This window comes from Actinomadura sp. 9N215 (assembly GCF_044326345.1).
GTDB lineage: Bacteria > Actinomycetota > Actinomycetes > Streptosporangiales > Streptosporangiaceae > Spirillospora.
This window is the reverse complement of the sequence record NZ_JBIRBA010000002.1, coordinates 399,248-514,590: the sequence shown is the minus strand read 5'-3', so window position 1 is coordinate 514,590 and position 115,343 is coordinate 399,248. Positions and strand designations below refer to the sequence as shown.

The window sequence follows — 115,343 nt, the reverse complement described above, 5'->3', positions numbered from 1 at the left end:
CAGCCGTAGACGCGGCCGTCGCCCGGCGGCAGCAGATGGCCGATCTTGCGGTCGGCGTTGTTGACGACCGCGTCGAACACCGCCATGCGGCGGACGGCGTCGTCGTCGGAGCGGGACAGCGCGACGAGGTCGACGTCCGGGTCGGGCTCGACCCACAGCTGCACCATGCCGGGTCCGTAGGGGCCGTCGCGGTGCACGGTGGGCGGGACGGTGCCCCAGCCCATCGTCTTGGACACCTCGTAGGCGGCGACCTCGCGCTCGGCGAGGGTGCCGTCCGGGAAGTCCCACAGGGGGCGCTCCCCCGCGACCGGCTTGTAGACGCAGCTCGCGGCCTGGCCGTCGTGCTCGACGGAGCAGTAGAGCGTCGCGTTGGACGCCTGGACGAGCCGCCCCTCCACGCTGAGCCGCCCGGCGCACAGCAGCCGCTCGGCGGCGGCGACGTCGCGGGGGGAGACCGGCTGTCCGGGCGCGCCGCCCCCGGCGGCGTCGCCCGCGGGCGCCCGGTCCCGGGAGGACTGCGTCATGCGTTCATTCTTCCGGCCACGCCGTCCATGATCCAGCACAACGGGCCCATTTCGTCCCCGGCGGGCCGGGACGTTCCAGAAACGGCGCGCATGCGGACGAGGCGGGCTCGGGGCGTCATCTCAGCCGAGGTATCCGTTCTGGCGCGGGCACACGTGCCCCTCGGTGTCGAGGGGCAGCCCGCACAGGGGGCACGGCGGGCGCCCGGCGGCGACGACCTTCAGGGCCCGCTCGGCGAACGCGCGGGCCTGCGCCGCACTGATCCGCACCCGCAGCACCGCGATGGCGGGGTCGTCCTCGCCGACCTCGGTGTCCTCCTCGGTCTCGGTGACCTCCTGCGCCTCGATGACGACCTGCTCGTCGTCGGGGTCCCACGCGAGCGCCATCGTGCCGACCTTGAACTCCTCCTCGACCGGCTGGTCGAGCGGCCCGTCGTCGACCAGCTCCGACGGGGTGACGGCGGGCACCGGGGCCTCCCCGCCGCTGCGCCGCAGCACCTCGTCCAGCAGCTCCTCCAGCCGTTCGGCCAGCAGCGTCACCTGGAACTTCTCCAGGCCGACGCTGGTGACGCGGCGACCGGAGCGGGCCTGCAGGAAGAACGCGCGGTCGCCTGGCCGTCCGACGGCGCCGGCGACGAAACGCTCCGGCAGGTCGTAGGAGATGACGGGCATGACAAAGACCCTACGCGCCGCCGCCGGGGACCGCGTCACCCGGCCCGAGTCCCTCTCCGCCGCCGTCTTCACCGGACGATTCGGGCACGAGACCGGAGATGTCGCCGCCGGTGTCGTTGACGCGGACGACGAACGGACGCGTTTCGGTGTACCGGATGACGGTGAGCGACGCCGGGTCCGCCTGGATCCGCTGGAACTGGTCGAGATGGAGCCCAAGCGCGTCGGCGACGACCGCCTTGATGATGTCGCCGTGGCTGCACACGGCGTAGAGGGCGTCGGGGCCGTGGCCGGCGGCGATCCGCTCGTTCCAGTCGCGGACGGCGGCGACGGCGCGGTGCTGCGCGGCCGCGAGGGACTCGCCGTCCTCGCCGGGGAACCGGACGGCGCTCGGGTGGGCCTGCACGACGCGCCAGAGGGGCTCTTCGGCGAGTTCCTTGAGGGGGCGGCCCGTCCAGTCGCCGTAGCGGACCTCGCCGAACCGCTCGTCCGTCTCGATCTTCTCCGCGGGCGCGGCGTCCGGTCCGGCCGCCCGCGCCGCGGCGAGGGCCTCGGCGGTCTCGACGCAGCGTTCGAGGGGGCTGGCCACGATCGCGGCGAGCGGCAGCGGCACCAGCCGGGCGGCGAGCGCGGCGGCCTGCGCGCGGCCCCGCTCGTCGAGGGGGACCCCGGGCGTCCACCCGGCCAGGACGGGGCCGGTCATCGCGGTCAGGCCATGCCGTACCAGGAGAAGCGTCGTCACAGCGGCCACTCTAGGAGATGACCGGCGGTCCGGGACGCGGTGCCGTCCGCGCCGCGAATGCGGGACAATGCGGCGTGTGATCGTGGACAAGGCCATTTACGCCGACGGGACCCGTCGCGACATCGACGGCGACATCAGCGACGCCTTCGACCTCGCCCGGGAGGAGGGCGACTGCTTCGTCTGGATCGGCCTGTTCGAACCCGACGAGGAGGAGTTCGAGCTCGTCAGGGACGAGCTGAAACTGCATCCCCTCGCCGCCGAGGACGCCGTCACCGCGCACCAGCGGCCGAAGATGGAGCGCTACGACGACACGCTCCTCATCGTGCTGAAGACCCTCGCCTACGTCGACGAGACGTCCGACATCGAGGTCGGCGAGATCATGGTGTTCCTCGGCCCGGACTTCGTCATCACCGTCCGGCACGGCGCGGGCAACCCGCTCGGGCCGGTCCGCAAGCGGCTGGAGGACGCGCCCGAGCTGCTCAAGCACGGCGCCACCGCCGTCCTGTACTCGGTGTGCGACGAGGTCGTCGACCGGTACGGCGTCGTCGCCCACGAGGTGGAGATCGACATCATCGGCCTGGAGAAGGCCGTGTTCAACCCGGGCGCGCGGGACGTCACCGAGGCCGTCCACTCCCTCAAGCGGGAGGTGCTGGAGTTCCGCGGCGCGGAGGACCCGCTCGTCCCGGTGCTGGAGGAGATCGTGCGGGGACGGGTCGCCGAGTGCGGCTCCACCCGCGAGTACTTCCGCGACGTCCTGGACCACCTGCTCCGCGTCGACGAGCAGGTCGACGCGCACAATGAACTGCTCAACAGCGTCCTGACCGCGCATCTGGCGCTGCTCGGCAAGCAGCAGAACGAGGACATGCGGAAGATCTCCGCGTGGGCCGCGATCATCGCGGTGCCGACCGCGATCGCCGGGATCTACGGCATGAACTTCGACCACATGCCCGAGCTGAAGTGGACGTGGTCGTACCCGGTCGTGCTCGCTGTGATCGCCGTGATCTGCGTGCTGCTGTTCCGCCGCCTGCGCAGGAGCGGCTGGCTGTAGCCCGGCGGCGGACCAGGAGCGGCGGACCAGGAGCGGCCGACTCCGGCCCGGCGGCGGACCGCTACATTGACCGCCTATGAAGGAGCGTCACCTCGGGCGGAGCGGGCTGCTGGTGTCCCGGCTGGGCCTCGGCACCATGACCTGGGGGCGGGACACCGGCCCGGAGGAGGCCGCGGCGCAGCTCGTCGCGTTCGTCGAGGCCGGGGGCACCCTGGTCGACACCGCCGACGTGTACAACGACGGCGACAGCGAGCGGATCCTCGGGCACCTGCTGCGCGAGCTCGTCGACCGGGACGGCGTCGTCGTCGCGACCAAGGCGGCGATCAGGCCGAACGGCCGCTACGACGGCTCGCGGCGGCATCTGCTGCGCGCCCTGGACGCCTCCCTCGACCGCATGGACCTCGACCACGTCGACCTGTGGCAGCTGCACGTGTACGACCCGGCGACGCCGCTGGAGGAGACGCTGTCGGCGCTGGACGAGGCCGTCGCGTCCGGCCGGGCCCGGTACGTCGGCGTGTCCAACTACGCGGGCTGGCAGGTGTCCAAGGCCGCCGCGTGGCAGCGCGCCTGGCCGGGCCGCGCGCCCGTGGTGTCCGCGCAGCTGGAGTACTCGCTGCTGAGCCGCGACATCGAGCGCGAGGTCGTGCCCGCCGCGGTGGACGCGGGCGCGGGGCTGCTGCCGTCGTCGCCGCTCGGCCGGGGCGTCCTGACCGGCAAGTACCGGACCGGCATCCCCGCCGGGTCGCGCGCCGCCGCCTCGCACTACGCCGACTTCGTCCAGCCCTACCTGGACGACGAGTGCGCCCGCATCGTCGAGTCGGTGGTGACCGCCGCCGAGGGCCTCGGGCGCTCCCCGCTCGCCGTCGCGCTCGCCTGGGTCCGCGACCGGCCCGGGGTCGCCGCGCCGGTCGCCGGCGCCCGGACGGTGGCGCAGCTGAGCGCGATACTGGAGAGCGAGGACCTCACGCTGCCGAACGAGATCCGGGCGGCGCTGGACGACGTCTCCGACACCGCGACGGGAAGCCCGTGACCGACACCCCTGAGCACCCCTCTGAGCACCTCTCCGAAGGCGACGGCGCACCGTCGGCGGCCGAGCGGGCCGCGCGGGCCGCGGAGGCGATGCGCGCCGCCGAGGCCGCCGCCGCCGCTGTCTCGGCCGCCGCGCCCGCCGCGCCCGGCCCGGCCGCGCAGGACTCGCCGCACCGGCCGGAGCCGTCCGCGCAGGAGGGGTTGCGGGCCCTCGGCGAGCTGTTCGCCGAGACCGGCGTCCCCGCGCCGCTCGCCGCCCGCGCCGCCGCCCGGCTCGGGCCGTCCGCCGCCGGCGGGCTGCGCGCCGACCCGTGGCGGCTGCTGCGCGTCCCCGGCGTCCGGCCCCCGCAGGCCGACCACTTCGCCCGCGCGCTCCTCGGCCCGGACGCGCGCCCCGACGACCCGCGGCGCGGCCGGGCGCTCGTCCTGCACCTGCTCACGGAGGCGGCGCGCGGCGGCCACACGGTCACGCCCGCCGCCGACGTGGTGTCCGCGCTGGAACGCGTCCAGGTCGCCGACCCGCGCGGCGCCGTGGAGGCCGCGCTGGACGAGGCGGAGGTGCTCGCCCTCACCGAGGAGCCCGGGTTCGGCGCGGAGGATTTCGACGAGAACGACGGGGACGCCGAGCCGCCCGAGCCGGAGGAGACGCTCGGCCCGGCGCGGTGGGCGCTCGCCGAGGAGGCCGCGGCCGAGGGTTTCCAGCGGCTGACGCTCACCGCCGTGCCGCTGCTGGACGACGCGGCCGTCAAGGGCCTGCGCGACGGCCTGCCCGAGGACCGCTCCCTCGCGCTCACCGCCGCGCTGCGCACCGGCGTCAGCATCCTGCGCGGGACGCCGGGCGACCTCGCGCGCACGGCCCTCGCCGTCGCGTCCGCCGCCGCGGGCGAGGGCGTCCGCACGGCCGTCGCCGCCCCCACCGACCGCGCCGCCGCCGGCCTCGGAGGCGCGGACGGCATCGCGGCGACGAGCCTGCACCGGCTGCTGGAGCCGCGGGACGACCCGTCCGCCGCGCCGGGAGCCGTCGTCTACGGCCGCGGCGAGCAGCACCCCCTCGACCTCGACCTCATCGTCGTGACGGACGCGTCCGCGCTGGACGTCGAGCTGTGCGCCGTGCTCGTCGAGGCGTGCCCCGACGGCGCGCACCTGGTGCTGTGCGCCGAGCCCGGCGCCCCGCCGCCCGCCGGTCCCGGCCGTCCGCTGGACGATCTGGAGGCGTCCGAGACGGTGCCCGTCGTCGTGCTGGACGCCGCGCCGCCGTCCGACCCGATCGGAACGCTGACCGAGGCGGTGCGCGGCGGCGAGCTGACCGCCGTGGACGCGCCCGGACGCGAGGTCGTCATCGTGCCCGCCGAGGGCCCGGGTGAGGCGGTGCACAGGGCCGTCCAGCTCGTCACCGACTCGATCCCGCGCGCGCTCGGGATACCGGTCGAGGACGTCCAGGTCGTCGCTCCCGCCACGGGCGGCGAGGCGGGCGCCACCGCCCTGAACGCGGCGCTGAAGGCGCGCCTGAACCCCGGCCCCGGCAAGTTCGGCGGGATGGACCCGGGCGACCGCGTGGTCGTCGCCGCGCCGCTGCCGCACGCCCCGCTCGGCGAGACGGGGACGGTCACCGGCGGCGGCCCGCACGGCCTGGACGTCGAGTTCCCCGGCGGCGCCGCCGTCGTCTCCCCGTCGGACGCGTCCCGGCTGCGGCACGGCTGGGCCCTGACGGTCGCGCAGGCCCGCGGGACGCGCCGTCCCGCCGTGGTCGCGGTGATGTCGCCCGAGGGCCTGACCCGACCGCTGGCGGCCGCCGCGTTCGGGCTGGCCGGACGGCACCTGTCGGTCGTGCAGGCGGCCGGGCCCGCGCTGGCGAGGGCCGTCCGCGAGGGCGGAACGCCCGTACGGCGCACCAGGCTCGCGAGGCTGGTGCGCCAGTGAAGGTCGTGACGGGGTAAAGAGACCCCCGTGCCGCGGTTTAGGAACCCACCCGTATGGGACACGATGTCAACAAGGGTGAGGGACCGGCATCGGGTGGAGGAGCGACATGCCCCATCGGCTCAGGCGGCTCGGTTCGGCGTCGGCGGCGGTCACGGCGGGGGCGCTCGTCCTGCTCCCGCCTGCGCCCGCCGCGAACGCCGCCACCGCGGACACCTGCAAGAAGGGCACCGACCTCGCGAGCACCATCGACAACTTGGCGTGCAATCTCGGCAACCTCCGCGACGCTCTCCTCCCGGCGAGCCCCGCACCCCCGCCGAAGCCCACGCCGCCGAAGAAGCCTCAGAAGCCCGCGCCTGGGAACAACGGCGCCGAGGCGCCGGAGAAGGCGCCTCGCAAGCCCCCTCCGGCCGCTTCGGCTCCGCGCGGACGGGCGCCGTCCACGATGACCAATGCCGACGGGCTCGCACCGTACACGGACGGCCCGCCGCACGACGCGCCCCTGCCGCCAGGTGCCCTGCCCGTTCCCGAAGTAGCCAAGGTCCCGGACACCGACCGTCCGCCGGGGACGGTCGCCGCGCCGCGGACGCACCTCATCTCGCCCGTCGCGGCATCGGGGAACGACAGCGGCCAGACGCCGTGGGTCGCCGCCGCGGCCGGAGCAGCGGGCGCCGTGGCGGCCCTGAACCTCAGCGTCGCCGGACGCGCCCTCCGCCGCCGCGCCGCCGGACGCTGACCCGCCCGCCGGACACTGACCCGCTCGGCGGACGCCGACCGGCCTTCCGGAGCGAGAGGCCCCTCCCGCGCGGTGGGAGGGGCCTCTTCTACGTCCGGTGTCTGGAGGAGGCGAAGGTCAGCCCGCGGCGCCGATGGAGTGCAGGCCGCCGTCGACGTGGACGATCTCGCCCGTGGTCGCCGGGAACCAGTCCGACAGGAGTGCCGCGCAAGCGCGCGCGGTCGGCTCGCTGTCCTTGATGTCCCAGCCGAGCGGCGCGGCCTTCGGCCACAGCTCCGTCATGCCCTCGAACCCGGGGATGCTCTTGGCCGCCATCGTGGAGAGCGGGCCCGCGGCGACGAGATTCACCCGGATGCCCTGCGGGCCCAGGTACTTGGCCAGGTAGCGGGAGCACGACTCCAGGCCCGCCTTGGCCACGCCCATCCAGTCGTACACCGGCCACGCCTTGGTGGCGTCGAAGGTCAGGCCGACGACGGAGCCGCCCTCCTTCATCAGCGGCATGGCCGCCATCGTCAGCGACTTCAGAGAGTACGTCGAGGCGTGCACGGCGGTCGCGACGTCCTCCCACGGCGTCTCCAGGAAGGTGCCGCCGAGCGCGGTCTGCGGCGCGAACGCGATCGCGTGGACGACGCCGTCCAGGTGGTCGAAGCCGTGGTCGCGCAGGTTCCCGGCGAGGGCGCCGAGCTGCGCGGCGTCCGTCACGTCCAGCTCGATCACCGGGGGCGGCGAGTCGGGCCCGGACGGGAGCCGCTTCGCGGTCCGCGCCGTGAGCGTCGGGCGCGGGTAGGCGGTCAGCGCCACCTCGGCGCCCTGCTCCTGCGCGATCCGCGCGATGTGGAAGCCGATCGACGCGTCGGTGAGGACGCCGGTGACCAGGATCCGCTTGCCTTCGAGAATGCCCATGACCGTCAGTGCCCCATTCCCAGGCCGCCGTCCACCGGGATCACGGCCCCGGTGATGTAGGCGGCGTCCTCGCTCGCCACGAACCGCACGGCCTTCGCGACCTCCTCCGGCCTGGCGATCCGGCCGAGCGGGATCGCGGCCGTGATGGCCTTCTGCTGGTCCTCGGTCAGCACCGCCGTCATGTCGGTGTCGACGAACCCAGGCGCGATGACGTTCACGGTGACGCCGCGGGAGCCGATCTCGCGGGCGAGGGACCGGGCGAAGCCGACCATGCCCGCCTTGGACGCGGCGTAGTTCGTCTGCCCCGCCGAGCCCGCCAGGCCCACCACCGAGGAGACCAGCACGATCCGTCCGGTGCGCTTGCGCATCATGCTCTTCACCGCGCGCTTGGCGACGCGGAACGAGCCCGTCAGGTTCGTGTCGATCACGGACGTGAACGACTCCTCGCTCATGATCGCCAGCAGGGTGTCCTTGGTGATCCCGGCGTTGGCGACGACCACCTCGACCGGGCCCTGCTCCGCCTCGACCTTGCCGAAGGCGGCGTCGACGTCCTCGCTGCTCGTCACGTCGCACCGGACGCCGAACAGGCCGTCCGGCGGCTCGCCGGACCGGTAGGTGACCGCGACGGCGTCGCCCGCCGCGGCGAGCTCGCGGGCGATGGCCAGGCCGATGCCCCGGTTACCCCCGGTCACGAGGACAGAGCGACTCATCAGGACCCTCTCGTTCAGGCTGCGCGTTGGCTGCGGCACGACACTAGCGGCCGGGCGCCGCCCCGCGGATGTGCCGAACCGACAAGATCCGCCGACCCCGCTTTGTTCGGGGCGTGGGACGCGTGGGGCGCGGGGGTAGGTTGCGGAGGGTGCATGACATTGATCCCGCCTTCACCGCGCTGCCGCTCCGCGCGCTGGCCGACGCGGCCCTCACCCGGGCCCGGGAGCTGGGCGCCGAGCACGCCGACTTCCGACTGGAACGCATCCGCAGCCAGACGCTGCGCCTCCACGACGCCGCCGTGGAGACCGCGCTGGACGCCGACGACGTCGGGCTGTCCGTCCGCGTCGTCAAGGACGGCACCTGGGGCTTCGCCGCCGGCATCGACCTGACCCCGGACGGCGCCGCCCGCGTCGCCGCGCAGGCCGTGGACCTCGCGGCCGTCGCCAGGGCCGTGAACCGCGAACCCATCGAGCTCGCCCCCGAACCCGTCCACGGAGAGCGCACCTGGATCTCCGCCTACGAGATCGACCCGTTCGACGTCCCGACCGGCGACAAGATCGCGCTGCTGGCCGGGTGGAGCCGCCGCCTCCTCGCCGACGACCGCGTCGACCACGTCGACGCGACGATCATGCAGGTCAAGGAGAACAAGTTCTACGCCGACCTCGCCGGGACGGTCACCACCCAGCAGCGCGTCCGGCTGTATCCGGCGGTGGACGCCGTCGGCATCTCCGGCTCGCTGTTCGACACGATGCGGACGCTCGCGCCGCCCGCCGGGTACGGGTGGGAGTGGCTGTCCGGCGACCACTGGGACTGGGACGGCGAGCTGGCCCGAATCCCCGAGCTGCTCGCCGAGAAGCTCGCGGCGCCGTCGGTCGACCCGGGCGTGTACGACGTCGTCGTCGACCCGTCCAACCTGTGGCTGACGATCCACGAGTCCATCGGGCACGCCACGGAGCTGGACCGGGCGCTCGGCTACGAGGCCGCCTACGCGGGCACCTCTTTCGCCACGCCCGACAAGCTCGGGAACCTCCAGTACGGCTCCAAGGTCATGAACGTCACCGGGGACCGCACCGCCGAGCACGGCCTCGCCACCATCGGCTACGACGACGAAGGCGTGGAGGGCCAGGCGTTCGACATCATCTCCGGGGGCCTGTTCACCGGGTACCAGACCGACCGGCGCATCGCCCGCCTCACCGGCGCCGACCGCTCCAACGGCTGCGCGTTCGCGGACGCGGCGTCCAGCATGCCGATCCAGCGGATGGCGAACGTGTCGCTCCAGCCCGCCGAGGACGGCCCGTCCACCGAGGAGCTCATCTCGGGCGTCGACCGCGGCGTCTTCATCGTCGGCAACAAGAGCTGGTCGATCGACATGCAGCGCTACAACTTCCAGTTCACCGGGCAGCGGTTCTACCGCATCGAGGACGGGCGGCTCGCCGGGCAGCTCCGCGACGTCGCCTACCAGGCCACCACCACCGACTTCTGGAACTCGATGGAGGCCGTCGGCGGCCCGCAGACGTACGTGCTCGGCGGCGCGTTCAACTGCGGGAAGGGCCAGCCGGGGCAGATCGCGCCGGTCAGCCACGGCTGCCCCACGGCGCTGTTCCGCGGCGTCAATATCCTCAACACCCTGAAGGAGGCCGGGCAGTGACCAGGATCAGGCCGACCGAGGCCGTCGAGCGGGCCCTGGCGCTGTCCCGCGCCGACGACTGCGTCGTCATCGCCGACGAGATCAGCACCGCGAACCTGCGGTGGGCGGGCAACACCCTCACCACCAACGGCGTGACCCGGTCCAGCCGCCTCACCGTCGTCGCGCTGCGGAACACGGCGGACGGCGTCGCCGCGGGCGTCGTGTCCCGGTCGGCCGTCGACACCGGCGGCATCGAGGACCTGGTCCGCGCCGCCGAGGCCGACGCCGCCGGGAACGAGCCCGCCGAGGACGCGCGGCCGCTGGTCGCGGAGGGGCCCGCCGACGCGTCGGCGGGCTGGGGGGACGACCCGCCCGGGACCGGCGTCGGCGTGTTCGAGGGGTTCGCGCCCGCGCTCGGCGAGGCGTTCGCCGCGGCCGAGGCCGCCGACCGGCGCCTGTACGGGTTCGCCAACCACGTCGTGACCTCGACGTTCGTCGGGAACTCGGCCGGGCTGCGGGTACGGCACGTCCAGCCGACGGGGCTGGTGGAGCTCAACGCCAAGGGCGCGGGCGGCTCGGCGTGGGCGGGCGTCGCCACCCGCGACTTCGCCGACGTGGACGTCCCCGCGCTGACCGCCGACCTCGACCGCCGCCTGACGTGGGGCGAGCGGCGCGTGGACCTGCCCGCCGGGCGGTACGAGACGATCCTGCCGCCGTCCGCCGTCGCCGACCTGATGATCTACCTGTACTGGTCGGCGGGCGCGCAGGACGCCGCCGACGGCCGCACCGTGTTCAGCGGCCCCGACGGCGGCAACCGCGTCGGCGAGCGGCTCGCGGGCCTGCCCGTCACGCTGTCGAGCGACCCGGCCGCCGCGGGCCTGGAGTGCGCGCCGTTCGTCATCGCGCACGCGTCGAGCCGCGAGTCGTCGGTGTTCGACAACGGCCTGGCGCTCGGCGCCACCGACTGGATCCGCGACGGCGTCCTCACCTCGCTCATCCAGACGCGGCACTCGGCGGAGCGGACCGGGCTGCCGCTCACCCCGGCCGTCGACAACCTCGCGATGGCCGGCCCGGACGGCGGCGCGTCCCTTGAGGAGATGGTCGCCCGCACAGAGCGGGGCCTGCTGCTGACGTGCCTCTGGTACATCCGCGAGGTCGACCCGCAGAGCCTGCTGCTGACGGGGCTCACCCGCGACGGCGTCTACCTCGTCGAGGACGGCGAGGTCGTCGGGGCCGTGAACAACTTCCGGTTCAACGAGAGCCCCGTCGACCTGCTGTCCCGGCTCACCGAGGTCGGCGAGACCGGCCCGAGCCTGCCGCGCGAGTGGTCGGACTACTTCACCCGCGCCGCCATGCCCGCCCTGCGCGTCCCCGACTTCCACATGTCGACGGTGAGCAAGGCGACGTGAGGATGCGTGATCGGCCGCTCAGGCGTCTTCCAGGCGGAAGCCGACCTTCATGGTGACCTGAATGTGGGCGACCTCGCCGTCCTCGATCTGGCCGCGGACCTCGGTCACCTCGAACCAGTCGAGGTGGCGCAGGGTCTGCGCGGCGCGCCTGACGCCGTTACGGACGGCGGCCTCGACCGACTCCGGCGAGGTCCCCACGATCTCCGTCACCCGGTACGTGCGATCGGTCATCTCGTTCCTCCGATGCCTTTTTGACCAGTACTGCCGTCGTTTGACCCGTACTGCTGTCGCCAGCCGGACCCCATGGGCTTACCGTGGAAACGTGAAGCCCAATCACCATCGGGAGAAGGCGGTCTACACCGTCACCGACGCGCCCCTCCCCATGTCGGAGGACATCGGGCACCGGCAGCGGCGCTACCTGGTGTCCATGGGCGTCCGGACGGTGTGCTTCGTCGGCGCGGTGCTGGCCGCGGTCGCCGGCGCGCCGGTGTGGCTGGTGATCCTTCTGGTGGTCGGGGCGCTGTTCCTGCCCTACGTCGCGGTCATCTTCGCCAACGGCGGACGGGAGCCGACGGCCTCCGCGAGCTTCGGCGACCCGGTACGGCGCGAACAGAAGCCGGTTTCCGGACAGCGACCAGAAATCGGGTCGTGACATTCTCTTGACTAACCGCGGGGGGTTTCGGTGTACGATTTGTACCGGCGCTCTGGTCCCCCGTCGGAGCGCCCGTGCCGGTGTTCCGGGCCCCCGTCGGAACACCGATGATGCGGCGCCGGGTGGATTGCCCCCGTATCCACCCGGCGCCGCTTTTCAATGTCCTGGATCTTCCCTGGCGCTTCGCCGGGTCGTCGATGACCCTTCTGTGACCCGTCCTTGACGGTCCGTCCCGGGTGAACCGCGTCCGCGAGAAAACGCAAGCCCCGGCGGTGGCCTGCTCCGGCCACGGTCCGAAATCCGGCCCGCGTGAACTTCTCGGCCCCGGATCCGTGGGTGCCCTGCGGCGTCCCCGGCGCTGCGCCGTCCGTCAGAGCGAGATGGTCATGGACCGACCCGATCGGGTCCGCGATGCGTACTGCTGAGCGCCGACATTCGCGTCCCCGCGCCCGAGGGGAGGTCCCGTGGACCCAGGATTCCGGCTGGACGGCCGCTACCGCCTGGAGCGCCGCGTCGAGCGGCGCGGCCCGGCGCAGGTGTGGGCCGCCCGCGACGATCTGCTCGCCCGCCGCGTCGCGGTGACGCTCGTCGGCGTCCCGCGATCCAGGCGGGACCTGCGCCGGCGGCTGCGGAACGCCGCCCGCGCCGCCGCCGCGCTCGCCCACCCCAACGTCGTGACCACCTACGACTACGGCGAGGCGGAGGGCGCCGACGGGGACGCGCTGACGTACGCGGTGACGGAGTACCTCGGCGGCGAGTCGCTGGCGGCGCGCCTCACACGGGGCCTGCCCGCCGCTCAGGAGGCCGTGGGCGTCTGCGCGCAGCTCGCCGACGCACTGGCCGCCGTCCACGCCTGCGGGATCGCGCACGGCGATCTGAGGCCCCGGCAGGTGTTCCTCACCGCGGACGGCGTGAAGCTCCTCGGCCTCGGCGTCACCGGCGCGCTCGCCGCCTCCGCAGGCGGCCCGGACGACACCCCGGACGACGCCGGGACGACGGGCGCGGACGGGCGGGCCGAGGACGTGCTGGCGTTCGGCCGGATCCTCGCCGAATGCCTCACCGGCGACCCGGACGCGGATCCGCGCCCGGGCGACCCGGAGGCTGGGCCGGGCCCGCGCGACGCGGAGGCGGGGCCGGGCCCAGGCGACGCGGACGAAGTGCTCGCCGACCTGGCCGACCTGGCGGCGCGCTGCCGCGCGGACGACCCCGGCGAGCGGCCCGCCGCGGCCGACGTCGCCCGGATCCTGGCGGCCCAGGCGACGGAGACGGCGTTCCTGCCCGTCGTGGAGGAGCCCGGCTCCCCCGCCGCGGATCGCGGCGGGTCGCGGTGGAGCGGGCTGGGACGGGCCAGGCGGGCTGCGGTGCTCGGCGGCGCGGCCGCGGCGGTGCTGGCGCTGGCCCTCACCCCGCTCGGGGTGATCGCGTCGTCGCTGTCGGACGCTCCGCGCGGCGTGGCGCTGCCGCCGCTGCCGCCGCCGAGCCGCTCCGCCGCGGCGCCGCCGTCCCGTCCGGTGGCGGAGCCGGGCGGTCCCTCCAGGGCGCCGTCCGCCAGGGCGCCGTCCGCCACGGCGGAGCCGCCCCGCGCGGCCGTCCCGGCGGCCGAGACGCGCGCCGTGACGGTCAGCGCGCTCGCCCGGATGCGGCGCTCGATCGACGTGGGCATCGCGGCCGGCGAGGTCGGGCCGCGGTTCGGCGGCGAGCTCGCCCGCGAGGTCAGCACGCTGCTGAACCAGGTGGACGGCGGCGAGCCGGTGGACCTCGGCGGCCGCGTGGAGCGGATCCGCGCGGCGATCGCCGGCCGGGGCCCGGACGAGGTGTCGCCCGGGCGCGCCGCCGGCCTCACCGCGCTGCTCGCCGAGGTGCCCGTCCGCTTCTGAGCGGCCGGGGCCTTTTGCCGGGAAGACCACAATGAGACGAACATCACATCTGCACGACCGAGACAGGTCATCAATACGTCTCATGGAGATCGGCGATGAGCGGACCGCCCGCCCGTGTCCCGCGCCGCGCGATTGGTTCTAGAATGCGATTCGAGTCAGGTTGGCGTTCCGCCAGCCGGGGAGCGAGAGGGGACCCGCGTGCGCCGCACCCTGTTCGGCGAGGACCATGAGGCGTTCCGGGCCATGATCCGGGCGTTCGTCGAGGCCGAGGTCGTGCCCGTCTTCGGCGACTGGGAGGACGCGGGCCACCCGCCGCGCGACTTCTACCGCAGGCTCGGCGAGCTCGGCGTGCTCGGCGTCCAGGTCCCCGAGGAGTACGGCGGCGCAGGCGAGACCAGCTTCAAGTTCCAGGCGGTGGTCTCCGAGGAGTGCGCCCGCGCCGCGGTGAGCTTCGGCGGCTACTCGGTGCACGTCAACCTCGTCCTGCCCTACCTGCTGAAGTACGGGTCGGCGGAGCAGAAGAAGCGGTGGCTGCCGGCGTTCGCGTCCGGCGAGATGATGACGGCCATCGCGATGACCGAGCCCGGCACCGGATCCGACCTCGCCGGCATGCGGACGACCGCGCGGCGCGACGGCGACCACTACGTCCTGAACGGCGCCAAGACGTTCATCACCGGCGGCGTCCTCGCCGACCGGGTGCTCGTCGTCGCCCGCACCTCCCCCGCCGCGCCGGACGACCGCCGCACGGGCCTGTCGATCCTCGCGGTCGACACCCGGAGCGAGGGCTACTCCGTCGGCCGCAAGCTGGAGAAGATCGGCCTCCGCAGCTCCGACACCGCCGAGCTGTCGTTCAGCGACGTGCTGGTCCCGGCGGACGACCTGCTCGGCGAGGAGGGCCGCGGGTTCGAGTACCTGACGCACAACCTGGCCGAGGAGCGCCTCGGCATCGCCACCAGCTCCTACGCCTCCGCGGCGGCCGCCGTGGAGTTCGCCCGCCGGTACGTGCGGGAGCGGACGGTGTTCGGCCAGTCCGTCGCGTCGTTCCAGAACACCAAGTTCGTCCTCGCCGAGTGCGCCACCGAGGTCGAGGCGGCCCGCTCGCTCGTGGACCGCTGCATCGAGGCCCTCGACGCCGGGGAGCTGACGCCCGCCGACGCCGCCGTCGCCAAGCTGTTCTGCACCGAGGTGCAGGGCCGCGTCGTCGACAAGTGCCTCCAGCTGCACGGCGGCTACGGCTACATCCTGGAGTACCCGATCGCGCGGCTGTACGCGGACGCCCGCGTCACCCGCATCTACGGCGGCACCAGCGAGGTGCTCAAGACCATCATCGCCAAGGACCTCCAGGTCTGACGGCCCTCGCGCGCGCGGCGGCGTGATCCGGCGGTGTGATCAGTAGGTGCGGGCGGCGGCGAGCTCGCGGGCGAGAACGGCCGGGGCGTCAACGAGGGACGGGCCGTACCAGGTCAGGTACCGGCCGTTCACCAGCGCCACGTCGACGCCCGGGAACGACTCGGGGCCGTCGTCCTCGGAGAACCGGTAGGGCTCGTCCGGCAGGACGACCAGGTCGGCGCCGGACGCGTTCAGCTCGCCGAGCGGGATCTTCGGGTAGCGGTCGGCGTGGCCCGCGTAGACGTTGCCGACGCCCAGGCGGGACAGGACGTCGCCGGTGAAGGTGTCGCGTCCGACGACCATCCACGGCCGCCGCCAGATCGGGACGACGGCCGTCCGCGGCTTGCCCGGCTTGCCCGGTGTATCTGGCGTGCCCGGCTTGCCCCGTGTGACGTCCGACCAGGTGCGGGACGCCTCGTCCAGCCAGCCGGGCACGGGGACGCGGCACGCCTCGGCCAGGACGCGGCGCAGGGACGCCAGCGCCTCGTCCACGGTGCGGATCTCCGTCATCCAGACCGGGACACCGGCGGCGCGCAGCGCGTCGACGTCGGCGGGACGGTTCTCCTCGGTGTTGCCGAGGACGACGTCCGGCCGCAGCTCGGCGATCCTGTCCAGGTCGGGGTTCTTGGTGCCCCGCACGCGCGGCACGTCCAGGCCGGCGGGGTGGGTGCACCAGTCGGTGGCGCCCACCAGCAGGCCGGTGGCGGTCGCCGCGACCGTCTCCGTCAGCGACGGGACGATCGACACGACCCGGCGCACCCGCTCCGGCACGGGAACCGGGGCGCCGGTGTCGTCCACGACCGTCATACGTGCTCCTTGTGGGGGGCCGGCCTCCGCACCCCCCGGTTCGCCGCGCTCATACGTTGCGGCGGTACTGGCCGCCGACCTCGAAGAACGCGTCGGTGATCTGCTGGAGGCTGCACACGCGGGCCGCGTCCATCAGCACCGCGAACACGTTCTCCCCGGCGCGGGCCGCGTCCTGGAGGGCGGCGAGCGCCGCCTGCGCCTCGTCGCGGTGCGCGTCCTGGTAGCCGCGGACCCGGTCGAGCTGGGACCGCTTCTCGTCCTCGGTGGCGCGGGCCAGCTCGATCGTGTCGGGCGTCCCGTCGCCGGAGCCGGGGCCGCGGAACGTGTTGACGCCGACGATCGGCAGCGAGCCGTCGTGCTTGCGCTGCTCGTACAGCATCGACTCGTCCTGGATGCGGCCGCGCTGGTAACCGGTCTCCATCGCGCCGAGGACGCCGCCGCGCTCGCTGATGCGATCGAACTCCACCAGCACGGCCTCCTCGACGAGGTCGGTCAGCTCGTCGATGATGAACGACCCCTGCAGCGGGTTCTCGTTCATCGCCAGGCCCCACTCGCGGTTGATGATGAGCTGGATCGCCAGCGCGCGCCGCACCGACTCGGCCGTCGGGGTCGTGACGGCCTCGTCGTAGGCGTTGGTGTGGAGGCTGTTGCAGTTGTCGTAGATGGCGATGAGGGCCTGCAGCGTCGTGCGGATGTCGTTGAAGTCCATCTCCTGCGCGTGCAGGGAGCGGCCGGACGTCTGCACGTGGTACTTCAGTTTCTGGCTGCGCTCGTTGGCGCCGTACCGGTCGCGCATGGCGACGGCCCAGATGCGGCGGGCGACGCGTCCGAGGACGCTGTACTCCGGGTCCATGCCGTTGGAGAAGAAGAACGACAGGTTGGGCGCGAAGTCGTCCACGTCCATGCCGCGCGCCAGATACGACTCGACGTAGGTGAACCCGTTGGCGAGGGTGAACGCGAGCTGGCTGATGGGGTTCGCCCCGGCCTCGGCGATGTGGTAGCCGGAGATGGACACCGAGTAGAAGTTGCGGACCTTGTTGGCGATGAACCATTCCTGGATGTCGCCCATCATCCGCAGCGAGAACTCGGTGGAGAAGATGCAGGTGTTCTGCCCCTGGTCCTCTTTCAGGATGTCGGCCTGGACCGTGCCGCGCACGGTGGACAGCACGCGCGCGCGTATCTCGGCCGTCTCCTCCTCGGACGGCCCGCGCCCGTGCTCCTCGTAGAAGGCGTCCAGGCCCTGGTCGATGGCGGTGTTGAGGAAGAACGCCAGGATCGTCGGCGCCGGGCCGTTGATGGTCATCGACACCGACGTCGTCGGCGACGACAGGTCGAACCCGTCGTAGAGGGCCTTCATGTCGTCCAGCGTCGCGATCGACACGCCGGACGTGCCGACCTTGCCGTACACGTCGGGACGTTCGTCCGGGTCGCGCCCGTACAGGGTGACCGAGTCGAACGCCGTGGAGAGGCGGGTCGCGGGCTGCCCTTCGGACAGCAGCTTGAAGCGGCGGTTGGTGCGGAACGGGTCGCCCTCCCCCGCGAACATGCGCGCCGGGTCCTCGTTGTCGCGCTTGAACGGGAACACTCCGGCGGTGAACGGGAACCGTCCGGGCAGGTTCTCGTTGCGGAGGAACCGCAGCAGCTCACCGTGGTCGGTGTAGCGCGGCAGCGCGACGCGCGGGATCCGGCTGCCCGACAGCGACTCCCGGGTCAGCCTGGTGTGCAGCTCCCTGTCGCGGATCTTCACGACCTGCTCGTCGCCGGAGTACGACTCCACGACCGCGGGCCAGCCCTCGATCAGGCCGGCGTTCTCCGGCGCGACGTCCCGGCGCGCCTTGGCCAGGAGCGCTTCGACCTCGGACGCGTCCGTCAGCTCGGCGCGGACCTCGTCCAGCCGCTGGACGCGCCGCACCGCCCCGATCTGCCTCACCGTGTCGGCGTGGTAGCCGCGCACGGTCTCGGAGATGTCCGACAGGTACCGCACCCGGCCCGGCGGGATGACGGTCGCCGCGCCCGTCGACACCTTCGTCGTGATCTCCGGGAGGACGCCGTCCTCCAGCCGCAGGCCGTGCTCGCCGAGCAGCCCGCCCAGGTGCTGGTAGAGCGCGGTGACGCCGTCGTCGTTGAAGGTGGCGGCGCTGGTGCCGAACACGGGCATGTCCTCGGGGCGCTGCCCGAACGCCTCCCGGTTGCGGACGAGCTGCCGCGACACGTCCCGCAGCGCGTCGGCCGCGCCGCGCCGCTCGAACTTGTTGATCGCGACGACGTCCGCGAAGTCGAGCATGTCGATCTTCTCCAGCTGCGTCGCGGCGCCGAACTCGGGCGTCATCACGTACAGCGACACGTCGACGAGCGGGACGATCGCGGCGTCGCCCTGCCCGATGCCGGGCGTCTCCAGGACGACCAGGTCGTATCCGGCGGCCTTGCAGGCGGCGACGATGTCCTCGATGTTCTCGGGCAGCTCCCGCGCGCCCCGCGTGGCCAGGGAGCGGAAGAAGACGTGGTCGCCGTCCAGGGCGTTCATCCGGATGCGGTCGCCGAGCAGCGCGCCGCCGCCGCGCCGCCGCGTCGGGTCGACGGCCAGGACCGCGACGCGCAGCTTGTCCTGCTGGTCGACGCGCAGCCGCCGCACCAGCTCGTCGGTGAGGGACGACTTGCCTGAACCGCCCGTCCCGGTGATCCCCAGCACGGGGACACTCCGCTTGCCCGCCGCCTCGGCGAGCAGCGCCCGGTCGCCGTCGGGCAGCTTCCCGGCCTGGAGGCAGGTGATGGCCCGGGCCAGCGCGTGCCGCTCCCCCGCCACCACGGCCTCGGCCGGGACGGGCTCGGCGGCGAGGTCGACGTCGCAGTCGCGCACCAGCTCGTTGATCATCCCGGGCAGGCCGAGCCGCTGGCCGTCCTCCGGCGAGAAGATCCGCACCCCGGCGCCGGACAGCCGCGCGATCTCCTCGTGCACGATCACGCCGCCGCCCCCGCCGAACACCTTCACGTGCTCGGCCCCGGCCTCCTTCAGGCTGCGCGACAGGAACTCGAAGTACTCGACGTGCCCGCCCTGGTACGAGCTGATCGCGACGCCCTGCGCGTCCTCCTCGAGGACGGCGTCGACCACCTCGCGGACCGACCGGTCGTGCCCCAGGTGCACCACCTCGGCGCCCTGCGACTGCAGGATGCGCCGCATGATGTTGATCGCCGCGTCGTGGCCGTCGAACAGGGCCGCCGCCGTCACGAACCGCACCGGGTGCACCGGCGCGTGCAGTTCCCCCGCCACCGTCCTCACCTCAACCCTTGGACATCCAATATTTGGAAGTTAAAATAGTTTCCATGCGCGAGCCAGTCAAGACCACGCACGGCACGACCGCGTACGGTGGGCCGGTGCCCGACATGCCCGATCCGATCGCCGAGGCCCGCCGCCAGTGGAGCCTGCGGTGGCCCGAGCACGCCGACCACATGGCGGCCGTGACCTCGGTGATGCGGGCCCAGCAGCTCCTGCTGAGCCGGATCGAGGCCGTCCTCAAACCGTACGCGCTGACGTTCGCCGCCTACGAGGCCCTCCGGCTCCTCGCCTTCACGCGCACGGGCACGCTCCCCATGGGCAAGATGGGCGTCCGGCTCATGGTCCACCCCGCCTCGGTCACCAACGTGATCGGACGCCTGGAGGCGCGCGGCCTCGTCGGGCGCGCCCCCTCCCCCGACGACCGCCGCGTCGTCCTCGCCACCATCACGCCCGCCGGGCGCGAACTCGCCGAGGAGGCCACCCTGGCCCTCAACGAGTCCGGCTTCGGCATCGCGGGCCTGCCCGCCGCGCAGGCCGCCGAGATCACCACCGCCCTGCACCCCGTCCGCCTCGCCGCGGGCGACCTCGACTGACCCCGGACCCGGCGTCCAGCGGGCGTCTCCGGTTCGGCGGGCGTCTCCGGTTCAGCGGGCGCGGAGCCAGGCGTCGATCAGGTCGGCGGCCTGGGGACGGGAGCGCGGCAGGTAGTGGGTGTCCTCGACGAGTTCGAGGGTCTTGTCGGACGCGGCGAGCGCGCCGAAGATCGCGCGGGCGTCGCTCTCGTACACGCCTTCGTCGGCGGTCGCGTGCACGACCAGGGACGGGACGGTGACGCGCGCCAGATGCGGACCGGCCCCGCACTTCGACGTGCGCAGGCTCCACATCGACAGCCAGGTCCGCAGCGTGCAGAGCGAGCCGATGCCGTACACGCCGTAGTTCGCCCTGAGCGGGTCGCCGAGGTAGCAGCGGTTCGGCTCTCGGTCGGACGGCTCGATGGACGGATCGATCATCCGCAGGTCGGCCCAGGTGCGGTGCAGGGTGAACAGGGTGTCGCGGGCGCGGGCGGCTTTCAGGGCGTCCAGGCGAGCCAGGGCCCAGTCGGTGATGCGTTCGTTGCGGGCGCGCTGGGCGGCGCGGTACCGGGCCTGGAATTCGGGTGTGTAGGGCGGGCCGTTGCCGGGGTCGAACGGGTCGAGGGCGGGGTCGGCGGACAGCGGGTCGGTCTCGTCGGTCACGGACGCGTCCATCCAGGCGGTGAGCACCTCGGGACGGCCGGAGTGCGCGGCGAGCGCGACGAACAGGTCGCCGGGCGGCAGGTCCTCGATGGCGGCGACGGGACGCATCCCGGCGACAGGCGTGACGTTGGGCTCGGCGGCCTGCGACTGGTAGGCGGCCATCAGCGAGCCGCCTCCCGAGTTGCCGAGCAGGACGATCCGCTCCGCCCCGGCCCGGTCGCGGAGCCAGCGGACGCCGACGCCGATCTCCGCGAGGGCGTGGTCGAGGAGGAAGTGGGCCTCGTCGCCGCGGAAGCGGGTGTTCCAGCCGAGGAAGCCGTGCCCGCGGGCCGCGAGGTGTTCGGCGAGGTAGTGCTCGGAGAAGTCGACGTTGTAGTGGGCCGCGATGAACGCGGTCTTCGGCGGCTCCCCCGCCGGACGGTGGTAGACGCCCTGGCAGGGGTGCCCGCCCGCGCCCGCGCGCCCGGCCAGGGGCGACGGCAGCCCCACGAACTCCCTGACGATCTCGCCCATCCGGCGCCTCCGGTCGATACCGAATCGCGTTCTGATCGTAGGGGGCGGGCGGTGCCGGGTATGGGCCTTCGACGGGTCCTCGGCGCCTGGATGCGCAGAACGATCCCATATGCTGCGGTTCTACATCAGGTGAGTCGCGAGGAGGCGTGATGGCGGATTCGCCGACGATGACGTACGGCGGCTATCTGCGGCTCGATGATCTCCTGTCCTGCCAGGAGCCCAGGACGAGCGCCCACGACGAACTGCTGTTCGTGATCATCCATCAGGTGTACGAGCTGTGGTTCAAGCAGATCCTCCACGAGGCGGCACTGCTGCAGCGCAGGCTGGAGGAGGGCAACAGCGCCGGATCGCTGCACACCGCCCGCCGCATCGCCAAGATCCTCAAGACGGTCGTCGGGCAGCTGGACGTGCTGGAGACGATGACGCCCCGCCAGTTCGCCGCGTTCCGCGACGCCCTCGGCAGCTCCAGCGGGTTCCAGAGCGAGCAGTTCCGCGAGCTTGAGGCGGTCCTCGGACGGCGCTCGTACCCCGCCTCCGACCTGCGCGGCGACGACCGGCTCCAGGCCGCGGTTGCCCGGCCGTCGATGTTCGACTCGCTGCTGCGCTACCTGGCGGGCCTCGGGTTCGCCGTGCCGCGCGAGGCGCTCGACCGCGACACGTCCCGTCCGTGGGAGCCGGACGCCGGGGTGCAGAAGGCGCTGCTCGCCGTCTACGCGGACGAGTCGGGACCCGGCGCGGAGGTCTGCGAGGCGCTCGTCGACGTCGACGAGGGCATCCAGGAATGGCGGTACCGGCACCTGAAGATGGTCGAGCGGACGATCGGCGCGAAGATCGGCACCGGCGGCTCGGCCGGGGCCGACTACCTCCGCAGCACGCTGTTCGCCCCGGCGTTCCCCGACCTCTGGGAGGTCAGATCCCAGACGGAGCCGACGACCGCCGAGCCGACAAATGCAGGGTCGGCGAGTGCAGGGGAGGTCCCCGTCGATGGCGCGTGACGGAGGCGGTGAGCAGCGGGTCGCGATCGTCGGCGCGGGCCTGGCGGGATGCCTGCTGGCCGTGCTGCTCGGCCGCAGGGGCATCCCGGTGACGGTGTACGAGCGGCGTCCCGACCCGCGGGTCGCGGGCGCGGAACGCGGACGCTCGATCAACCTGGCGATCTCCGCGCGCGGCCTGGCGGCGCTGGAGCAGGTGGGGCTGCGGGACCAGTCCCTCAAGCAGGCCCTGCCCATGCACGGCCGGATGGTGCATCCGCTGCCCGGCGGGCAGAACTTCCAGCCGTACAGCGCGGACGGCGAGCGCGCCATCAACTCCGTCAGCCGCGCCGAGCTGAACCGGTCGCTGCTGGACACGGCCGAGGGCACGCCGGGCGTCACGCTCCGGTTCTCCCAGCGCGTCACCGGCGTGAACGCCGACGCCGGGACGATCCTGCTGGACGGCGCCGACTCCGAGCCCGCCGACGTCGTCCTGGCGGGGGACGGCGCCTACAGCGCGGTCCGCAAATCCCTGGCGCTGGACGGCGACACCGACTTCCTGGAGCACGGCTACAAGGAGCTGACCGTCCCGCCGAAGGACGGCGAGTTCGCGCTCGACCCGGACGCCCTGCACATCTGGCCGCGCGGCACCTCGATGATGATCGCGCTGCCGAACCTGGACCGGTCGTTCACGTGCACGCTGTTCTGGCCGCGCGGCGACTTCGACGCCCTCGACACGCCGGAGAAGGTGACCGCCTACTTCGAGCGCCACTATCCCGACGTCGCGGGCCTCATGCCCGACCTGGCCGACGACTACGAGCACAACCCGATCGGGTCGCTGGTGACCGTCCGGTGCTGGCCGTGGACACGGTACGGCGACGGCGCGCTCGTCGCGCTGCTCGGCGACGCCGCGCACGCGATCGTCCCGTTCTTCGGTCAGGGCGCCAACTGCGCGTTCGAGGACTGCATCGAGATCGACCGGTGCCTGACCGAGACGGACGGCGACTGGGCCCGCGCCCTGTCGCTCTACCAGGAGCGGCGCAAGGCCAACACCGACGCGATCGCCGAGATGGCGCTCGACAACTTCATCGAGATGCGCGACCGCGTGTCGTCGCCGGTCTACCGGGCGAAGCAGGCGGCGACGCACGCGCTGGAGCGGCGGCTGGCCGGACGCTACGTGTCCCGGTACGAGCTGGTGTCGTTCTCGACGCTGCCGTACGCGGAGATCCCGGCCCGGATCAGGCGGCAGAACCGCGTGCTCGCGGCGTCCGTCCTCGGGGGCGGGGCCGTCCTCGCCCTGGCCGCCCGCATCCTCCGCCGGAGGCGTGCCTGAGGGCCTGAGGGGTTGGTTTGACGGTCACTCTCCTAACCGGACACGTCATCACGCGCGGTCACGCGCGGGGGCTACGCCAGATCCTTCGTCATGAACACACGGCTCGTCCCCGGGGGATCGCAGGGGACCTCGCCGAAGACGCGCCAACCGTGCCTGCTGTAGAAGTCCGGAGCCTGGAAGCTGATGGTGTAGAGCACACCCGCGCGGCATCCGCGCCTGCGGCCCTCCTCCTCCGCCCGCCTCAGGATCTCGCTGCCCATCCCGGCACCCCGCAGCGCGGGCGGGAGATAGAACAAGTCCACGAACAGCAGACCCAACGAGGTACGACCCGTCAGCCCGCCGACCACCCGCCCGGTCTCGGGATCCCTGACGAGTACCGCAAGGGTGTGGCGATCATCAGTGCCCGTCTCCTGCACGTTGAACTCATCGAGCGCGTCTGAGATGAGCGCGACATCCTCAGCGTCGGGCAGGTCGGTAACGAAAACCAATGGTGCAGGCGCACAGGGCGCCGCGGACTCACCCACCGCCGAAGCCGCGGGCTCACCCACCGCCGAGAAGGGGGGCACAGCCTCATGCGTCGTTGGGTCAGGCGTGATCGGGTCAGTCATGGGCCGACCGTAGCGACAGGGTCTGACATCGGCCCCGCGCACCACGACGCCATGCCTTCGCCGGGCGGGTCCTCAAGGGCTCAGGCGGCGCGGCGGCGTCCCGCGACCAGGTCGGCGACGGCCGCCGCCAGCGCCGCCAGCACGAACGCCAGGATGACGATCAGCCCGTGCCGGAACGCGGCGGCCCAGTCCCCGCCCGTCCCGGCGACGGCGGCGAAGAACACCGACCCGACCGCGGCGATGCCCGTCGCGGTGCCGACGCGCTGGCCCGTCTGCAGGACGCCCGCGGCGCTGCCGCCCTCGGTGTAGTGCACCTCCGACAGGGTGATCGTCTGGTTGGGCGCGATGACCAGGCCGCTGCCGAGGCCCGCGACCAGCAGCGGTACCGCCGTCACCCACGCCACCCCGCCGCCGGGATGCAGCTCGACCGCCACCCACGCCGCGCCGAGGCCGACGAGCACCACGCCCAGCCCCACGGCGACGAGCGGGCGCCCGTACCGCGCCACGACCTGGCCCCCGGCGGCGGACGCGATGCCCGACCCGACCGCGAACGGCGTGATCGCCAGGCCCGCGCCGAGCGCGCTGTAGCCGAGGCCGTTCTGCAGGTAGAGCGTGAAGATGAAGAAGATCGCGGTGAATCCGGCGAAGTACAGCAGCGCGATCGCCGAGCCCAGCGCGTACGAGCGGAGCCGGAACAGGCCGAGGTGCACCATCGGCGTCGCCGCGCGGCGCTCCCAGGCCGCGAACAGGGCGATCAGGGCCGCGCCCGCGAGCACCAGCAGCCACTTCAGGTCGCTCTTCCACTGCTGCTCCTGGACGAGCGGCAGCAGCACGCACACCACGCCCGCGCCGAGGAGCAGGACGCCGAGCGGGTCCAGGCCCTGCCGCTCCCCGTAGATCGGCGCGGGCAGGAGCCGCCACGCCAGCACCAGCGCCACCAGCCCGACCGGGACGTTGACGTAGAACACCCACCGCCAGCCCTCGTCGGGCCCGGCGAGGGCGATCAGCCCGCCGCCGAGCAGCGGCCCGACGGCCGTGGCGATCCCGATGACGGCGCCGAGCGCGCCGAACGCCCGCCCGCGCTCCGCGCCCTGGAACAGCTGCTGGATCAGCCCGGCGACCTGCGGGTTCAGGATCCCGCCCGCGACGCCCTGCACGAGCCTCGCCAGGACGAGGAACAGGATCGTCGGCGCGATCCCGGCGGCGGCGCTCGCCAGCGTGAACAGCGCGAGCCCGGACAGGAACACGGCGCGGCGGCTGCGGGCGTCGCCGAGCCGCCCGGACGGGACCAGGACGAGCCCGAACGTCAGCGCGTACCCCGACAGGATCCACTGAAGTTGCGCGGCGGACGCGTCCAGGCCCTCCCGGATCGACGGGAGCGCCACGTTGACGATGCTGACGTCCAGCAGCGTCATGAACGCCGCGACCAGGCAGACCGAGAGGGCCTGCCAGCGGCGCCGCCGCTCCGCCGCCCGGTCCTCGGCGTCCGTGGGCTCCGTCCGCACGGGACGGTTCTCTCCCGAGATCACCCGGACGAAACGCCGACCACCGGGCAAAACACCGACCACCGAGCGAAGACGGGCCGCTGGACGAAGGCGGGGCGGGCGCGTCGCGTGCGGCTGGCTGTGCCAGAGTTTCCGCATGACCGATTCCGCTCCGGATACCGGCCCCGACGACCTGCAGTGCTCCGCCAGGGGCTGCCGCGCGGACGCCGTGTGGGCGCTGCGGTGGAACAACCCGAAGATCCACACTCCGGACCGGCGGAAGATCTGGTTCGCGTGCGACGAGCACCGCGAGAGCCTGTCGGCGTTCCTCGACCGCCGCGACTTCCTCAAGGACGTGGTGCCCGTCGCCGACCGCGACACGCCCGCGAAGGACGAGGGCTAGGCGTCGTCGAGGACGCCCGCGCCCGCCTGCTCCGGCACGTCGACCGCAGTCTCGGAGACCCCGGCCACGGGCCCGTCCACCGGCCCGGCCGCTGGCCCGGCCGCTGGGTCGGCCACCGGCTCGGGGGCCCCGGCGGCGTTCCAGCCCTCCGCCATCTCGGTCAGCCGGGCGGCGGCGTCCCGCGCGGGCGCGCCGCGTCCGACCGCGAGGCCGAGCAGGTACGCGGTGAGCGGCGCGCCGGGCCGCGCGACGCCGTGGGCGACGTCGCGGGCGAGGTCCAGCACCAGGCCCTGGTCGATGTCGCCGCGTTCCAGGCCCAGCTCTCGGCAGGCCGCGGTGATCCAGTCCTCCAGCACCGACATGGGTCCCCCTTTCTGGCGTCGTCCAGCGGACTCTGCCCACTCTCGCACGATCAAAGCAGGCGCTCGGCGGCGGCCAGATCCTCGGGGGTGTCGCAGTCGTACCAGGCGGGACGCGTGCCCGCCGGCAGCGCGACGGCGACGGGATCGAGCGGCCCGAGGAGCCCGCGCAGCGACGCGCCCGCGTAGCCGTCGAGGGCGTCCCGGAGCGCCGCGGCCCGCCAGCATCCGGCCAGCCACTGCTCGCGGCCTTCGCCGTCCACGAGCACGGCTCCGGCCCGCTCCCCGGCCGCGTCCAGCAGCCGGGCGACGTGCGCCGGACGCAGGAACGGCAGGTCGGCGGCCAGCAGCACCAGCCACGGCGAGCGCACCTCGGCCAGCCCGGCCCGCAGCGCCGGGACCGGCCCGGCGCCCGGCGGGTCCTCCCGGACGACGACGACCCCCGGCAGGACGTCCCGCGGCGGCCCCACCACGATCAGCCGGGACGCCCCGGACGCGGCGGCCGCCGCCCATTCGAGCAGCGTCCGGCCGCCGATCGGGGCGGCGGGCTTGTCGGCGCCGAACCGCCGGGCCCGCCCGCCAGCCAGCAGCACCGCGTCGAAGGGCGCCGGGGCGGAAGGCACGGAGGGTCAGCCGCCGATCGCCGACATCGGCCGGGACGGCTGCAGGAAGGACGGGTCGTCGATGCCGTGCCCGGCGCGCTTGGCCCGCACCGCCGCGCGCCACCGCTCGGCCAGCTCGGGGTCGCCGGCGCCGGCGCGCAGCGCGTCCCGCAGGTTGGACTCCTCGGTGGCGAACAGGCAGTTGCGGACCTGTCCGTCGGCGGTGAGCCGCACCCGGTCGCAGGCGCCGCAGAACGGCCTGGTCACCGAGCCGATCACGCCGACGGTGTGCGGGCCGCCGTCGATCGTGAACGACTCGGCGGGCGCGCTGCCGCGGTCGTGCGCCTCGTCCGGGGCCAGCGCGAACCCCGCGGACAGCCGGTCGAGGATCTCGTCGGCGGTGATCATGTCGTGGCGGGTCCAGCCGTGCTGGGCGTCCAGCGGCATCTGCTCGATGAACCGGAGCCGGTAGCCGTGGTCGAGGCAGAACCGCAGCAGCGGGACGGCCTCGTGGTCGTTGATCCCCCGCATCAGCACCGCGTTGATCTTGACGGGCTCCAGCCCCGCCGCCCGCGCCGCCTCGAGCCCGGCCAGGACGTCGTCCAGCCGGTCTCGGTGCGAGAGCCGCTTGAACGTCTCGGGGTCGAGGGTGTCGAGGGACACGTTCACCCGGTCGAGGCCGGCCTCGGCCAGCGGCCCCGCCAGCCGGTCGAGCCCGATGCCGTTCGTGGTCAGCGAGATCTGGGGGCGCGGCGCCAGTTCCGCCGTACGCCGCACGATGGCGGCCAGGCCGCGCCGCAGCAGCGGTTCCCCGCCGGTGTAGCGGACCTCCGTGACGCCCAGGTCCCGGACGGCCAGCCCGACCAGCCGCACGACCTCGTCGTCGGTGAGCAGCTCGGGTTTGGGCAGCCAGTCCAGGCCTTCCGGCGGCATGCAGTACGAACAGCGCAGATTGCAGCGGTCGGTGAGGGAGACCCGCAGGTCCGTCGCGGTTCGGCCGAAGGTGTCGACCAGCACGGGCGCCCCTTTCCTGCTGACCGGCCGCCCGGGGTCACGGGCCGCCGGAGATTACGGTCGATCACTCCACCCTATTGCGGTGGTTGACGATCCGACCCACACGAGAGACGGTAACCATCCGTCCGGCGACTGGGAGGCTGCGTGACGACGGTAAGGGAGTGGGAGTTCGCGGGGACGCGGGGCGCCGTCACCGCCAGGATCTGGACGGACGGCGACCCCTGGTACGTCGCCGTCCTCGTGCACGGATACGGCGAGCACCTCGGCCGCTACGACCACGTCGCGGCCCTCCTCGCCCGGCACGGCGCCGTCGTCTGCGGCCCCGACCACATGGGCCACGGCCGCTCCGCCGGCGACCGCGCGCTGGTCGAGGACTACGACGACGTCGTCGCCGACCTGCACACGGTCGTGGAGTCGGCGCGCGGCGAGCATCCAGGCCTGCCCGTCGTCATGATCGGGCACTCGGTGGGCGGGCTGATCGCGTCCCGGTACGCCCAGCTGCACGGCGGCGTCCTCGCCGCGCTGGTGCTGTCGGGGCCGGTGCTCGGCCGCTGGCACGTCGTGGACGAACTGCTCCCCCTAGACGAGATGCCCGACGAGCCGATCGACACGTCCACGCTGTCGCGCGACCCGGCCGTCGGGAAGGCGTACGCCGAGGACCCGCTCGTCTGGCACGGCCCGTTCAGGAAGACCACCGTCAGGGCCCTCGACACCGCGCTCCGGCGCGTCAACGAGCACGGCTCCGTCGGCGACCTGCCGACCTTCTACATGCACGGCGCCGCGGACGAGCTCGTCCGCCCGCGCGACACGCGCGCCGGCATCGACGCCGTCCGCGGCCCCGACTTCACCGAGCGCCTCTACCCCGGCGCCCGCCACGAGGTCTTCAACGAGACCAACCGCGAGGAGGTCCTCGCCGACGTGACCGCCTTCATCGACGGCGTCCTCACCTGACCCCCCGCCCCATGGACGGCGTCCTCGCCTGACCGCCCGGCCCCGGAATATTCAGTTGTGACCGGGCCGCGGAAATGGTGTGCTGAATGCAGGCATGGCCCAGAAGCAAGGGCGCCCGGTGCGAAGGCAAGGGCTACTTCCACTACTAATGGAGAGGATGCGGGTTCGAGTCCCGCCATCGGCTTTGGGCCGATGTAGCTCAAAGGCAGAGCGCTGACGAATCCCTCGCCGCCATGACCTCGGGCGCCCCCTTCTGTGCTCGGCTGGACACGCACCTCCCGGTGCGAAGGTGAACGGCTACTTCGAGGTTCGATTCCTTGCAGGCCCCTCATGGGCCTGTCGCCCGATCGGCGGGCAATTCCGTGCACCGCTTTGATCTCGGGAGGGAGCAACCCCTTTGGAATGCCCGGCGCCCACGCCGGGCATTTCCATGAATTCACTGGGGCGGCCCCTCCCGTCGACGGAAGGAGGACCCACCCCATGGCGAAGTTCAATCGCGGCAAGGTCCGCCCGGCCGTGTCGAGTCCGATCCGCACCGAGGCGCTTCCGTCCGGCCGCACCCACGAGGGCGCGCCCGGCTACGCGCGCGACACCAAGAGCGAGCTTTTCCTCCTGTCGGTGTCGAACATGGTCGGCGAGGACACCTTCTACGAGATGGCCGGAGACCGCGACGCCCGTTTCCGCGGCCTCGTGCACCAGGTGGCCGTCGACGACCTGCCCTGGCTGGCGGGGTTCCTGCCGTGGCTGCGCGACGAGGCCAACCTGCGGTCCGCGCCGCTCGTCGCCGCGCTCGAAGCGGTCCGGGCCCGGCTCGCCGCCGGGCTGAACGGCGGCAACCGGCAGCTGGTCTCCAGCGTGATCCGGCGCGCCGACGAGCCCGGCGAGGCCCTGGCGTACTGGCTCGCCGCGTACGGTCGGGCCGTCCCCAAGCCGGTCAAGCGCGGCATCGGCGACGCGGTCCTGCGGCTCGGAACCGAGTTCAACTACGTCAAGTGGGGCTCGGAGTCCAGGGGCGTGGCGTTCGCCGACGTCCTCAACCTGACCCACCCGGGCGACCGGAAGGGCAGCGCGCAGCGGCTCCAGGGCCCGTGGCAGCACGACCTGTTCGGCTACGCGGTCAAGCACCGCCACCAGCCCGACGCACCCATCCCCGCGTCCCTGGAGACCCTCTCCCGGCGGGACGCGCTGCTGTCCATGCCGGTGGACGAGCGCCGCCGCGTCCTGGAGGACCCCGACCTCCTGCGCCGCGCGGGCTTCACCTGGGAGGCGCTCGCCGGCTGGCTGCAGGGCCCGATGGACGCCGCCGCCTGGCACGCCGTGATCCCGTCGATGGGCTACATGGCCCTGCTTCGCAACCTACGCAACTTCGATGAGGCAGGCGTCTCGGACGAGGTGGCCACCCGTGTCGCGGCACGCCTCGCCGACCCCGCGCAGGTGACGCGATCACGTCAGTTCCCGTACCGGTTCTTCTCGGCGTACCTGGCGGCGCCGTCGCTCCGCTGGGCCGACGCCCTGGACAAGGCGCTCACGGCGTCGACGTCCAACGTCCCGGAGTTCCGGGGCCGCACCCTCGTACTGGTCGACACGTCCGCGTCGATGTCGTCCGGCGGCGTCTCGGCGCGCTCGAAGATGACCTACGCGCAGATCGCCGCCCTGTTCGGCGTGGCCCTCGCGGCACGCGGGAACCGCGTCGACCTGCACGGGTTCGCCGACGGCACGTTCCGGCACTGGTTCCGCCGCGGCGCGTCGGTCCTGCGCGAGGTGGAGCGGTTCACCCGCCGGATCGGCGAGGTCGGACACGGCACCCGCATCGCCGAGGCCGTCCACGCGACCTACCGCGGCCACGACCGCGTCGTCATCGTCTCGGACATGCAGACGTTCGGCGGCGGCTGGGCCGGCGACGTCACGAACTCCGCGCCGCCGGACGTCCCGATGTACGGCTTCAACCTCGCCGGTTACAAGCACGCGGCGATGCCCACCGGCACCGGAACCCGCCACGAGTTCGGCGGCATGACCGACCGCACCTTCCCGCTGATCCCGCTCCTGGAATCCGGCCGAAACGCCGCCTACCCCTGGCTGTAGCCCAAAGAAAAGGCCCGCCATGAATCTCCGTTCATGGCGGGCCTTTTGCAATCTCAGCCCTTGACGCAGATCAGCTGGCGGAGGTGGGCAACCACTTCGACCAGGTCGGACTGGGACTCGATGACCGCTTCCAGGTCCTTGTAGGCGCCGGGGATCTCGTCGATGACGCCGGTGTCCTTGCGGCATTCGACGCCCTTCGTCTGCTCGATGAGGTCGTCCACGGTGAAGTTCTTGCGGGCCTTGTTGCGGCTCATCTTGCGGCCCGCGCCGTGGGAGGCGGAATTGTACGCGGTCTCGTTGCCGAGGCCGCGGACGATGTAGGTGCCCGTCGCCATCGAGCCCGGGATGATGCCGAGGTCGCCTGCGCCCGCGCGGATCGCGCCCTTGCGGGTGACGAGCAGTTCGACGCCGCCGTACTCCTCCTCGGCGACGTAGTTGTGGTGGCAGGAGATGATCTGGTCCCACATGCAGCGGTTCTCGCCGAAACGCTTGGTCACGACGTTCTGCGCGAGCGCCATCATGACGGCGCGGTTGCGGCGCGCGTACTCCTGCGCCCAGAACAGGTCGTGGCGGTAGGCGTCCATCTTGGCGGTGCCGGTGAGGAACACGGCGAGGTCGTTGTCCGGAAGGTCCTGGTTGTGCGGGAGCTTGCGGGCGGCCTCGATGTGCTGCTCGGCCAGCTCGTTGCCGATGTTGCGGGACCCCGAGTGCAGGACGAGCCAGATCGCGCCGTCGTCGTCCGCGCACAGTTCCAGGAAGTGGTTGCCGCCGCCGAGCGTGCCCATCTGGGCGCGGGCGCGGCCGAGGCGGGACCGCACCGCCGGGTGCAGCTCGTCGAACGCCTTCCAGAAGTCGTACCAGCCGCGCTCCCTCAGGTTCGGGAGTCCGGACGGGTCGACGGCCTGCCGGTGCGAGCCGCGGCCGACCGGGATCGCCTTCTCCAGCTTCGAGCGCAGCCCGGACAGGTCGTCGGGCATGTCCTCGACCGTGAGGGACGACTTCGCGGCGGTCATCCCGCAGCCGATGTCGACGCCGACGGCCGCCGGGGACACCGCGTCCTTCATCGCGATGACCGAGCCGACGGTGGCGCCCTTGCCGTAGTGGACGTCGGGCATCACCGCGAGGCCCTCCACCCACGGCAGCGCGGACACGTTGCGGAGCTGGTCGAGGGCGGCGTCCTCGACGGTGGCCGGGTCGGTCCACATCCGGATGGGAACGCGGCCGCCCTTGATGGTCTGGTACGGCATGCCTTCTCCTCGCTCGACGGGAACCGAACCGTGATCTATGACGCCAGAGCCGCGGGCCCCGGTTCAACAGGTTTTCCCGGTGTGGAGCGTCAGGAACGGCGGCGTTCGGTGAGGCCGAGGCCGTCCAGGTGGCGGAGCAGGGCGACGGCCACGCGGCGGCTGGTGGCGAGCGCGTCGGCCGCGTGTCCCGGGGTGAACGGCTGCGGCAGGGCCGACAGGACGCGCAGGGCTTCCTGGTCGGCGCCCGGCAGCAGGACGATCTCGTCGCCGTCTCCGGCGATCCGCAGGACGGCGCCCGCCTGTTCCGCGGCGGTGAGCGCTTCGCCGGTGAGGCCCAGCTCGGCCAGGCGATCCGCGGTGGGGGCGTCGAACGGGGCGGCGGCCAGGTCGGTCTTGAGGCGCTCCACGGCGGCGGCCCAGATCGGGGGCGCGCCGGCGGGGCCGAAGACGCGTCCGGTCTCCACGCGCAGCGGCGGGCGGACGAGGGCCGCGACGAGCTGCCGGGCGGGCAGGCCGAGCCGCAGCCGGACGGTCTCCAGAGGTATCCCGGGCGCGTGCGGGTTCTCGGCCGCGTGCCGGGTCGTCTCGTCGGCGAGGCGCGTGAACAGCGACTCCCAGTGCGCGGGGTCGGCGACCCATTCGCCGTTCAGCGCGACGGCGTCCGGCGGCGGCGCGCAGCCCATCAGCGACAGCTCGGAGCGGCGGAGCACGCCGTGGCGGCGCAGGACGACCGTGCCGTCGGGGCGGTCGGGCCAGGACGCCAGCTCCCGCGCGCGGGCCGCACCGGCGCCGCGCCGCACGAGGGTCGGCGGACGGACGTCCAGCACGCTCACCCCGGCGATCGAGCGGCGCTCCGGGTCGCGCAGGATCCCGGTGTCGCCGAGATGGAGGGCGAGGCGGCTGTTCAGGGTGAGGCGGGCCGTGTCGGGGCCGAGCGGGCGCAGCCGCACCGCGACCGCCGCGGACCCGACGTGCAGGGTCATCCGCCGCGCGAGCCGTCCGGACGCCTCTCCGAAGCGGGTGCGGACGTCGACGCAGGTCGTGTGGGTCCAGGCGCCGGCGGCGACGAGCGCCATGCCGACGTCGACGCGGCCCGCCTCGCGCAGGGTCAGCACGACGCGGGAGACGCCGCCGACGGTCGCGTGCGGTTCGCCGGCGCAGCCGATCGTCCGGACGCGGACGCGCTCCCCGGCGGGCATGAGCAGCAGCTCGTCGCCGACGGAGATCGTCCCGGCGGTGAGGGTGCCGGTGACGACGGTCTGGCGTCCCGCGGTGAAGGCGTGGTCGATCCAGAGCCGCACCGGCGCGTCCGGGTCGGGGACGGGGAGGCGGCCGGCGAGCCGGTCGAGCGCGGCGGCGAGGTCGTCCATCCCGGCGCCGGTGGCGGCGCTGACGGCGACGGCCTCGACGCCGCGCAGCGCGGTGCCCGCGAGGCGCTCGCGGGCCTGCCGCAGCACGAGCTTGGGGTCGGCGACGTCGCAGCGGGTGACGGCGAGGACGCCGGACCGGACGCCGAGCGCGCCGAGGACGTCCAGGTGCTCCTGCGACTGCGGCATCCAGCCCTCGTCGGCGGCGACGGCCAGCAGCACGGTGGACGCGGGCGCGGCGCCGGCGAGCATGGCGGGGACGTCGCGTTCGCCGCCGGGGACGTCCACGAACGCGACGCGCCGTCCCGAGGGCAGCTCCGTCCAGGCGCCGGGCTCTTCGGGTTTCTTGCCGGTCCTCGCGTTCTTTCCGCCGCTGGCGTTCTTGCCGGTGCCAGCGTCCTTGCCGGTGAGGGCGGTCTTCCCGATGCTGGCGGTTTTGCCGGTGAGGGCGCGTACGAGCGCGGACTTGCCGTGCCCACCGTGGCCGGCGGTGGTGACGACCTGCATCAGCGTCCTCTCCGGCCCTGGACGGAGCAGGGGACGCGGCGGAGAACGCGGCGGGCCGTGCGGGGGAAGTCATCGCGGGGGTAGCGCAGACGAAGGTCCACGGAAGGCAACCTTATGGACGCCGGAGGCGCACGCAAAACCAGATCCTGCACACAGGGGTGCCTGGAATTTCACACCGGTCACATGTGAACCACCGGCCACGGAAGTTCGGCCGCTGTTCAGTTTCGCGCGGATTCGGCGTGGCCGGAATGGGCCTCGAAATCGTCCACCATGCGGTGGACGAGCCCGGCGAGCCGCTCGCGGTCGCCGGGCGACCAGCCGGCGAGGGCCTCGGAGATCCAGCGCCGCCCGGACGCGCGGATGGACTCGACCGCCTGCAGACCGGACGCGCTGAGCCCGACCCGCCTGCACCGCCCGTCGTCGGGGTCGGGCAGCAGGTCGACGTATCCGGCCCCTTCGAGCCGCTGCACCTGCCGGGTGACGTGCGGGGCCTCCACGGCGAGCCGCGCGGCGAGCTCGCCCGGGCGCATCGGGCCGTGCTCGGCGAGGGCGCGCAGCAGCGGGACGGCGGCGCGATCGACCGGGACGCCCGCGGCGATCACCGTGCGGTCGTGCTGCCGGAACCGCGTCAGCATGTGCGCGACCCGGCTGAGCGCCCGCTCGATCTCCGCGACGTCCGGTGGCGCGGCCGCATCCGATGACGCGGCGGTGTGCGATGGCGCACCGACGACCGACGGCGCGGCGGCGTCCGATGGCCTGGCGGCGTCCGATGGGTCCGCGACGCCCGGAGGCACCCGTGACGACATGCGGTTCAGCCTACCCCTCTACAATCCTTAACTTAGGTAAGCAAAGTAGTGGAGGTGTGGGCATGACGGGCGTCCCGGCCACGGCGCGCGAGACGGCGGGGCGACCCGCCGCCGATCCGCCGCGGACCGGCCGCACACTGCTCGCGCTGGCGGCCGCCGGGATGGTCGTGTCGGTGCAGCAGACCCTGGTGCTCCCGCTCCTGCCCCAGCTGGGCCGCACCTTCGACGCGCCGATCACCGACGTGACGTGGGTGTTCACCGCGTCCCTGCTGGCCGGGGCGGTCGCCACCCCGCTGCTGACGCGGTTCGGCGACATGTACGGCAAGAAGCGGATGATCCTGCTCGCGCTGTGCCTGCTGCTGACGGGCTCGGTGATCTGCGCGCTGTCCGGGTCGCTGGCCGTGCTCATCGCGGGGCGCGCCGTGCAGGGCGTGTCGTCGTCGCTGATCCCGCTGGCCATCGGCATGATCAGGGACACCTTCCCGCGCGACCGGATCATCACGGCGATCGGGATCGTCAGCGCCACGATGGGCGTCGGCGGCAGCGCCGGCATGATCGTGACGGGGCTGATCGCCGACCGCACCGCCAGCCACCACCCGGTGTTCTGGATCGCCGCCGCGATCGCCGCCGCCGCGCTGGTGCTGGTCGCGACGGCGGCCAGGGACGTCGGCGGACGCGCGGGCGGCCGGCCCGACTACGCGGGCGCGGCGCTGCTCGCCGGGACGCTGTTCGCCCTGCTGCTCGCCATCAGCGAGGGCAACGCGTGGGGCTGGACGTCCGGCGGCGTGCTCGGCCTGTTCGCGGCGGCGGCGCTGCTGTGCGGCGCGTGGGTGGCGACCGAGCTGCGGGTCCGCGAGCCGCTGGTGCGGCTGGCGCTGCTGGTCGGGCCCCGGTCGCTGTCGGCGAACCTCGTCTCCGCGCTGCTCGGCTTCTCCATGTTCGCCGCGTTCACGCTGATCTCGGGGTTCGTGCAGGCGCGGCAGGGCGTTACCGGGTACGGCATGGACGGTTCGGTCCTGGACGTCGGCCTCTACATGCTCCCCAACACGGTCACGATGCTGGTGTTCTCCACGATGGCCGGACGGATCGCCGCCCGGATCGGCCCCCCCTTCACGCTCGCGCTCGGGACGACGTTCGTCGCGCTGTGCTACGTGTGGCTGGCGCTGTCGAACTCGCACGTGTACGACGTCCTCGCGTTCTCCTCCCTCCAGGGGACCGGGTTCGGGATCGCGTACGCGGCGCTCGGGACGCTCGCCGTCCAGCACGTCCCGATGGACCAGAGCGGCATCGCCAGCGGGATCAACTCCCTCGTCCGCGTCGCCGGGGGCAGCATCGCGGGCGCCATCACCGCGTCGATCCTGGCCGGACGGGTCGTCCCCGGCACCGGGGAGCCCACGCTCGGCGCCTACGAGCTGTGCTTCTGGGTCGTCGCCGCGGGCGCCGCGCTGGCCGCCGCCGTCGCCGTCGTGCACGGCCTGCGGCACCCGGATTAGGCCGCCCGGGACCCCTTGCGCCGCCGGGCCTCCCGCGGGCGCGGGGCGGCGCGGGGCCTTGACGAACGGGCCCCGCGCCATGCCCTATAGGTGGTGCGGCCCGAATCGGAGAACGGGGCCGATAGCCGGACAGGGCCGAATCGCGAAGTGGGGCCAGGGAGCCGCACCGGGAGGACGACATGGGCGCCTACGCGGCCGCGTACGAACGCAGCATCGCCGATCCGACCCGCTTCTGGGGCCTGGCGGCGCGGGACGTCCGCTGGCTCGTCCCGCCGGACCGGGTGCTGGACGACGGCGCGCCCCCCTTCTACCGCTGGTTCACCGGCGGCGAGCTGAACACCTGCGACAACGCGCTCGACCGGCACGTCGAGGAGGGCCGCGGCGACCAGCCGGCGCTGATCTACGACAGCCCGGTCACCGGCACCGTGCGGACCTACACCTACCGGGAGCTGACCGACCTCGTCGCCCGGTTCGCCGGGGCGCTGCGCGCGCAGGGCGTCGACCGCAGCGACCGCGTGGTGATCTACCTGCCGATGGTGCCGGAGGCGGTGATCGCGATGCTGGCGTGCGCGCGGCTCGGCGCGGTGCACTCGGTCGTGTTCGGCGGGTTCGCGGCGCGGGAGCTGGCCGTCCGCATCGACGACGCCCGGCCGAAGGCGGTCGTGTCGGCGTCCTGCGGCATCGAGGCGGGCCGGATCGTCCCCTACAAGCCGCTCCTGGACCGGGCGCTCGACCTCGCCAAGCACAAGGTGGAGCGGTGCGTGATCCGGCAGCGCGAGCAGCTGCACGCCGACCTCGTCCGGCCGCGGGACGTGGAGTGGGACGAGGCCGTCGCCGCCGCCGAGCCCGCCGAGTGCGTGCCCGTCGCCGCGACCGACCCGCTCTACATCCTGTACACGTCGGGGACGACGGGACGGCCGAAGGGCGTCGTCCGCGACAACGGCGGGCACGCGGTGGCGCTGCGCTGGTCGATGGAGAACGTGTTCGGCGTCGGGCCCGGCGACGTGTTCTGGGCGGCGTCCGACGTCGGCTGGGTCGTCGGGCACTCCTACATCGTGTACGCGCCGCTGCTCACCGGGTGCACGACCGTCCTGTACGAGGGCAAGCCGGTCGGGACGCCGGACGCGGGCGCGTTCTGGCGTGTCGCGGCTCAGCACCGGGTCAAGACGCTGTTCACCGCGCCGACCGCGATCCGCGCCGTCAAGAAGGAGGACCCGGAGGGCGCGCTGCTCGCCGGGCACGACCTGTCCGCCCTCGACACCCTCTTCCTCGCCGGGGAGCGCCTGGACCCCGACACCTACCGGTGGGCGTCGCGCGTCCTGGACCGCCCGGTCATCGACCACTGGTGGCAGACCGAGACGGGCTGGCCGATCGTGGCTAACCCGCGCGGGCTGGAGCCGATGCCGGTCAAGCCCGGCTCCCCGTCCGTGCCGGTGCCGGGCTACGACGTGCGCGTCCTCGGCCCGGACGGCGGGTCCGTCCCGCCGGGCGAGGACGGCGACATCGCCATCCGCCTCCCCCTGCCGCCCGGGACGCTCCCCACCCTCTGGCAGGACGACGAGCGCTTCGTGGAGTCATACCTGACGACGTACCCGGGCCACTACCTCACCGGCGACGGCGGCCACATCGACGAGGACGGCTACGTCTGGGTGATGGGCCGCACCGACGACGTGATCAACGTGGCCGGGCACCGGCTGTCCACCGGGACGATGGAGGAGGTCATCGCCTCCCACCCGGCCGTCGCCGAGTGCGCGGTCATCGGCGTCGAGGACTCCCTCAAGGGGCAGGTCCCGCGCGGCCTGATCGTGCTGAAGAGCGGCGTCCTGGCCGAGCCGGGCGAGGTGTGCGCGGAACTGGTCGCCATGGTCCGCGACCAGGTCGGGCCGGTCGCCGCGCTCAAGGAGATCACCGTCGTCGCCGCCCTCCCCAAGACCCGCTCGGGCAAGATCCTGCGGGGCGTGATGCGCGGCATCGCCGACGGGCGGGAGGTCTCCGTCCCGTCCACCATCGAGGACCCCGACGTCCTGGACGACCTGCGCCCCGTCCTGCGCACGGCCACCTAAGACGACCGCGGCGGCCTCGAACCGGGCGGCCTGGAACCGGGCGGGCTCGAACCGGGCGGCCTCGGGGCGTGGACGATCCGCTTGGGCCAGCACAGCGCCACCAGGAACACGCCGACCGCGGCGAGCGCGATCTGGAAGATCGTCTCCCAGAGGCTCCAGCCGCCGGACGTGACGCCGAACAGGTGGGCGAGGCCCGTCCCGGCGAACGCCGCGACGATGCCGACCGCGATCGTGAGCCAGATCGGCATGCTCTCCCGGCCCGGCACGATCAGCCGCCCCAGCACGCCGACGGCGGCGCCCAGGACGACGGCCGCGGCGAGCCCCCCGATGGTCATGCGCTCTCCCCCGTCCTCCAGCCCCCACCCGCCGCCAGCCAAACGACGAGCTCCGCTCGGCCCCCGTTTGCCAGGCCACGGCGAAGGCCCGGTCATGGGAGGCCCTACCCGCGTAAACGACGCCGACACGAACCGCCCAAACCGCCACACCGCCCCCGTCCCGCGAGGGTCAGCGGACGACCAGCGTGCGGCGGCCGCGGGCGACCAGCTCGCCGATGACCGGGGCGCCGGGGATCTCCCCCGCGATCAGCAGTCCGCCGGAGATCTGCGCGTCGGCCAGCAGCAGCCGCTCCTCCTCGGCGATCCGGCGGAACTCGGTGTGCGGCGACACCCACGACAGGTTGCGCCGCGTCCCGCCGGGGACGAACCCGTGCCGGACGGCGGTCCGGGCGCCGTCCAGGTAGCGGACAGCGGACGCGTCCACGACGGCCGTGACGCCGCTCGCCCGCGCCAGCTTGTAGAGGTGACCCAGCAGCCCGAACCCGGTGACGTCGGTGGCGCAGACGATGCCGCGTTCCAACGCGGCCAGGCCCGCGTCCGCGTTGAGCGCCGTCATCGTCTCCACGGCCTGCGGGAACACCTGCCCGGTCGCCTTGTGGCGGGCGTTGAGGACGCCGACGCCGAGCGGCTTGGTCAGCGACAGCGGGACGCCGGGGCGGCCGGCGTCCAGGCGCAGCAGCCGGTCCGGGTCGGCGACGCCGGTGACGGCCATGCCGTACTTCGGCTCGGGGTCGTCGACGCTGTGGCCGCCGGCGATGGCGCAGCCCGCGAGCGCGGCCACGTCCCGTCCGCCGCGCAGCACCTCGCGGGCCAGCTCGGCGGGCAGCAGGTCGCGAGGCCAGCCGAGCAGGTTGAGCGCCATGAGCGGCTCGCCGCCGATGGCGTAGACGTCCGAGAGCGCGTTGGCGGCGGCGACGCGGCCCCAGTCGTAGGCGTCGTCGACGACGGGGGTGGAGAAGTCGGCGGTGGACACCACGGCCCGGCCGCCCTCGATCCGCAGCACGGCCGCGTCGTCGCCGTCCGCTCCCCCGGCGACGAGATCGTCCCCGCCGCCGGTGAGGCCCGCCACGACCCGCTCCAGCTCAGCGGGCGGGATCTTGCTCGCGCAGCCGGCGCCGTGCGCGTACTGCGTCAGGCGGGCGACGGGGGCGAGGCGTGTCACCGGAAGATTTAACGCACAACCAGTGCATACGAGCAACAAACGGACGGTACGGATGCGGTCACCGAGGGCCGGGATACCCGCCCGACCAGCACGGACCCGCTCGACCGGCGCGGAAATGCGCGAAGCCCTTGTCCGGACACGGCCCCGCGTGATGCGATTCCCCTCTGCAAGTCATCACTTACATCAAGGGGCGACATGGGGATCCAGGCACAGCGGGCGGCGGACCTCGACCGGGCAGTCGCCGGGCAGACGGTCTGCACCGCGCTCGCCGCGACCGCCGGACGGCACGGCGCCAAACCCGCCTATTCCGACCGGGTCGGCGGCGCATGGACCACCCTCACCTGGGCCGACACCCGCACCCGGGCCCTGGAGACGGCCGCCGGGCTCGCCGCCCTCGGCCTGGAGCCCGGCGACGTCGTCGCGCTGATGATGCCGAACCGCTCCGAGCACGTCCTCGCCGACCTCGGCGCCGTCCACGCCGGCGGCACCCCCACGACCGTGTACGCGACGCTCACGCCCGACCAGGTCGCGTTCGTCGCCGGGCACTGCTCCGCGAAGTACGCCGTCCTCGACGGCCGGGACCAGCTGAACCGCTGGCTGCCCGTCCTCGACCGCCTCCCCGCCCTCCGCACGATCATCGTCGTGGACGCCGCCGCCTGCCCGCCCGGCGACCGCTACCTCACTTGGGACGCCCTCACCGAGCTCGGCCGCGCGGAGCTCGCCGCCGACCCCGACGCGATCGACCGCCGCTGGAGGGCCGTCGAACCGGACGACACCGCCACGCTGCTGTACACGTCCGGGACCACCGGCGACCCGAAGGGCGTCCTGATCACGCACTCGATGGTGCTGCACGAGGCGGAGATGCTGCACCGCACGTCGATCCTGCCCGAGCATCCGTCCGGCGTGTCCTACCTGCCGTTCGCGCACATCGCCGACCGCGTCCTCAGCTACTACATGCCCGTGCGGCTCGCCGCCCACGTCCACTTCTGCCCGGACCCGGCGCAGCTCGCGGGCGTCCTCGGCGAGGTGCGGCCGCACTCGTTCTTCGGCGTCCCGCGCGTCTGGGAGAAGATCATGGCGGGGATCCAGGCGCTGCTGTCCGCCGAGCCGGACGAGGCCAGGAGGCGGGCCGTCCACGCCGCCCTCGACGCCGGCCGCGCGTACGTGGCGAGCCAGGAGCACGGCGGCACGGCCACGCCCCAGATCACCGCCGCGTTCGAGACGGCCGACGCGGCCGTCCTCACCCCCATGCGCGCGCTGCTCGGCCTGGACCGCGTCCGCCAGGCGTCCAGCGCCGCCGCGCCGCTGCCCGTCGAGGTCGCCCGTTTCTTCGCCGGGCTCGGCATGACGATCTTCGACGCCTACGGGATGACCGAGACCACCGGCGCCGTCACCGCCAACCGCTCCGACTCCTTCAAGCTCGGCACCGTCGGCCGCCCCTTCGACGGCGTCGAGCTGCGCCTCGCCGGCGACGGCGAGATCCTCGTCCGCGGCGCGACGTGCACCCCCGGCTACCTGGACCGCCCGGACGCCACCGCCGACCTCATCGACCCAGACGGCTGGATCCGCACCGGCGACGTCGGGCGCCTCGACGCCGACGGCTTCCTCACCGTCGTCGACCGCAAGAAGGAGCTCATCATCACCGCCGGCGGCGAGAACATCGCCCCGTCGCTCGTCGAGAACCACCTCAAGGAGCACCCCCTCGTCGGCCAGGCCCTCGCCTACGGCGACGGACGCCCCCACGTCGTCGCCCTCATCACCCTCGACGGCGAGGTCGCGCCCGTCTGGGCCGCCGCCCACGGCATCGAGACCGCCGACCTCGCCGCGCTGGCCGGGCACCCGGCCGTCCTGGACGAGATCGCCAAGGCCGTCGAGGACGCCAACGCCCGCCTCGCCCGCGTCCAGCGCGTCAAGCGGTGGCGCCTGCTGCCCGCCGAGTGGACCGCCGAGACCGAGGAGCTCACCCCGACCCTCAAGCTGAAACGCCGCGTCGTCCACGCCAAGTACGCCGCCGCCATCGCCGACCTGTACGCCCACTAAGATCATCAGCGGAGGCGTCTGAGCGCCTGGTGGCCTCCCCGGCCTTCAAAGCCGACGGTCCCGAGGACCTCGGGACGGCGGGTTCGATTCCCGCACGCCTCCGCACCAAGCCCGACCCCCTGCCCGCCGAGGGCGGCGGCGACGTGCTCTCGAAGGGATCACCACGCATGAGCCGACCCGACCCCGAGGCGGCGTCCGAGGCGGTGCCGGACGATCTGGCCGGCCTCGCCGCCGTGCTCGCCGGGCACATCCGGCGGCACTTCCCGGCCGAGGACGAGGGGCACCGCCAGGTCCTCGCGCTCGCCGAGGAGGTCGGGGAGTTCGTCGGCGCGTACCGCCGCTGGGCCGGGATGGCCCGCCGGACCGGCGGCTTCGACGACGTCCGGGACGAGCTGGCCGACGTGGTCCTGACCGCCTACGTCACCGCGCACGTTCTGGAGATCGACCTCGACGCCGCGTGGCGCGCGAAGGCCCGGCAGGTCATGACCCGCGGCTGGCGCGACGCCCCGGACGGGGACCGGCCGTGAAGATTCCCCTCAACGGACAGACCGGAACCTAGACCGCGGTAGGGCCGCCTGCGGGTTTCCCGGGGTACGGTGACCGGTATGGGGCGGATCACCGTGCGCAGGCCCGTGCTGCGGCTGAGCACGTCCGGGGTGCGGGGGCGCAGGCCCGACACGCTCGCCGTGGAGGAGCCGCTGGAGATCCGCGTCGCGGGCAAGCCGCTGACGATCACGATGCGGACGCCCGGGCACGACTTCGACCTCGTCGCGGGGTTCCTCGCCGCCGAGGGCGTCATCGCGGGCGCGGGCGACCTGGCGACGATGCGGTACTGCGCGGACACCGCGGAGCAGAACACGCTGGACGTCGTGCTCGCCCCCGGGGTGACGCCGCCGGACGACTCGATGACCAGGGCGTTCACGACGACGAGCGCATGCGGGGTGTGCGGGAAGTCGAGCATCGAGGCGCTGCGCGCCGACCGTCCGTACGAGGTGGCGGACGACCCGCTGCGCCTCACGCCCGGCATGCTGGCGGAGCTGCCGGGACGGCTCCGGGAACGGCAGCGGGTCTTCGACCGGACGGGCGGCCTGCACGCCGCCGGGCTGTTCGGCTCGGACGGCGCCCTGCTCGCGCTGCGCGAGGACGTAGGCCGCCACAACGCGGTCGACAAGGTGATCGGCTGGGCGCTGCGCGAGGGGCGGCTGCCGCTCACCGGGACGGTGCTGATGGTGAGCGGCCGCGCGTCGTTCGAGCTGACGCAGAAGGCGATGACGGCGGGCGTCCCGGTGCTGGCGGCGGTGTCGGCGCCGTCGTCGCTGGCGGTGGAGCTGGCCGAGGACGCGGGCATGACGCTCGTCGGATTCCTCCGCGGCGAGACCATGAACGTCTACACGGGCGCGGAGCGCATCACGCTGTGAGCACACTCGCCCTGTGAGCGGGCCGGACGGACGGGCCCGTGGTGAGCCTCACGTCACCGCCTCTTGACCCGACGGCCGTCCGGGCGATTTATTAACTCTGTGTCCAATAAAGTGGCGCTCGCCCGCGTGCACGACGAAGCGGAGCTGGAGCGATTCCGTGACGTCCAGCGGCTGTGCTACCGGTGCGCCGACGAGGTCGCCGCCACGCTCGAACCCGGCGTGACCGAGCGGGACGCGTGCCGGCGGATGCGGCGGTGGCTGCGCGAGCGCGGCGTGGACGACTGGCTGCACACGCCGTTCGCGTGGTTCGGCGACCGGTCGGCGTTCCGCGGCTTCAAGGTCCCGACGCAGTTCCTCCCCAGCGCGACGCGGCTGGAGGAGGGGATGCCCTACATCCTCGACATGGCGCCGGTGCGCAACGGCTACTCCGCCGACATCGGGTACGGCGGCGTCCTCGGCGAGAACCGGATCTGGGAGCGCCTGGACGCCGACCTCGCCGCCTACCGCGCGCTGATCCTCGACCTCGTCCGCGAGCGCCGCACGTTCGCCGACGTCTACGCGGAGGTGGACGCCCTCATCGACCGGCAGGGGTACCAGAACCGGCACCGCAAGTACCCCGGACGGGTCATCGGCCACCAGGTCGGGATCATCGGCGGGATCCTGCCCAAGCGCGTCGGGTTCCCGTTCGGCGTCCGGTTCCTCCAGACCATCGGCCGGGAGCTGGTCAAGGAGCGCCTCGAAGGCCGCTCGCCGCTCTGGAACGGGGCTGCGCAGTCGCGGCACGCGCCGACGCCCGGCCTGTGGGCGGTGGAGCCGCACATCGGGTTCCGCGGCGTCGGCGTGAAGTTCGAGGAGATCCTCGTGGTCACCGAGGACGACGCGTACTGGCTCGACGACGACCTCCCCCACGTGCACCGGTGGGCCCGGCGCCACGGGGGTCTCGGGGCCGCCCCGCAGAAAGGCGAGGCGACCCGATGACGTCCGTCAGCACGCGGCGTGTCCAGGGCGACGGGGTCGATCTGGCCGTCTACGAGCAGGGCGACCGGTCGCGGCCCACCGTGCTGCTCGTCCACGGGTACCCCGACACGCACGCCGTCTGGGACGAGGTGGCCGGACGGCTCGCGGACCGGTTCCACGTCGTCCGCTACGACGTGCGCGGTGCGGGGGCGTCGTCGAGGCCGTTCGGACGCAGGCACTACGCGTTCGAGCATCTGATGGCCGACATGCGGGCCGTGCTGGACGCCACCGCGCCCGGCCGTCCGGTGCATCTGGCCGGGCACGACTGGGGTTCGATCCAGGCGTGGGAGGCGGTCTGCACGATGCCGGACCGCTTCGCGTCCTTCACCTCGATCTCCGGGCCGTGCCTGGACCACGTCGCGCACTGGACGCGGCGCGCACTGGCCCGTCCGACGCCGTCCAACCTGAGGCGGGCGGCGGGGCAGGCCGTCCGGTCCTGGTACATCTACTTCTTCCAGACGCCGCTGCTGCCGGAGCTGCTGTGGCGCGCCGGAATGTCCCGGCCGTTCGCGCGGGCGCTGGAGCTGGGCGAGGGCGTCCCGGCACGCGACGGCCACCCGGCGCGGACGATCGGGCGCGACGGCGCGTCCGGCGTCGGGCTGTACCGGGCGAACATGGTGCGGCGGCTGTCCCGTCCGCGCGAGCGGCGCACGGACGTGCCGACGCAGGTCATCGTCCCCACCAGGGACCTGTTCGTCTCGCCGCACCTGGTCGGCGGGCTGGCGGGGCGCGTCCCGAACCTGTCGCTGCGGCCGATCGCCGCCGGGCACTGGGTGCCGCGCAGCCACCCGGACGTCGTCGCCCGCTGGATCGCCGAGCACGTCACGGGCGTCGCAGGCGGCCCGCTCACCGCCGCCGAGTCGCGCGCGCTGCGGCGCGCCAAAGTCGGGCCGGGCAGGCGACCGTTCGACGGTTCGCTCGTGGTCGTGACCGGCGCGGGCAGCGGCATCGGCCGCGCGACCGCGCTGGCGTTCGCCGAACAGGGCGCCGAGGTCGTCGCCGCCGACCTCGACCCGGCCACCGCCCAGCGGACGGCGGAACTCGCCGGTCTGCTAGGCCCGGAGGGTCACGCGTTCAAGGTGGACGTGTCCGACCCCGCCGCGATGGAGGACTTCGCCAAGTCCTTCCTGCACGACCACGGGGTGCCGGACGTCGTCGTCAACAACGCCGGGATCGGCATGGCCGGTTCGTTCTTCGACCACACCGCCGACGACTGGCGGAAGGTCCTGGACGTCAACCTCTGGGGCGTCATCCACGGCTCGCGGCTCTTCGCCGCGCAGATGGTGGAACGCGGGCAGGGCGGGCACATCGTCAACACGTCGTCGGCCGCGGCGTACACGCCGTCCCGCGCCCTGCCCGCCTACGCGACGAGCAAGGCGGCCGTGCTGATGCTGTCGGAGTGCCTGCGCGCCGAGCTGAAGGGCAAGGGCATCGGTGTCAGCGCCATCTGCCCGGGCATCGTCAACACCAACATCACCAGGACGTCCCGGTTCGTCGGCCGGGACGGGGACGAGCAGGCGCGCAGCCGGGAGCGGGCCGCGCGGGCCTACGCGCGGCGCGGGTACGGCCCGGACGGCGTGGCGCGGCAGATCGTCGCGGCCGTCCGGCGGGACAGGGCCGTCGTCCCCGTCACGCCCGAGGCGCGGCTGGGCTATGTGGCGTCCCGTGCGGCGCCGCGCGTCATGCGCCTCCTGGCCCGGCTCGACGCCGGCCGGTGAACGCCCGGCTCGACGCCGGCCGGTGAACGCCGACGGTTTACGCGCCCGGGGTTTCCCCAGGGGCCGGAACATGCGACCTTTGCAGGACAGGCCCTGCGACCGGCCCCGCCAACCTCTGACCGGGCCGCCGGACGGGCCCGGAACGGCACCGGAGCGTGATGCATGCGGATTCGCGACATCCTGCGGAGGAAGGGAGGCGCGGTGGCCACGGTACGGCCCGAGGCCACCGTGCGGCAGCTGCTCGCCGTCCTGGCCGAGCACAACATCGGGGCGGTGGTGGTCTCGCCGGACGGCGCGTCCATCGCCGGAATCGTGTCCGAGCGAGACGTGGTACGGCGGATGCACGAGCGCGGCGCGGCGCTGCTCGACCGTCCCGTCTCCGACATCATGACCGCGGAGGTCCGCAGCTGCGGCCCCGCCGACAAGGTCGAGGACCTGCGCCGCACCATGACCGAGCACCGGATCCGGCACGTGCCCGTCCTCGAGGACGGCCGGCTCACCGGGATCGTCAGCATCGGCGACGTCGTCAAGAGCGCCATCGACGAGCTGCAGAGCGAGCGCGAGCACCTCGTCGACTACATCCAGAACGTCCCCTGACGTCCGGCAGGACGTCCCTGACAGGCAGACGCGGCCCCTGCCGCCCGGCCCCTCCCCGCCTCAGACGTAGGCGGGCAGCGGGCGGGCGGCGGGGGCCGCCTCGACCTGGCGGTAGGCCAGGGCCAGGCGTTCGACGGCCGGGCGCAGCGTGTCCGGCGGCAGGACGTACGGCAGCCGGACGTAGTCCTCCAGGACGCCGTCGACGCCGAACACCGGCCCGGCGACGACCCGGACGCCGAGCCGCTCGGACGCCTCGGCGAGCAGCGAGGCGACGGGCGCGCCGATCCGCGCCCACAGCGACATACCGCCGGCGGGGAGCCGGAACTCCCACCCGGGCAGCAGCTCGCGCAGCGCCGCGGCGAGCGCGTCACGGCCGCGCAGCAGGCTCTCGGCGCGCTCGGCCCTGACCTCGTCCACGCGCAGCAGCAGCTCCTGGACGATCAGCTGTTCGAGCACGGGGCTCGCCATGTCGGACGGCTCGCGGGCGATGGTCAGGCGGCGGGCCAGCGGCGCCGTCGTGCGGATCCAGCCGATGCGCAGCCCGCCCCACAGCAGCTTCGACGCCGACCCGATCGTGACGACCCGGCCGCCGGAGTCGTGGGCGGCGAGCGGCGCCTCGCGCGGCGCGCGAAGGTCGAGGGCGAGGTCGGCGAACGTCTCGTCGGCGATGAGGAACGCGTCGGCGCGGCGGGCAGCGTCGACGAGCGCGGCCCGCTCGGCGGCGGGCATGAGATGCCCGGTCGGGTTCTGGAAGTCGGGGATCACGTAGGCGGTCCGGACGGCGGCCTGCCGCATGGCGCCCGCGGCGAGCTCGACGTCCCAGCCCTCGTTGACGCCGACCGGGACGAGCCGGGCGCCGCGGCCGCGCAGCGCGCCGAGCGCGTGCGGGTAGGTCGGGCGCTCCACCATGACGGCGTCGCCCGGCTCGACGAGGACCTGCGTCAGCAGGGTGAACGCGTGCTGCGCGCCGGTGGTGACGACGATCTGGTCGGGCCGTGTCGGGACGCCGCGCGCCGCGTAGCCGTCCGCGATGACCTGCCGCAGGCCGGCGAGCCCCGCGGGCTCGTATCCGGGGCCCGAGCTGTAGCGGGGCAGCTCGTCGACGGCGGCGGCGACGGCCTCGCCGAAGATCGCCGGGGCGCCGGGGGTGGCGCAGCCGAGGTCGATGAACGACGGGTCGTCGGGCGTGGGGTGCGCCTTGCCGAAGCGGCCGCCGTGCGCCGCCGCCATCTGCGGCTCGGCCGACGACATCCGCACCGGGGGCAGCGCCGTCCAGCTCCCCGCGCCCTGCCGGCTCTCGACGTAGCCCTCGTCGCGGAGCCGGTCGTAGGCGGCGGTGACGGTGGTGCGGCTGACCTTGAGCGCGGCGGCGAGGTCCCGTTCGGCGGGCAGGCGGGTGCGCAGGGCGAGCCGTCCGTCCAGGACGAGGCCGCGCACCGCCTGGGCGAGCGCCGCGTACACGGGACGCTCCCGCGCGACGTCGCCCAGCAGCCGGGCCAGGTGGGAACCGCTCACATACCGTGTACTCACACAAGCCACTTTCCCATATTGGCACTGTAATCACCAGTCCACTCGCGGCCAGGATGGCTTCATTGACGCCGCTATTGGATCTGGAGCGCTGCAATGGCCTTGAAAGTGCGCCGGGTGGCGCAGCTGTACGTCGGATTGGCCTTCTACGGGCTGGGGATCGCCCTGCAGGTGTCGTCGGGCCTCGGGAACGACCCGTGGGACGTCTTCCACCAGGGCCTGTCCCGGCGTCTCGGTCTGTCGATCGGCGTCTGGATCATCATCGTGGGCGCGCTGGTCATGCTCGCGTGGATCCCGCTCCGGCAGCGGCCCGGCGTCGGGACGATCAGCAACGTCGTCTTCATCGGCCTCTTCGCGGACCTGTTCCTCTGGCTGCTGCCCGGCCCGGACGCGCTCGCGGCGCGCTGGGCGTACCTCGTCACCGCCGTGGTGATGGGCGGGTTCGCGACCGCCTGCTACATCGGCGCCGGCCTCGGTCCAGGCCCGCGCGACGGGCTGATGACGGGCCTGGCCGCACGCGGCTGGTCCCTCCGCGGGGTGCGCACGGGGATCGAACTGAGCGTGCTGGCCGCGGGCTGGCTGCTGGGCGGCACCCTCGGCGTCGGGACGATCCTCTACGCGGTGGCGATCGGCCCGCTGACGCAGGCCTTCCTGCCCGCCTTGACGATCAAGGCGCCCGTCCCCGAACCCGCGCCTGAGGCCGACCCGGAGCCCGCTCCCGCGTAGCACGCGGACCCGCCCGCGCTGAGCGCGCGAACCGCTCGCGCTCAGCGGGCGAAGAGGCGGACGGCCTGGTCGGCGAGCGCGGTGAGCAGGGGCGCGGCCTCCGCCTTCAGCTCGTCCAGGGTGCGGGGGCCGTCGGCGAGGCTGAAGGCGGCGGTGAGGCCGAGCGCGTGCAGGCCGTCCAGCGGCCCCGCGACGCTCCCCGCGAGGGCGATGCAGGGGATGCCGTGCTCCTTGGCGAGGGCGGCGACGGCGGAGACGACCTTGCCGGCCGCGCTCTGCCCGTCCACCCGGCCCTCGCCGGTGATCACCAGGTCGGCGCCGGCGAGGGCGGCGGGGAGCCCGACGGCCTCCGCAACCAGCGGGGCGCCGCCGGACGGCTCCGCGCCGAGCACGCCGGCGAGGCCGCCGCAGGCGCCGCCCGCCGCGCCCGCGCCCGGCAGGTCGTGGACGCGGACGCCGGAACGCGCGGCGACGACGTCGGCGAACCTGGTCAGCGCGGCGTCCAGTTCCCGGACCTGGGCCGGGGACGCGCCCTTCTGCGGGCCGAACACGGCGGCGGCGCCGTCCGGCCCGACGAGCGGGTTGGCGACGTCGCAGGCCACGCGGAACCGGGCGGCGCGCACCGCGTCCGGGACGCCGGAGTCGTCGATCCGCGCGAGCCGGGCGAGGGCCGCCCCGCCCGGGGGCAGGTCGCGGCCGGCGGCGTCCAGGAACCGGACGCCGAGCGCGCGGAGCAGGCCGGTGCCGCCGTCGGTGCTGGCGCTGCCGCCGACGCAGACGAGCACGTCCCGGGCGCCGCGCCGGACCGCGTCCGCGATCAGCTCGCCGGTGCCGGTGGTGGCGGCGTTGAGCGGGTCGGGCGGGACGTCCTCGACCAGCGGCAGCCCGGACGCCGCGGCCAGTTCCACCACGGCGGACCGCCCGTCGCCGGACAGGGCGTAGCGCGCCCGGACCGGGCGGCCGAGCGGGTCCGTGGCGGCGACCTCGACCGCGTCGCCCCCGCGGGCGCCGAGGAAGCAGTCCAGGGTCCCCTCGCCGCCGTCGGCCATCGGGATCGCGACGACCTCGGCGGCGGGCACGGCGCGGCGGACACCGGCCTCGACGGCCGCGCACACGGCGGCGGCGGGCAGGCCGCCCTTGAACGAGTCGGGGGCGACGACGACCCGCAGTCCGGTCACCGCTCGGCGGCGAGCGTGGCCAGGACGGTGGAGAACTCGCGGGGCAGCACCAGCGTGTCGCCGTCGTAGCGGGTTTCGAGGTAGGTCATCTCACCGGCGCGCCACCAGTACAGGTGGGGGCTGAGTGAGCCCGGCCCCTCCTCGTAGGCCCGGTGGGCCTGGGCCTGGAGCTCCGTGGCGGCGGCTACGGCGGTGCGGTAGCGCGCCCTCGGATGGCTTTCGGCGAGGCGCAGCGGGTGGGTGACGATGAGGCTGCGGTTGGGGGCGATGACCAGCGCGCCGTGCGGGCCGATCGGCAGGTACTCCTCCATCCACGCCAGGTGGGTCGCGACGTAGAACGTCCAGCCGTGCAGGACGGACACGCGGACGCCGCCGAGATCCTGCTCGTCCACCTGGAGCGGCCCGTCGCCGCGGACGTTCGCGCGGCCGAGCATGAACAGCGCGTCGCCGGAGACCGGCCAGCCGTTCATCTCCTCCTTGCTGAGCGTCCGCACGGACGTCGGCGTGTCGACGACCACCACCTCGATCAGGCCGGGCGCGAACGGGCGCGCGGCCAGCCCGCCGTTGTCGGCCTCGTCGGGGTAGATGCGGGTGCGCAGCAGGTGCTGGGCGAGGTCGAAGTCGCTGAGGTCGAGCGGCTCCTCCATCGAGGTGACGATGGTGGTGACGTAGTCGGACACGACGGCGGGCCAGTCCGTGCGGGGCACGAGCCGGGCGAGCTGCCGGATGTCCCGCATGTTGACGGGCAGGCGCCGCGGCCCCTCCAGCATGACGATCTCGCCGGGCGCGCGGCGGCAGGCGTAGCCGAGGCTCTCGGCGACGAGTACGAGCAGCGATTCGAGGGTGCCGTCGTCCCACGATCGGGAACGTGCGTGGCGGCCGCTCATCGCGCACCTCCTGGGGGCGCTTCAAGGGTGAGCGCGCCGGCGAACGGCACGGCGGGGTCCGGGCCTGAATCAAGAACTGGTGTGTCGGGCAGCGGGTTGCCCGGCTGAGCGGTGTCTGGCTGGGCGGGGTGCGGCTGGGCGGTGTCGAGGACGGCGGGCGCGCCGAGCTCCAGCGTCCGCTGGCGCGGGCCGTGACCCACCGGAAGCCCGGCGAGGATCGGCACGCCGAGCGGCCCGAGCCGCGCGGCGAACACCGAGTCGAGTTCGGCGGGGTCGCCGCAGTCGCGCCAGGAGCCGAGCGCGATCCCGGCGGCCCCGTCGAACCAGCCCGCCTGGAGGAGCTGGACGAGCATCCGGTCGATCCGGTAGGGCGCCTCCGTTACGTCCTCCAGGAAGACGATGCGGCCGGCGGCGGGCGGCGGCGCGTAGGGGGTGCCGAGCAGGGCGGTGAGGAGCGACAGGGTGCCGCCGGTGAGGGGGCCTTCCGCGCGTCCCGGCCGCAGCGCGTGCGTGCCGGGCAGAGTCACGGGGCCTCCGAACAGGGCGGCGCGGAGGCCGTCGAGTCTTTCGTCGGGCATGCCCTGCGATACGGCCGGGGCGAGATCAGCGATCACTCCTGCGGGCATCGGGCCGAACGACGTGGTGACGCCGAGCCGCGTCCCGAAGGCGGCGTGCAGGGCGGTGACGTCGCTGGAGCCGTGCAGGATCTTCGGCCCGCGGCCGGACGCGGCGGACGCCTCCGCCGCCGCGGCGAGGGCGTCCCAGTCGAGCCGGTCGAGGACGCGGGTGGCGCCGTAGCCGCCCCGCGCGCAGATCACCGCGCGGACCCGCGGGTCGCACCAGGCGGCCTGGAGGTCGGCGGCCCGGTCGGCGTCGCCGCCCGCCAGCCGGTGCCAGTCGTCGCGGACCGGTCCATCAACACCGAGGTTGACACGGTTGAGGGCATGCTTTCCGACGACCGCGTCAAGGCCGAGATCGCGGAGAACGGCGCAGCCCGCCTCAAGCCGGGCGGGCTCGGCGGGTCCGCTGGGCGCGACGACGACGACCCGGTCGCCGGGCCGCAATCGCCCGTACCTGCGGGCCTCCGGGACCGGCCCCGGACCTCCCGGCGGCCCGGCGGCGGGCGCGTCGGACGGCTCCTCGGCCGCCTCCGCGCGGGCGCCCCCGCTGTTCAACCCGATCCCTCCTCGCACCACGACGGATAGAGCTTGTCAGGATCCGGACGCCAGCGGAAGAGGCGACCGGTCACGACCCTCCAACAGATCATCTCCCGGTCCAGCTCCCCGTACCGAGTGCGATTCGGGCGAGGCGCGGGAGCGTCTCGCCGATCGGCCGCCGCAGCACCGCGTCGGCCAGCCCATCGTACGGCGTCTCCGCCGCGTTGATGATCACCAGGCGGGCGCCGTGGTCGACGGCCTCCAGGCACAGCCCGGCGGCCGGCTGGACGGTCAGCGACGTCCCGACGGCCAGGAACAGGTCGCAGGACCGGGCCGCGGTGATCGCCGCGTCGAGGACGTCCTGGTCGAGGGCCTGCCCGAAGGAGATCGTCGCGGACTTCTGGATGCCGCCGCAGGCCGCGCAGGGCGGGTCGTCCTCGCCGGCGTCGACGCGCGCGAGGATCTCGGGCATCGGGGTGCGCAGGCCGCAGGACAGGCAGACCGCCTCGCGCATGGTGCCGTGGATCTCGATGACCTTGGCGGCGGCGGACCCGGCGCGCTGGTGCAGCCCGTCGATGTTCTGGGTGATCAGGGCGCGCAGCCGCCCGGCCCGCTCCAGCTCGACGAGCGCGGCGTGGGCGGCGTTGGGCTCGGCGTCCCAGACCGGGCTGTCGCGCCGGGACCGCCAGGCGCGGCGGCGCACGTCCCGGACGGCGACGTAGGCGTCGATCGTGGACATCGCCTCCGCGGCCGGGTCCTTCGTCCAGACGCCCTGGGGGCCGCGGAAGTCGGGGATGCCGCTGTCGGTGGAGACGCCGGCGCCGGTGAGGACGGTGATCGCCTCTGCGCCGGGCAGAAACGCGGCGAGCGTCTGGGGAGCGTCCACCCGCAACATGTTAGGCCCCGAACGGTACGTCGGTGGACCCATCACGGAGCGTCACCGGCCGACTCAGCCCTCAAAAGGTGACAAACTTGGCCCGGTATGAGGTCGACGCCGCACATCCTGGTGGTCAACGGCACCAAGGTCCGCCGCCCGGTGTTCATCCTGGGCGCTCCGCACTCCGGCGCGGAGCGGCTGGCGCGCGCGGTGAAACGCTCCCCCGGCTTCCATCTGACCACCGGGCGTCACGGCGTCCTGCGCGTCACGTACGCGTTCGCGCGGCAGCCGGCGATCGCGACGGAGCGCGGGAAGGGCGCGGCGCGGGTGCTGCGCGACGCCTACGCCGAGGCGTGGCTGGTGTCGGCCCGGTCCTGCGCCCAGTGCCCGGGCGAGTGCCGCGACCTGGCCGGACTCCCGCCGCGGCCGTCCGAGCGCCCCGGGCGGCCGGGCGGTGGCCCCGCCGACGGGCCCGGCGGCGAGGCCGCGGAGCCGTGCGTGGAGCCGGGCGGGATCGTCCGGTTCGCCGACGCGTCCCCCGACCTGATCTACAGCGCCGACGTGCTGCTGGACGCGTTCCCCGACGCGCAGCTCGTGCAGGTCATCCGGGACGGCCGCGACGCGGTCGCCGACATGCTGGCCGACGAGCGCTGCCTGGCCTGGTTCAAGCCGGGCCTCGCCAACCTCGACACGGTGTTCCCGAACCCGTTCCTCGGCGTCGAGGACCACACCGAGCGGAGCCGGTGGCCGCGCGCCGCGCCCGCCGTCAAGTGCGCGCTGCGCTGGCGCGGCTCGGTGCGGCTCAGCGCGCGGCTGCGGCGGCAGGTCCCGGACGAGCAGCTGTTCACCGTCCGGTACGAGGACCTGGTGAGCGGGCCGCGCCGCGTCGGCGCCGACCTGTCGGAGTACCTGGACGCGCCGATCTCCAAGGCGGCGCTGTCGGGCCTGGTCCGCGCGGCCGGGGAGCACGGCGACGCCGGGGTCGGGTCCTGGCGGGAGCGGCTGACGCCCCGGCAGCTCGCCCAGGTCGAGAAGATCGCCGGGACCGAGCTGCGGCGCCTCGGCTACCGCCTCTGCACCGATCTCTGACCGGCCGCCTCTCTCAGCGGGTGCTTCTCTCGGCGGGCGCTTCTCTCGGCGGGCGCTTCTCTCCGCTGTCACTCCGCGCCGAGCGGCTCGGTCTGCCGCTCCTCGTCGCGCTGGTGCGCGAACTGCGTGCGGTACAGCTCGGCGTACAGGCCGCCTTCGAGCAGCAGTTCCTCGTGCCGCCCGCGCTCGGCGACGCGGCCGCCGTCGATCACCAGGATCTGGTCGGCCTCCCGGATCGTCGACAACCGGTGCGCGATCACCAGCGACGTCCGCCCGGCGAGGGCCGTCCGCAGGGCCCGCTGGACGGCCGCCTCGGACTCGGAGTCCAGGTGCGCGGTCGCCTCGTCCAGGACGACCACCGACGGCGCCTTGAGCAGCAGCCGCGCGATCGCGAGGCGCTGCTTCTCCCCGCCCGACAGCCGGTAGCCGCGGTCGCCGACGACGGTGTCGAGGCCCTCGGGCATGTCGGTGACGAGGTCGCCGATCTGCGCGGCGTCCAGCGCGGCGAGGATCTCCGCGTCGGACGCCTCGGGACGGGCGTAGCGCATGTTCTCGCGGATGGTGTCGTGGAACAGGTGCGCGTCCTGGCTGACCACGCCGATCTCGGCGCGCAGCGATTCGAGGGCGACGCCGCGGACGTCCGCGCCGCCGATCCGGACCGCGCCGTCGGACACGTCGTACAGCCGCGACACCAGGTGCGTGATCGTCGACTTCCCGGCGCCGGACGGCCCGACGAGCGCGACGAGCTGCCCGGGCGCGGCGGTGAAGTCGACGTCGTGCAGCACCTCGCGTCCCGGCGCGGTGTCGGTGCGCGCGATCGACTCCAGCGAGGCCAGCGACACCTCCTCCGCCGACGGGTAGGCGAACCGGACGTGGTCGAACTCGATCGACGGCGCCTTCGACGGCGACGCGGCGTCCCCGTCGAGGGGGCGGGCGTCCTTGCGGTCGCGGATCAGCGGCTTGAGGTCGAGGACCTCGAACACGCGGTCGAAGCTGACGAGCGCGGTCATGACGTCCACGTGGACGTTGGACAGCGCGGTGAGCGGCCCGTACATGCGGGTCAGCAGGGTGGCGAGCGCGACGAGCGTGCCGAGCTGGAAGGCGCCGTCCGCGGCGAGGAAGCCGCCGACGCCGAAGACCATCGCGGTGGCGAGGGCGGCGACGAGCGTGAGCGCGGTGAAGAACACCCGCCCGTACATGGCCGCGACGATGCCGACGTCGCGGACGCGCGCGGCCCGCCGGGAGAAGTTCTCCTCCTCCTCGGCGGGACGTCCGTAGAGCTTGGCCAGCATCGCGCCCGCGACGTTGAACCGCTCGGTCATCAGCGAGCCCATCTCGGCGTCCAGGACCATCTGCTCGCGGCTGACGCGCTGCAGGCGCTTGCCGACCCACTTGGCCGGCAGGATGAAGATCGGGAGCAGCAGCAGCGCGATCAGCGTGACCTGCCAGGACAGGATCATCATGGTGACCAGCACCATGGCCAGGCTGAGCACGTTGGACACCACCGACGACAGCGTGGTGGTGATCGCGCGCTGCGCGCCGATGACGTCGTTGTTGAGGCGGCTGACGAGCGAGCCCGTCTGGGCGCGCATGAAGAACGCGACGGGCTGCCGCTGGACGTGCGCGAACACCTGGCTGCGCAGGTCGTAGATGAGGCCCTCGCCGATGCGCGCCGAGTACCAGCGCTGCGCCAGGCCGAGCACGGCCTCCACCAGCGCGAGCCCCGCGACGGCGACGGCGAGCCAGACGACGAGGTCCTGCCGTCCGGGCACGATGCCGCGGTCGATGATCGCCTTCAGCAGCAGCGGGTTGGCGACGACGATCAGCGCGGCGAACGAGTTCAGGGTGAGGAACAGCACCAGCTCGCGGACGTAGGGCCGCGCGTAGCCCGCGATCCGCCCGACGGTGCCGGGCTTGAGCTTCTGCTGGGTGACGGCGCCGTCCTTGCGGAACGAGGCCATCACCTGCCAGCCGTTGCCCGGCATTCCCGGCATTCCCACAAGTGCCTCCGAGGGGTCCAGCCCATGTGCGATCAAACCAGCACGCGATCAAACCAGCACGCCATCGAACCTGCACACGATCAGGGCCCGCGTGCGATCAAACTCGCGTGATCAAGCTTATGTAATCAAGTAAGCATGTCGATGTCCGGTGATCACAACGCCCGCGCGCCGGGCCGCCTTCCCGCGTCCGCTCACGGCGTAACCGCCGGCCGCCCCGGACGGCGCGGCCCCCGTCCAGGCGACGCCCGCCGGTGACGCGCTGGCGGCGGCCGGACGCGGGCCGCTTATGGACTTCACCGCCTGGCTACGGGTTAATGATGTCCACAACTTCAGGCTCACACCCCCCAGGAGCCCCTGTGAAACAACGCCTCCCGCGCGGCGGCACCGGTGTGATCACCTTCACGGCCGTGCTGCTCGCCCTCACCGCGCTCCCAGCGGGGGCGGCCGGACCCACGAGGTCCGCGCCGCCCGAAACGGCGCCCTCGGCGAAGGCGCTGGTTCAGAACGGCGAGACGCAGCCGATCTACTCCCGCGCCGACGCCGTCACCCAGACGGTGGACATCGAGACCACCGCCGACAGCGACCGCGACGGCGTCCGCGACCGCGTCCGGATGCGGATCATGCGGCCGAAGGAGACCGACACCGCCGGGCTCAAGGTCCCGACGATCCTGGAGGCCAGCCCGTACTGGGCCGGCACCCACGACATCCCGCTGTATCCGGTCGACATCGACGGCGCGCAGGGCCGGTCCCTCGCGCCCCCGCAGCGCAGTCTCGCCGAGATCTTCCCCGGCTACTACGACAACTACTTCCTGCCGCGCGGGTACGCCATCGCCAACCTGGACAGCATCGGGACGGGCGGCTCGACCGGCTGCCCGACGTCCGGCGACCGCGACGAGCAGGCCGGCGCCAAGGCCGCGGTGGACTGGCTGAACGGCCGCGCCCGCGGCTGGGCGCCGGACGGCTCGCCGGCGAAGGCGTCCTGGTCCACCGGCAACGTCGGCATGATCGGCCAGTCCTACAACGGGACGCTGCCGAACATGGCCGCCGCCACCGGCGTCGAGGGCCTGAAGGCCATCGTCCCGATCGCCGGGATCTCCAGCTGGTACGACTACTACCGCGCGAGCGGCGGCGTCGTCGCGCCCGGCGGGTTCCAGGGCGAGGACCTGGACATCCTGGCCAAGGTCGTGCTGACCCGCCAGAACCCCGAGGTCTGCGCGAAGGTCATCGACGACATCACGGCGACCCAGGACCGCGAGACCGGCGACTACGGCAAGGTCTGGGCGCAGCGCGACTACGTCGGCCAGGCGCGGAAGGTGCGCGCCGCCGTCATGGTCGTGCACGGGCTCAACGACTGGAACGTCAAGGTCAAGAACTCCGTCCAGTGGTGGAACGCCCTGAGGAAGGCGGGCGTGCCGCGCAAGCTGTGGCTGCACCAGGCCAACCACGCGACGCCGTTCCGCTGGCGCGTCGAGGAGTGGCTGCGGCAGACGCACCACTGGTTCGACCGCTACCTGTACGGCATCCGCAACGGCATCGAGCGCGAGCCGCGGGTGGACGTCGAGCACCCGGACGGGACGTGGGAGACGGCCCGCGACTGGCCCGTGCCCGGCACCCGCACCGTCCCGCTCAGCCTGAACGCCGCGCCGTCCGGGCCGTCCGGGCAGCCGGGCACCCTCGGGCTGCGGCCGCGGCCCGGCCGGACGCAGACGTTCCTCGACGCGGGCAGGACCCGCACCGCCGAACAGCTCCTCGCCAACGAGGACCAGGCGGACCCGAACCGGCTCGCCTACCTGACGGGGCCGCTGCCCAAGCCGGTCCGCGTGGACGGCATCCCGTCGCTTTCCGTGCGGGCGTCGCTCGACGGGCGGTCGCCGTACCTGACGGCGGTGCTGGTCGACTACGGCACCGACACGCGTCCGACGGGCGCGCGGGTCAACACGAGCGAGCAGGTCTGCTTCGGGCAGAGCGTGGAAGGCGACGTCGGCTGCACGATCCGGCAGACGCTGCGGACGGAGACCGCCCCGTTCAAGGTCATCACGCGCGGATGGCTGGACGTGCGGAACCGGCACAGCTTCAGCCGCACCGAGCCGATCAAGCCCGGCAAGGACTACACGTTCCGGTGGGACCTCGAACCCACCGACTACGTCGTCAAGGCCGGCCACCGGCTCGGCGTGATCCTGCTGTCGACCGACTACGACTACACGCTGCGCTACCCGGCGGGCACCGAGGTCGCCGTGCGGCCCGGCGTCAGCAGGATCCTGCTTCCGCTGGCGCGCGGCGGACGCGAGTCGCTCCAGTAGGAGAAGTCGCAACGGTCGCCGCGGACGCGGCGTCGGCGGGCCGGGGGCACCATGCTCCCGGCCCGCCGGTCTTCCACGAAGCCGCCGGTCAGGTGCCGAAGAGGCCGGTCAGGTGCCGAAGAGCGCGCGGAGGCGGCCGATCTGCTCGCGGCGCTCGGCGGCGGACTGCTGTTCGAGGGTGTTCCCGGCGGCCTGCCACAGCAGCCGCTTCGTCGCGGCGGCGGCGCCGGCGTCGACGGCGAGCAGCGCGCCCACCAGATCGCGGACGGCGTCGTCGAGCCCGGCTCGCGGGACGAGGATCTCGGCGAGCCCGATCCGGGCGGCCTCGTCGGCGTGCACGGTCCGGGCGGTCAGGCACAGCTCCAGCGCCCGCCCGACGCCGGCGATCTCCACCAGCGGCTTGGTGCCGGTCAGGTCGGGGACGAGCCCCAGCGCGGGCTCCTTCATGCAGAACTTCGCGTCGTCGGCGACCACGCGGACGTCGCAGGACAGCGCCAGCTGGAACCCGGCGCCGATGGCGTGGCCGTGCACGGCCGCGACCGAGACGATGTCAGGGCGCCGCAGCCACGTGTAGCCGTCCTGCAGCTCGGCGATGAAGCGGTCGGCGGCCTCGGGGTCGGAGCCGTCGGGCAGCCCTCCACTCTCTCCGGAGAACATGCCGAGGTCGATGCCCGCGGAGAACGACGGGCCCGCGCCCCGCAGGACGACGACGCGCACGGCGGCGGGCAGGGAGCGTCCGATCGCGGCGAGCCCGCGCCAGGTCGCGAACGTCATGGCGTTGCGCCGCTCGGGCCGGTTCAGGGTGACGGTGGCGACGGCTCCGTCGATCTCCAGAAGAAGCCCCGCCTCGTCGAGACCTGGCACGGCACCGCCGGTTTCGGGCGGCTCCGTGGCCGTTTCCGGTCGGCCGTCCGCCGTCGCGTCCCCCATGCGCCTTCCTCTCGGTGAGCGTGCCGGTCCCGCCCCGCCGTCCACGGGGCGGGACCCGGAACCCGTCCGCCGCCGCGACCGAACCTTACTCGGTCGGTCGCGGCGGCGGCCCGGGCCGTGCGCTCATCCGGGGGCGGTGTCCGGTCAGGACTTCTTGCCCCGGGTCGCGCCACCGCGACCGCGCAGGTTGACGCCGGACTCGGTCAGAATCCGGTGGATGAAACCGTAGGAGCGGCCGGTGGCGGCTGCCAGGGCGCGGATGCTCTCGCCGGAGTCGTACCTCTTCTTCAGGTCCGACGCCAGCTTGTCGCGCTCGGCACCGGTCACGCGGGTGCCCTTCTTAAGGGTCTCGGCCACGAGTACCTCCCGTAGTGATGTGGTGACCGCTGCGTTATCCCCCGCCATGATCAGTCATTCCCGGCTGTTCGGCTACCCACTCGGCCAGAAAAGATCTGTGGAAGTCACCGTGCAGGTCACGCGAGCGCCACCAGATCGGCAAACTCGTCACTCCAGATGTCTTCCACCCCATCCGGCAGCAAAATCACTCTTTCCGGCGCCAGCGCGTCCACCGCGCCCTCGTCGTGGGTGACCAGGACGATGGCGCCGGCGAACGTCCGGAGGGCCCCGAGGATCTCCGCGCGGCTGGCCGGGTCGAGGTTGTTGGTGGGCTCGTCGAGCAGCAGGACGTTCGCGCTGGACACCACCAGCATCGCCAGCGCCAGCCGGGTCTTCTCGCCGCCGGACAGGACGCCCGCGGGCTTGTCGACGTCGTCGCCGGAGAACAGGAACGAGCCGAGGATCTTGCGGACCTCGACGGGCGCCATGCCGGGCGCCGCGGACTGCATGTTCTCCAGGACGGACCGCTCGACGTCCAGGGTCTCGTGCTCCTGGGCGTAGTAGCCGACCCGCAGCCCGTGGCCGGGGACGACCGACCCGGTGTCGGGCTCGTCGACCCCTGCCAGCAGGCGCAGCAGGGTCGTCTTGCCCGCGCCGTTCAGGCCGAGGACGACGACGCGGCTGCCCCGGTCGACGGCCAGGTCCACGTCGGTGAATATCTCCAAAGATCCGTACGATTTCGACAAACCCTCCGCGGTGAGCGGAGTCTTGCCGCACGGGGCCGGTTCCGGGAAGCGGATCTTGGCGACCTTGTCGGCCTGCCGCTCGCCCTCCACGCCCGCGAGCAGCTGCCTGGCGCGCCGGTCCATCTGCTGGGCGGCCTTGGCCTTGGTGGCCTTGGCGCGCATCTTGTCGGCCTGCGACAGCAGCGCGGACGCCTGCCGCTGCGCGTTGGCCGACTCGCGCTTGCGGCGCCGCTCGTCGGTCTCCCGCTGGTCGAGGTACTTCTTCCAGCCGACGTTGTAGATGTCGATCACGCAGCGGTTGGCGTCGAGGTGGAAGACGCGGTTGACGACGGCGCCCAGCAGCTCCACGTCGTGGCTGATCACGACGAGGCCGCCCTGGTGGGACTTCAGGAAGTCGCGGAGCCAGACGATCGAGTCGGCGTCCAGGTGGTTGGTGGGCTCGTCCAGCAGGAGGGTGTCGGCGCCGGAGAACAGGATGCGCGCCAGCTCGACCCGGCGGCGCTGCCCGCCCGACAGCGTCCCGAGCGGCTGCGTCATCACCCGGTCGGGCAGCCCGAGGCTGGACGCGATCGACGCCGCCTCCGCCTCCGCCGAGTAGCCGCCGAGGACGTGCAGCCGCTCCTCAAGCCGCCCGTAGCGGCGGACGGCCTTGTCGCGGTCGGCGCCCGTCGCCTCGGCCATCGCGTCCTCGGCGGCGCGCAGCTTGCGGATGACCTCGTCGAGGCCGCGGGCGGACAGGATGCGGTCGCGGGCCAGCTCGGCGAGGTCGACGTCGCGGGGGTCCTGCGGCAGGTAGCCGACGGTGCCGGACGACGTCACCGCGCCCTGCGCGGGCAGCGCGTCCCCGGCCAGCACCTTGGTGAGGGTGGTCTTGCCGGCGCCGTTGCGCCCGACGAACCCGACCCGGTCGCCGGGGTTGACCCGGAACGTGGCGGCCTCGATCAGCAGCCGCGACCCGGCGCGCAGCTCGATGTCTTTCGCGATGATCACTGTGACAGGGCTCCCCTGACGGACGGCTCGGTGGACAGGCACGAAGAAGCGCGCCTCTCGGTCGACGGAGGAGACCGGGGCGCGCTCGGCGCGGGCCTGTCAGTTCGGGAGCGGAACCATCGTTCCAGTGTACGTGAACGCACGCCCCGCCCCGGCCACGCCCATCCCCTGCGCGCTACGCCGATCCGGTGCGGGCCATGCCGATCCGGTGCGGGTGATGTGTGAACGCACGGGAAGGGGCCAGGATGAGGGCACGGGCGTGCGACGGGAGAGCACAGGGACCCTGGGGTCCCCGGCGCAGAAGGAGTGTGAGTCGAATGACCCATGTCACGAGCAATCCGCCTGAGGGCACGCCCACCTGGCTCGACATCGGCGTCCCCGACCTCGACCGGGCCAAGACGTTCTACGGGACGCTCCTCGGCTGGCAGTTCCAGGACGCGGGCCCCGAGGCGGGCCACTACAACACGTGCATGCTGCGCGGCGAGCCCGTCGCGGGGATGATGCAGAACCCCGAGGACCAGCCCGACGTGTACTGGTGGAACGTCTACTTCGCCACCGACGACTGCGACGGCTCGGTGAAGCGCGCCACGGACGCGGGCGGGGAGGTCGTCGTCCCGGCCATGGACGTGATGGACCTCGGCCGCATGGCGATCGTCAGGGACCCGCAGGGCGGCCAGTTCGGCCTCTGGCAGGGCAGCAGCCTCCCGGGTTCCCGGATCGTCAACGATCCAGGGTCGTTCACGTGGAACGACCTCTTCGTCCCGGGCGACGCGTCTCCCGCGCGCGAGTTCTACAGGGCGCTGTTCGGCTACCAGATCGAGCCGATGGCGGACGCCGAGGGCCTCGACTACACCACCGCGGCCCGTCCGGACGGGCGCTACATCGGCGGCGTCCTCGGCGGGGAGGGCCTCGTCCTCGGCGGCGGGACGGATCAGGTCGCGTCCTGGCTCACCTACTTCGCGGTCGACGACGCCGACGAGGCCGTCCGGCGGGTCCGCGCCGGCGGCGGCACGGTCGACGAGGAGCCGGTCGACACCCCGTACGGGCGCATCGCCACCGTCCGCGACCCGTTCGGCGTGCCGTTCCGCGTGATGAAGCCCGCGCCCGCCCCGGAGTCGTGACCCGCCCGTGAGCGGCCGCGGGGCCCGGACGGGCCCCTCGGCCGCTCCCGCCCAGGTCAGCCCTGGCGTTCGGCGGACAGCCGCTGGGTGATGGTGCGCTGGAGCCGCTGCAGCCCGGACGTGCCGACCAGCCCGATCTGTCCTTCGAGGTCGCGCAGCAGGACGTCCTCGTTCATCACGACCTCCGACGACTGCATCATCACCGTGCCCTGCCCGGTGAAGTCGAACTGGTGCTCCTCGCCGGACTGCCCGCCGATCCCGAACACCATCCGGGCGGCGCCGAACGCCCCGCGCATGTACGAGTGGTCGTAGTGGTGGCACGGGGACGGGCAGTCGGCCCAGCCGAGCAGCGCCTGCGGGTCGACCCTGATCGGCGGCTCGACGAAGTGGACGGGCCCGTTGGAGGCGGCCACGAACCGTCCGGTGCCGATCAGCGTCAGGAACCCGGGGATGATCGACTGCTTGAGCTCCAGGCCCGGCTCGAACGCCAGGAGGTTCCCGGCCCGGACGGTGAGGTTCCCGTTGTCCAGGTCGAAGGAGTTGACGTCGAAGCCGCGGTCGGCGAGGACGAGCTTCCCCTGCCCCTGCGCGACGATCCAGTCCTGCGCGTACAGCGGGGAGTTGAAGGTGTGCGCGACGAGGGAGTCCAGCGGCCCCGCCGACAGCGCCTCGAATCTGATCTGCCCGTAGTAGGCGATCATCTTGCCCTTCTGCGCGAACCACTGCCCGTTGAGGTCGACGCTGAAGGCGTACGGGTTGACGTTGTCGTTGGACGGGAGCGTCACCGGGTTCCAGGTCTGCGTCTGCGTGCCGTACGTGCTCACGATCAGATCTTCCTCTCGCTGGCCTGGACGTAGACGACGCCGAGGCCGCTCAGTTCGAGCTGGAACGCCTCGCCGGAGCCGCGTCCGACCAGGTCGCGCAGCCCCACCGCCGTGGTGAGCTTGTTCTGCACCTGGCCGCGGTGCGCCACGTACGCCTGCGGGTCGACGTGCACGGGACGCCCCTGGCTGATCGGCAGCTCCATCACCCCGCCGTGCGACAGCACCGCGCACGAGCCGTGCCCGGCGAGCGTCGAGGTGAACAGGCCCTGCCCGGTGACCGCGCCGCGGACGATGCCGCGCACGCCGCCCTGCTCGCCCATGAACATGGTTCCGACCTGGAGGGACGCGTCGTGCACCAGCAGCCGGTCGGCCTCGACGTAGAGGTTGTCGGCGCCGTCCAGGTCGATGACGGTGACGTAGAGCCCGCCGTGCCCGAACAGGACGCTGCCCTGCCCGGTGACGTGCATCATCGCGCTGCGCTCGCCGGCGACGGCGCGTCCGATGGTGCCGCCGAGGCCCTGCCCGGCGGTCGCGGTCGGCGCGAACGAGACCGGCCCGGTGTAGGCGAGCATCGCGCCGCGCTTGCTGAAGACCTCCTGCCCGGGACCGATCGGCACCTGGAGCATCTTGGAGTTGATCGACTGGTATCCGGCCATCAGATCTCCAAGATCCCGCCGCGCTCGGACGGCTGGACGTACACCAGCCCGTGCCCCTGGTACCGGAACTGCACGCTCTCCCCCGATCCCTGGCCGATCACCGTCCGCCAGTTGACGTCGGTGACCACGTCCTGCTGGAGCTGCCCGTGGTGGCAGACGTAGGCGTGCGGGTCGACGCACAGCGGCGTCTGCGGCGTCACCTCCAGCACGATCGCCGGTCCCTCGGACAGGATCGCGACCGTGCCGTGCCCCTCCACCTTGGTGGTGGCGAGGCCCTGCCCGGTGCCCATGCCCCGCAGCCCGACGAAGTGGACGCCGGTCTGCAGGTTCCCGTCGAGCGCGAGGAGGCTCTCGGACTCGACGAACAGGGTGTCGCCGGTCAGGTGCACGAGGGTCACCTCCGTCGCCTCGCTCGCCAGGTAGACCGTCCCCTGCCCGTTGATCTCCATGAGGGTCATGCCCTCGCCGGCGATCCTGCGCTTCAGCGCGCCCCGCAGCCCCTCGCCGCCCGTCATGCCCTGGCGTTTGAACGACATCTGGCCCTCGTAGGCGACCATGGAGCCGTTCAGCGCCCTGATGGTCTCGCCGCCGAGGTCGACGGCGAGCATCTTGGAGCCGTTCATTCGAAATTGCGCCACGAAGCGAGAACATACAGCTGTTCGCGGGGGGCGTGGGGCGTCGTCCCCCACTGAAGACACAGCCGTCGGCCTGGGGGGCGTCCCCCACTATCGACCAGCCCGGCCACTATCGACCGGCCCGGCGCGTTGACGGTCCGCCTCGCGGGCGGATCGGGAAGGATGAGCACCATGTGGATCGCTCCCGAACGCCGCAGCCTCAGCAGGTGGGCCGTGCCCGGCCTCGTCCTGGGCGCCGGTGTGGTGGTGGGGGCCGTGCTGGCCGCCGACGGGCGGTCCGGGACGGCCCTGGCCGCGCTCGCCGCGCTGGCCGGCTACGCGGCGTACCTCGCGTACCGGCGCAACGAGCCGGCGCTGCCGATCAGTGAGGGCTTCGGCTCCGGCACCCGCGCCCGCGCGCACCTGCGGGCCGCGGCGATGACCGGCGACGTGCTGACCGTCGCGGTGGTCGGCGGGCTGACCGTCCAGGCCCTGCGCGGCGCCGACATCACCGCCTTCGTGTGGCTCGCCGCCGTCGCCGGGGTGACCTATCTGGTGTCGGCCTTCGCTGGCGGTAGGGGACTTTGAACCGCGCGTGGCCGCCAGGACGTGAATGCCCCGTGAACTGCGAATATTGGGTTAACTTCGGCTGACACATCTAGTTTCGCGGCGGAGTAGGGCGACATGATGCGGCTGTGTCAGCAGTCGATGCACTTGACGCCCTCCTACCGGCCCGGGCGGTGTTCCATCCGGTCGTCGACCTCGGCACCGGAACCGTCGTCGCGGTGGAGGCGCACGCGCCCCCGGCCGGCCCCGCCGGCCCGATGCGGTCCGATCCGGCGGCCGAGGACGTGCGCCGCGCGGTCGAGGCCGCCCGCGCCGCCACCGGACTCGGCACGCCCCTGCCGCTGCAGATCGGCCTGCGCACCGAGACCCTCGCCCGCGGCGACGACCTCCTCGCCGAGCTGCACCGCGGGCTCTCCGACACCGGACGCCGCCCGCAAGAGATCATCATCTGCGTGTCGGGCGGGTTCCCGCCGGCGGCGCGCCCGCCCGTCACCGCCGCGCTGTCCGGGCTGCGCCGGACCGGCTACCTCGTCGGCCTCGCCGGCCTCGGCGCCGCGCACGCGCCGCTGGATCTGCTCGTGGACGGCGCGTCCTACCTGCTGAAACTCGATCCCGAGCTGGCGCGCAGGTCGGTGTCGGAGCCGCGCCGCGCGGCGCTGGTGGGGAGCCTCGTCGAGCTGGCGCACCGCCTGGAGACGCATGTCCTGGCGCCGCAGATGGCGACCCGGGAGCAGGTGCTGCGCATGCGCGACGCGGGGGTGCGGCTCGTCCAGGGGCCCGCGCTGGCGCCGCCGGAGTGGCGGCCCGGGATGCCGATCCACATCCCGGTCGCCGCCGCGGACGAGCCCGCGCGGCCGGATCCGGGACTCGGGCTCGGGCCGCGGGTCTCGGAGTTCACCCTCCCGGCGGTGACGCTGCCGCACACGGCGACCGCGGGCGAGGTGCTGAACGCGCTGAACGCCGAGACCGGCATCACCAGCGTCGTGCTGGTCGACGACCGGCAGCGGCCCCGCTGCACCGTGGACCGGACGCGTTTCCTGCTGCGCCTGTCCGGCGCGTACGGGCACGCGCTGCACGCCCGCCGTCCCGCCGCGCGGCTGGCCGACGCGCCGCGTCCCGTGCCGCGCACCGTCCCGGCCGTCGCGGCGCTGCGGGCCGCGGGGCGGGAGGACGAGCGCGTCTACGACGACCTGGTCGTGGTGGACGAGGTCGGGCGCTGCCTCGGCATCGTCCGCGTCGCCGACCTCATCCGCAGCCTGTCGCGCTGAGACCGGCCGCCGCGAGCCCGGCCCCGTCCGGCCCGGACGGGATCGTCCGGCGCGATCGTCCGGCGCGCTGAGATCGTCTCTGCCGGGTCAGCCCGGTCCGAGTGATCTCTTGTGTGGATCAGTCCCGGAAGACCCCGAGGCGGCCGTTTCCTGGGCCAGGATGGCCGCCTGGACGCGGCTGGCCAGCCCCAGCTTCCCGAGGATGCGGCTGACGTGCGTCTTGGTGGTCGTCTCCGCCATGTCGAGCCGGGCCGCGATCTGCCCGTTCGACAGGCCCTCCCCCAGGCACGCGAACACCTCCCGCTCCCGCGGCGTCAGCTCCGCGAGCCCCGGTGCGGCCTTCTCCATCGCGGGACGGGCCGAGAAGGCGTCGATCAGCCGCCGGGTGACCTTCGGCGCGATGATCCCCTCGCCGGCCGCGACGGTCCGCACCGCGTCGACCAGCTTGTCGGCGTCGACGTCCTTGAGCAGGAACCCGGACGCGCCCGCCCGCAGCGCGCCGAACACGTACTCGTCCATGTCGAACGTGGTCAGCACCAGCACGTCCGTGATGCCCGCGATCTCCCTGGTGGCCGCGATGCCGTCCAGGCGGGGCATGCGGACGTCCATCAGCACCACGTCGGGGCGCAGCTCCCGGGCCAGCTCCACGGCCCGCGCCCCGTCGGCCGCCTCGCCGACGACCCGGACGCCGGGCGCCGCGCCCAGGATCAGCACCAGCCCCGCCCGCACCGCCGCCTGATCGTCCGCGACCAGCACCTCGATCATGACGCTGATCCTCGCTTCGCTCCGGTCATCGGGCCCTGCCCTCCGGTCATCGGGCCTCCGTGAACGGCTGGTCGAGAGGCAGCTCGGCGTGCACGCGCCACCGGCCGCCGTCCGGTCCCGCGTCGAACTCCCCGGCCAGCATCACCGCGCGCTCGCGCATGCCCACCAGCCCGCTGCCCGTGCCCGGCAGCCTTGCACCGTCCGCCCCGAGGGGGCTGAGCACGTCGATCACCACGCTCCGCCGCGTGTACTCGACGCGGACGTCGGCGCTGCCGGGACCGGCGTGCTTCAGCGCGTTCGTCAGCGCCTCCTGCACGATCCGGTACGCGGCCAGCTCCACCGCGGCGGGCAGTTCCGGCGGCTCCCCGGCGACCTCCAGCCGCGCCGACAGGTCGGACCGCGCCGAGTGCCGGACGAGCCGTCCCAGCTCCGCCAGCCGCGGCCGCGCCGCCGGGTCCTCTCCGGCGCCGTCGCCGTCGCCGTCCCGCAGGAGCCCGATCATCCGGCGCATCTCCGCGAGCCCCTGGACGCTGTTCTCCCGGATGACCTCCATGGCCCGCTCGACCCCGTCCCGGTCGAGGGAGGGCACCTTCAGCACGGCCGACGAGTGCAGCGCCACGGCGCTCAGATGGTTGGCGATCACGTCGTGCAGCTCGCGCGCCATCCGGGCCCGCTCGGCGGTCACGGCGGCGCGCCGGTCCAGCTCCGCCAGCCGCGCCACCTGCTCGGCGCGCTGCCGCTCCGCCTCCGCCCGGAACCGGTGCTCCCGGACGGCCATCGCCGTCAGCACCGGCGCCACCCACACCACCCCGGCGACCGACCCCGCGATCACGCCGACGGCGAGGCCGCGCAGCCCGACCCCGGCGCCGGCCGCGACGCACACCGTCGCGACCACGGTCGTGCCGAGCAGCCACTCCGCCGTCCGGCGGCGGCCGTACAGGCTCGCCGCGTACAGCGCGTCCCCGTAGATCATCGCGGTGGCGATGCTCGGGCCCATCGCCACGTCGGCGAAGTTGAACGGCGTCGCCACCGCCAGCGCGGTCAGCGGCGCCGTCCGGCGCATCAGCAGCGCCGAGGACAGCCCGAGCAGCGGGACGAGCCGCGCCCACGCCGACGGGTCCCAGTCCTCCGACCACGTCGAGTAGCCGTGCACCGAGAGCAGCAGCAGCCCGCCCGCCAGCGCCGCCGCGGCGACGAGCGCGTCCTTGCGGGTGGTGAGCCTGTGCACGCATCCATCACAGCATCCCCGCGCGGGTGTCTCGTCCACCGGGCCGACGAGGCCGCGTACATCCTTCGGACGACCCGCGAAACCCCACAGCGGACGACGATCCGCGGCCCTCCCCGGGCGCACGATGGAACCGTCGAGAAAGGACGTTCACGTGCTCATCGCGATCATCGGCGCCTGCGAGGTCGGCTTCTGGGTCGTCCTCGCCGCCGGACTCGTCGCCCGCTACCCGCTGCGCCTCCGCCGCACCGGCGCGGCGCTGCTGATCTGCGTCCCGCTGGTCGACGTGGTCCTGCTGGCGGCCACGGCCATCGACCTGCGGGGCGGCGGGACCGCCGGCTTCGCGCACGGCCTGGCCGCCGCCTACATCGGCTATTCGGTCGCGTTCGGGCACAGCATGGTCCGCTGGGCCGACGAGCGCTTCGCGCACCGGTTCGCCGGCGGCCCGCCGCCCCGCCGGAAGCCGAAGTACGGCGGGGCGCGCGTCCGCTACGAGTGGCGCGAGTTCGGGAAGGCGGTCGCCGCCACCGCCGTCGGCTGCGGCATCCTGCTCGCGCTGATCGCCTGGGTCGGCGACGCCGGCCGCACGGAGGCGCTCAACGGCTGGCTCGCCCGCCTCGGCATGGTCCTGGCGGTCTGGTCGCTCTGGCCGATCACGCACACCCTCTGGCCCGCCAAGCCCAAGGACGCTAACCCGCCCGCCGGGCACGCACGGCCAAGGTGACGATCGGAAGCTCGAACTCCCCCTCGGCCGTCTCCGGCCTGGCCCGCAGGAACGTCAGCAGCCGGCCCATGGCGGCCTCGCGCTCGGCGTCGTCCAGCACCAGCATGTGCGAGTGCGTGCCGATGGTCGCCGCCAGCGACTCCGCCGTCCGGCGCTGGGCGTGCGGGAAGTCGCCCCGCTCGAACTCGGGGAACCACGCCGTCCCTGGCGGCGTCTGCGGGCGCAGGTCCGAGAGCGACACCTTGGTCCGCGACACCCGGTTCAGCTCCGCGACCCACGGCACGCGGTCGTCGTCGCTGTTCCACAGCCCGGCCAGGACGCCGCCGTCCGCGAGGACGCGGTGGATCTCCGGCAGGGCCCGGTCGAGATCGAACCAGTGCATGGCCTGCCCGGCGACGACGGCGTCGACCGTCCCGTCGCGCAGCGGGATCTCCTCGGCGTTCCCCCGGACCGCCCGGACGCCCGGGACCCGGTGGCGCAGCTCGTCCAGCATCGCCGCGTCCGGCTCCACCGCGACGACGTCCGCCGCGTCCACCCCGACCCGCAGCAGGACCTCGGTCAGCTTGCCGGTCCCGGCGGCGAGGTCGAGCACCCGGAGCGGCGCCCGCCCGGCGACCGGCTCCAGCGCCCATCGCACCGCCGCGTCCGGATAGTCCGGCCGCTGCTCCGCGTACGCCGCCGCGCTCCCCCCGAACGACGCCGCCCGCCGCGCCCTCAACCCGGCGTCACTCTCAGAAAAGGCATCCGTCACGGTCGAGGTTCCTCCGGTGCGCGTCAGCCCGCGCCCCACACGGGACGCGGGCTCTTCGGGATGTGGGTCGGACGATGGGGTCAGGCGATTGGGGCCAGACGATTGGGGGTCAGACGTTGAAGCCGAGGGCGCGGAGCTGGTCGCGGCCCTCGTCGGTGATCTTGTCGGGGCCCCACGGCGGGAGCCACACCCAGTTGATCTTCACGTCCTTGACGAGGCCCTCCAGGGCGCTGTGCGCCTGGTCCTCGATCACGTCGGTGAGGGGGCAGGCGGCGCTGGTGAGGGTCATGTCCAGGGTGGCGACCTCGTCGGCGAGGTTGACGCCGTACACCAGGCCGAGGTCGACGACGTTGATGCCGAGTTCGGGGTCGACGACGTCCTTGAGGGCCTCGAGGATGTCCTCTTCGGGGACGGCTGTTTCGGTCATGATGCCTCTCCGAGTGCGCGTGCTGTCGCGTCCTTCCACGCCATCCAGGCGAGCAGGGCGCATTTGATGCGGGCGGGGTACTTGGACACGCCGGCGAAGGCGATCGCGTCCTCCAGGACGTCCTCGTCGAGCTCGACATCCTGGCCGCGCGACTGCATCAGCGCCCGGAACTCCTCGCCGACCGCCATCGCCTCCTTGACGGACTTCCCGATGACCAGGTCGGACATCACCGAGGCGCTGGCCTGGCTGATCGAGCAGCCCATCGCGTCGTAGGACACGTCGGCGACCGTGGCGTCCTGGCCCGCGCCGTCCAGGTGGACGCGCAGCGTCACCTCGTCGCCGCACGTCGGGTTGACGTGGTGCGCCTCGCCCTCGAACGGCTCACGCAGCCCCTTGTGGTGGGGGTTGCGGTAATGGTCCAGGATGACCTCCTGGTACATCGCCTCCAGCTGCATGTCGTCCTTTCCACGACTCTTTCGCTACAACAGGGCGGGTCTCGGGGCTGTTCCTCAGGCGGTGCCGAAGAACTTCTGGGCCTGCCTGACCCCGTCGGTGAGCGTGTCCACGTCGCCGAGGGTGTTGTAGAGGTAGAACGTCGCGCGGGTGACGGCCGGGAGGTCGAAGCGGCGGCAGATCGGCCACGCGCAGTGGTGGCCGACGCGGACCGCGACGCCCAGGTCGTCGAGGACCTGGCCGACGTCGTGCGGGTGGATGTCCTCGACGGTGAACGACACGGCGCCGCCGCGGGCCTCGGTCGTGCCGGGGCCGATGATCCGGACGCCGGGGATCTCCGTCAGCCGTTCGAGGGAGTAGGCGACGAGGGCCTCCTCGTGGGCGTGGACGCGGTCCATGCCGATCTCGGCGAGGTACTCGCAGGCGGCGCCGAGCCCGACCGCCTGCGCGGTCATCGGGACGCCCGCCTCGAACCGCTGCGGCGGCGGCATGAACGTGGTCCGCTCCATGTGGACGACCTCGATCATGGATCCGCCGGTGATGAACGGCGGCATCGCCTCCAGCAGCTCGCTCCGCCCCCACAGCACGCCGATGCCGGTCGGGCCGAGCATCTTGTGGCCGGAGAAGACGAGGAAGTCGACACCGAGCCGGCCGACGTCCACGGGCTGGTGCGGCACCGCCTGCGCGGAGTCCAGCAGGACGAGCGCGCCGACGGCGTGCGCGCGCGCCGCGATCCGCTCGATCGGCGGGACGGTGCCGAGCACGTTCGACTGGTGCGTCACCGCGACGATCTTCGTGCGCTCGTTGACGAGGTCGTCGAGGCGCTCCAGGTCGAGGCGGCCCTCGTCGGTGATGCCGAACCAGCGGAGGGTGGCCCCGGTCCGCCGGCAGAGCTCCTGCCAAGGGACGAGGTTCGCGTGGTGCTCCATCTCCGACACGACGACCTCGTCGCCGGGGCCGACGACGAACCGCTCCGCCTCGGGGCCCGCGGTGGCGGCGTTGCTCATCGCGTACGCGACCAGGTTGATGGCCTCGGTGGCGTTCTTGGTGAACACGACCTCGGCGGGCGGCGCGCCGATGAACCGGGCGATGGACGCGCGGGCGCTCTCGTACGCCTCCGTCGCCTCCTCGGAGAGCTGGTGCGCCCCGCGGTGCGGCGCCCCGTTGTGCCGCTCGTAGAACTCGCGCTCGGCGTCCAGCACCTGGACGGGCTTCTGCGACGTCGCGCCCGAGTCGAGGTACACCAGCGGGCGCCCGCCGCGGACGGTGCGCTGCAGGAGCGGGAAGTCCTTCTTCAGCTCCTCCGGCAGCAGGCTCCCCGTCGCCTGCGGGTGGGCGAGGCCCCACGCCTCCCGGCTCGCTTCGCTCAGACTCATAGGGATGCGCCTGCCTTCGCGTACTTCTCGTAGCCCTTTTCTTCGAGCTCGTCGGCCAGTTCGGGGCCGCCTTCGGCGACGACGCGTCCGCCGGAGAACACGTGCACGAAGTCGGGCTTCACGTAGCGGAGGATGCGGGTGTAGTGGGTGATGAGCAGGACGCCGGTGTCGCCGGACGCGAACCGGTTCACGCCCTCCGCGACGACCTTGAGGGCGTCGACGTCGAGGCCGGAGTCGGTCTCGTCCAGGACGGCGACCTTCGGCTTGAGCATCTCCAGCTGCAGGATCTCGTGCCGCTTCTTCTCGCCGCCGGAGAAGCCCTCGTTCAGGCTGCGCTGCGCGAACGCGGGGTCGATGGACAGGTTCTCCATCGCCTGCTTCATGTCCTTGGCGAACTCGCGGAGCTTCGGGGCCTCGCCGCGGACGGCGGTGACCGCCGAGCGCAGGAAGTTGGAGACGGACACGCCTGGCACCTCGACCGGGTACTGCATCGCCAGGAACAGCCCGGCGCGGGCGCGCTCGTCGACCGTCATGCCGAGGACGTCCTCGCCGTCGAGCGTGACGGCGCCGGACGTCACCTCGTACTTGGGGTGCCCGGCGACCGCGTAGGCGAGGGTGGACTTGCCGGAGCCGTTCGGCCCCATGATCGCGTGGGTCTCGCCGGCCGTCACGGTCAGGTCGACCCCGCGCAGGATCTCCTTCGACCCGTCGGAGCCGTCGCCGACGGAGACGTGGAGGTCGCGGATCTCTAGCGTGGCCATGGTGCGTGTAGTCCCTTTGTGTTAAAGATTCGTGGGTCAGCCGTCGGCGGCGAGCGAGACGTAGACGTCGCCGTCCTCGACCTTGACCTTGTAGGTGGCGACCGGCTGCGTGGCCGGCGGGTTGGTGGGCTTGCCGGTGCGCAGGTCGAAGCAGGACCCGTGCAGCCAGCACTCGATGGTGCCGTCGTAGACCTCGCCTTCGGACAGCGAGACCTCGGCGTGGGAGCAGATGTCGCTGACGGCGTAGACGTCGCCGTCGCTGCGCGCGACGGCGACGGGCGTGTCGTCGACCTCGACGGCGAGCGCCCCGTCCGCGGGGACGTCGTCCAGCGCGCACACCTTCACGTACGTCACTTCGCGGCCCCCCGGTACTTCGCGGCCCCCCGATCGAGCTCCGCCTCGATGGCGTCCCGGACCTTCTCCCGCACCTCGGGGACCTCGATGCGCTCGATCAGCTGGCCCAGGTAGCCGCGCACGACCATGCGGCGCGCCTCGTCGAACGTGATGCCGCGGGCGCGGAGGTAGAACAGGTGCTCGTCGTCGAGTCGTCCGGACGCCGAGGCGTGCCCGGCGCCGGCGACCTCGCCGGTGAGGATCTCCAGGTTCGGGACGGAGTCGACCCGCGTCCCGTCGGTGAGGACGAGGTTGCGGTTCAGCTCGTAGGTGTCGGTGCCCTCCGCCTCCGCGCGGATGATCACGTCGCCGATCCAGACGGCGTGGGCGTCCTGGTCCTGGAGGGCGCCGCGGTAGTCGACGCGGCTGCGGCAGTTCGGGACGGCGTGGTCGACGAGGAGGCGATGCTCCAGGTGCTGGCCGCCGTCCACGAAGTACACGCCGTACAGCTCGGCGTCGCCGCCGGGCCCCTCGTAGGCGACGGACGGCGAGATCCGCACGACGTCGCCGCCGAGCGAGACGTTGTGCGAGACGAACCGGGCGTCGCGGCCGAGGCGGGCGTGCTGGTGGGAGACGTGGACGCTGTCGTCCGCCCAGTCCTGCAGGCTGATGACGGACAGGCGGGCACCGTCGCCGACGACGAACTCGACGTTGTCGGCGTACGTCGCGTGGCCGCGGTGCGTGAGCACGACGGTGGCCTGCGCGAACGGCTCCACGATCACGGTGATGTGGCCGTAGGCGGCGGCCGAGGCGTCCTCGCCGCGCAGCCGCAGCACGGTCGGCGCCGACGCGACGGCCTCCTTCGGCACGGTCACGACGGTGGCCTGCGCGAACGAGTTCCACGCCTGCGCGCTGACCCGGTCGGACGGGACGTACGCCGTGCCGAGCCTGGCGTCGTCGCGCCCGACGGTCTCGACCGTCACCTCCGGCGCCGCCTCCGCCTCGACGAGGACCTTGCCGTCCGCGTCGGCGGTGCCGTTGTGCAGGCCGCGGAGGCGGCGCAGCGGCGTGAACCGCCACTCCTCCTCGCGGCCCGTCGGAACGTCGAAGTCGCCGACGTCGAACGACGCCTTGTCGTGCAGCGTCGAAAGAGGCTTGACGTCGAGCCCCATCAGCCGACGGCTCCTTCCATCTGCAGCTCGATGAGCCGGTTCAGCTCAAGGGCGTACTCCATCGGCAGCTCGCGCGCGATCGGCTCGACGAACCCGCGCACGATCATCGCCATCGCCTCGTCCTCGGTGAGGCCGCGGCTCATCAGGTAGAACAGCTGCTGCTCGGACACCTTGGAGACGGTGGCCTCGTGGCCCATCTCGACGTCGTCCTCGCGGACGTCGACGTACGGGTAGGTGTCGGACCGGCTGATCTGGTCGACGAGCAGCGCGTCGCACTTCACGGTGGACTTGCTGTGCTCGGCGCCCTCCTGGATCTGCACCAGCCCCCGGTAGGACGTGCGGCCGCCGCCGCGCGCCACCGACTTGGAGATGATGCTGGAGGACGTGTTCGGCGCGGCGTGCACCATCTTGGCGCCGGCGTCCTGGTGCTGGTCCGCGCCCGCGAACGCGATGGACAGGGTCTCGCCCTTGGCGTGCTCGCCGAGCAGGTACACCGCCGGGTACTTCATGGTGACCTTGGAGCCGATGTTGCCGTCGACCCACTCCATGGTGGCGCCCTCGTAGGCGACGGCGCGCTTGGTCACCAGGTTGTAGACGTTGTTGGACCAGTTCTGGATGGTCGTGTAGCGGACGCGGGCGTCCTTCTTCACGACGATCTCGACGACGGCGGAGTGCAGCGAGTCCGACTTGTAGATCGGGGCGGTACAGCCCTCGACGTAGTGGACGTACGAGCCCTCGTCGGCGATGATCAGCGTCCGCTCGAACTGCCCCATGTTCTCGGTGTTGATCCGGAAGTACGCCTGGAGCGGGATCTCCACGTGCACGCCCGGCGGGACGTAGATGAACGAGCCGCCCGACCACACGGACGTGTTGAGCGCGGCGAACTTGTTGTCGCCGACGGGGATCACCGAGCCGAAGTACTCCTGGAAGATCTCGGGGTGCTCGCGCAGGCCGGTGTCGGTGTCGAGGAAGAGGACGCCCTTCTCCTCAAGGTCCTCGCGGATCTTGTGGTAGACGACCTCGGACTCGTACTGCGCGGCGACGCCGGCGATGAGGCGCTGCTTCTCCGCCTCGGGGATGCCGAGCTTGTCGTAGGTGTTCTTGATGTCCTCGGGGAGCTCCTCCCAGGACGCGGCCTGCTGCTCGGTGGAGCGGACGAAGTACTTGATGTTGTCGAAGTCGATCTCCGACAGGTCGGAGCCCCAGGTGGGCATCGGCTTCTTGCTGAACAGCCGCAGCCCCTTGAGGCGCAGGTCGAGCATCCAGTCGGGCTCGTCCTTCTTGCCGGAGATGTCGCGGACGACATCCTCGTTCAGGCCGCGCCGCGCCGAGGCCCCGGCCTCGTCGGAGTCGGCCCAGCCGAACTTGTACCTGTCGAGCCCCTCCAGTTCGGGGTGGGCTGCCGTAGTCATAGGGAGGTCCCTCCGGACTCCTCGTCATGTGTGTGTGATCGTTCATCGTCGCCGCCGCAGAGCGAGCGGGAGCTGACGTGGGTGGTGCAGATCCCGTCGCCGTGGGCGATCGTGGCCAGCCGCTGGACCGGCAGGCCCAGCAGGCGGCTGAACGCCTCGGTCTCGGCCTCGCACAGCTGCGGGAACTCCGCCGCGACGTGCGCGACGGGGCAGTGGTGCTGGCACAGCTGCTCGCCGCCGCCGGGCTGGGGCGCCTTGGCCGCTGCGGCCGCGTATCCGTCGCCGGACAGCGCCTCGGCGAGCGTGCGGACCCGCTGGTGGGGCGGGGCGTCCTGCACGACGGGCCGGTAGCGCCGCTCCAGGTCGGCGATCTGGCGCCGGGCGAACTCGGCGACCGCGTGGGCGCCGGCCGTCTCGGCGAGGAACCGCAGCGCGCTGGTCGCAAGGTCGTCGTAGGCGTGCACGAAGGCGTTGCGGCCGGCGTCGGTGATGGCGAACCATTTGGCGGGACGTCCCCGGCCGCGCCGGGCCTGCGGCGTCCGCGCCTTGCGGACCTCGATCATGCCGTCGGCCAGCAGCGCGTCCAGGTGCCGGCGGATCGCGGCGGGCGTGAGGCCGACGCGCTCCCCCAGCGTGGACGCCGTGACCGGGCCGTGTTCGAGGATGAGCCGGGCCACCCGCGCGCGCGTGTCGCGCTCGGCGTGACCGGGCACTGACGGCGTGCCGAGGAACCGCGCCGTGGCGGCCTCAGCACTCGTCCGATCCTCGCTCACGTTTTTCACAACATCAGTGTGCCGTAATTCCTTCCCGACAAACACCGGTTTCGCGATGTCGTGCCTCACGCAGGTAAGCCTTACCTAACCTGCGCGGACACGGCGCCGCCGCGCGGGAGGAGGAGCACCGGGCACGGCGCGGCGCGGACGATCTTGCCTGAGCTCTCCCCGAGGAAGACCTTGCGCAGCGGCCCGTCGTGGCTGGACTGGCAGGCCAGCACCTCGCCCGGCAGCATATCGACGGCGCCGAGCGTCTTGGCGATGCCCGTCCCGACGGCCGCCAGCCGCTCGACGGGCGTCCCGCCGCCGAGCCGTCCGGCGGCGTCGCGGAGGTCCTCGTCGGCCTGGGCGGCCTGGCGGTCGAGGACGCCGCCCGCGTCCTTGAACTTCGCGGCGATTCCGGGCGGGCGCAGCACGAGGGTCAGGAGGCGGGTCGGGACGTCCAGCGCGGCGGCGATCCCGGCGGCGGCGGACAGCGGGCCGTCCACGTCGCGGCGGCGCCAGTACGCGACGGTCATCCGCTCGAACCGGTCCGGCGGGTCGCCGGCGTAGCCGCGCGGCGCGAGCAGGACCGGGACGGGCGAGCCGTGCAGGAGCTGGTCGGCGGTGCTGCCGATGGCGATGCGGCCGCGCCGCCCGCGCGGGGCCGAGCCGATCACGATCAGGTCGGCGGCGACGTCCCTGGCGACCTCGATGAGGCCGCGGCCGCTGCCCCGGTGGGAGTGGACGCGCAGCGTCACGTCCGATTCCGGCACGCCCGACTCGGCGAGCTTCCCGGCGGCCTCGGCGAGGGTCGCCTGCGACTCGCCCTTGAGGTAGGCGACCCACTCGGCGTCGACCGAGCCGGGGCCGCGCGCGGGCCACGGCGGCGGATGGACGTTCGCGACGATCAGCGGCGTGCCCGTCGTCCGGACGACCAGGGCCGCCAGGGCGAGGGCGTCGGCGCCGCGGTCGTCGGACGAGTAGCCGGCCAGCACCCTCATGGCGTCCCGCCGTTCTGGGGCGCGACCCCCAGCCGGGAGTGGCGGCGGCCGTACAGGAAGTACGCGGCCAGGCCGGCGAGGCTCCACAGCAGGAACACCAGCCACGTCACCCCGCCCAGGCCGGCCATGAGGTACACGCAGAACCCGACGCCGAGCAGCGGCGTCACCGGGTAGAGCGGGGTCCGGAAGCTGCGCGGCAGGTCGGGACGGGTCCGGCGCAGGACGATCACGCCCACGCTGACCAGCGCGAACGCGAACAGCGTGCCGATGCTGGTGGCGTCCACCAGCCGTCCGAGCGGGATCGCGGCGGCGAGGATCGAGATGAACGCCGCGACGATGACCGTGTTGGCGACCGGGACGCGGCGTCCTAGGCTGACCTTCTGGAACACGGGCGGGACGAGCCCGTCCCGCGACATCGCGAACAGGATGCGGGTCTGCCCGTACATGACGGTGAGGACGACGCTGGCGATGGCGATCACCGCGCCGAGCGACAGGACCATCGACGGCCACGACCGGCCGGTCGCCTCGTCCAGCACCTGCGCCAGCGACGCCTCGGAGCCGCTCAGCTCGAACCGCTCCCAGTGCATGGCGCCGACCGCGGCGAGCCCGACCAGCACGTAGATCACGGTCACGATGACCAGCGACAGGATGATCGCGAGCGGCAGGTCGCGGCGCGGGTTCTTGGCCTCCTCACCGGCCGTGGACGCCGCGTCGAACCCGATGTAGGAGAAGAACACCTTGGACCCGGCCGCGCTGATCCCCGCCCAGCCCATCGGCGCGAACGGGCTCAGGTTCCCCGAGTCGAACGCCGTGAACGCGACCGCGCAGAAGAACAGCAGCACGCCGATCTTCAGGAACACCATGACCGTGTTGGCGGTGGCGCTCTCGGACGTCCCGCGCAGCAGCAGGAACGTCGCGAACATCACCACGACCACGGCCGGGACGTTGACGATCCCGCCCTCGCCCGGCGGCCCGCTCAGCTCCGCCGGGATCGTGAACCCGGCCGCGTCGTCGAAGAACGCGCTGAGGTAGGACCCCCAGCCGACCGCGACGGCCGACACGGACACGGCGTACTCCAGCAGCAGGCACCACCCGCACACCCACGCGACCAGCTCCCCGAGCGTGGCGTAGGCGTAGGAGTAGGACGACCCGGAGACGGGGATCGTCCCGGCCAGCTCCGCGTACGACAGCGCCGAGAACAGCGCGGTGACGGCGGCCAGCGCGAACGACAGCACCACCGCCGGACCGGCCTTCGGCACCGCCTCGCCCAGGACGACGAAGATCCCGGTGCCGAGGGTCGCGCCGACGCTGAACAGGGTGAGCTGGAGCAGGCTCATCGTCCGCTTCAGCTCGCCGCCCTCGCCCTTCCCGCCCTCGGCGACGATCCGGTCGACCGGCTTCGTCCGCAGCAGGCTCCGCGCGAACGACACGGGCGCGGCCTCCGTGCGGGAGGTCACAGCGTGCTCGCCAGCGGCCAGGTCGCGTTGGGGGTGACGATCGTGCCCGCGGTCCCGTCGAGGATCTCCACGCACTGGTCGAGCAGCCCGATCGCGGCCATGTCGCCGGTGCGCTCCACGAAGCTCGCCGCCGCCTCCGCCTTCGGGCCCATCGACCCGGCGGGGAAGTCCTCGGCCCGCAGCTCGTGCGGGGTCGTGTGGGTGATCTCCTCCTGGCCGGGGCGGCCGTAGTTCCGCATGACGCGCGGGACGTCGGTGAGGATCAGCAGCGCGTCCGCGTCCATGCTCTCGGCCAGGACCGACGCGGTCAGATCCTTGTCGATCACCGCCTCGACGCCCTCAAGCCGCCCGACGTCGTTGCGGAACACCGGGACGCCGCCGCCGCCCGCGCAGACCACGACCGTCCCGAGCCGGACCAGCTCCCTGATCAGCCGGGTCTCGATCACCCGCTGCGGGCGCGGGGACGGCACCACCCGGCGCCAGCTCTCGCCGTCCTGGCGGACCGTCCAGCCGTACTCGTCGGCGAGCTTCTCCGCCTCCTCCCGGTCGTAGACCTGGCCGACGAACTTGGTCGGGTTCTCGAACGCCGGGTCCACCGCCGACACCAGCGTCTGGTTGATCATCGCCATGACCTGGCGTCCCGGCAGCGCGTTCTGCAGCGACTGCAGCATCCAGTAGCCGATCATGCCCTGGGTCTCGGCGCCGATCGTGTCGAGCGGGTACGGGCGGGTCAGGTTCGGGTCGTTGACGCTCTCCAGCGACAGCACCCCGACCTGCGGCCCGTTCCCGTGCGTGACGATCAGCTCGTGCCGCTCGGCGAGCGGCGCCAGCGCCCGCACGGCCCGGTCGACGTTGCGGCGCTGCAGCTCGGCGTCCGGCGTCTCACCGCGCTTGACCAGCGCGTTCCCACCGAGCGCGACGACCACGCGCATCGTGCCCCCCTTCGTCCGGCGCGGCGCCCGGCCGTCAGCCGAGCGTCGCCCGCGTATTCGCGTCCCGCTCGATCGGGCAGGTCATGCAGCGCGGGCCGCCGCGCCCGCGGCCCAGCTCGCTGCCCCGGATCGTGATGACCTCGATCCCGTTCCGGCCCAGGTGGTTGTTGCTCGTCGCGTTGCGCTCGTAGGCGACGACGACGCCCGGCGACACGGCGAGGACGTTCGAGCCGTCGTCCCACTGCTCGCGCTCGGCGGCGAACACGTCCTGCCTGGGGGTGAGGACCTTGATCCCGTCCAGGCCGAGGGCCGCCGCGATCACCCGGTGCATGTCCTCCGGCGGATGGTCGGTGATCTTCAGCTCCTTCTCGGTGTCGCCCGGCTCGACGGTGTGCGACGGCAGCATCCCCATCCCCGCGTACGTGGTGAACACGCCGTGGTCGACCATCGTCAGGACGGTGTCCAGATGCATGAACGCCCGCTTCTGCGGCATCCGCAGCGCGACGATGCGGCCGCAGGACCCGGCGGCGAACAGCGACTGGGCGAGCATCTCCACGGCCTGCGGCTGCGTCCGCTCGCTCATCCCGACCAGGACGGCGCCGTTCCCGATGACCAGGACGTCGCCACCCTCCAGCGTCGCCGGGGCCATCTCCATGCCCTTGTTCCAGACGTGGAAGCCGTCCGGGCCCGGCCGGTCGTAGCCGTCGGCGAACAGCGGATGCCAGCGGTAGATCGCCTCCATGTTCACCGTCTCGCGCATCCGCGCCTTCTTGCGCATCGTGTTGATCGACACGCCGTCGTAGATCCAGCAGGACGTGTCGCGCGTGAACAGGTGGTTGGGCAGCGGCGGCAGGACGAACCCGTCCAGCGGGATGGAGTGGAACGCGATCGACGCGGGCTCCGGCATCCGCTCCAGCATCTCCCGCTTGGTGATCCCGCCGACGAGGAACGCGCTCAGCTCGGCGGCGTCCATGGCGTCGAAGCAGTTGCGGATCGCGTCGACGGCGAGCGGGCCGAACCAGTGCGGGTCGACGACGGCGTCGAGGATGTGCACGCGGGCCTCGGGGTTCTCGACCGTCTCGCGCAGCAGGTCGAGGACCAGGTACGTCCGGACGCCCTGCGCGTGCAGCACGTCCTCGAACTCCTCGTGCTCCTCCACCGCCCGCCTGACCCACAGCACGTCGTCGAAGAGCAGCCCCGCGGCGTTGGACGGCGTCAGCCGCTTCAGCGACAGCTCGGGACGGTGCAGCAGGACCCCTCGCAGCCGTCCGACCTCCGAGCCGACATGGAACGCCATCCCCCACCTCCTCGGGGCCCGGCGACGGTGACGGGCCCCCGTCCGCCGGGGGCGGCCCGGCGACAGGCGGTGAATTCCCCCGGCTCACGCGGGCGAAACTAGATCCACTTCCGTCCGGGCCCGCGCCGCGCCTTCACCGGCACCGGCGGCGTGGCCGCCGGTCCGCGGACCTAAACTCGTCTGCATGACGCCCCCCGGAGACGCCGCCGTCGAGCTGGACGCGCTCGTCAAGCGCTATGGCGCGGACGGCGGCGAGCGGTGGGCGGTGGACGGCCTGTCCCTCACCGCGGCCCGGGGCGCGGTCACCGCGCTGCTCGGCCCGAACGGCGCGGGCAAGACCACGACGATCGAGATCTGCGAGGGGTTCCGGCGGGCCGACTCGGGAACGGTCCGCGTCCTCGGCCTCGACCCCGTCGCCGACGGGCGGGCGCTGAAACCGAGGGTCGGCGTGATGCCGCAGTCGGGCGGCGTGCCCGGCACGGCCCGCGCGGGCGAGTTCCTGCGGCTCGTCGCCTCGTTCCACGCGACGCCGCTCGACACGTCCGCGCTGCTGGAGCGGCTCGGCCTCGCCGGGCACGCCCGCACCCAGTTCCGCCGCATGTCGGGCGGGCAGCAGCAGCGGCTGTCGCTGGCCGTCGCCGTCGTCGGACGCCCCGAGCTGGTCTTCCTCGACGAGCCCACCACCGGCCTCGACCCGCAGGCCAGGCACGCCACCTGGGAGCTCGTCGGGGAGCTCCGCGCCGCCGGGGTCTCGGTCGTGCTCACCACCCACAACATGGACGAGGCCGAACGCCTCTCCGACCACGTCGTCATCGTCGACCACGGCAAGGTCGTCGCCCAGGGCGCCCCGGAGGAGCTCACCGGCGCCGAGCGGCAGCTGCGGTTCCGCGCCCGTCCCGGCCTCGGCCTGGACGAGCTGCTCTCCGCGCTGCCCGCCGGGAGCGCCGCCAAGGAGTCGCCCGCCGGGCACTACCTGATCGAGGCGGACGTGAACCCGGAGCTGCTCGCCACCGTCACCGCCTGGTGCGCCTCGCACGGCGTCCTCACCGAGGACCTGCGGATCGAGCGCCGCACCCTGGAGGACGTCTTCCTCGAACTGACCGGACGGGAGCTCCGCTCGTGACCGCCCCCGCACCCGCCCGCATGGACCTGTCCCCGGCGCCCGGGGCCGTGCCGCTGCCGCGGATGATCCTGTCCCAGGCGGCCTACGAGGTCCGGGCCGTGCTGCGCAACGGCGAGCAGCTGCTGCTGACGCTGATCATCCCGGTGGCGCTGCTCGTGCTGTTCAGCGCCACGTCCCTGCTCGACCTCGGCCCAGGCCGCCGCGTCGACTTCCTCGCGCCGGGCGTCCTCGCGCTCGCGGTGATGTCCACGGCGTTCACCGGGCAGGCGATCGGGACGGGCTTCGAGCGGCGCTACGGCGTCCTCAAGCGGCTCGGCGCGACGCCGCTGCCGCGCGGCGGCCTCATCGCCGCCAAGACCCTCGCCGTGCTCGCCGTCGAGGCCGTGCAGGCCGCCGTGATCTGCGCGGTGGCGCTGGCGCTCGGCTGGCAGCCGCACGGCGACCCCTTCTCGGTGATCGTCCTGCTGCTGCTCGGGACGGCCGCGTTCAGCGGGTTCGGGCTGCTCATGGCGGGGACGCTGCGCGCCGAGGCCACCCTCGCCGCCGCCAACCTCGTCTACGTCCTGCTGCTGGCCGCCGGCGGCGTCGTCTTCCCGCTGGACGAGTTCCCGGGCGGCGTCCAGGACGCCTTGGAACTGCTGCCGATCTCCGCGCTGGCGGAGGGCCTGCGGGACGTCCTCCAGGACGGCGCGGCCCTGCCCGGCACGGCCCTCGCCGTCCTCGCGGTGTGGGCGGCGGCGGGCCTCGTCCTGGCCGGGAGGTTCTTCAGGTGGGAGTAGCGGATGGCGCTCGCTGAGGCGCCCGGGTCGTTCGGGGGCGCGTCCCCGGCCGCCGGGGCCCGCCGGACGCTCTCGCTCGGGTCGGTGCCGCCGCCCGCGCTGATCCTGCTCGGCATCATCTCGCTGCAGGTCGGGGCCGGGATGGCCAAGCACCTGTTCGACCGGCTGCCGCCGAGCGCCGTCGTGACCATCCGGCTGATCGCGTCCGCGATCGTGCTGGGGTTCCTGACCCGCAGGGCGCTGCGGACGATCCTGCGCGACCACTCCCGCTCCAGCCTCGCCATCGCCGCCGGCTTCGGGCTGGCGCTGGCGCTGATGAACTTCTCGATCTACCAGTCGTTCGCGCGGATCCCGCTGGGCGTGGCGGTGACGATCGAGTTCCTCGGCCCGCTGACGGTGTCGATCATCGCGTCCCGGCGCCCGCGGGACCTGCTGTGGGTCCTCCTGGCCGGCGCGGGCGTCGTCATGCTGGCCAGGGGCGGCGCCGCCGACCTCGACCCGGTCGGGATCGCGTTCGCGCTGCTCGCCGGGGCGTGCTGGGCCGGGTACATCCTGCTGACCGCCAAGGTAGGCCAGCGGTTCCCCGGCTCCACCGGCCTGGCCTTCGCGAGCATCGTCGGGTCGGTCGCGATCCTGCCGCTCGGCGTCGCGTCCGCCGGCTCGGCCCTGCTGGACCCGCTGCTCCTGCTGATCGGCCTCGGCGTCGGGCTGCTGTCGTCGGTGATCCCGTACTCGCTGGAGCTGGAGGCGCTGCGGCGGATGCCCGCCCGCGTCTTCGGGATCCTGATGAGCCTGGAGCCCGCCGTCGCCGCGCTGGTCGGGGTGGCGCTGCTCGGCGAGATCCTCACCGGACGCCAGTGGGCCGCGATCTGCTGCGTCATCATCGCCTGCGCGGGCGCCACGCGAAGCCAGAAGGACCCGCCCGAGGCGCCCGAAGCCTGAGCGAAGCGAACCGGGGGGCGTGGGGGGTCGCCCCCACCGGGCAAGGGCGTGAGTGGCGGGCGGCTGTGGCAGCGTGGAAGGATCGGATCAAGGATCGTCTCAGCGAGAAGGAGCCGCCGTGATCGGCCGGACCGACGACCAGGGGATGCCGCCCGAGTTCTTCGAGGCGGGGTCGGCGTCGTTCGTCGACCTCCTGCGCGTCCACTCCCCCGACCTGCTGCCCGTCAACCGGGTGCCGGACGGAGACGTCCCGGAGCTGCCGCACGGCACCACCGTCCTCGCGCTGAAGTTCCCCGGCGGGGTCATGATGGCGGGCGACCGGCGCGCCACCCAGGGCAACCGCATCGCCTACCGCCACCTGGACAAGGTGCAGCGCGGCGACGAGTATTCCGCCGTCGCGTTCGCGGGGACGGTCGGGCTGGCCCTGGAGATGGTCCGGCTGTTCCAGGTGGAGCTGGAGCACTACGAGAAGATGGAGACCGTCCCGCTGTCGCTGCCGGGCAAGGCACGCCGCCTCGGCGCCGTCATCCAGGCCAACCTCGCCCAGGCGCTGCAGGGCCTCGCGGTCGTCCCGCTGTTCACCGGCTACGACCCCGACTCCGGCGAGGGACGGATCTACACCTACGACATCACCGGCGCCCCGCAGGAGGCCCGCGAGTTCCACGCGGACGGCTCCGGCTCCCCGTACGCGCTCGGCGCGCTGAAGAAGCTGTACCGGAGCGACCTGTCGCTGGAGGACGCGGCGACGGTCTGCGTCCAGGCCCTGTACGACGCGGCCGACGACGACAGCGCCACCGGCGGCCCCGACCCGGCGCGGCGCATCTACCCGACGATCGCGGTCGTCACCGAGGACGGCTACCGGCGGCTGCCGGAGGAGCAGGTCGCCGCGATCGCCGACGACGTCATGCGGGCCCGGATGGACGCCCCGAACGGCCCCGTCGCGCCGCTGCGCTGACGCCCGTCCCAGCGGGGAGAACGTCGGACCCGGCTTCTAGACTCGGAAGCATGGCACGGGCGAACGACGAGGCTGCGGCCCTCATCCAGGAACTGGCCGACCTGCTGTCCATCACCGGCGGCGACGCGTTCAAGATCAGGGCGTACGAGAAGGCGGCGCGGGCGATCGCCGGCCATCCCGACGACGTCTCCGGCCTCGACCTGGCCGGGCTCCGCAAGATCCCCGCCGTGGGCGAGGCGATCGCGAAGAAGGTCGTCGACTACAACACGACCGGCACGATCCGGCAGGTCGAGGAGCTGCGCACGCAGATCCCCGCCGGGGTCAGGGCGCTGACCGCCATTCCCACGCTCGGCCCGAAGAAGGCCCTCGCCGTGTACGAGGAGCTCGGCATCTCCTCGGTGGACGACCTGGCCGCCGCCATCAAGGAGGGCCGCCTCCAGGGCCTGAAGGGGTTCGGCGCCAAGACGGAGGAGAACATCCTCCGGGGCATCGAGCTGATGCAGAGCGCCGGGGAGCGCGTCCTGGTCGACGCCGCCGCGAGCGTCGCCGACGAGATCGTCGCGGCGCTGTCCGAGCTGCCGCAGGTGGAGCGCTGCGCCCACGCGGGCTCGCTGCGCCGGATGCGGGAGACGATCGGCGACGTGGACGTCCTGGCCGCGTCCCGCGACCCGCACCCGATCATGGAGGCGTTCGCGGCGCTGCCGTTCGTCGCGGAGGTCATCGCGGGCGGCGACAAGAAGACCTCGATCCGCACCGCGAAGGGGCTGCAGGTCGATCTGCGGGTCGTCCCGCCGGAGTCGTGGGGCGCCGCGCTGCAGTACTTCACCGGGTCGCAGGCGCACAACATCCGCACGCGTGAGATCGCCGTGAAGGCGGGCCTCAAGCTGTCCGAGTACGGGCTGTTCGACGCGGAGTCCGACGAGCTGATCGTGTCGGAGACGGAGGAGGAGGTCTACGAGCGGCTCGGCCTCCCCTGGGTGCATCCGGCCCTCCGCGAGGACACCGGCGAGATCGAGGCCGCCGTCGCCGGGCGGCTGCCCCGGCTGGTCACCGTCGAAGACCTGCGCGGCGACCTGCACAGCCACACCGACCTGACCGACGGCGTCGCGTCCCTGGAGGACATGGTCGCCGCCGCGCACGCCCGCGGCCTGGAGTACTACGCGATCACCGACCACGCGCCCAACCTGGTGATGCAGCGGATGACGGACGAGAAGATGCTCGCCCAGCGCGACCAGGTCGCCGAGCTGCAGAAGCAGTACCGCGACCTGACGCTCCTGCACGGCACCGAGCTCAACATCGACCCGGACGGCGGCGTCGACTGGGAAGCCGACTTCCTGTCCGGTTTCGACGTGTGCGTGGCGTCCGTCCACTCCCATTTCACGCAGGACCAGGCGGCGATGACGCGCCGCTTCGTCCGCGCGTGCGAGAACCCGCACGTCCACGTCATCGGGCATCCCACGGCCCGCAGCATCGGCCGCCGCCCGCCGGTCGACGCCGACTGGGACGAGGTGTTCCGCGCGGCGGCCCGCACCGGCACCGCCATGGAGATCGACTCGTTCCCCGACCGGCTCGACCTGCCCGCCGACCTGATCCGCCGCGCGAAGCGGTTCGGCGTGAAGTTCTCCGTCGACACCGACGCGCACTCCCTCGGGCACCACCGCAACATCCGCTACGGCGTCGGCACCGCGCAGCGCGGCTGGCTGACGCCCGACGACGTCATCAACACCTGGCCGCTGGAGCGGCTCCGCGAGTTCCTGCGGAAGCGCTGAGGTCAGGCGGGCTGGGGCGTCTCGGCCGCCGCGGGAGCCGGCACCGGCTTCACGTCCGCCGGGACGGGCCCGCGGTCGCGGAGGGCGAAGTAGAGCCGGAACGCCGCGAGCCACATCAGCACGGCCCCGAGCATGTGCAGGAGCACCAGGCCCTCCGGCACGCCCAGGAAGTACTGAACGTACCCGACGACGCCCTGGGCGACGATGATCACCGCGAGTTCGTGCCCGCGCCGCCTGGCGGCGGGCGGGGCGCCCGTCCGGTGCAGGACGACGACCGCGAGCACCGTCAGGAAGGTGGTGGCCCAGGCCAGCAGGCTGTGGATGCGCGCCACGTCGGTGATGTCGAAGCCGTAGCGGCGGGACTCGGCGTCGCCCGCGTGCGGGCCGGTGCCGGTGACGACGGTGCCCGCGACCATGACGGCCGCGCACGCCACGAGCAGCGCGGCGGCGAGACGGCGCGTCCACGGCCCGGCGAGCCGCCGTGGCGGCGCGTCGCCCTCACCGGCGCGGACCCACAGCGCCACGCAGAACACCAGCAACGCGGGCGACACCAGGAAATGCAGGGACACCGCCGCCGGGTGCAGCTCCGTCAGGACGACGATCCCGCCGATCACCGCCTGCGCGACCACGCTCATCGGCTGCGCCAGCGCCCACCGCACGAGGCTCCTGCGGCGGGGGCGCAGCCGCAGCGCCGCGACGAACACCAGCGCGCCGACGGCCAGCACCACGAAGGTGATCAGCCGGTTGCCGAACTCGATCGACATGTTGAGCACGTGGTGCTCGGGGTTGTGCGTGGGGACGAGGCTGTCGCCGGAGCAGCGCGGCCAGTCGGGGCAGCCGAGCCCGGACTTGGTGACCCGGACGGCGCCGCCGCTGACGACGATGACGACGTTCCCGACGACGCCGAGGAGCGCGAGCAGCCGCAGCGACCGGGGCGTCGGACGCCACACGGCGTTCCAAGCCCGGTTCAGGAGGGTGGAGGACGGTCGCACTGACACGGCAACAATCGTATGGGCGGGTGCCCGTGCCCCCGATCCGCCCCCCGGTTACGTCCCGTACGGGCGCCCTGGAGGCTCGCGCGGGTCGGGCGGCGGCGTGAAACCGGACGGCCCCTGCCCCGCCCACGGCGGCCTGGGCGCTCCCGCCCACGGCGGGCCGGCGGCGCCCGCGCGCGGCGGCGTCCGCAGGAAGGCCTGCCTGGCCAGCGACATCAGGCCGAGCAGGGCGTCGCGGCGGGTGACGAACCAGCCCTGGTCGGCGACGCCCCGGTCGGCGCGCTTGTGCAGCAGCGCCAGCTCGGTCGCGGCGAGCTGGTAGTCGGTCATGGCGCGGGCCGCGGGCTTGCCGCCGACGGAGCGGGCCCAGCGGCGGGCGACGCGGCGGGACGGCATGGAGCGCAGCATCCGCACGTCCTGCGGCGTGACCAGGCCCGTCCCCGCGTACATCGGCAGGTACGCCTCGATGCGCCGGACGATGCCCCGGCGCTCCACGAACACGATGACGATCAGGGCGACGAGGATGCAGAAGTCCAGGACGTACACGACGGCGAGGCCGCCCAGGCCCAGCGAGGCGCCGCCGTTCCACAGCCCGTGCAGGACCATCGCGCCGAGCAGCCCCGCGACCGGCGCGGCGAACTGGCCCCGCCGGTGGGTGGCGGCGTAGGCGACGCCGAGCCCCGTCATCGAGGTGAACAGCGGATGGCTGAGCGGCGCGATGAGTCCGCGCAGGACGAACACCGCCGTGAGCTGCTGCGCGCCGCCCTCGTCGTAGGCGCGCATGTAGTAGGTGATGTTCTCCATCATCGCGAAGCCGAGGCCGACCATGGCGGCGTAGATGATGCCGTCCGCGAAGCCGTCGATCTCGTTGCGGCGGTACCACAGCAGGCCGAACAGGGCGGCGCCCTTCAGCGTCTCCTCGATGAGCGGCGCGCCGAACGCGGCGCTGACGAAGTGCCCCTCCGTCTCCCCGAAGATCGGCACGGTCACGTACAGCAGCCCGGCCGTGTTGAGGACGAGCGCGCCGAGCACCGCGATGCCCGCCCCCCACATGAAGGAGAAGACGAGGGCGCGCGGCGGCTCGGGCTCCAGCCGGTCGAGCGTCAGCGCGAGCGCGATCAGCACCGGGATCGGGACGATGGCGAGGAGGACGCCCACCCAGAAGCCCGCCCCGCCGAGCACGGCGGACAGGCCGAGCGCGATCAGGACGCACACGCCCGAGACCGTCATGCCGAGGATCATGCCGACCGGCGGCCGGCCGGGAACCCGTCCTTCGAGCACCGCCTTCGGGTCCACGTGCGTCATGACGCGAAGCGTAACGGCAGGCCCCCGAGAAGGGGGAAACGCTTAATACAGGATCGGGTCAACGGCCACTGCGGTGAACAGCAGCGCCAGGTAGACGTTCGACAGGTGGAAGAACCGCATCGGCCGCAGGTGGACACCGGTCACCCCGGCGCGCACCGCCCGCAGCAGCCGGTGGCCCTCGGCGAGGAACACCAGCCCGAGGACGACGGCGACGGCCCCGTACACCGGGCCCATCCCGGCGACCGGCCACAGCACCAGCGAGCAGGCGACGGTGGCGTAGGTGTAGGCGAGGCTCTCGGTGACGACGCGCCGCTCGGTCGCGACGACGGGCAGCATCGGGACCTTGGCGACCGCGTAGTCGTCGCGGTAGCGCATGGCGAGCGTCCACGTGTGCGGCGGCGTCCAGAGGAACACGACGCCGAACAGGACGAACGGCGTCCAGGCGAGGCCGCCGGTGACGGACGCCCACCCGATGAGGACGGGCATGCACCCGGCGATGCCGCCCCACACGACGTTCTGCGACGTCCGCCGCTTGAGCAGCAGCGAGTACACGAAGACGTAGAACAGGATCGCGAACAGCGACCCGCCGGCAGCGACCGGGTTGACGGCGAGCAGGAACCCCACCGTGGACAGCACCGCGAGCCCGACCCCGAAGATCAGCGCGCGGGCCGGGGTGACCTGGTGGCGGGCCAGCGGGCGGCGCCGGGTGCGGCGCATCTTGGCGTCGATGTCGCGGTCGATGTAGCAGTTGATCGCGTTGGCGGCCCCGGCGGACATGGTGCCGAACGCCAGCGTCAGCAGCACGGTGGACAGCTCGGGGACGCCGCCGTCCGCGAGGAACATCACCGGGATGGTGGTGATCAGGAGCAGCTCGATCACGCGCGGCTTCGTCAGCGCCACGTAGGCGCGCAGGCTCGCCCCGAACGTCCGGCGGGCGGCCGGGGCCAGGTCGAGAGCCGGCTCTGCGGCCACCGGCACGAGCGGGGCCACGGACGCACCGTCCTCCAGCCCCCACCCACCACCAGTCAACGGACTATCGTCGAGTTCACCGTCGACCTCGACTCCACGCTTGTTACTGAGCACCGTCACAATCGGGTCCACGTCCAACTAGGGATGAGAAAGTCGCGTACCACCTCGGCGGCGCCCCCGCGATCCGGGCCGGCCTCGGCTGGATGCAACTTCGGCTTCGTTGCTGCCGCGGCCGCTGTCGTCAACCGCGCAATCACTGTAGTGCGCCCCCTCCGGGGGTCACGCACCGGGTCACCGGATCACCGGTGCGGAGGGGTTAGCCCGCGGGACGTCCGGGCAGGGGTGCTTGGGGCGACGGCCCATCCCCCCGGGCCCCTGTCGCGGGGCGCGGCGGCTCGTGTCGCGTCCGGCCCCGCCTGCGGCGGACACCCCGCGCGATAGGCTCGCGAAGGGCGAGTCGTGATCTTCGCCGGCCGCGGACGGGGCGTCGCACGGGGCCGGCGGGGAGGGCGGGAAGACGCGCCGCGCCGCCGGACGTTACCGCCAGGGGCGGGCGCGCGGGCGGCGCACATCTGTACACCGGTTCGAGAGGAGCCTGGCGTTCCGTGAGCAGGGACAACAGCACGTTTGAGTGGTCCGACCAGGACCGGCGGGCGGTGGACGTGATCCGCGCCCTCGCCATGGACGCGGTCGAGGAGGCGGGGTCCGGCCACCCGGGGACGGCGATGAGCCTCGCGCCCGCCGCCTACCTCCTCTTCCAGCGGTTCCTGCGGCACGACCCGACGGACCCGCACTGGCCCGGACGCGACAGGTTCGTGCTGTCCTGCGGCCACTCCAGCCTGACCCTCTACATCCAGCTGTACCTGTCGGGCTACCCGATGACGCTGGAAGACCTGAAGGCCCTGCGCAAGTGGGGCAGCCTCACCCCCGGCCACCCCGAGTTCGGGCACACCGCCGGCGTGGAGACGACGACGGGCCCGCTGGGGCAGGGCGTCGCGAACGCCGTCGGGATGGCGATGGCGGCGCGCCGCGAGCGCGGCCTGTTCGACCCGGAGGCGCCGCAGGGCGACTCGCCGTTCGACCACACGGTCTGGGCGATCGCGTCCGACGGCGACGTCGAAGAGGGCATCAGCCACGAGGCGAGCGCCCTCGCCGCCCACCAGCGGCTCGGGAACCTGATCCTGCTGTACGACGACAACCACATCTCCATCGAGGACGACACCGCGATCGCGCTGTCGGAGGACGTCCGGGCCCGGTACGCGGCGTACGGGTGGGACGTCCACCACGTCGACTGGACGGAGAACGGCGACTACGAGGAGAACGTCTCAGCGCTGGCCGCCGCGTTCGAGGCGGCGAAGGCGGAGACGGCCCGGCCGTCGTTCATCGCGCTGCGGACGATCATCGGCTGGCCCGCGCCGAACAAGAAGAACACCGGCAAGATCCACGGTTCGGCGCTCGGCGCGGACGAGGTCGCGGCGACCAAGCGGCTCCTCGGCCTGGACCCAGCGGAGTCGTTCCACGTCCCCGAGGACGTCCTGGCGCACGCCCGGGAGGTGTGCGAGCGGGGCCGCGCCGACCACGCCGAGTGGGCCAAGGCGTTCGACGGGTGGCGGACGGCGAACCCGGAGCGGGCGGCCGAGTACGACCGGATCTCGTCGCGGACGCTGCCGTCCGGCTGGGACGGCGCGCTGCCGGAGTTCGAGCCCGGCAAGGACATCGCGACCCGCGCCGCGTCCGGGCAGATCCTCGCGGCGCTGGCGCCGGTGCTGCCCGAGCTGTGGGGCGGCTCGGCCGACCTGGCCGAGAGCAACAACACGACGATGAAGGGCGAGCCGTCGTTCATCCCGGAGGAGTTCCAGACGAAGGAGTTCCCCGGGCACCGGTACGGCCGCACGCTGCACTTCGGCGTCCGCGAGCACGCGATGGCGGCGATCTGCAACGGCATCGCGCTGCACGGCGGCACCCGCCCGTACGGCGGCACGTTCCTGATCTTCAGCGACTACATGCGCCCGGCGGTGCGGCTGGCCGCGCTGATGAAGCTGCCGGTCACGTTCGTGTGGACGCACGACTCGATCGGGCTCGGCGAGGACGGCCCGACGCACCAGCCCGTCGAGCACCTGTGGGCGCTGCGGGCGATCCCGGGCCTGGACGTCGTCCGTCCGGCGGACGCCAACGAGACCGCGGTGGCGTGGCGGACGATCCTCCAGCACACCGACCGTCCGGCCGGGCTCGCGCTGACGCGGCAGAAGCTGCCGACGCTCGACCGCGACGGCGCGCTGGCGTCCGCGGAGGGCGCCGCGAAGGGCGGCTACGTGCTGGCCGACGCGGACGGTGGGCAACCCGACGTGATCATCATCGCGACCGGCAGCGAGGTGCAGCTCGCGCTGGAGGCCCGCGCGGCGCTCCAGTCGGAGGGCACCCCGGCCCGGGTCGTGTCGATGCCGTGCGTGGAGTGGTTCGAGGCGCAGACCGACGCGTACCGGCAGGAGGTCCTGCCGCCGGGCGTGCGCGCCCGCGTGTCGGTCGAGGCCGGGATCGCGCTCGGCTGGCGCGCCTTCATCGGCGACGCGGGCGAGGCGGTGAGCCTGGAGCACTTCGGCGCGTCCGCCGACTACAAGACGCTGTTCCTGCAGTTCGGCATCACCTCCGAGCGGGTCGTCGCGGCGGCGAAGGCCAGCCTGATCAAGGCGAGCGTCAAGCACGCCGGGCGCGGCGAGACCACCGGCAACTGAAGGGGAGACTCAACGATGAGCGACATTCTGAAGGAGCTCTCGGACGAGGGCGTGTCGATCTGGCTGGACGACATCAGCCGCGACCGGCTGCGCACCGGCGACCTGGCGGAGCTGGTCAAGGACAGGAACGTCGTCGGGGTCACGTCCAACCCGACGATCTTCGCGAAGGCGCTGAGCAAGGGCACGGCCTACGACGACCAGGTCCGCGACCTGGCAGTGCGCGGCGTGGACGTCGAGGAGGCGTCCCGCGCGATCACCACCTACGACATCCGCTGGGGCTGCGACGTGCTCCGCCCGGTGTACGACCGGACGGACGGGCTCGACGGCCGCGTGTCGATCGAGGTCGACCCGCGCCTCGCCCGCGACACCCGCAGGACGGTCGCCGAGGCGCGGGCGCTGTGGTGGCTCGTGGACCGGCCCAACCTGTTCATCAAGATCCCCGCGACGCGGGAGGGCCTGCCGGCGATCACGGCGGCGCTGGCGGAGGGCATCAGCGTGAACGTGACGCTGATCTTCTCGCTGGAGCGCTACGGCGCGGTCATCGACGCGTTCTTCGCGGGCCTTGAGCAGGCGAGGGAGAACGGCCACGACCTGTCGAAGATCGCGTCGGTGGCGTCGTTCTTCGTCAGCCGGGTCGACACCGAGATCGACAAGCGGCTCAAGAAGATCGGCACGGACGCGGCGAAGGCGCTGGAGTCCAAGGCGGCCGTCGCCAACGCGCGGCTCGCGTACGCGCTGTACGAGGAGAAATTCGGCACCGGCCGGTGGAAGGCGCTGAAGGACGCGGGCGCCCGCCCGCAGCGTCCGCTGTGGGCGTCGACCGGCGTGAAGGACCCCGACCTCGCCGACACGCTGTACGTGGACGAGCTCGTCGCGCCCGGCACGGTCAACACGATGCCGGAGGCGACGCTGAACGCCGTGGCCGACCACGCGCGGCTGCGGGGCGACACCGTCCGCGGCGCCTACGACGACGCCCGCGCGCACATGGCCGCGCTGAAGGACGCCGGCGTCGACTACGACGACGTCGTGAAGGTGCTGGAGGACGAGGGCGTCGAGAAGTTCGCGGCCTCGTGGAAGGAACTGCTCGACTCGATCAGCGGCGAGCTGGAAGCCAAGAGGGCCGGCGCGTGACCTCGGTGGTGACCGCCGGGGGGATCTCGGTCACCATCCGCGGCGCCGTCGTCGACGAGAGCGAGACGGTCCTGGACCGGCTCGTCTCCGACGGCGTGCCGGGCTCGCTGACGTCCGGGAACGCCAACCTGTGGGGGCCCGACGCGGCCCCGCTGGCCGCCCGCCGCCTCGGCTGGCTCGGCCTGCCGGAGGCCTCGCGGTCGCTGGTGGGGCGGCTGGCCGATCCGGCAGGCGAGGCCAGGGACGCCGGTCTCGACCGGGTCGTGCTGGCGGGCGCGGGCGGTTCCGCGCTCGCCGCCGACGCCATGTTCCGCACGGCGGGCGGTTCCGCGGGGACGGAACTGATCGTCCTGGACACGTCCGACCCGCACGAGGTGTCGGGCGTGCTGGCGGGCGACCTCGACCGGACGCTCGTCGTCGTGGCCGGCGAGAGCGTCGAGGCGGAGTCGCTGCGGCGCGTCTTCGGGCGCGCGTTCTCCGAGGCCGGGCTGGGCGGCGCCGAGCTGGCCCGCCGGTTCGTCGTCGTGGCGGAGGAGGGCTCCGCGCTGGAACGCGCGGCCCTGGAGGTGGGGCACCATCTCGTCCACGCCGAAGCCGGCGTCGACGCGCGGTTCGGTGCACTCGGCGCGCGGGGCGTCGTCGCGGCCGTGCTCGCCGGGGTGGACGTGACCGTCCTGCTGGACGAGGCGTCCCGGCTGGCGCAGGCGCTGCGGCAGCCGTACGACAACCCGGCGCTGGCGCTGGGCGCGGCGCTCGGCTCGTCGGCGCTCGGCGCCCGCGACAAGCTCGTCATCGCCGACCACGGCTCGGGCCTCGGCGGCTTCGCCGCGTGGGCGGAGCAGCTGGTCGGCGGCGCGACGGGCAAGGACGGCAAGGGCCTGCTGCCGGTCGTCGTGGAGAGCGTCGACGCGCCCGGCTTCGAGCTGACCGACGACCTGCGCCGCGTCATCCTGGGCCGCCGCCCGGACGAGCCGGGACCGGGACGCGAGGCGGGCGTGAGCGTCGCCGGCCCGCTCGGCGCACAGTTCCTGCTGTGGGAGTACGCGGTCGCGGTGGCGTCCCGGGTGATCGGCGTGGACCCGTTCGACGAGCCGGACGTCCGCCAGTCGGCGGAGAGCACGGCGGCGCTGCTGCGCTCCGAGGAGGGCGCGGCGCCCACGGTCGTGCGGCGGCCGCCGGAGCTGGTGTCGGGCGCGGTGGAGGTGCACGCGCCCGAGGGCGCGCTGCGCGGTGCGCAGACCCTGACCGAGGCGCTCGACGTGGTCCTGGAGGACGTCCCGGACGGCGGCTACCTCGCCGCGATCGCCTACCTGGACCGGGTCGGGGACGCGGCGGCGACCGGGCTCCGCCCGCTGCTGGCGGCGCGGGGCGCGAAGGTCAGGCGGCGTCCGGCGCCCGTCACGTTCGGGTGGGGGCCGCGCGCCCTGCACGCCGTCGGCCAGTACCACAAGGGCGGCCCGCGCAACGGTGCGTTCTTGCAGGTCACCGGGGCCGTCACGGACGACGTCCCGGTCCCGGGCCGGCCGTACAGCCTCGGGGAGCTGCAGCTCGCGCAGGCGTTCGGCGACCTGCGGGTGGTGCGGTCGCTGGGCCGTCCCGCCGTCCGCCTCCATCTGCGCGACCGCGCGGAGGGCCTCGCCCAGCTCGCCGAGGCGCTCGCCTGACCGGTGCGCGGGAGCCGCTCAGCCGGGCCCAAAAGATCGATGGAGATGGTCGCGTATGCCCTTTCTCTCCTGAAACGATGGGGGCAGGGAGGGTGCAGTGTCCGGATTCGACGTACTGACGCGCGGCGACGTGCTGGACTCGGCGCTGCGCGCGAGGGACTACCTCGTGAGCTGCGGCGTCCCCGGCGCGCTCGCCGCGAAGGACCCGCGGCTGTGGGGCCGGCGCGCGGTCGACCACAGCCGGCTCGGCTGGCTCGACCTGCCGTTCGCCTCCCGCGGGCTGCTGAACCAGGTGGACGGCCTGGTGTCGGAGGCGCGCTATTCGGGGCTCGACCACATCGTGCTGATCGGCGTCGGCGCGGAGAGCCTCGCCGCACAGGCGATCATGGAGGCGCACGCGCCGCCGCCGTCCAACGGAGCCGCCGCGCGGGAGCCCGCCGGGCCCGGCCGGCCGGCGGGCGAGCTGACCGTCCTGGACGGCGGCGACACCGCAGCGCTCGCGTTCGCGCTGGAGCGGCTCGACCGGACGCTGGTCGTGCTGGCCAGCAAGGCGGGCGTGTCGCTCGAAGGCGACGCCTACCGCCGGATCTTCGCGGCCGCGTTCCGCGAGCGGGGCCTGTCGGAGCGGGAGATCGCGAGCCGGTTCCTCGTCGTCACCGACCACGGGAGCCCGCTGCACGACTTCGCCCGGCAGTGCGGCTACCGGATCGGGCTGACCGACCCGTACCTGCCCGGGCATTTCGGGGCGCTGTCGGCGTACGGGCTGGTCCCGGCGGTGCTGGCGGGCGCGGACGCGGAGCGGCTGCTGGAGGAGGCGGCGTCGCTGGCGCCGTCGCTCGGCAAGGACGAGGACAACCCGGGCCTGCTGCTCGGCGCGGTCCTCGGCGGCTGCGCGCAGCAGGGCCAGGGCGGGCTGTCCCGCGACAAGGTGCTGCTGCGCGAGCCCGGCGGGTCCGGCGCGCTGAGCGCCTGGATCTCCCAGCTCCTCGCCGTCGGCACCGGCAAGCGCGGCAAGGGCGTGCTGGCGTTCGAGCCGCCCGGCGGGCGCGGCGCGTTCCCCGACGTGCACGGCGTGTCGATCAACCCGGCGTCGGCGGCCGACGACGAGTCCGACACCTCGGTGTGGGCGCCGCTCGGCGCGCAGTTCCTGCTGTGGGAGTACGCGACGGCGGTCGCCGGGTGGCTGCTCGGGGTGAACCCGTTCGAGGCGGGCGGCACGGCCGTCCAGGAGGCGGAGGACGACGCGGCGACGCTGCTGCGCACGGCGGGCGACGGTCCGCCGGGCGCGGAGCGGCCGGTCTACGTCGAGGACGGCATCGAGGTGCACGCCGACTTCCCGTGGCCGCCGGGCGCGGAGCTGCAGACCGTCCTCGGGGGGCTGGTCGCGTCCGTGCCGTCCGACGGGTACCTGTCGGTCATGACGTATCTGTCGGGCGACTTCTCCGGGCGGTATCTCGCGCCGTCGCTCGCGCGCGCGTCCGAGCGTCCCGTGGCCTACGGGCCGGGGCCCGCCTACCCGCACGCGACGGGGCCGGTGCACAAGGACGGCCCGGGCAACGGCGCGTTCCTGATCGTCACCGGCGATCCGGCTCCCGGCGACGCGCTCGCCGGGCATCCCGTCCCCGGCCGCCCCTACAGCCTGGCGAAGCTGCAGGAGGCGCGGGCGGTCGGCGAGCTGCGGGCGCTGCGCAGGCGGCGGCTCCCGGTGATCCGGCTGCACCTGCGCGACCCGGTGGACGGCGCGGGCAGGCTCACCGAGGCGGTGCGGGCGGTGGCGGGGGCGCGCAGGCCGTGACCTTCACCGCCGTCGTCTCGGGGGAGACGGCCATCACCGCCCGAGGGCCGCTGAAGGAGGCCGCCGAGCGGGTGCTCGGCCGCCTCTGGATCGACGAGGTGCCCGTCCGGCTCGCCTCCGAGGACCCGTCGCTGTGGCCGTCCGCCGCGGCCGCGGGGGCGGAGGGCCGCGCGCTGTGCTGGCCCGGCCAGCCCGGCCCGGGGCGCGCCGCCCTGGACCGCGCCGAGGAGCTGCGCCGGCGGGCCCGCGCGGACGGGCTGACCGAGGTCGCGCTGCTCGGCCGCGGCGCCCCGGCCCGCGCCGCCGAACTGATCGTCGCCGCGCACCGCCACGCCGCGGACGACGCCCACGACGACGCGGACGAAGACGCGGACGACCCCCGCTCCCCCGTGGTGCCGCTCACGGTGTTCGACGGCCCGGAGCCGGGCCCGCTGCTGCGCCTCGCCGACGACCCCGAGCGCCTCGGCCGGACGCTGATCGTCGTGACGGGCGACGACCCCGGCACCGACGCGCTCCGCCAGGTCCTCGACGGGCTGCTCCGGGACGGCCTCGGCCTGTCGCCCGCCGAGATCGCGCGGCGGTTCGTCACGGTCGCCGAGCCGCGCGCCGCCGCGGCCAAGCTCGCGACGGAGGCGGGCCATCCGCTGATCGAGGCGCCCGCACCGACCGCGTTCGGCGCCCTGTCCCCCTACACGCTGGTGCCCGCGGCCCTCGCCGGCGCCGACGTCCCCGCGCTCCTCGACGACGCCACCGCCGTCCTGCCGTCGCTGACCCGGCCTGAGCAGAACCCGGGGCTCGTCCTCGGCGCGATCCTCGGCGGCGCGGTCCGCGCCGGGCGCCGCACGGCCGTGCTCGGCGGCTACCCGGCGGCGCTGCCGGGCATCGCGCGCTGGGTCGCGCTCCTGCTGGTGGAGACGGCGTGCGGACGGCTGACGCCGGTCGTCCAGGACGGCGGCCTCCCGCTGCGCCCCGCCGCCGACCTGTTCCTCGTGACGTTCGACGGCCGCCCCCGCCAGGACGACGCCACCGTCACCGGCCCGCTCGCCGCGCAGCTCGTCGTGTGGGAGTACGCCGCGGCCGTCGCGTCCTACCTGCTGGAGCTCGACCCGCTCGCGCCGCGGCACGGCGCGGCCCCGATGACGCTCGACGACGGCACCGGCGAGCCGCTGTTCGCCGACGGCGCCCCGGGCCGGGCCGTCGAGGTGCACACGACCGTCCCGGAGCTGATGGCGGCGCCCGGCCTGCCCGCGCTCATGGACGCGCTCGCCGCCCGGATCGGCGCCGACGAGCACCTCGCGATCGTCGCCTACCTCGACCCGGACGAGGCGCGCGGGCAGGGCGGGCAGGTCCGCCGGCTGGCCGCGCTGCTCGCCGCCCGCTCGGGCCGCCCGGTCACGGTCGACTGGGGCGCGGGTCACCCCGCGATCTGGAATGATCACCGGGACGGAGGCGTATACCTGATGATGACCGGGAACGTCGTCCGCGACGTGCCCGTCCCGGGCCGCCACCACCGGCTCGGCATGCTGCAGCTCGCCCGGGCGCTCGGGGACGCCCGCGACGCGCGCGCGGCCGGCCGCCCGGTGGTGCGGCTGCACCTGCAGGACCGCTGGGCGGGACTCGCCCGGCTGCTCGACTCCGCCAGAGAAGGGGAATGAGCACGCAGTGCGATCTCAAACTGCGCGACCAGAAGCAGTGCGATCACAAGCAGGGCGACCAAGAGCAGGGCGACCTCAGGCAGTGCGACCAAAGGCAGGGCGACCTGAAGCAGTGCGATCAGAGCGAGCGTCGACGAAGGGGACCACGTGACCGACCCACTGATCAGCCCGGCCAACCCGCTCCGCGACCCGCGTGACAAGCGCCTCCCGCGCGTGGCCGGACCGTGCGTGCTCGTGCTGTTCGGCGTCACCGGGGACCTGTCGCGCAAGAAGCTGCTCCCGGCGATCTACGACCTGGCGAACCGAGGGCTGCTGCCGCCTGGCTTCTCCCTGGTCGGCTTCGCCCGCCGCGACTGGGAGCACGAAGACTTCCGGCAGATCGCGTACGAGTCCGTCAAGGCGCACGCCCGCACCCCGTTCCGCGAGGACGTGTGGACGCACCTGTCGGAGGGCATGCACTTCGTCCCCGGAACGTTCGACGACCCGGGCGCGTTCGACGCGCTGTCGATGGCCGTCAAGGAGCTGGACGACACCCGCGGCACGGGCGGCAACTACGCCTTCTACCTGTCGATCCCGCCGAAGTTCTTCCCGAAGGTCGTCGAACAGCTGCGGCGCAGCGGCCTCGCCGACCGCGAGGACGGGTCGTGGCGGCGGGTCGTCATCGAGAAGCCGTTCGGCCGCGACCTCAAGACCGCGCAGGAGCTGAACGACACCGTCCATCGCGTCTTCCCCGAGGAGTCGATCTTCCGGATCGACCACTACCTCGGCAAGGAGACCGTGCAGAACATCCTGGCGCTGCGGTTCGCCAACACGATGTTCGAGCCGATCTGGAACCGCTCGTTCGTCGACCACGTGCAGATCACGATGGCCGAGGACATCGGCATCGGCGGCCGCGCCGGGTACTACGACGGCATCGGCGCGGCCCGCGACGTCATCCAGAACCACCTGCTGCAGCTGCTGGCGCTGACGGCGATGGAGGAGCCGACGTCGTTCAGCGCGGAGGCCGTCCGCGCCGAGAAGGCCAAGATCCTGTCGTCGGTGCGGGTGCCGGGCGACCTGGACGGGTCCACGGCGCGCGGGCAGTACGCGGCGGGCTGGCAGGGCGGCGTGAACGTCCGCGGCTACCTGGAGGAGGACGGCATCCCCGCCGACTCCCGCACCGAGACCTACGCCGCGGTCAAGCTGGAGATCGACAACCGGCGCTGGGCGGGCGTCCCGTTCTACCTGCGCACCGGCAAGCGGCTCAGCCGCCGGGTGACGGAGGTCGCGATGGTGTTCCAGCAGGCGCCGCACCTGCCGTTCTCGGAGACCGACACCGAGGAGCTCGGGCAGAACGCCCTGGTCATGCGGGTGCAGCCGGACGAGGGCATCACGGTCAGGTTCGGCTCGAAGGTGCCGGGCACCTCGATGGAGATCCGCGACGTCAACATGGACTTCGCGTACGGCGAGTCGTTCACCGAGACGTCGCCCGAGGCGTACGAGCGGCTGCTGCTGGACGTGCTGATCGGCGACCCGCCGCTGTTCCCGCGCCAGGAGGAGGTCGAGCTGTCCTGGCGGATCCTCGATCCGATCGAGGAGTTCTGGGCGAGCCGGGGCGGTCTCGACCAGTACAAGTCCGGCGGCTACGGGCCCGACAGCGCCGACGACCTGATGGCGCGGGACGGGCGCACTTGGAGGCGGCTCTAGATGAACATCGACCTCACCGGCACCACCACCCGGCAGATCCAGGACGCGCTGACGCAGTCCCGGCATCTGATGGGCGGCCCCGCCGTCGGCATGGTGCTGACCCTGATCATCGTGACGGACGAGTCGGCGCAGTACGACGCGGTGCGCGCGGCGACGGAGGCGGCGCGCGAGCATCCGTGCAGGGTGCTGACCGTGATCTCCCGCGATCCGCGCGGCAGCTCGTCCCGGCTGGACGCCGAGATCCGCATGGGCGAGACCGGCCCGGGCGAGACGGTGCTGCTGCGCATGTACGGGCCGCTCGCCGAGCACGCCGACTCGGTCGTCGTGCCGCTGCTGATGCCCGACACGCCGGTGGTGACGTGGTGGCCGGGCGGCAAGGTGCCGAAGGCGCCGGCCAAGGACCCGCTCGGCCGGCTGGCGCAGCGGCGGGTGACCGACTCCTACGCGGCCCGCGACCGGCTCGGCACCCTGGCGCAGCTCGCCGGCGGCTACCGGCCGGGCGACACCGACTTCACCTGGACGCGGCTGACCTCGTGGCGGTCGCTGCTGGCGGCGGCGCTCGACCAGGACCACGACGAGATCACGTCCGGCGAGGTGATGGCGGAGCCGGACAGCCCGAGCGCGGAACTGCTGGCGGCGTGGCTGTCGATCCGGCTCGGCGTGCCAATGGACCGGACGGTCTCGGAGGGCCCCGGCATCACGGGCGTCCGGCTGCGCACGACCGGCGGCGACATCGTGATCCACCGTCCGGACGGGCGGGTCGCGACGCTGTGCCGTCCGGGGCAGCCCGACCGGCAGGTGGCGCTGATGCGCCGCCCGATGTCGGAGCTGCTGGCCGAGGAGCTGCGCCGCCTCGACCCCGACGAGGTGTACCGCGACGCCGCGGCCCGGTTCGCCAAGGACCTCGCGGGCGGGACGACACGCGAAGGCACGGCGAGCGAGCCGCTGTCGGCGACGGCGGAGGCCGCGCAGACCGAGCAGGCCAAAGAGGAGGCCGAGGAGCGGGGGCGCGGCGAGGCGGAGGAGCAGCAGCGCGACCGTGCGGAGGACGCGTGATCCCCCTGTCGGTCCTGCTGCACCGCGACCAGGACGTCCTCGCCGAGGCGGCGGCCGCGCGGCTGGTGACGCGGATCGTGGACGCGCAGGCGGCCCGCGGCTCGGCGTCGGTCGTGCTGACGGGCGGCGGCGTCGGCACGGCGGTGCTCTCCGCGCTGTACGCGTCCGGGGCCCGCGACGCGATCGACTGGGGCCGCGTCGACGTGTGGTGGGGCGACGAGCGGTTCCTGCCCACCGGGGACCCGGAGCGCAACGAGACCGGCGCCCGCGCGGCGCTGCTGGACCACGTCCCGGTCGACCCGGCGCGGGTGCATCCGATGCCCGCGCCGGACGGCCCGGACGGCGACGACCCGGACGCCGCCGCCGAACGCTACGCCGCCGAGCTGCGGGCCGAGGCGCGTCCTGAAGACGGCGAGCAGGTCCCGGCGTTCGACGTGCTGATGCTCGGCGTGGGCCCGGACGCGCACGTCGCGTCGCTGTTCCCCGGGACGCCGGCGCTGCGCGACGAGCGTCCCGTGGTGGCGGTGCGGGACGCGCCGAAGCCGCCGCCGACCCGGATCTCGCTGACGTTCCCGTCGCTGCAGGCGGCGGAGGAGGTGTGGGTGCTGGCGGCGGGCGAGTCCAAGGCGGAGGCCGTCCGGCTCGGGCTGACGGAGCCGACGCCCGACCGGGCGCCGGTCGCGGGGGCGCGGGGCCGCCGGGGGACGCTGTTCCTCCTGGACAGCGCGGCCGCCGCCCGGCTCCCGCACGGCGCGGGCGGTCTCTCGGCGCCTTGACCCCAACCTGGAAGAACTCCACCATTCTTCGCGCTTTTGCATGCCTTGCGCAAAACCGTGCATACCCTGACGAAGGGACGCGTCGAGCGTAAGGAGTTCTCTGGTGCTCAAGGGTCGGACCGGGACGGCGATCGCGGCGATCGCGGGCGCGGCGGCCATCGCCGCCGCAGGCTGCTCGTCCGGGGGCGACGGCGGCTCCGGGGGCGGCGAAGGCGGCAAGGCCGAGGACGCGGTGAAGCTGGCCATCGCGCCCGCGACCGGCGCCCAGCAGATCGCGCCCGACCAGCCCGTCACCGTCACCGCGAGCAAGGGCAGGCTGACGAGCGTCACCCTCACCTACGGCAAGAAGAACGCCAAGGCCGAGGGGAAGCTCGCCGCGGACGGCGCCTCGTGGAAGTCGTCGTGGACGCTGCGTCCGTCCACGACGTACACGGTGACCGCGAAGGGTTCGGGCGAGGGCGGCAAGGAAAGCGCGGCGACGTCCACGTTCACGACGCTGACGCCGCGGAAGAAGCTGGAGAGCGGCATGTCGCCGCTGGACGGCGAGAACGTCGGCGTCGGCATGCCGGTGCAGCTGCTGCTGTCCAGGCCGGTGACCACGAAGGCCGGGAAGGTCGCCGTGGAGAAGGCCCTCGAGGTCCGGATGTCCAAGCCGGTGGAGGGCGCCTGGTACTGGGTCGGCGACAAGGAGGTCGACTTCCGGCCCCGCGAGTACTGGCCGTCCGGGCAGAAGGTGAAGGTCATCGCGCACCTGGCGGGCCTGAAGGCCGGCGAGGGCCTGTACGGGATGAAGGACCGCAGCGTCTCCTTCACCGTCGGCGCGCGGCACATCACCACCATCGACGCCAAGCAGCACCGCGCGACCGTCACCGACGGCGGCAGGACGGCGCGGACGATGAAGGTCAGCATGGGCAAGCCCGGCCACGAGAGCTACAGCGGCACGATGATCGTGCAGGAGAAGGCGGGCCGCATGGTCATGGACTCCGCGACCACCGGCAACCCCGGCGAGTACCGGATCAAGACGAACTACAACGTCCGCCTCACCTACAGCGGGACGTTCGTGCACTCGGCGCCGTGGTCGACCGACTCCCAGGGCAACGCCAACGTCAGCCACGGCTGCGTGAACGCGTCCCCCGGGGACGCCAAATGGTTCTACGACTTCTCCAACCGCGGCGACGTCGTGAAGGTGACCGGCACCACGCGGCAGCTCCAGTTCGGCAACGGCCCGACGCCGTGGGCGAAGTCCTGGCAGGACTGGCTCGCGGGCAGCGCCACCGGCAAGCCCGTCACGGCCGCACCGCTGAACTGACCCGCCGCGCGTCCTTTCCGCGGAGCCGGGCACACTGGTGGCCATGCAGAAGCTCTCGCTGGACGCACAGGTACGGGACCATCTGAAACGCGCCGCGGACGGCTCCACCGGGCGCAGCGCCTCGACCGTCTACGGCGGGCACGAGCGCGTCCTGCGGCAGACGCTGATCGCGCTGACGGCGGGCACGACGCTGGCCGAGCACGAGAACCCGGGCGAGGCGACGGTCATGGTCCTGCACGGCCGGGTGCGGCTGGCGAGCGGCGAGCACGCCTGGGACGGCATCTCCGGCGACCTCCTCATCGTCCCGGACGCGCGGCACAGCCTGGAGGCCCTGGAGGACGCCGCCGTCCTGCTCACCGTCGCCAAGCTCGGCTGACGGCCAAGGCCCGCCCGGGGCCGATACCAAAGTCGATGGGAAGCCGACCTGCGGCCACTGCAGGGCGGGCCGGGGGCGGTTAGCGTGGTCGGCGTGACTCTCCGCAGGTCCGCGCGCGAATGGGTGCGCGACGCCACCGTCGCGGCGGTCGCCCTGATGATCGGGCTGCTGGTGCTGGCGGGCGCCCGGGAGGACTACCCGCCGCCGCCCGGCTGGACCGACGACGTCCGGGAGGCCGTGCTCGGCGGCGCCGGCCTCCTGGTGCTGGTGCTGTTCCGGCGCCGGTGGCCGGTCTGGGTCGCGCTGTTCCTGACGTTCTACGAGGTCACCAACTCCGTCTCGTGGGGCGCCACGGCGATGAGCCTGTTCACCGTCGCCGTGCACCGCCGCTGGCTGCCCGCCGTGGCCCTCACCGCGCTGAACTCGGCGATCGTCCTGGTCCTGTTCCAGCTGACGGATTCGATGACGACCCAGCGGGAGCGCTGGGAGTCGTCCCTGGTGTTCGTCCTCGGCTACGCGGTGCTGGCCGCCGTCGGGATGCTCGTCCGGTCGCGGCGGCAGCTGATCGAGTCGCTGAAGGAGCGGGCCAGGTCCGCGGAGTCGGAGCAGCGGCTGCGGGTCGAGGAGGCGCGGCTGCTGGAGCGCGAGCGGATCGCCCGCGAGATGCACGACGTGCTCGCGCACCGCATCTCGCTCCTGGCCGTGCACGCCGGGGCGCTGGAGTTCCGCCCGGACGCGCCCGCCGAGCAGCGCGAGGCCGCCGGGATCATCCGGCAGAGCGCCTACGAGGCCATGGAGGACCTGCGCGAGGTGATCGGCGTGCTGCGGCGCGACGACACGCCCGGCGCCGGCGCGGACGCCGTCCCGGAGCGGCCGCAGCCGACGCTCGCGGACGTGTCCGGGCTCGTCCAGGAGTCGCGGCGCGCCGGAAGCCGCGTCACGCTGGACGAGAACGTCCCCGACCCGGGCCGGGTCCCGTCCCGGGTGGGGCGGCACGCGTTCCGGATCGTGCAGGAGGGGCTGACGAACGCCCGCAAGCACGCGCCGGGCGCCGCCGTCCGGATCACCCTCGACGCCGGTGAGGACCTGGACATCGAGGTCGTCAACGCGGTCCCGCCCGGCCCGTCCGCGCTCGCCATGCCCGGCGCGGGCGCGGGGCTCGTCGGCCTCGCCGAACGGGTCGCGCTGCTCGGCGGCACGCTGGAGCACGGCCGCACCGGCGACGGCCGGTTCCGGCTGCACGCCCGCCTCCCGCTCTAGATCCGAATGCCGCGCCGCGAGCCGGGAAGGGTCACCCCATGGCAGCGAACTCCTCCGACCGGCCCGTTCTCGAAGAGCTCGACCGCGCCGAGTGCCTGCGGCTCATCGCCGGCGGCTCCGTCGGACGCGTCGCGTTCGACGACGGCGAGGGGCCCACGGTCGTCCCCGTGAACTACTCCGTCGACGGCGACGCGGTGATCTTCCGCACGTCCGTCGCGGGACGGCTGAACCGCAGCCTGCTGACCGTCGTGGCGGGCGGGGAGGTCCGGGCGGCCTTCGAGGTCGACCGGTTCGACGAGTCGAGCCGCCAGGGGTGGAGCGTGCTGCTGCGCGGCGGCGCGCATCCCCTGACGGAGGCGGAGATCGGGCGGGTCGCGCAGGTCGAGCCGTGGCCGGGCGGGGAGCGCGACGCCTGGTTCCGACTGGCGGCGCGGGAGGTCAGCGGACGGCGCGTGCACCGGCCGTGAGCCGCCGGGGGGCCATAGGGTGGCGGGATGGACTCCCCACCCATCCGCGTCCTGATCGTGGACGACGACGCGCTCGTCCGGGCCGGCCTGTCGATGATGCTGTCGAACGCCGCCGACCTCGACGTGGTGGGGGACGTCGCCGACGGCGCGGAGGTCGTCGGGGCCGTCAACCAGCACCGGCCCGACGTCGTCCTGATGGACATCCGGATGCCCAGGCTCGACGGCCTCGCCGCGACCGAGCTGCTCCGCGCCCGCCGCGAGCCCCCGGAGATCATCATCCTGACGACGTTCGACACCGACGACCACATCATGCGGGCGATGCGGGCGGGCGCGAGCGGGTTCCTGCTGAAGCACACCCCGCCGCCGGAGATCGTCCGGGCGATCCGGCAGGTCGCCGCGGGCGAGCCGATGATGTCGCCGGCGGTGCTGCGCAAGATGATGTCCTACGTCGCCGGCTCCGGCGCCGACCCGCGCCAGGCCCGCGCCCGGGACCTGCTGGACCGGCTGAGCGACGGCGAGCGCGCCGTCGCCGCCCTCGTCGGACGCGGCCGCACCAACAGCGAGATCGGCGCGGAGCTGTCGCTCAGCGTCGCGACCGTGAAGGCGTACGTGTCGCGGCTGCTGACGAAGCTGGAGCTGAACAACCGGGTGCAGATCGCGCTCCTCGTCCACGACGCCGCCCTCGACGACTAGCCCGTGTCCGACAAAACACCGCCGCTGTGCGGCGGTGTTTTGTTTTGATGGGGTGTGTGGTCGGTGGACTCCGGTTTCTCGGTCTGCCGGGATTCGCAGCGACCAGGCCAAGATCGTAAAGCGCTCCCGGCTCACCTGCCGATCCGCTCCTTTGACACCAGGGCGTTTCGCCGGCGCGCGGCGACGGCCAGTTGTTCCAGCAGCGGCGCGGTCCGGGCCCAGCCGAGGCACGCGTCGGTGATGCTCAGGTCGGGGCGCAGCGGTCGCGCGTCTGGGCGCTGCCTGCCGTCGGCGAGGTAGGACTCCAGCATCACCCCGGCGAGCGCCTGGTCGCCGCGCCCGATCCGGTCGGCGAGATCGGCGAGCACTACCGGCTGGCGGTCGTGGTCTTTGCCGCTGTTACCGTGCGAGCAGTCCACCACGACCCGGCTGTGCAGCCCCGCCTCGGCGAGCGCGCTGACCGCCGCGGCGACCGACGCGGCGTCATGGTTGGGCACCGTGCCACCGCGCAGCACCAGGTGCACGGCCGGGTTCCCGTCGCTGCGCAGCGCGGTGACCCGGCCGTCCGTGCCGGTGCCGGGGAACACGTGCGGCAGCCCGGCGGCGCGGATGGCGTCGATCGCCAGGTCGATCCGGCCGCCCAGGGTGTTCTTCATCCCCACCGGCATCGGCAGCCACGACGCGAGCTGGCGGTGCGGCGGGCTGGTCACCGTGCGCGCGCCGATCGCGGCCCAGCTGACCGTGTCCGCCACATGCGGCGCGAGAACCGGGTCGACGAACTCATAGGCGAGCGGCAGCCCCGTACGGGCGGCGTCGACCAGGAAGGCGCGTCCTGCCCGGATGCCGCCGGCGATGTCGCCCGCGCCGTCCAGCGTGGGATCGCGCAGCAGCCCCACCCAGCCCGCGACGGTGCGCGGTTTCTCCAGATACGCGCGCAGGACCACGACGAGGTCGTCGGCGAACCGTGTGGCGGCGTCGGCGAGCCGGCGCGCGTAGTCCAGCGCGGCCACCGGGTCATGCACCGAACAAGGCCCGACGATCACCAGTAGGCGCGGGTCGCGCCGGTCGAGCACGTCGGCGATGGTCTCGCGGTGCGCGGACACCGCCGCCCGCATCGCCGGGTCGAGCGGTGTGTCGGCGGTGACGTCGGCAGGCGTGGGGAACGAGTCGTGGTCAAGCATCCGTGGTGGTCCTTTTCTGTTCGTGATCCGCGTCACCGGCGCTCACCTGGCGCGGCAACCCGGACGCGGCGATGGCAGCGAGAGCGACGAGAGCCAGCACCCAGCAGAAGGCGTCGCCGAACGCCGCCGCCTGGTCCGCGCGGGCGGTGATCCTCGCTTGCAGGACGACGGCGAGCACCGCCGTACCGATCGAGCCGCCGAGCGTGCCGAGCAGGTTCAGCGCGACCGCCGCCCGCGGCAGCCGCGGCCGGCTCACCCGGCGGTAGACGATCGTCATGATCGGGGTGCTGATCATGGCCGCGCCCACCCCGCGCAGGAAGAGGGAACCGGCGACCACCACGTCCGGCACCCCGTGCCCGAGCTGGGTGAACGCGACCGTGCCAGCCGCGACCAGCGCCATCCCGCCGAGGACCAGCGTGCGCGGAGCCGTCGTGTCCACGACCCGGGTCACCAGCACGGTCCCGGCGGCCGCCCCGACCCCCTGCGGGGCGAGCAGTATCCCGGTCTGCCAGGCCGACAGTTCGCCGGGTCCCTGTAAATACAGCGGAAGCAGGAACATCGTGCCGAACACCGAAGCGCCCAACGCCAGCAGCGCCAGTGCCGCGACGCCGAACGGCGGCCGGATGAACAGGAGCGGGTCCACCAGGGGGGTGCCCTTGGCCCGGACGCCGTGCAGAGTGAATCCGGCGAGCATCGCCACGCCGGCCACCAGCGCCGCGACCACCTGCCATGCCGGGCTTCCGTGCGCGACCCTGGTCAATCCGAACACCAGCACGGCAAGGCCGGGAGACAGCAGCGCGGCGCCCCGCCAGTCGAACCGGGCACCGGTCGCGGTCGGCGGCACGGCGGGCACCAGCCGGGTCGCGAGCGCGAGCGCGATCACCCCGATCGGGACGTTGATCAGGAACATCCAGCGCCACCCCGCCGCGTGCAGCACCGCGCCGCCGACCAGCGGCCCGAGCACCGGGGACAGCAACGGCAGCACCCCGACCACCGCGATCACCCGGCCGATCCGCTCGCGGCCGGCGATACCGGCCAGCAGCGCCTGCCCGGTCGGCGGCAACAAGCCGCCCGCGAGCCCTTGCAGGACGCGGAAGACGACCAGGCTGGGCAGCGACCATGCCAGCCCGCACAGCAGCGACGCCACCAGGAACGCGGCGACCGCGGCGAGCCAGGTGCGGCGTCCGCCGAACCGGTCGGCCAGCCAGCCGGACGCGGGCACCGCGGTGACCACGGCCAGCAGGTAGGCGGTGGTCACCCATTGGACGTCGGCGACCGACGCGCTGAACCGGTCGGCGAACGCGGCGACCGCGACCGACACGATCGTGCTGTCCAGGGTGGCCATCAAGGTGCCGAGCACCAGCACGAACGCGATCCGCCACAGCTTCGCGTCGATCTCGCTCATCGGAGAAGTTCTTTTGCGTCGTCGTCGAACCGGTCAGGCAGGGTGCGCAGCACCGCCACGAGCCGGTCGGCGACCTCCCGCGCCTGCGCGCGGGTCAGCACGCCGCGCTGGTGGCCGAGCACACCGGACCACCCGCCGTCCCCACGGGGCACTATGGTGACGGTCACCGGGTGGTGGGTTCGCTCGCGCACCGTGACGTCCGTGATGGTGAGCCCGGGCGCGGGTTCGCGCGACCATTCGGGGACCGGCGGGGAGTTCTCGAACACCACCAGGCTGTCCACCACCGGGGCGATCCCGGTCAGTTCCGCCAGTTCGGTGAGTCCGATGTGCTGGTGCTCAAGCATGGCCTGCCGGCGGGCCTGCAGATCGGCGAGCATGGCGGCGACCGTTCCGGTCAGCCGGACGCGCACCGGGACCGTGTTGGCCAACGGACCGATGATCTCCTCGACCCCGGGCAGGTCGGCGCCGCGCCCGGACACCATGACGCCGAACCGGACGTCCTCGCGCCCGGACCGGTTGGCCAGCACGGCGGCCCATGCGCCCTGCAGAGCGGTGTCCGCGGTGACGCCGTCGCGGGCGGCGGTCTCGGTCAGCCGGGCCACGGCGGCGGCGTCGAGGTCGAACAGCACCGGCTCGGCCGGGTCCACCCCGGTGACCTGGAAGTGCCCGCCGTCTGGCAGGGCGGCCAGTTCGGCCCGCCATGCCCGCAGGTCGCGCCCGTGGTCGCGGGTGGCGAGCCACTGCGAGTAGCGGGTGAACGGCACCGGCTCGGGCAGTGGCCTGCCGGCGTACAGCGCGAACAACTCGGTGGCGACACGCGGCGCGGACCAAGCGTCACAGAGCAGGCGGTGGATGGTCAGCACCACTTGGTGCCGCTCCGGTCCTTCGGGCACCACCGTGAGCCGCCACAGCGGGCCCGTCGGCAGATCGAACCTGTCCGCGGTGAACTCGGCGCGGATGTCCGGGCGCGGGTCGGCCGGAATGACCTGGAAGTCGTGCTCGGCGGGGAACACCGCGCCCAGGTTGGGGTGCCTGCGCAGCAGCGCGCCCGCGGCGGCCCGCAGAGCGGGCACGTCCAGCGGTCCGGCCACGGTGAACGCCACCCGCACCGGGTACGGGTCGGCCGCGCCGCGGGCCGGGCCCAGGATCAGCTCCTGCGCTGGGGCCAGCGGCACGATCTCCCGGGCCTCGGGCAGGTCCCGGACCGCGGAGTCCATCTCCGCGCGCAGGTGGTCGCCCAGTTCGGCGATCTCGGTGTCGGTGAAAACCGCGGCGGGCCAGGTGAATCGGATCCGAAGCCGGTCGTCGACCATCGCACTGACCATCAACCGGTACGGCAGCGGCATGCCGTCGGCGCCCCCGGTCGCCGACCCCGGCGGCCCCGCGTGCGGCGGGCTTTGCCACGGCCCGCCGGTGGAAGGGCCGGACCGGCCGAGGTAGTTCCACCTGATCTCGGGGCGGCGGACCAGGCCGTCGGGCACACCGAGGCCGTCGCCCGCGGCCCGCAGATGTTCGCGGACCCGGCGCAGCGCGTCGGCCGCCGACTTCCCGGCCGCGGTGATCCGGGCCGGATAGACCGCGGTGAACCAGCCGACCGTCTGCGCGAGGTCGGCCTCCGCCGGGCGGCCGTGGCCTTCCAGCGCCACCAGCAGGTCCGGCTCGCCGCCGCGCCAAGCGGCCACCGCGCGGGCCAGCGCGGTGAGCAGGACAGTGTCCGGCGTCGTGCGGTAGGCGGCGGGCAGTGTGGTCAGCAGCGCGTGGCTGGTGGCCGGGTCCATGGCCAGTGTGTGATGGCGGGCCGTGGCCGCGGTGTCGCGCCCAGGGTCGGCGGGAACCGCCGACAGCGGCGTGACGGGCGCCTGTGCGACCCGCCGCCAGTGCGGCAGTTCGCCGGCATGGTCGGCGGCCCGCAACGCGTGCGCCCAGCTGAGGAACGACTGCCCGTGCGGGACCAGTCGCCGCCCGGTGTCGTACGCCTGGCGCAGATCGTCGAGCAGGATCCGCCACGACACCGCGTCCACCACGAGGTGGTGCGCGACCAGCAGCAACGTGGCCGGCCGGTCCGGGCCGGCATCGAACACGACCGCGCGCAGCAGGGGACTGGTGTACGGGTCGATCGCCGCCCGCGCGGTGGCCAGCCGGTCGCCGACCGCCGCCGCCGGATCGTCGGTGCGCACCACGGTCAGTACGTCGGCGCCGGTGACCGTGCCGGGCTCGGGGATGCGCAACACATCGTCGGCCAGGTACGCCCTCAGTACGTCGTGGCGGGCCAGCACCGCGTCCAGCGCGGCGCGCCAGCGAGCTTCGTCGCCGCCCGGCGGTACCGACACCTGCACCCACTGGCAGAACTGGGCGGCGGTGGCCCCCGCCATGCGCAGCAGGTCCCGCATGACCGGGGTCAGCGGCGCGTCGCCGACCGCCGGCGCGGCGGGCTCTTCCGCGGGGTCCGCGCGGTCCGCCCGGGCGGCGATCCCGGCGGCCGTCGCACCCTCGACCACGTCGCGGACGGTGACGGTGAAGCCGGTGCGCCGGATCATCGACGCCACCCGGAGGGACGCGATGCTGTCCCCGCCGTGCTCCAGGAACCCGTCGTCCGGGCCGAGGTCATCGGTGCCGAGCACGGTGCGCAACACCCGCAGCACCGCGGCCTCGGTCCCGGTCGCCGGTTCCCTGGCCGGCGCGCGGGTGCGCGGCTCGGGGTCGGGCAGCGCCGCGGCGTCCAGCTTGCCGCTCGGGCCGAGCGGCAGCCGGTCCAGCGGCACGTAGACGGCCGGCACCATGTGATCGGGCAGCGTCGCGGCCAGGTGCGTGCGCAGCGCCACCGGGTCGGGTTCGGCGCTGTCCGCCGGGATCACGTAGGCGACCAGCCGGTCCGCGCGCACCACGACCGCGCAGGCCCGCACCGACGGGTGCCGCCCGAGCACCGTCTCGATCTCGGGCAGCTCGATGCGGAACCCGCGCAGCTTCACCTGGTGGTCCGTGCGGCCGAGGAACACCAGGTTCCCATCGGGTCGCCAGCGCGCCAGATCGCCGGTGCGGTACATGCGTTCCCCCGGGGGGCCGAACGGGTCGGCGACGAACCGCTCGGCGGTGGTCCCGGGGCGGCCGACGTAACCGCGCGCCAGCTTGGGTCCCGCGAGGTACAGCTCGCCGGTCACGCCGACCCCGACCGGTTGCAGGCCGCCGTCCAGCACGTAGGCGCGCACCATCGGATCGGGCCGCCCGATCGGCAGCGGCCCGGGGTCGTCCGGCGCGTAGCGCCAGGTGACCGAGTTGATGGTGACCTCGGTGGGGCCGTACGCGTTGAACAGTGCGCGGCGGGCACCCCAGCGGGCGGCCAGTGCCGGAGCCAGGCGTTCCGCGCCGACGACGAAGAACACGTCCGCGTCGACGGTCGCGTCGTCGGGCATGGCCGCCAGGAACGACGGCAGCAGGTTCAGCCCGGTCACCCGGTGGCGGCGCACGTAGTCGAGCAGCTCGCCGCCGGGCACCCGTACCTCCTCGGGCGCGATCACCGAGGTTCCGCCGGACAGCAACGGGAGCATGAACTGCCAGAACGCCACGTCGAAACTGGTCGAGGCGAAGTGCAGGTAGCGCTCGCCGGAGCCGATGCCGACCACGTCCTCCTGCAACGCCACCAGGCTGGGCACGCCGCGGTGCGGCACCGCGACGCCCTTGGGCCTGCCGGTGGTGCCGGAGGTGTAGATCACGTAGGCCAGCGAGTCGCCGGTGACATCGCGGCGCGCGGCGACCGGGTCCGCGTCCCACGTGGACGGACCGGTGAGGCCGGCCGGATCGACGGTGGGCAGCCCCTCGACCTCCGACCCGGACACCGCGGCGGCCGGCCCGATGTCGGCGATCATGTAGGCCAGCCGGTCCGCCGGGTACTCCGGGTCCATCGGCACGTACACGGCCCCGGCCTTGAGGACGCCGAACAGCGCGACGACCAGCTCGACGTCGCGGTCCAGCAGTACCGCGACGGGGTCCTGCGGCCGCACCCCGGCGGCGAGCAGCGCGTTGGCCAGCCGGTTGGCGGCGCGGTCCAGTCCGGCGTAGCTGAGCGAGCGGTCCCGGCACACCACGGCTTCGGCGTCCGGGGTGCGGCGCACCCACGTGCCGAACTCCTCGAGCGCGCCGCCCGCCGGCCTGCCCGGTTCCGGGCCGACCCCGAACCGCAGCACCTCGGCGCGTTCGCCGGCGTCGAGCATCGGCAGCGCCGCCGCCGGGCGGTCCGGGTCGGCGACCAGCCCGTGCAGGAGCGTCCGCAGCCAGCGGCCGTACCCGCGCACCGTCGCCTCGTCGAACGCGTGCCGCTGGTAGCCGAGCCCGATGGTGAACTCCTCGCCGGGCAGCACCATCACGGTCAGCGGGTAGTGCGTCGCGTCGGCGATGTCCACACCGGTCTGCTCGATGCCCGGTGCGACGGTCTCGCGGTGGCGGCTGGAGAGCGGGAAGTTCTCCATCACCAGCATGGTGTCGAACAGGTCACCGAGCCCGGTCGCGCGCTGTACGTCGGGAAGCCCGACGTGGTGGTGTTCGGTCAGCGCGGTGGATTCCGCGTGCACCCGGTCCAGCACGGCGGCGGCGGTCTCGCCCGGCGCGGCCCGCACCCGCACCACGACCGTGTTGCCGAGCTGGCCGACCATCCGCGCCACCTCGGGCACGTCGGCCGGGCGGCCGGACACCGGGCAGCCGAACACCACGTCCCGCCGGCCGGTCAGCCTGCCGAGCAGCAGCCCCCACACGGTGTTGAACACCGCGGCCGGGGTGACCCCGCGGTCGCGGGCGAACGCGAGCAGCCGGGCGGTGAACTCGGCGCCGAGCGGGACCGCGATCCGCTCCGGTCGCCGCACGGCGGACTTCGCGGCGGCCGGGGCCAGGTGGGTGCCGGACTCCAGCCCGGCCAGCGCGTCCCGCCAGGCCGCGAGACCCGCCTCGTGGTCGCGGGTGGCCAGCACCCGGTGGTAGTCGGCCAGCGGCGGCGCCACCGGGGCGGCAGGGCCGCCGCTCAGCTCGTGGTAGATGGCGAGGAGGGTGCGGCCGACCAGCGGCATCGACCAGCCGTCGAGCAGCGCGTGGTGGATGGTGATCACCAGCCGGTGCTCGTCCGGGCCGAGTGCACACAGCATGAACCGGATCAGGGGCGGCGTTCCCGGGTCGAACGGGCGCCGGTGCTCGGCCCGGCAGTGCTCGGCGAACTTCTCCGGCCGCGCCGTCACGGCCTGGAAGTCCAGCCTCACCTGCGCGGGTATCACCTGGACCACCGCGCCGGACGCGGTGGTCTCCAGGTACGCCCGCAACGCGGGATGGGTGCGCAGCAGCCGCGTGGCGGCCGCCCGCATCCGATCCGGGTCGAGGGTGCCGCGCAGGTGGCTGACCGCCTGGACCACGTAGACGTCGGCGTCGGTGTCGTCGCGGACCGCGGTGTGGAACGCGAGCCCGGCCTGCAACGCGGTGGCGGGCAGCACCTCGGCCGCGGGGCCGTCCCGCTCGACCCGTGCGGCATGCTCGGTGAAGGCGGCCAGCGCGGTGCGCCACGCCTCGACCAGCGCCTCGACCGCGGTCGCGGGCAGCACCCGGCCCGCCGCCGTCCACTCCACCGCGAGCAGCGGGCGGTCGGCCTCGCGTACGAAGCAGTTCACCGCGAGCACCTGCTCCAGTGCTTTGGCCTCGGATTCGCACACCGAGAACGGGTTCTCGCCGGCCGGGCGCCAGCCGGGTACGGGCGCGAACCGGCCCAGGTAGTTGAGCAGCACGTCCGGCGGCGGCCCGGTCAGCTCCACGCCCCGGACCTCGGGGTCGAGGTGGCGCAGGACGCCGTAGCCGAGACCGTCGCCCGGCACGGCGCCGCCGGCGGTCATCGCCGCGCGCAGCAGCCGTCCGGCGGCGGGTCCACCGGCCAGCGCGTCGGTCAGATCCGCGTCGGCGCGGACGGCGTCGGCGGGCACTCGCACCGGGTGCTCCGCGGTGAACCAGCCGACCGTGCGGGCGACGTCGTGCTCGCCCTCGCGCCCGTGCCGTTCCACCGTGACCGTCTCGGCGTCCACGCC

General features: G+C 73.5%; 100 protein-coding genes and 2 tRNA genes (2 of these 102 running past the window's edge). 50 read left to right on the top strand and 52 right to left on the bottom strand.

Translation table 11 applies throughout. The features are described from left to right. The 3 genes from ACH34T_RS05060 to ACH34T_RS05050 form a co-directional block, all read right to left on the bottom strand. Positions 1–524 carry the 5' portion of an SCO1664 family protein gene (locus tag ACH34T_RS05060; protein ID WP_395990756.1) on the bottom strand. The gene continues 268 nt to the left of window position 1, outside the view, so the window shows 524 of its 792 coding nt (coding positions 1–524); its start codon is at positions 522–524; its stop codon lies off the left edge, out of view. A gap of 120 nt (positions 525–644) precedes the next feature. Further along, entirely contained in the window at positions 645–1,193 is a 549-nt protein-coding gene (locus ACH34T_RS05055) for a DUF3090 domain-containing protein (RefSeq protein WP_395990754.1), read from the bottom strand. Positions 1,194–1,203: 10 nt separating this feature from the next. Beyond that, positions 1,204–1,932, bottom strand: coding sequence for an MSMEG_4193 family putative phosphomutase (locus ACH34T_RS05050; RefSeq protein ID WP_395990753.1), 729 nt, complete (start codon positions 1,930–1,932; stop codon positions 1,204–1,206). Positions 1,933–2,008: 76 nt separating this feature from the next. Between ACH34T_RS05050 and corA the strand changes: the two genes are divergently transcribed. The 4 genes from corA to ACH34T_RS05030 all read left to right on the top strand — a co-directional run bounded on the left by corA (position 2,009) and on the right by ACH34T_RS05030 (position 6,662). Further along, positions 2,009–2,980, top strand: coding sequence for a magnesium/cobalt transporter CorA (corA, locus tag ACH34T_RS05045; protein WP_395990752.1), 972 nt, complete (start codon positions 2,009–2,011; stop codon positions 2,978–2,980). A gap of 76 nt (positions 2,981–3,056) precedes the next feature. Next, the gene (locus tag ACH34T_RS05040) at positions 3,057–4,010 is read left to right on the top strand and encodes an aldo/keto reductase (RefSeq protein WP_395990751.1); all 954 of its coding nucleotides are present in this window, start codon (positions 3,057–3,059) and stop codon (positions 4,008–4,010) included. Continuing rightward, positions 4,007–5,929, top strand: coding sequence for a helix-hairpin-helix domain-containing protein (locus ACH34T_RS05035; protein WP_395990750.1), 1,923 nt, complete (start codon positions 4,007–4,009; stop codon positions 5,927–5,929). The genes ACH34T_RS05040 and ACH34T_RS05035 overlap by 4 nt, the downstream gene beginning before the upstream one ends. A 106-nt stretch (positions 5,930–6,035) precedes the next feature. Beyond that, positions 6,036–6,662, top strand: a complete 627-nt coding sequence (locus tag ACH34T_RS05030; RefSeq protein WP_395990749.1) for a hypothetical protein — start codon at positions 6,036–6,038, stop codon at positions 6,660–6,662. 117 nt (positions 6,663–6,779) lie between these two features. Here the strand turns inward: ACH34T_RS05030 and fabI are convergent, their stop codons facing one another. Continuing rightward, positions 6,780–7,565 (bottom strand): enoyl-ACP reductase FabI, encoded by a 786-nt coding sequence (gene fabI, locus ACH34T_RS05025; RefSeq protein WP_395990748.1) that lies wholly within the window; start codon positions 7,563–7,565, stop codon positions 6,780–6,782. Between the two features lie 5 nt (positions 7,566–7,570). Next, entirely contained in the window at positions 7,571–8,275 is a 705-nt protein-coding gene (locus ACH34T_RS05020) for a beta-ketoacyl-ACP reductase (protein WP_395990747.1), read from the bottom strand. A 149-nt stretch (positions 8,276–8,424) separates the two neighbouring features. Between ACH34T_RS05020 and ACH34T_RS05015 the strand changes: the two genes are divergently transcribed. Together ACH34T_RS05015 and ACH34T_RS05010 are read left to right on the top strand one after the other, a co-directional pair. Continuing rightward, positions 8,425–9,924 carry a TldD/PmbA family protein gene (locus tag ACH34T_RS05015; protein WP_395990746.1) on the top strand — a complete coding sequence of 500 codons (1,500 nt, stop codon included), beginning with the start codon at positions 8,425–8,427 and terminating at the stop codon, positions 9,922–9,924. A 5-nt stretch (positions 9,925–9,929) separates the two neighbouring features. Further along, positions 9,930–11,312 carry a metallopeptidase TldD-related protein gene (locus tag ACH34T_RS05010; RefSeq protein WP_395990864.1) on the top strand — a complete coding sequence of 461 codons (1,383 nt, stop codon included), beginning with the start codon at positions 9,930–9,932 and terminating at the stop codon, positions 11,310–11,312. Positions 11,313–11,330: 18 nt separating this feature from the next. Here the strand turns inward: ACH34T_RS05010 and ACH34T_RS05005 are convergent, their stop codons facing one another. Beyond that, the gene (locus tag ACH34T_RS05005; protein WP_395990745.1) at positions 11,331–11,543 is read right to left on the bottom strand and encodes a dodecin; all 213 of its coding nucleotides are present in this window, start codon (positions 11,541–11,543) and stop codon (positions 11,331–11,333) included. A gap of 91 nt (positions 11,544–11,634) precedes the next feature. On the opposite strand from ACH34T_RS05005, the gene ACH34T_RS05000 reads away from it, so the two are divergent. The 3 genes from ACH34T_RS05000 (at position 11,635) to ACH34T_RS04990 (ending at position 15,191) form a co-directional block, all read left to right on the top strand. Further along, positions 11,635–11,964, top strand: a complete 330-nt coding sequence (locus tag ACH34T_RS05000; protein ID WP_395990744.1) for a DUF3099 domain-containing protein — start codon at positions 11,635–11,637, stop codon at positions 11,962–11,964. A gap of 464 nt (positions 11,965–12,428) precedes the next feature. Further along, positions 12,429–13,841 carry a protein kinase gene (locus ACH34T_RS04995; protein ID WP_395990743.1) on the top strand — a complete coding sequence of 471 codons (1,413 nt, stop codon included), beginning with the start codon at positions 12,429–12,431 and terminating at the stop codon, positions 13,839–13,841. 198 nt (positions 13,842–14,039) lie between these two features. Further along, positions 14,040–15,191, top strand: a complete 1,152-nt coding sequence (locus ACH34T_RS04990; protein WP_395990742.1) for an acyl-CoA dehydrogenase family protein — start codon at positions 14,040–14,042, stop codon at positions 15,189–15,191. A gap of 39 nt (positions 15,192–15,230) precedes the next feature. On the opposite strand, the gene ACH34T_RS04985 is transcribed toward ACH34T_RS04990, so the two are convergent. Further along, positions 15,231–16,037 carry a helical backbone metal receptor gene (locus tag ACH34T_RS04985; RefSeq protein WP_395990741.1) on the bottom strand — a complete coding sequence of 269 codons (807 nt, stop codon included), beginning with the start codon at positions 16,035–16,037 and terminating at the stop codon, positions 15,231–15,233. Positions 16,038–16,086: 49 nt separating this feature from the next. Next, positions 16,087–19,305: a fused isobutyryl-CoA mutase/GTPase IcmF gene (icmF, locus tag ACH34T_RS04980; protein ID WP_395990740.1), complete on the bottom strand. Its 3,219-nt coding sequence runs from the start codon at positions 19,303–19,305 to the stop codon at positions 16,087–16,089. A gap of 53 nt (positions 19,306–19,358) precedes the next feature. Between icmF and ACH34T_RS04975 the strand changes: the two genes are divergently transcribed. Then, positions 19,359–19,904 (top strand): MarR family transcriptional regulator, encoded by a 546-nt coding sequence (locus ACH34T_RS04975; protein WP_395990739.1) that lies wholly within the window; start codon positions 19,359–19,361, stop codon positions 19,902–19,904. A 51-nt stretch (positions 19,905–19,955) separates the two neighbouring features. Here the strand turns inward: ACH34T_RS04975 and ACH34T_RS04970 are convergent, their stop codons facing one another. Next, positions 19,956–21,059 (bottom strand): alpha/beta hydrolase, encoded by a 1,104-nt coding sequence (locus tag ACH34T_RS04970; RefSeq protein ID WP_395990738.1) that lies wholly within the window; start codon positions 21,057–21,059, stop codon positions 19,956–19,958. 149 nt (positions 21,060–21,208) lie between these two features. On the opposite strand from ACH34T_RS04970, the gene ACH34T_RS04965 reads away from it, so the two are divergent. Next, positions 21,209–22,054 carry a tryptophan 2,3-dioxygenase gene (locus ACH34T_RS04965; protein WP_395990737.1) on the top strand — a complete coding sequence of 282 codons (846 nt, stop codon included), beginning with the start codon at positions 21,209–21,211 and terminating at the stop codon, positions 22,052–22,054. Beyond that, complete coding sequence (locus tag ACH34T_RS04960) at positions 22,044–23,363, top strand: FAD-dependent oxidoreductase (protein ID WP_395990736.1); 1,320 nt, start codon at positions 22,044–22,046, stop codon at positions 23,361–23,363. The genes ACH34T_RS04965 and ACH34T_RS04960 overlap by 11 nt, the downstream gene beginning before the upstream one ends. A gap of 71 nt (positions 23,364–23,434) precedes the next feature. Here ACH34T_RS04960 and ACH34T_RS04955 read toward each other — a convergent pair whose 3' ends face one another. Together ACH34T_RS04955 and ACH34T_RS04950 are read right to left on the bottom strand one after the other, a co-directional pair. Then, positions 23,435–23,971, bottom strand: coding sequence for a GNAT family N-acetyltransferase (locus tag ACH34T_RS04955; RefSeq protein WP_395990735.1), 537 nt, complete (start codon positions 23,969–23,971; stop codon positions 23,435–23,437). Between the two features lie 80 nt (positions 23,972–24,051). After that, positions 24,052–25,476 carry a DHA2 family efflux MFS transporter permease subunit gene (locus ACH34T_RS04950; RefSeq protein WP_395990734.1) on the bottom strand — a complete coding sequence of 475 codons (1,425 nt, stop codon included), beginning with the start codon at positions 25,474–25,476 and terminating at the stop codon, positions 24,052–24,054. 136 nt (positions 25,477–25,612) lie between these two features. Here ACH34T_RS04950 and ACH34T_RS04945 point away from each other — a divergent pair, with 136 nt between their 5' ends. Continuing rightward, on the top strand, positions 25,613–25,858 hold the full coding sequence (locus tag ACH34T_RS04945) for a hypothetical protein (RefSeq protein WP_395990733.1): 246 nt from the start codon (positions 25,613–25,615) through the stop codon (positions 25,856–25,858). On the opposite strand, the gene ACH34T_RS04940 is transcribed toward ACH34T_RS04945, so the two are convergent. The 3 genes from ACH34T_RS04940 to moaA are packed head-to-tail and all read right to left on the bottom strand — an operon-like array spanning position 25,855 to position 27,836. Then, positions 25,855–26,220 carry a DUF6457 domain-containing protein gene (locus ACH34T_RS04940; protein ID WP_395990732.1) on the bottom strand — a complete coding sequence of 122 codons (366 nt, stop codon included), beginning with the start codon at positions 26,218–26,220 and terminating at the stop codon, positions 25,855–25,857. The two genes, ACH34T_RS04945 and ACH34T_RS04940, sit on opposite strands and share 4 nt — an antisense overlap. 50 nt (positions 26,221–26,270) lie before the next feature. Beyond that, on the bottom strand, positions 26,271–26,840 hold the full coding sequence (locus ACH34T_RS04935; protein ID WP_395990731.1) for a molybdenum cofactor guanylyltransferase: 570 nt from the start codon (positions 26,838–26,840) through the stop codon (positions 26,271–26,273). A gap of 6 nt (positions 26,841–26,846) precedes the next feature. Beyond that, positions 26,847–27,836, bottom strand: coding sequence for a GTP 3',8-cyclase MoaA (moaA, locus tag ACH34T_RS04930; RefSeq protein WP_395990730.1), 990 nt, complete (start codon positions 27,834–27,836; stop codon positions 26,847–26,849). Between the two features lie 141 nt (positions 27,837–27,977). Here moaA and ACH34T_RS04925 point away from each other — a divergent pair, with 141 nt between their 5' ends. From ACH34T_RS04925 to ACH34T_RS04915, 3 genes are all read left to right on the top strand, one after another. Further along, positions 27,978–28,784, top strand: a complete 807-nt coding sequence (locus ACH34T_RS04925; RefSeq protein ID WP_395990729.1) for a lysophospholipase — start codon at positions 27,978–27,980, stop codon at positions 28,782–28,784. 113 nt (positions 28,785–28,897) lie between these two features. Beyond that, positions 28,898–28,968 (top strand) — tRNA-Ser (locus ACH34T_RS04920). Between the two features lie 296 nt (positions 28,969–29,264). Continuing rightward, complete coding sequence (locus ACH34T_RS04915) at positions 29,265–30,866, top strand: TROVE domain-containing protein (RefSeq protein ID WP_395990728.1); 1,602 nt, start codon at positions 29,265–29,267, stop codon at positions 30,864–30,866. 53 nt (positions 30,867–30,919) lie between these two features. Here ACH34T_RS04915 and ACH34T_RS04910 read toward each other — a convergent pair whose 3' ends face one another. The 3 genes from ACH34T_RS04910 to ACH34T_RS04900 form a co-directional block, all read right to left on the bottom strand. Beyond that, positions 30,920–32,113 carry an RtcB family protein gene (locus ACH34T_RS04910; protein WP_395990727.1) on the bottom strand — a complete coding sequence of 398 codons (1,194 nt, stop codon included), beginning with the start codon at positions 32,111–32,113 and terminating at the stop codon, positions 30,920–30,922. Between the two features lie 89 nt (positions 32,114–32,202). Beyond that, complete coding sequence (locus ACH34T_RS04905; RefSeq protein WP_395990726.1) at positions 32,203–33,987, bottom strand: SelB C-terminal domain-containing protein; 1,785 nt, start codon at positions 33,985–33,987, stop codon at positions 32,203–32,205. A gap of 218 nt (positions 33,988–34,205) precedes the next feature. After that, positions 34,206–34,793, bottom strand: a complete 588-nt coding sequence (locus ACH34T_RS04900; RefSeq protein WP_395990725.1) for a MarR family winged helix-turn-helix transcriptional regulator — start codon at positions 34,791–34,793, stop codon at positions 34,206–34,208. 62 nt (positions 34,794–34,855) lie between these two features. On the opposite strand from ACH34T_RS04900, the gene ACH34T_RS04895 reads away from it, so the two are divergent. Further along, positions 34,856–36,286, top strand: a complete 1,431-nt coding sequence (locus ACH34T_RS04895; RefSeq protein ID WP_395990724.1) for an MFS transporter — start codon at positions 34,856–34,858, stop codon at positions 36,284–36,286. 179 nt (positions 36,287–36,465) lie between these two features. Next, complete coding sequence (locus ACH34T_RS04890) at positions 36,466–38,349, top strand: propionyl-CoA synthetase (RefSeq protein WP_395990723.1); 1,884 nt, start codon at positions 36,466–36,468, stop codon at positions 38,347–38,349. Here the strand turns inward: ACH34T_RS04890 and ACH34T_RS04885 are convergent. Then, the gene (locus ACH34T_RS04885) at positions 38,346–38,684 is read right to left on the bottom strand and encodes a GlsB/YeaQ/YmgE family stress response membrane protein (protein WP_395990722.1); all 339 of its coding nucleotides are present in this window, start codon (positions 38,682–38,684) and stop codon (positions 38,346–38,348) included. The two genes, ACH34T_RS04890 and ACH34T_RS04885, sit on opposite strands and share 4 nt — an antisense overlap. 169 nt (positions 38,685–38,853) lie before the next feature. After that, positions 38,854–39,846: a selenide, water dikinase SelD gene (gene selD, locus ACH34T_RS04880; RefSeq protein WP_395990721.1), complete on the bottom strand. Its 993-nt coding sequence runs from the start codon at positions 39,844–39,846 to the stop codon at positions 38,854–38,856. A gap of 195 nt (positions 39,847–40,041) precedes the next feature. Between selD and ACH34T_RS04875 the strand changes: the two genes are divergently transcribed. From ACH34T_RS04875 to ACH34T_RS04845, 7 genes are all read left to right on the top strand, one after another. Further along, positions 40,042–41,886 (top strand): AMP-dependent synthetase/ligase, encoded by a 1,845-nt coding sequence (locus ACH34T_RS04875; protein WP_395990720.1) that lies wholly within the window; start codon positions 40,042–40,044, stop codon positions 41,884–41,886. A gap of 10 nt (positions 41,887–41,896) precedes the next feature. Next, a tRNA-Sec gene (locus tag ACH34T_RS04870) sits at positions 41,897–41,994 on the top strand. A 59-nt stretch (positions 41,995–42,053) separates the two neighbouring features. After that, a complete protein-coding gene (locus tag ACH34T_RS04865) occupies positions 42,054–42,413 on the top strand; it encodes a MazG nucleotide pyrophosphohydrolase domain-containing protein (protein ID WP_395990719.1) in 360 nt (119 codons plus the stop codon). Between the two features lie 78 nt (positions 42,414–42,491). Continuing rightward, positions 42,492–43,304: a formate dehydrogenase accessory sulfurtransferase FdhD gene (gene fdhD / locus ACH34T_RS04860; protein WP_395990718.1), complete on the top strand. Its 813-nt coding sequence runs from the start codon at positions 42,492–42,494 to the stop codon at positions 43,302–43,304. Between the two features lie 99 nt (positions 43,305–43,403). After that, on the top strand, positions 43,404–44,282 hold the full coding sequence (locus ACH34T_RS04855) for a M24 family metallopeptidase (RefSeq protein ID WP_395990717.1): 879 nt from the start codon (positions 43,404–43,406) through the stop codon (positions 44,280–44,282). Further along, complete coding sequence (locus tag ACH34T_RS04850) at positions 44,279–46,039, top strand: SDR family oxidoreductase (RefSeq protein ID WP_395990716.1); 1,761 nt, start codon at positions 44,279–44,281, stop codon at positions 46,037–46,039. The genes ACH34T_RS04855 and ACH34T_RS04850 overlap by 4 nt, the downstream gene beginning before the upstream one ends. Before the next feature lie 162 nt (positions 46,040–46,201). Beyond that, on the top strand, positions 46,202–46,636 hold the full coding sequence (locus ACH34T_RS04845; protein WP_395990715.1) for a CBS domain-containing protein: 435 nt from the start codon (positions 46,202–46,204) through the stop codon (positions 46,634–46,636). Positions 46,637–46,696: 60 nt separating this feature from the next. Here ACH34T_RS04845 and ACH34T_RS04840 read toward each other — a convergent pair whose 3' ends face one another. Further along, positions 46,697–48,166 carry a PLP-dependent aminotransferase family protein gene (locus ACH34T_RS04840; protein WP_395990714.1) on the bottom strand — a complete coding sequence of 490 codons (1,470 nt, stop codon included), beginning with the start codon at positions 48,164–48,166 and terminating at the stop codon, positions 46,697–46,699. Positions 48,167–48,259: 93 nt separating this feature from the next. On the opposite strand from ACH34T_RS04840, the gene ACH34T_RS04835 reads away from it, so the two are divergent. Then, on the top strand, positions 48,260–48,889 hold the full coding sequence (locus tag ACH34T_RS04835) for a YitT family protein (RefSeq protein ID WP_395990713.1): 630 nt from the start codon (positions 48,260–48,262) through the stop codon (positions 48,887–48,889). Positions 48,890–48,930: 41 nt separating this feature from the next. Here the strand turns inward: ACH34T_RS04835 and ACH34T_RS04830 are convergent, their stop codons facing one another. The 4 genes from ACH34T_RS04830 to ACH34T_RS04815 form a co-directional block, all read right to left on the bottom strand. Further along, complete coding sequence (locus ACH34T_RS04830) at positions 48,931–50,067, bottom strand: glycerate kinase (RefSeq protein ID WP_395990712.1); 1,137 nt, start codon at positions 50,065–50,067, stop codon at positions 48,931–48,933. Beyond that, positions 50,064–50,954, bottom strand: a complete 891-nt coding sequence (locus tag ACH34T_RS04825; RefSeq protein WP_395990711.1) for a hypothetical protein — start codon at positions 50,952–50,954, stop codon at positions 50,064–50,066. Before ACH34T_RS04825 ends, ACH34T_RS04830 begins: the two co-directional genes overlap by 4 nt. After that, positions 50,951–52,129 carry an LD-carboxypeptidase gene (locus ACH34T_RS04820; RefSeq protein WP_395990710.1) on the bottom strand — a complete coding sequence of 393 codons (1,179 nt, stop codon included), beginning with the start codon at positions 52,127–52,129 and terminating at the stop codon, positions 50,951–50,953. The genes ACH34T_RS04825 and ACH34T_RS04820 overlap by 4 nt, the downstream gene beginning before the upstream one ends. Before the next feature lie 88 nt (positions 52,130–52,217). After that, on the bottom strand, positions 52,218–52,997 hold the full coding sequence (locus ACH34T_RS04815) for an SIR2 family NAD-dependent protein deacylase (RefSeq protein ID WP_395990709.1): 780 nt from the start codon (positions 52,995–52,997) through the stop codon (positions 52,218–52,220). Between the two features lie 96 nt (positions 52,998–53,093). Between ACH34T_RS04815 and ACH34T_RS04810 the strand changes: the two genes are divergently transcribed. After that, a complete protein-coding gene (locus tag ACH34T_RS04810; protein ID WP_395990708.1) occupies positions 53,094–54,077 on the top strand; it encodes a sulfotransferase family protein in 984 nt (327 codons plus the stop codon). Positions 54,078–54,145: 68 nt separating this feature from the next. On the opposite strand, the gene ACH34T_RS04805 is transcribed toward ACH34T_RS04810, so the two are convergent. Next, on the bottom strand, positions 54,146–56,071 hold the full coding sequence (locus tag ACH34T_RS04805) for an ABC transporter ATP-binding protein (protein WP_395990863.1): 1,926 nt from the start codon (positions 56,069–56,071) through the stop codon (positions 54,146–54,148). Positions 56,072–56,433: 362 nt separating this feature from the next. Between ACH34T_RS04805 and ACH34T_RS04800 the strand changes: the two genes are divergently transcribed. Further along, positions 56,434–58,377, top strand: a complete 1,944-nt coding sequence (locus tag ACH34T_RS04800; RefSeq protein ID WP_395990707.1) for a Xaa-Pro dipeptidyl-peptidase — start codon at positions 56,434–56,436, stop codon at positions 58,375–58,377. Between the two features lie 108 nt (positions 58,378–58,485). Here ACH34T_RS04800 and ACH34T_RS04795 read toward each other — a convergent pair whose 3' ends face one another. The 3 genes from ACH34T_RS04795 to ACH34T_RS04785 form a co-directional block, all read right to left on the bottom strand. After that, entirely contained in the window at positions 58,486–59,307 is an 822-nt protein-coding gene (locus ACH34T_RS04795; RefSeq protein ID WP_395990706.1) for an enoyl-CoA hydratase/isomerase family protein, read from the bottom strand. Between the two features lie 144 nt (positions 59,308–59,451). Continuing rightward, entirely contained in the window at positions 59,452–59,664 is a 213-nt protein-coding gene (locus ACH34T_RS04790) for a helix-turn-helix domain-containing protein (RefSeq protein ID WP_067886945.1), read from the bottom strand. A 116-nt stretch (positions 59,665–59,780) separates the two neighbouring features. After that, complete coding sequence (locus tag ACH34T_RS04785; protein WP_395990705.1) at positions 59,781–61,379, bottom strand: ABC-F family ATP-binding cassette domain-containing protein; 1,599 nt, start codon at positions 61,377–61,379, stop codon at positions 59,781–59,783. 317 nt (positions 61,380–61,696) lie between these two features. Here ACH34T_RS04785 and ACH34T_RS04780 point away from each other — a divergent pair, with 317 nt between their 5' ends. Next, positions 61,697–62,500: a VOC family protein gene (locus ACH34T_RS04780; protein ID WP_395990704.1), complete on the top strand. Its 804-nt coding sequence runs from the start codon at positions 61,697–61,699 to the stop codon at positions 62,498–62,500. A 56-nt stretch (positions 62,501–62,556) separates the two neighbouring features. Here ACH34T_RS04780 and ACH34T_RS04775 read toward each other — a convergent pair whose 3' ends face one another. Genes ACH34T_RS04775 through ACH34T_RS04765 form a run of 3 tightly spaced genes read right to left on the bottom strand, consistent with a single transcriptional unit; the run spans position 62,557 to position 64,618 of the window. Then, positions 62,557–63,324, bottom strand: coding sequence for an AIM24 family protein (locus ACH34T_RS04775; RefSeq protein WP_395990703.1), 768 nt, complete (start codon positions 63,322–63,324; stop codon positions 62,557–62,559). Between the two features lie 2 nt (positions 63,325–63,326). Further along, positions 63,327–63,980 (bottom strand): AIM24 family protein, encoded by a 654-nt coding sequence (locus ACH34T_RS04770; protein WP_395990702.1) that lies wholly within the window; start codon positions 63,978–63,980, stop codon positions 63,327–63,329. Next, the gene (locus tag ACH34T_RS04765) at positions 63,980–64,618 is read right to left on the bottom strand and encodes an AIM24 family protein (RefSeq protein ID WP_395990701.1); all 639 of its coding nucleotides are present in this window, start codon (positions 64,616–64,618) and stop codon (positions 63,980–63,982) included. Before ACH34T_RS04765 ends, ACH34T_RS04770 begins: the two co-directional genes overlap by 1 nt. 168 nt (positions 64,619–64,786) lie before the next feature. On the opposite strand from ACH34T_RS04765, the gene ACH34T_RS04760 reads away from it, so the two are divergent. Together ACH34T_RS04760 and ACH34T_RS04755 are read left to right on the top strand one after the other, a co-directional pair. After that, entirely contained in the window at positions 64,787–65,182 is a 396-nt protein-coding gene (locus ACH34T_RS04760; RefSeq protein ID WP_395990700.1) for an ABC transporter permease, read from the top strand. Between the two features lie 107 nt (positions 65,183–65,289). Continuing rightward, complete coding sequence (locus ACH34T_RS04755; protein WP_395990699.1) at positions 65,290–66,429, top strand: EAL domain-containing protein; 1,140 nt, start codon at positions 65,290–65,292, stop codon at positions 66,427–66,429. Between the two features lie 87 nt (positions 66,430–66,516). Here ACH34T_RS04755 and ACH34T_RS04750 read toward each other — a convergent pair whose 3' ends face one another. Together ACH34T_RS04750 and ACH34T_RS04745 are read right to left on the bottom strand one after the other, a co-directional pair. After that, positions 66,517–67,194 carry a response regulator gene (locus ACH34T_RS04750; RefSeq protein WP_395990698.1) on the bottom strand — a complete coding sequence of 226 codons (678 nt, stop codon included), beginning with the start codon at positions 67,192–67,194 and terminating at the stop codon, positions 66,517–66,519. Between the two features lie 46 nt (positions 67,195–67,240). Continuing rightward, entirely contained in the window at positions 67,241–68,422 is a 1,182-nt protein-coding gene (locus ACH34T_RS04745; protein ID WP_395990697.1) for a sensor histidine kinase, read from the bottom strand. 151 nt (positions 68,423–68,573) lie between these two features. Here ACH34T_RS04745 and ACH34T_RS04740 point away from each other — a divergent pair, with 151 nt between their 5' ends. Continuing rightward, entirely contained in the window at positions 68,574–69,143 is a 570-nt protein-coding gene (locus ACH34T_RS04740) for a hypothetical protein (protein WP_395990696.1), read from the top strand. Here the strand turns inward: ACH34T_RS04740 and ACH34T_RS04735 are convergent. The 13 genes from ACH34T_RS04735 to ACH34T_RS04675 all read right to left on the bottom strand — a co-directional run bounded on the left by ACH34T_RS04735 (position 69,109) and on the right by ACH34T_RS04675 (position 81,270). Then, positions 69,109–69,894 carry a class I SAM-dependent methyltransferase gene (locus ACH34T_RS04735; RefSeq protein WP_395990695.1) on the bottom strand — a complete coding sequence of 262 codons (786 nt, stop codon included), beginning with the start codon at positions 69,892–69,894 and terminating at the stop codon, positions 69,109–69,111. The two genes, ACH34T_RS04740 and ACH34T_RS04735, sit on opposite strands and share 35 nt — an antisense overlap. 109 nt (positions 69,895–70,003) lie before the next feature. Further along, complete coding sequence (locus ACH34T_RS04730) at positions 70,004–70,321, bottom strand: metal-sulfur cluster assembly factor (protein ID WP_395990694.1); 318 nt, start codon at positions 70,319–70,321, stop codon at positions 70,004–70,006. After that, a complete protein-coding gene (gene sufU, locus ACH34T_RS04725; protein ID WP_395990693.1) occupies positions 70,318–70,776 on the bottom strand; it encodes a Fe-S cluster assembly sulfur transfer protein SufU in 459 nt (152 codons plus the stop codon). The genes ACH34T_RS04730 and sufU overlap by 4 nt, the downstream gene beginning before the upstream one ends. A gap of 54 nt (positions 70,777–70,830) precedes the next feature. Beyond that, positions 70,831–72,150: a cysteine desulfurase gene (locus ACH34T_RS04720; protein WP_395990692.1), complete on the bottom strand. Its 1,320-nt coding sequence runs from the start codon at positions 72,148–72,150 to the stop codon at positions 70,831–70,833. Further along, the gene (gene sufC, locus ACH34T_RS04715; RefSeq protein WP_395990691.1) at positions 72,147–72,911 is read right to left on the bottom strand and encodes a Fe-S cluster assembly ATPase SufC; all 765 of its coding nucleotides are present in this window, start codon (positions 72,909–72,911) and stop codon (positions 72,147–72,149) included. The genes ACH34T_RS04720 and sufC overlap by 4 nt, the downstream gene beginning before the upstream one ends. 36 nt (positions 72,912–72,947) lie before the next feature. Next, positions 72,948–73,265, bottom strand: coding sequence for a bifunctional 3-phenylpropionate/cinnamic acid dioxygenase ferredoxin subunit (locus ACH34T_RS04710; RefSeq protein WP_395990690.1), 318 nt, complete (start codon positions 73,263–73,265; stop codon positions 72,948–72,950). After that, complete coding sequence (gene sufD, locus ACH34T_RS04705) at positions 73,262–74,416, bottom strand: Fe-S cluster assembly protein SufD (protein WP_395990689.1); 1,155 nt, start codon at positions 74,414–74,416, stop codon at positions 73,262–73,264. The genes ACH34T_RS04710 and sufD overlap by 4 nt, the downstream gene beginning before the upstream one ends. Continuing rightward, a complete protein-coding gene (sufB, locus tag ACH34T_RS04700) occupies positions 74,416–75,828 on the bottom strand; it encodes a Fe-S cluster assembly protein SufB (protein ID WP_395990688.1) in 1,413 nt (470 codons plus the stop codon). The genes sufD and sufB overlap by 1 nt, the downstream gene beginning before the upstream one ends. Further along, a complete protein-coding gene (locus ACH34T_RS04695; protein WP_395990862.1) occupies positions 75,825–76,541 on the bottom strand; it encodes a helix-turn-helix transcriptional regulator in 717 nt (238 codons plus the stop codon). Before ACH34T_RS04695 ends, sufB begins: the two co-directional genes overlap by 4 nt. 140 nt (positions 76,542–76,681) lie before the next feature. After that, positions 76,682–77,584: a universal stress protein gene (locus tag ACH34T_RS04690; protein WP_395990687.1), complete on the bottom strand. Its 903-nt coding sequence runs from the start codon at positions 77,582–77,584 to the stop codon at positions 76,682–76,684. Next, positions 77,581–79,041, bottom strand: coding sequence for an amino acid permease (locus tag ACH34T_RS04685; RefSeq protein ID WP_395990686.1), 1,461 nt, complete (start codon positions 79,039–79,041; stop codon positions 77,581–77,583). Before ACH34T_RS04685 ends, ACH34T_RS04690 begins: the two co-directional genes overlap by 4 nt. Beyond that, on the bottom strand, positions 79,038–79,973 hold the full coding sequence (gene arcC / locus ACH34T_RS04680; protein WP_395990685.1) for a carbamate kinase: 936 nt from the start codon (positions 79,971–79,973) through the stop codon (positions 79,038–79,040). Before arcC ends, ACH34T_RS04685 begins: the two co-directional genes overlap by 4 nt. 34 nt (positions 79,974–80,007) lie before the next feature. Then, complete coding sequence (locus ACH34T_RS04675) at positions 80,008–81,270, bottom strand: arginine deiminase (protein WP_395990684.1); 1,263 nt, start codon at positions 81,268–81,270, stop codon at positions 80,008–80,010. 184 nt (positions 81,271–81,454) lie between these two features. Between ACH34T_RS04675 and ACH34T_RS04670 the strand changes: the two genes are divergently transcribed. The 5 genes from ACH34T_RS04670 to polX all read left to right on the top strand — a co-directional run bounded on the left by ACH34T_RS04670 (position 81,455) and on the right by polX (position 86,838). Then, entirely contained in the window at positions 81,455–82,393 is a 939-nt protein-coding gene (locus ACH34T_RS04670) for an ABC transporter ATP-binding protein (protein ID WP_395990683.1), read from the top strand. Between the two features lie 20 nt (positions 82,394–82,413). Beyond that, a complete protein-coding gene (locus ACH34T_RS04665) occupies positions 82,414–83,172 on the top strand; it encodes an ABC transporter permease (RefSeq protein WP_395990861.1) in 759 nt (252 codons plus the stop codon). A gap of 3 nt (positions 83,173–83,175) precedes the next feature. After that, positions 83,176–84,114 carry an EamA family transporter gene (locus ACH34T_RS04660; RefSeq protein ID WP_395990682.1) on the top strand — a complete coding sequence of 313 codons (939 nt, stop codon included), beginning with the start codon at positions 83,176–83,178 and terminating at the stop codon, positions 84,112–84,114. Positions 84,115–84,259: 145 nt separating this feature from the next. Continuing rightward, positions 84,260–85,069 (top strand): proteasome subunit beta, encoded by an 810-nt coding sequence (gene prcB / locus ACH34T_RS04655; protein WP_395990860.1) that lies wholly within the window; start codon positions 84,260–84,262, stop codon positions 85,067–85,069. 50 nt (positions 85,070–85,119) lie between these two features. Then, positions 85,120–86,838, top strand: a complete 1,719-nt coding sequence (gene polX, locus ACH34T_RS04650; protein WP_395990681.1) for a DNA polymerase/3'-5' exonuclease PolX — start codon at positions 85,120–85,122, stop codon at positions 86,836–86,838. Positions 86,839–86,840: 2 nt separating this feature from the next. Here the strand turns inward: polX and ACH34T_RS04645 are convergent, their stop codons facing one another. The 3 genes from ACH34T_RS04645 to ACH34T_RS04635 are packed head-to-tail and all read right to left on the bottom strand — an operon-like array spanning position 86,841 to position 90,128. Then, positions 86,841–87,836, bottom strand: coding sequence for a heme A synthase (locus ACH34T_RS04645; protein ID WP_395990680.1), 996 nt, complete (start codon positions 87,834–87,836; stop codon positions 86,841–86,843). Positions 87,837–87,884: 48 nt separating this feature from the next. Next, positions 87,885–89,138, bottom strand: coding sequence for a PrsW family intramembrane metalloprotease (locus ACH34T_RS04640; protein ID WP_395990679.1), 1,254 nt, complete (start codon positions 89,136–89,138; stop codon positions 87,885–87,887). A 42-nt stretch (positions 89,139–89,180) separates the two neighbouring features. Next, positions 89,181–90,128, bottom strand: coding sequence for a heme o synthase (locus tag ACH34T_RS04635; RefSeq protein WP_395990678.1), 948 nt, complete (start codon positions 90,126–90,128; stop codon positions 89,181–89,183). 584 nt (positions 90,129–90,712) lie between these two features. On the opposite strand from ACH34T_RS04635, the gene tkt reads away from it, so the two are divergent. The 13 genes from tkt to ACH34T_RS04570 all read left to right on the top strand — a co-directional run bounded on the left by tkt (position 90,713) and on the right by ACH34T_RS04570 (position 106,707). Further along, entirely contained in the window at positions 90,713–92,839 is a 2,127-nt protein-coding gene (tkt, locus tag ACH34T_RS04630; RefSeq protein ID WP_395990677.1) for a transketolase, read from the top strand. Between the two features lie 15 nt (positions 92,840–92,854). After that, complete coding sequence (tal, locus tag ACH34T_RS04625) at positions 92,855–93,970, top strand: transaldolase (RefSeq protein ID WP_395990676.1); 1,116 nt, start codon at positions 92,855–92,857, stop codon at positions 93,968–93,970. Then, on the top strand, positions 93,967–95,634 hold the full coding sequence (locus ACH34T_RS04620; RefSeq protein ID WP_395990675.1) for a glucose-6-phosphate isomerase: 1,668 nt from the start codon (positions 93,967–93,969) through the stop codon (positions 95,632–95,634). The genes tal and ACH34T_RS04620 overlap by 4 nt, the downstream gene beginning before the upstream one ends. 97 nt (positions 95,635–95,731) lie before the next feature. Next, entirely contained in the window at positions 95,732–97,429 is a 1,698-nt protein-coding gene (locus tag ACH34T_RS04615; RefSeq protein ID WP_395990674.1) for a phosphoheptose isomerase, read from the top strand. Then, positions 97,426–99,084 (top strand): hypothetical protein, encoded by a 1,659-nt coding sequence (locus ACH34T_RS04610; RefSeq protein ID WP_395990673.1) that lies wholly within the window; start codon positions 97,426–97,428, stop codon positions 99,082–99,084. The genes ACH34T_RS04615 and ACH34T_RS04610 overlap by 4 nt, the downstream gene beginning before the upstream one ends. A gap of 147 nt (positions 99,085–99,231) precedes the next feature. Beyond that, a complete protein-coding gene (zwf, locus tag ACH34T_RS04605; RefSeq protein ID WP_395990672.1) occupies positions 99,232–100,770 on the top strand; it encodes a glucose-6-phosphate dehydrogenase in 1,539 nt (512 codons plus the stop codon). After that, positions 100,771–101,826, top strand: coding sequence for a glucose-6-phosphate dehydrogenase assembly protein OpcA (locus ACH34T_RS04600; RefSeq protein WP_395990671.1), 1,056 nt, complete (start codon positions 100,771–100,773; stop codon positions 101,824–101,826). It begins immediately after the preceding gene. Continuing rightward, positions 101,823–102,602 (top strand): 6-phosphogluconolactonase, encoded by a 780-nt coding sequence (gene pgl, locus ACH34T_RS04595; protein WP_395990670.1) that lies wholly within the window; start codon positions 101,823–101,825, stop codon positions 102,600–102,602. Before ACH34T_RS04600 ends, pgl begins: the two co-directional genes overlap by 4 nt. Positions 102,603–102,705: 103 nt before the next feature. Continuing rightward, the gene (locus tag ACH34T_RS04590) at positions 102,706–103,911 is read left to right on the top strand and encodes an Ig-like domain-containing protein (protein WP_395990669.1); all 1,206 of its coding nucleotides are present in this window, start codon (positions 102,706–102,708) and stop codon (positions 103,909–103,911) included. A 43-nt stretch (positions 103,912–103,954) separates the two neighbouring features. Continuing rightward, a complete protein-coding gene (locus ACH34T_RS04585) occupies positions 103,955–104,287 on the top strand; it encodes a cupin domain-containing protein (RefSeq protein ID WP_395990668.1) in 333 nt (110 codons plus the stop codon). A 93-nt stretch (positions 104,288–104,380) separates the two neighbouring features. Then, positions 104,381–105,547 carry a sensor histidine kinase gene (locus tag ACH34T_RS04580; RefSeq protein ID WP_395990667.1) on the top strand — a complete coding sequence of 389 codons (1,167 nt, stop codon included), beginning with the start codon at positions 104,381–104,383 and terminating at the stop codon, positions 105,545–105,547. Between the two features lie 38 nt (positions 105,548–105,585). Continuing rightward, a complete protein-coding gene (locus ACH34T_RS04575) occupies positions 105,586–106,014 on the top strand; it encodes a pyridoxamine 5'-phosphate oxidase family protein (RefSeq protein WP_395990666.1) in 429 nt (142 codons plus the stop codon). Positions 106,015–106,041: 27 nt separating this feature from the next. Next, the gene (locus tag ACH34T_RS04570) at positions 106,042–106,707 is read left to right on the top strand and encodes a response regulator (protein WP_395990665.1); all 666 of its coding nucleotides are present in this window, start codon (positions 106,042–106,044) and stop codon (positions 106,705–106,707) included. 131 nt (positions 106,708–106,838) lie between these two features. On the opposite strand, the gene ACH34T_RS04565 is transcribed toward ACH34T_RS04570, so the two are convergent. The 3 genes in view from ACH34T_RS04565 to ACH34T_RS04555 are tightly spaced (each overlapping or abutting the next) and all read right to left on the bottom strand, a layout consistent with a single transcriptional unit that may run on beyond the window. After that, the gene (locus ACH34T_RS04565; protein WP_395990664.1) at positions 106,839–107,888 is read right to left on the bottom strand and encodes a 3-deoxy-7-phosphoheptulonate synthase; all 1,050 of its coding nucleotides are present in this window, start codon (positions 107,886–107,888) and stop codon (positions 106,839–106,841) included. Beyond that, complete coding sequence (locus ACH34T_RS04560; RefSeq protein WP_395990663.1) at positions 107,881–109,293, bottom strand: DHA2 family efflux MFS transporter permease subunit; 1,413 nt, start codon at positions 109,291–109,293, stop codon at positions 107,881–107,883. The genes ACH34T_RS04565 and ACH34T_RS04560 overlap by 8 nt, the downstream gene beginning before the upstream one ends. After that, positions 109,290–115,343, bottom strand: partial view of an amino acid adenylation domain-containing protein gene (locus ACH34T_RS04555; RefSeq protein ID WP_395990662.1) — the 3' portion only. Its footprint extends 3,768 nt past the window's final position; only the last 6,054 of its 9,822 coding nucleotides appear in the window; its start codon lies off the right edge, out of view — the gene reads right to left on this strand; its stop codon occupies positions 109,290–109,292. The genes ACH34T_RS04560 and ACH34T_RS04555 overlap by 4 nt, the downstream gene beginning before the upstream one ends.

Coding starts and splice junctions, on each gene's coding strand:
- ACH34T_RS05055 (WP_395990754.1), bottom strand. CDS start 1,193: ATGCCCGTCATCTCCTACGACCTGCCGGAGCGTTTCGTCGCCGGCGCC.
- ACH34T_RS05040 (WP_395990751.1), top strand. CDS start 3,057: ATGAAGGAGCGTCACCTCGGGCGGAGCGGGCTGCTGGTGTCCCGGCTG.
- ACH34T_RS05030 (WP_395990749.1), top strand. CDS start 6,036: ATGCCCCATCGGCTCAGGCGGCTCGGTTCGGCGTCGGCGGCGGTCACG.
- fabI (WP_395990748.1), bottom strand. CDS start 7,565: ATGGGCATTCTCGAAGGCAAGCGGATCCTGGTCACCGGCGTCCTCACC.
- ACH34T_RS05020 (WP_395990747.1), bottom strand. CDS start 8,275: ATGAGTCGCTCTGTCCTCGTGACCGGGGGTAACCGGGGCATCGGCCTG.
- ACH34T_RS05005 (WP_395990745.1), bottom strand. CDS start 11,543: ATGACCGATCGCACGTACCGGGTGACGGAGATCGTGGGGACCTCGCCG.
- ACH34T_RS04985 (WP_395990741.1), bottom strand. CDS start 16,037: ATGACGGTCGTGGACGACACCGGCGCCCCGGTTCCCGTGCCGGAGCGG.
- ACH34T_RS04975 (WP_395990739.1), top strand. CDS start 19,359: ATGCGCGAGCCAGTCAAGACCACGCACGGCACGACCGCGTACGGTGGG.
- ACH34T_RS04970 (WP_395990738.1), bottom strand. CDS start 21,059: ATGGGCGAGATCGTCAGGGAGTTCGTGGGGCTGCCGTCGCCCCTGGCC.
- ACH34T_RS04965 (WP_395990737.1), top strand. CDS start 21,209: ATGGCGGATTCGCCGACGATGACGTACGGCGGCTATCTGCGGCTCGAT.
- ACH34T_RS04960 (WP_395990736.1), top strand. CDS start 22,044: ATGGCGCGTGACGGAGGCGGTGAGCAGCGGGTCGCGATCGTCGGCGCG.
- ACH34T_RS04955 (WP_395990735.1), bottom strand. CDS start 23,971: ATGACTGACCCGATCACGCCTGACCCAACGACGCATGAGGCTGTGCCC.
- ACH34T_RS04945 (WP_395990733.1), top strand. CDS start 25,613: ATGACCGATTCCGCTCCGGATACCGGCCCCGACGACCTGCAGTGCTCC.
- ACH34T_RS04940 (WP_395990732.1), bottom strand. CDS start 26,220: ATGTCGGTGCTGGAGGACTGGATCACCGCGGCCTGCCGAGAGCTGGGC.
- ACH34T_RS04915 (WP_395990728.1), top strand. CDS start 29,265: ATGGCGAAGTTCAATCGCGGCAAGGTCCGCCCGGCCGTGTCGAGTCCG.
- ACH34T_RS04910 (WP_395990727.1), bottom strand. CDS start 32,113: ATGCCGTACCAGACCATCAAGGGCGGCCGCGTTCCCATCCGGATGTGG.
- ACH34T_RS04905 (WP_395990726.1), bottom strand. CDS start 33,987: ATGCAGGTCGTCACCACCGCCGGCCACGGTGGGCACGGCAAGTCCGCG.
- ACH34T_RS04900 (WP_395990725.1), bottom strand. CDS start 34,793: ATGTCGTCACGGGTGCCTCCGGGCGTCGCGGACCCATCGGACGCCGCC.
- ACH34T_RS04895 (WP_395990724.1), top strand. CDS start 34,856: ATGACGGGCGTCCCGGCCACGGCGCGCGAGACGGCGGGGCGACCCGCC.
- ACH34T_RS04890 (WP_395990723.1), top strand. CDS start 36,466: ATGGGCGCCTACGCGGCCGCGTACGAACGCAGCATCGCCGATCCGACC.
- ACH34T_RS04885 (WP_395990722.1), bottom strand. CDS start 38,684: ATGACCATCGGGGGGCTCGCCGCGGCCGTCGTCCTGGGCGCCGCCGTC.
- ACH34T_RS04875 (WP_395990720.1), top strand. CDS start 40,042: ATGGGGATCCAGGCACAGCGGGCGGCGGACCTCGACCGGGCAGTCGCC.
- ACH34T_RS04865 (WP_395990719.1), top strand. CDS start 42,054: ATGAGCCGACCCGACCCCGAGGCGGCGTCCGAGGCGGTGCCGGACGAT.
- fdhD (WP_395990718.1), top strand. CDS start 42,492: ATGGGGCGGATCACCGTGCGCAGGCCCGTGCTGCGGCTGAGCACGTCC.
- ACH34T_RS04850 (WP_395990716.1), top strand. CDS start 44,279: ATGACGTCCGTCAGCACGCGGCGTGTCCAGGGCGACGGGGTCGATCTG.
- ACH34T_RS04845 (WP_395990715.1), top strand. CDS start 46,202: ATGCGGATTCGCGACATCCTGCGGAGGAAGGGAGGCGCGGTGGCCACG.
- ACH34T_RS04835 (WP_395990713.1), top strand. CDS start 48,260: ATGGCCTTGAAAGTGCGCCGGGTGGCGCAGCTGTACGTCGGATTGGCC.
- ACH34T_RS04825 (WP_395990711.1), bottom strand. CDS start 50,954: ATGAGCGGCCGCCACGCACGTTCCCGATCGTGGGACGACGGCACCCTC.
- ACH34T_RS04810 (WP_395990708.1), top strand. CDS start 53,094: ATGAGGTCGACGCCGCACATCCTGGTGGTCAACGGCACCAAGGTCCGC.
- ACH34T_RS04805 (WP_395990863.1), bottom strand. CDS start 56,071: ATGCCGGGAATGCCGGGCAACGGCTGGCAGGTGATGGCCTCGTTCCGC.
- ACH34T_RS04795 (WP_395990706.1), bottom strand. CDS start 59,307: ATGGGGGACGCGACGGCGGACGGCCGACCGGAAACGGCCACGGAGCCG.
- ACH34T_RS04780 (WP_395990704.1), top strand. CDS start 61,697: ATGACCCATGTCACGAGCAATCCGCCTGAGGGCACGCCCACCTGGCTC.
- ACH34T_RS04770 (WP_395990702.1), bottom strand. CDS start 63,980: ATGGCCGGATACCAGTCGATCAACTCCAAGATGCTCCAGGTGCCGATC.
- ACH34T_RS04760 (WP_395990700.1), top strand. CDS start 64,787: ATGTGGATCGCTCCCGAACGCCGCAGCCTCAGCAGGTGGGCCGTGCCC.
- ACH34T_RS04750 (WP_395990698.1), bottom strand. CDS start 67,194: ATGATCGAGGTGCTGGTCGCGGACGATCAGGCGGCGGTGCGGGCGGGG.
- ACH34T_RS04730 (WP_395990694.1), bottom strand. CDS start 70,321: ATGACCGAAACAGCCGTCCCCGAAGAGGACATCCTCGAGGCCCTCAAG.
- sufU (WP_395990693.1), bottom strand. CDS start 70,776: ATGCAGCTGGAGGCGATGTACCAGGAGGTCATCCTGGACCATTACCGC.
- ACH34T_RS04720 (WP_395990692.1), bottom strand. CDS start 72,150: ATGAGTCTGAGCGAAGCGAGCCGGGAGGCGTGGGGCCTCGCCCACCCG.
- sufC (WP_395990691.1), bottom strand. CDS start 72,911: ATGGCCACGCTAGAGATCCGCGACCTCCACGTCTCCGTCGGCGACGGC.
- sufD (WP_395990689.1), bottom strand. CDS start 74,416: ATGGGGCTCGACGTCAAGCCTCTTTCGACGCTGCACGACAAGGCGTCG.
- sufB (WP_395990688.1), bottom strand. CDS start 75,828: ATGACTACGGCAGCCCACCCCGAACTGGAGGGGCTCGACAGGTACAAG.
- ACH34T_RS04690 (WP_395990687.1), bottom strand. CDS start 77,584: ATGAGGGTGCTGGCCGGCTACTCGTCCGACGACCGCGGCGCCGACGCC.
- arcC (WP_395990685.1), bottom strand. CDS start 79,973: ATGCGCGTGGTCGTCGCGCTCGGTGGGAACGCGCTGGTCAAGCGCGGT.
- ACH34T_RS04675 (WP_395990684.1), bottom strand. CDS start 81,270: ATGGCGTTCCATGTCGGCTCGGAGGTCGGACGGCTGCGAGGGGTCCTG.
- ACH34T_RS04670 (WP_395990683.1), top strand. CDS start 81,455: ATGACGCCCCCCGGAGACGCCGCCGTCGAGCTGGACGCGCTCGTCAAG.
- ACH34T_RS04665 (WP_395990861.1), top strand. CDS start 82,414: ATGGACCTGTCCCCGGCGCCCGGGGCCGTGCCGCTGCCGCGGATGATC.
- ACH34T_RS04660 (WP_395990682.1), top strand. CDS start 83,176: ATGGCGCTCGCTGAGGCGCCCGGGTCGTTCGGGGGCGCGTCCCCGGCC.
- prcB (WP_395990860.1), top strand. CDS start 84,260: ATGCCGCCCGAGTTCTTCGAGGCGGGGTCGGCGTCGTTCGTCGACCTC.
- polX (WP_395990681.1), top strand. CDS start 85,120: ATGGCACGGGCGAACGACGAGGCTGCGGCCCTCATCCAGGAACTGGCC.
- ACH34T_RS04640 (WP_395990679.1), bottom strand. CDS start 89,138: ATGACGCACGTGGACCCGAAGGCGGTGCTCGAAGGACGGGTTCCCGGC.
- tal (WP_395990676.1), top strand. CDS start 92,855: ATGAGCGACATTCTGAAGGAGCTCTCGGACGAGGGCGTGTCGATCTGG.
- ACH34T_RS04600 (WP_395990671.1), top strand. CDS start 100,771: ATGAACATCGACCTCACCGGCACCACCACCCGGCAGATCCAGGACGCG.
- ACH34T_RS04585 (WP_395990668.1), top strand. CDS start 103,955: ATGCAGAAGCTCTCGCTGGACGCACAGGTACGGGACCATCTGAAACGC.
- ACH34T_RS04575 (WP_395990666.1), top strand. CDS start 105,586: ATGGCAGCGAACTCCTCCGACCGGCCCGTTCTCGAAGAGCTCGACCGC.
- ACH34T_RS04570 (WP_395990665.1), top strand. CDS start 106,042: ATGGACTCCCCACCCATCCGCGTCCTGATCGTGGACGACGACGCGCTC.
- ACH34T_RS04565 (WP_395990664.1), bottom strand. CDS start 107,888: ATGCTTGACCACGACTCGTTCCCCACGCCTGCCGACGTCACCGCCGAC.
- ACH34T_RS04560 (WP_395990663.1), bottom strand. CDS start 109,293: ATGAGCGAGATCGACGCGAAGCTGTGGCGGATCGCGTTCGTGCTGGTG.